This is a genomic window from Streptomyces sp. NPDC021225 (assembly GCF_044332865.1).
GTDB lineage: Bacteria > Actinomycetota > Actinomycetes > Streptomycetales > Streptomycetaceae > Streptomyces.
In genome coordinates, this window is record NZ_JBIRPV010000003.1 from 208,086 (window position 1) to 323,428 (window position 115,343).

Genomic DNA, 115,343 nt, shown 5'->3' on the forward strand with positions numbered 1-115,343 from the left:
GGGGCCGGGGGACAAGCCGGGTCCGGCGGGGGAGTCTTCCAGGTCTGGTGGTTCTGGTGGTTCGGATGCCATGGTGAATCCGGGTCAGCGGTTGGGGGATGGTCAGCGGGTCGGGCCGGTTCGGGGGCCGGGGGACAAGCCGGGTCCGGCGGGGGAGTCTTCCAGGTCTGGTGGTTCTGGTGGTTCGGATGCCATGGTGAATCCGGGTCAGCGGTTGGAGGACGGTCAGCAGGTCAAGCCACATCGGACACCGGATTCCAAGCCCGGCCCGACGGGGGAGTCTTCCAAGCCGGGGGGTTCTGGTGGTTCGGATCCTGTCGGCAACCCGCGCCGAGAGTCGGGTGGGGGTCAGGGTGATCAGGATGGTCGCACTGCGCAGCCGCCGGGCAGGGCGAAGGACGGGGCGGAAGGAACTCCGGGAACGAGTGGGAAGCCCTCGAGGAGTCCACGTCCTGGTAATGGCCGGATTGTCGGGCTGAAGGACTTTGCGGACCAGTCGCCTGCCGAGGCTCCGGAAACGGGTGGGAAGTCGTCGGGGAGTTCGCGTCCTGGTTATGACCGGCCCGCTGGGATCGCTGACCTTCCCGGTAGGTCGCCCGACGGTGACAGGGGCTCGGGTGCCGGTGGCGGCAACCTGCGCACCAATCGCGGCAGTAGCAGTACCACGCAAGTCGAGACACCGTCCCCGGGCAAGCGCCCTGGAGCTGGCAGGGGTGCTGGCCCCCGGATCGATACTCGGCCTGGTGCGGAGGACGGCCGTTCGTCCTCGTCCACCAAGGAGCAGTCCTCGGAGACGACAAGCCCGAAGTCGGACCAGAGCACGGCGGAGTCCACGTCGGCCCCCACCTCGTCACGGCCGGAGTCTGGTGCGGGGTCGCCGAGTCCGTTCGCTGCTGACGGTGACAAGGGTTCGGGTGCCGGTGGCGGCAACCTGCGCTCCAACAACGGCAGTGACAGTGTCACCTACACCACGACACACTCTTCGGGCGACCAGCCCGCCGGCCAGAGGAGCGCCCGGTCCGGCGGAGACGATGCCCGTCCGTCGTCGTCCCGCACCTCGCAGTCTTCCGGGAACGGTTCCAGGAACCTCAGCCCCGACGAAGCGGGGCAGGGTCCGGCCGGCCGTGACGAAGGGCGCGACGTGTCCCCGGCTGAGGCCAGGAAGCCGGATGCCCAACTCGCGGATGCGCGCCGTGATGACGGCTCCGCCACCGAACCGCGGCCCACCTCGGACCGGCCCGTCACGGAACCCCTCGTCTCATCGGGGCACCGCGGCTCCGGCCCGAAAGCCGGGGACAACGTCCGTCCGTCCTCGCCCGACAAGGCGCGGCCTTCCGGGAAGACCGCCGACCCGACCGCCGACCCCACTGCCGATCCCACGCGGCCGTCGTCGACAGGCGACACCGTCACCCACTCGGCCGGCACACCGGACGGTGACCGGCTCGGCGCACCCAGGGCGGGGAACGGCCCCGTCAGGGAGGCCGAGGACGGGACCCCCGTGCGTACCCCGGGGCAGACGGACCACATCGTGCCCCCCTCCGCCCCATCGCACGGAATGCCGGTGTTTCCCGTACCCGCCACGACGCCGGACAGGGGCACGGCCGGCCCGATTGCCGCGTCGAGGGTGGAGGACTCCACCTCGTCCGAGCCGGTCGGCACGCCGCCGCGCACGGCGGACCCCGGCACCGGCGCGGAGCGGGGCGGGCGTACGAGCGGACACCAGGAGGGCGGCGAGGTTCCGGTCCCCCGTCGGGACACAGACACGGCGCCCACCACGGGCACCACCCCTGTGCCGGACGCTCCTTCCCCCAGTCACCGTCACCCGGGCTCGGCGCGTTTCGATATCGATGCCGCCCGGGCGCGGCTCGCGGATCCGGGTGTGTCACCGGAACGCCGGGAGGAGTCTCTGCTCTGGGCCGAACGCGCGGTGTTGGACCGTATTCAGCAAGTCGCCCCGGATCAGAACCCCTTGGGAGTCGTGGCACGGCCCGAGGAGGTCGTGGAACTCGTCGCCGCAGAGCACCTGCGCGCCGGGCACCTGCCGGCGACGGCCCTGCTGGGCTCCCTCGTCAGGGGCCCCGAGGTCGCCGCACAGCCCGCAGCGCAGCCGCAGCCGCAGCCCGTGCCGCAGCCCCGGCCGGAGCCCGAGGCCGGCGCGCGGCCGCAACCGGACTCCGAGCAACTGTCGGCTCTGCCGGTGCCGGGCGGGAGGGGTGCCGACACCGCGGCGCCAGAGGCCGTTCCGCCCGCAGGGAGCATCGTCCCCACGGCGCCCACGTCCTCGGCAGAGTCGACCGCGATCGGCTCCGCCTCGGGTTCGGTGGCCGCGTCCGGTGCGGAGACCGTCCTGACCGGGTCCTCGGACGAGTCTCCGGAATCCTCCTCCTCCGCGGTGCCGGGCTCTGCTGGGGAAGGGGAAGACCGGCTAGGGTCGGAGTCCGAAGGGCCGGACGTCCTCTTCGCGCCGCCGGCTCGCGAGGTGGGGCTGGATCCGATTCATGACTGGCCGAGGATCTCGGCGAGTGGCGGGTCGCGCCGTTCTTCCGCGCTGCGTGCCATTGATCGGGCGGTGTCGCGGTTGCCACGCGATGCGGGGACTGAGGATTTGCGGCGTGTGCTGGTCAGTGTGACGGAATGGAAGAGTGACAAGGGGCCGGAGAGCGGGCGATGGGATGCTGTTTCGCGTCTGGAGGCGGCGGTCCGCGACAGGATGGATCAGCTTGCCACTCCGGCGCGTGTTTCCGTCCGCGACAGGGCGGAGCAGCGTGCTTCCAGGCATACTCCTGTGCGTGGGGGCTATTCCGCCCAGCCTGGGCCTTCTTCGCGGCGAGGTGAACCGCCCGTTGTGGCACCGCTGGTCTCTGCCGCTCCGGGAGCGGTGGAGGGGTTCGCTCCGGCCATTGGGGTGGAGGCCGAGCTGCACCGGTACCGGGTGGAGCTGCCCCGTGGCGCGGAGATCGAGGAGTTCGGCGACATCGCGGAGCTGCCCGGCCTTCTGACGATCACGTTGGACAAGGCTGGGGGAGTGCCGGTCCCTGAGATCGTCACGAAGCCGGCTCGTGTTCTGGTGCGAGGGCCGGCGGACGGCCGGGCCGAACGGTCCGAGGTGCAGGCGGCCGTCAACGACGTGATGTCCCGGCTCCGGCACGCGAGGCCGGGAGCGAGACTCGGGCAGATCTTCCCCGAATCGGCAGGATATGTAGTGGATCCCCTCGCGGAGGATCTGCCGGTCAGGAACAACGAGGCCGGATACGCGACGCTGGTGCATCACACGGCGACCGCTCCGACCTCACGACTCGTGGCGTTCATCGAACACGTCAGGGGCCGTATGCGGCGCGAGTCCCCACCCGTGCAGATCGCTCATGAGGATGCGGGCGCCGGCCTCGCATTCGGTGCCTGGGCCCGTCAGGACTTCGCACGCTGGCTCAGCCAGTACCCGCGCTGGGCCGATGCCGCGAACCCGTGGGACGGCGACGAACTGGAAGGTGTGATCGCGCTCGGATACACCCAGGTCGCCGCCACTGTGCGAGGAGCAACGCTCGACCGGACACAGCGGCCGAAGGACCTCACTGCGGTGGCCTCCCGCGATTCTCTCGCGGCCCTGCGGAGCAGCCTTGGTGAGGGGCCCCGCGCGTATCTTGAGCATCGGGCGCGGAGCATCGCCGCCCGCTTCGCCGAGACCGTCGTCAGGGGCGGGAGCGTCCTCGACCTGCCGCTGACCATGTCACCCGGCCCGTTGCGCGCGACGGTCGGCCAGTACCTCGACAACCTGCTCCTGCACAGGCCGGAACGGTTCGTGAGCCAGTACGAGGCACTGGGGATCCGTACCGACTTCCCCACACTGGATGCCAATCCCGACCGCCGAGGTCGGGCGCTTATTGTTCCTGCCGTCGTGAGGCTGGAGGCCCGGAGCTACGCGTCGATGGAGCAGACTCCGCAGACCATCGCGCGCGACAGCGACACCCTGGCGGTCCTCTCCCTCAGCCTTTACAACGAGGCGAGGCTGGATCGCGGACTGCCGCCGGTCGGCCGGCCCCTCGCCCCCGCCCAGCCCGACTTCCTGTTCGCGCCGCCCGCCAGGACTGCGCCGTCAGTACGACCGGCCGGCAGCACGGTGTCGGCGGGACCCGCCCCTGCCCCTGCCCCGTCACCCACTCCTCTCCCGCCGGCTCTCGTGGAGACCGCGGCCCGGCTCGTCGCAACGGACGCGGACGCGCGGGCACGGGAACTGGCGTCGCTGCCGCGGCGGGACCGGGAGCTCCTGGCTGCTGACCGGGCGTTCGTGGAGCAGTTGCGTGCCGGCTTGTCCGTGGAGGACTTCACGGCGGTGGCGGCGCGGCTGCTGGTCGTCGTTCCTGACGGTGTGGAACAGCCCGAGGCCGCCCGGGCGGAAGCGGAAGCCCTGGTCGCGGACATGCTCGCCGATCCGCAGATCGCGGTGGCGTTGCTGACCGGGGGCCGTCGCCTCGTCGTGGTGCCCCGGAACCGGCCGATGACGTCGCTTGAGGAGTTCGCCGAGAAGAAGGGCCACCAGTCGTTCGACGTCGCACGGGGACTCTTCCACCGCCGCCGCCTTCTGGTCGGCGTCGGCGAGGAGAACCTGCTGGGTGAGACCACCGACGTGCTCGGCGACGACTTCTACGACGACGGGTACTCCCTTGCCCGTCATGAGTGGGCGCACGCGATCGAGTCGGTGCTGAGCGCCGAGGACCGGCAGTTGATCCGCGACGTGTACGAGGCGAAGGCTGCCGCGAAACCGCCCGCTCAATGGCCGGACGGGCCTGCCCCCAACCACTCGTCCAGCAACGCAGACGAGTATTTCGCGCAGCTCAGCAACGCCTATCTCGGTGCGAACACCGGCATGGACCGCAACTCGCGGCGCCGCCCGCGCAACAACGGGTCAGACTGGGTGGAGCAGCACGACCCGGCACTGCTGCCGCTGCTGCGGAGGCTCTATGGCCCTGGCCGGACCTCGAACCTCGGCAGCAGGGACTACCCCTACATCCTCACGGGCTTCCGCCAACTGTGGGACCGAGCCGAACACGCACTACCAACACACGCCCTGGCCGAGCCTGAAGCGGAGCTGCCTACGTCACCGGCCGGCCAGTCGGAGACGCCGGAGGCGCCCGAGCCGGCCGACGCGATCACCCGCCCACTGCCGGTGGACGTGGAGATCCTGCTGGCTCCCCCCGCCACAGCACCCCGGCCGCTGCCGGCGTCCCCGATGATGACGGAAAGAGAGTTCAAGCAGAGTACGACGGCACCGGGGCTGCGCAGCAGCTCCAGGATCGCTGACATCGACGAGGAACTCAGGGCCTTCCATGCCCTGCCCGGCAGCAGACAGGGCGCCCGTCTGCTCGCCCTCAAAGCCATCGCCGAGAGCTCTCGCGCCTACGTGGCCCACAAGCAGGGTGAAGGGTCCCGCGTCGAGGGCACACAGCGGCTCGCCCAGCAGGCCGAGGCGGCGATGCGGCAGCTCAACCCCGAGAACGTCTTCCGGGACCTGCTGACCGAGATCGACGGGGCCCTGAGGGAAGGGAAGAACCCCGACCTCGACCGTCGGAGTCCGGCTGGTGAGGCTCAGAAGGCAGCCCAGGCCGTTCCTTCGGACCGATTCCACGCGATGATGAGCGACTATGTCCACAAGCTGGGCAGGCTCCGCGACGACCGCACGCTGCCCGCGGAGACTCGCGCCGTCATTGAGGAACTGATGGCCGTAGAACCGCTGGTGACCGTGATGCAGTTCCCCCGGGGCAGCATGCCGGGCATCAAGCTCAACAGCGCGGGAGACGGCGCGGAGTACACCTTCAACGTCGACCCTCAGGTCAGAGGCGGTACCTCCTTCCTGCTGGGTCACATCGCCCACGAATTCACTCATGTCGCGGCCCATCAGGCGTTCGGCAGCAGCCCGGTGATGGAGCTGGTGCGATCTGGGGCGACCGACGCGGAGGTCGGTTCGCTGGCGGCGGAACGCAGCCGAACTCTCAACGATCTCAAGACGGCCTTGGCCGGGGACCGGGAGTTCAGCGAATTTCAGCAGATAATGCTGCAGGAGAAGTTGGTTTACGGCGCGCAACCGCGCACGCTGGAGAGGTACGCGTACAACTTCGAGGGGTCGGGGAAGATCACCACCGCACAGAAGGAACGCTTGGTCGGCTGGGGGAAGGCGGCCGGAGACGCATCCGGCACCTTGGTCGAGTACGACACCGTGCTCAATCAGATGCTGATCTATTTGCACATGTGGCAGACCAGTCAGAACAACCCCTTCTATGTGCGGTTGCGGGCAGCCGCTCAAGCTGCCTACGAGCGCCGCAGCGACGCCCGTGGGCGTGGCGAGTCCTCGGAGTCGGCGGACGTTCTTATGGCACCGGCGCCTCGGCGGTCGCAGCAGGCCGAGGAGACGACGCGCCCCGCAGCACAGGTGACGGGGGAGCTGTCAGGTCGATCTGGTGTGTCGGATGATGCGTCGCTGCCGACTGGGACGGTGATGCCTGAGCCAGGAGGTCCGGGGCAACCCCATGCCACGCCGGCGGAGGGACGGCGGCGTGAGACCCTTCCCGTCCCCGACGAGGAGCACCTGGCTCAGCCCGCCCTTCCGGAGCCGACGGGGTCCCGGCCCGTTCCCCCGACCGCCACCTACACTGCCCCGGAGCAGTCCGCACCCGCCCGGGCCGCGGCGGAGCCCGCCCCTTCCATCGAGCCGCGGCCCGTGCCCGTCCGGGAACTGTCCTCGACCGAGGAGCAGCGCCCCGCTGCCGTCGAGGCGCAGGCTCCCATCACCGGGCAGCCGCCCCTTTCCCAGGAGGAGCAGCTCGCCGAGCGCGGGCTGACGCCGGTGTACGTCCTGCCGGGCGGGGACGTGCTGGCGCACGCGCTGACCGCCGTCGCCCCGGCCGAGAGCGGCCGACTGGCGGGGTACAGCAGGCCCGCCGGTCCGGAGGAGCTGCGGACCGCGCTCGCCGACGCGCTCGCCGCCGACCTGGGACTGCCGCCGGACGAACAACGGCTGTGGTCCGCGGTGGCAGGACAGACAAGGCCGTCGGGAGCCCCGCTCGTGACCGCTTTCGGCGGTTCCGCGGACGAGGCCGCCCGTGCCCTGCGGACCGGATCAGGCCCTGAGGCCACGGACTGGCTCACCCTGGCCGTGGCCGCGCCCGTACTGGGGCTGCGTCTGACCGTGCTGACGCCGGACGGCTCCCCCTGGACGACCGGCCCGGAGACCGGCCGGCCGGTCGCCCTTCTCCAGCAGGAAAACCCCGCCCCCTACACCGCGCGATGGGCGGCCACCGAACCCACCGCCCAGGCCCGGCAGGCTCGACGGCCCGACGTGTCGCAGCTCGCGGGTACCTCGGGTTACAGCTGGGGCACCACGTCCGCCGACAGCAGTACGCCTCCTGGCACCACCACGCGTCCCGCTGCCACGGCGTCGTCCTCGACGGCGCCGGCAGACCCCGGCGCACGCAACGGAGGGAGTCCGGCGAGGCCGACTGCCGTCGCTTCCGGGGACTCGGCGCGCCCCGCCGTGTTCTTCGGCTCCGAACCGCGACCGAGCACGCCGGATTCCCAGCGGGCCGGTACCTCCCCCGGTACCCCGGTCACCCGGACACCTCCGGCCCAGGTCGTGGAGACCAACGAAGTCTCCGCCCCGGTCGCGGAGAGCGCCCTGACGCCCCCTCCCGCGGAGGAGACCACCACACCCCCGCGAACGGCCTGGGACACGAGGGACGAGCAGGACACGGACGCGGTGACGATCCTCGACGTGCCCGCCGACGACGGGATGGACGTGATCCCCGCCGTGCCCGCGGAGGAGGAGCCGCCGCGCACCCTGTCTCCGTACGCGCTGACCTACGGCGCGAGGTTCGACGGCTCCGTGGGACTCGTCCTGTACGAGCCGCTGTCCGAGGACGTGCTCGGCGCGCTCCACCAGCAGGTCCTCGACGGCCTGGGAGTGGAGCCCGGCAGCGCGGCCGATGGTCCGGTGCGCGAGGAACTCGCCGCCGTACTCGGCCAGTCGGAGATCGCCCGGGAACTGCCGCAGGTGCGCAGCGCCCGTGGATACCGCGTCACCGTCACCGTGGACGGCCAGGAGCACACGGTAGATGTCCGGCTGCGGCTGACCGACCCTGTGCCGTCCTCCCGCGCCGGCACCTCCGGCGAGGTTCCGCGCCGGACGACCCTGGAGCGGCAAGGCGAGGGGGGACAGTCCTCCTCCCGGAGCGCCGGCTCCGGCACCATGCGGACCGTACCGATCCCGTGGATCGGAATCTACGACGGTCCGGCCGGGCCGCTGCGCTGGTTCGACGGCGCCCTGGTGCTCAGCCTGACGCACAACCAGTCCTCCGAGTCGTCCACGGTCAGCGACGGCCTGACGGCCAGGAGCATGCAGCGCGCCAACGATCCGGCACACGCCGTGCAGTACACCAGCCGCTGGCAGATACGGATCGACACGGACCGCAACGCTCCGGTGGACGCCTGGAGCACGGAGCGGGCGGGGGGACCGCTGACCGTCTGGTTCCCCGAGCACCGGGTCTTCGGCGACGGCGGCGCCGCCGGGCCGCTGCCCGAGCCGGCAGGTCTCGACGACCTGCCGCTGTGGGGCGTCGACGAGGTCCTCGATCCGGGCAGGCTGCTGGACGAACTGCGCGCGGACGAAGGTTTCACCGTGCTGAACAACCTGGGCGCGGACTCCCACGAGGAACTGGAGGAGTTCCTCTCCGAACGGACCCTCAGGGGCAGCCTGCCGATGATGCGTGACGGCGGCGTCCACTCGCCGGTGCTGTTCGACCGGCACGGCGACTCGCTGGGCGTGCTCCGGCTCGAAGCCACCGTGCTGCCCCAGAGGCCCGCCGCCGGGACACCGGACGGAAAGTTCTCCCTGGAGTCCTGGCTCACCCAGAGCTCCGGTGTGGAGCAGTCGTCACGGCTCACCAGTGGTGTCGCGCTCGACGGCAGCGGCGGGCCCATGTTCACCCCCGACCACGAGGTCGGCCATCCGGACGCGGCCAGGCTCATGGGCGGAAGCATCATGGCCAAGGCCGGCGTGTCCTGGCAGTCCGGTGACGCGCTGAACACCAGCAGCTCCGTGGCGCTGATGCACGCCCTCTACACGACCAGCGGCCATCTGGTCACACCGGCGGACATCACCTACCGCGTCACGCTCATCCGCTCGGGCGGCGGCGAGATCACCGGCTCCTTCGGCCCCTGGCCGGACGGTGTGTCCCTGCGGCTGCCGCAGCGGAGCACCACGACCGGTCACGTTCCCACGCCGGAGGAGCGGCGACGGCTCCCCGAGCACCTGGAGAACCTGGAGAGCATCGGATACTCCGCCGTGCCCGTCGCCCCCGAGGGCACCGGGCCGATGTTCGACCGGGCGGAGACATGGCTGCGGCGCGAGGGCTTCCTGCCGCCGGCCGAACGCGAGTCCGTCTTCAACGAGACCCGTGCCGAACAGCAGTTGGAGAATCTGCGCAGGTTCGCGCAACTGCGTTCCCGGCTCGGGCAGGCCGCCGCGATGCCCGACGCGGTCGACGGGGGCAGGCCCTTGTGGTTCGAGCTCCCCGACCACGTGAGCGGCGGCACGCGCCGCGTGCAGCTGCGGTTCTCCGCCACTCGCGACCGCACCCCGCCCGCAGCCCAGGCGGAGGCCGGGCTGCCGCCCGCCGTGCACGCGCGGCGGTTGCCGGACGTGGATACCGTGACCTTCCTTTCCCTTGAGGCGCGCGGCGGCCGGCAGCGCAGCAACCAGTTCGGCGGCACCGTCGGCGCCGGAGGCGGTCCGCGCTTCCCGGTCGACGGTAGCGCCGCGGCACTGGACGCAACCGGGGACTACACCTGGGGAAGGCGGCACGAAACCGCCACGAGTGCCGGATCCGCGTCCGGCATCGACCCGTTCAACATCACCTTGGACGCAGGCACCGAACTCTTCGAGATTCCGGCTCTGTTCACGCTGGATCTCTACGAGGGCACCGCCGAGGAGCCTACGGTCCGGTTCGCCGCCGAACCGACGCCCGAACCGGCGCTCGGGGCAGACACCGCGGCGATCCAGCCGGCCGTACCCGCTCCGCCGTTCGCCACCGGACGCGTCCGCCTCGTGGTGCCGCATCACCGCACCCTGCTGTGGGACTCGCGCCCCGTGGTGCCGGCCGCGCCGCACCGGGTCCGCGCGCCCATCACCGGGGGCGGGCAGGACGACGACCACGTGCGGCTGGGCCTGACGGACGAAGCGGGGCGCCCGCGGGAGGGGCTGCTGAGGCTGCCGGATGACGCGAACGTGGACGTCTTCCGCGGCAGCGCGGCCCTCCAGGAGGCGTTCCGGCAGATCGTCACCGGCACGTATCCCGGCCATCCGGCCGTCGGCACGTTCGGACAATGGGTCCAGGCAGCCGCGAGCCAGTTGCCGAGTGCGGTGACCGGGCCCGGTAACCGGCTCTGGGAGTACTTGACCGGTGCGGCGGTCGAGGACCAGCATGCGTTCGCGGGGGAGGTCTTGTTCCAGCAGCTGAGGGCCGCCAGCCTGCTCGCCCGCGCCGGGCAGATCTTCAACGGCGGTTACGTCATGGAAGGTCTGACCCTGCCCGGGTTGCTCGCCGACCAGGAGCTGTCCGTGGAGATCGCAGGATATCTGCACAATCCCACTTACCACGGTTCGTACAACACCTACGCGGAAAGCAACCTGGCCGCCAACGACACGTCCGCGCAGGGGCGTTCCGTCACCACCTCCCATCAGTACGGCGGCGGACTCAGCGCGCTCCAGTCGCCGCCCCCGCCGGCCTCCGACGGCACGCCGCAGAGGGCCTCGCTGGCCAACCCCAGCGTGCGGGGGGTCTACACTCACCGCACAGCCAGGACGAGCGAGCGGTCCGCCGGCTCCTCGGTCGTACGGACCCCGACGCAGGCCGCGGAACACCACCTCATCGGAGCCGACGCCACTCTGCTCGTGACCCTCCGTCAGGGCACCCGGAACGTCGCCATGAACGTCGCGGGCCTGGGCGGACGCGAGGACATCACCCTCGCGATCGACCTCCCGCGCGCCGTCCGGTTCCAGCTCTCCGACAGCCAACTGGTCCGCTTCGAACACTGGTTCACCGGCGTGGCGGAGCTACCCCGGCCGGTTGTGCAGCCGGACACGGTGCCGTTGCCGGAGCACTACGTGGTAAGCGGCGACATCGGTTTCGCCAGCGTCCTGTCCGTCACCCAGCTCGACGACCCGATACGGCGCAACGAGAGCCGCGACCGGCTGCGGCGCGAGCTGCTCACGCTGGTGGAAAGGGAAGCGCCGGGCGTGACCCGACCCGGGCATTTCGCCTATCGGAAGGGAGTGGCCGCCCGTATCGCCGACATGACCTCGCCCGCCGGACTGCGGGCGCTTCCGGGCCGACGCGGGGTGAGCCTCTGGTTCCGCCACGCCGGACGGCACGGCAGCCGTCTCGTGGAGGTCGCTCTCTCCGCCGAGCCCGTGGCCCAGCCCCCGGCTCGACGCGAGGTCCGCGGCCGGCCCGCCGGCGCCGGGGTGGGCATAGACCAGATCGCTTCCCATGCCCCGGGCAACCGCTCCGAGTCCGAGACGGTCACCCGCTCCCTGCAGGTGTCGGCGAACCCCATCTCCCGGTACCCGCGTCCTCAGGCACGGTCCGGCCGCACCGACCGGACCGGTCCCGTGCTGTCCGGCACAGGGACCCGCGGCCGGAGCTCGCGTACCGCCCGCGCAGCGCAGGACTCCTACTGGGCCAGGACCGAGAACGCCGCGGACTTCGACGACATCGGCTACACCATCACCGCGACGGTGCGCGCGGAACTCCTTCAGGACTGGCCGCCGGATCTGGTCGGCGGAGCCCTGGAATCCGGCCTGTTGACCCTGACCGATCAAGACGGCGGCCCACTGATCGCCCGAATCGGCAGACTGCTGCGCGGAAGGCCCGCCCACCAGGTCCGGGTCCCGGCGGCGGTGTCACTGCGGTTCGCCGGCTCGGAGGCCGTCGCACCCCTCCGGCACGAACCGGCGGTGCGGCCCCGTATCACTCAGGCCGACCCACGGCTGCCCGCGCCGCAGGCTCCACTTCCGCTCGGCGGGCCGACCTTCACGGCCGGGTCCCGGCTGATCCCCACCGGCGCGACCCCGGTCTACGGGTTCAACGCCTTCCACGAGCTGGCCGAGGCACTGCGCACGGTGGCGCCGCGGCTCTCCGGCTCGTGGGGCCTGACGGCCGACCTCACGCCGGAGGCGGCGGCGTTGCGCCTGGGGGAACTCGTGCAGGCCGGGGAGATCCCTGTCGAGGCGCCGCGCACGGCGGCGGGTCTGACCCCCACGATGCCCGGTGACTGGCCCATCGAGAGCGAACCGGTCGTCCCCCGCCTCCAGGTGACGCTGCACAACCCGCGGCCGATCACCGAGGCGGACGACATCGCGGTCGACCGGTTGCGGGTGACGTCGCACTCGGTCGGCAGTTCCGCGTCGGCGGCCTCGACTGCCGGTCTGGGCTACCAGTGGACCCAGAGCGGCAACGACGCGAACATGCACCTGGTCAGTTTCACCCTGCCAGTCCTGAACCGGCAGCCCCTCTCGCGTGCGGGTGGCGTCTCGGCCTCCGCCGGCGGCTGGGATCGCGTCAAGACTGGTTCCTCCGCCGCCTCCGGGACAGAGCCCGCCACACGCAGCTACGAGACCATGGTGGACGTGGTGATCACAGTCACCGGGGAGGAGACCCGCTACGTCATCGGCAGCGCGACCGCCCGTGTCTACGAGCGTGACCTGCTCGGCTACGGGGTCACCGCGCCGCGCACCGCCTCCCAGGTGTACGACCTGCCGTCGATGCTCGCCGAGCAGCCGAACGACACGCTGCGGAACTGGCGGACGCATCCGGTCACCGAGCTGCCCGCGGTGCTCGCCCGGGGACTGGACGAGCGGGAGAACGGCGCTCAGCTCTGGCTCCATCTGGGCGCCGACCCGGACGGCACCGCGCTGGCCCGCGCTCTGTACGTGGGGTCGCGCACCGCGGTGGCGGCCGGCCGGCCGGTGGAACTGGTGGTGCGCGGAGCGACAGGACTGCGGTTCTGGCCGTTCGGCGCCGACGGTTCGCTCGTCGACCTCACTCCGGCCACCCAGGACACCTGGAACCGGCTGCGCGCCGCGATCGTCACGGCCACCGACGCCACCGCCGCCGAGGCAGACCAGGTCGCCCGGGAGACGGAGCTGGTGCCGAGGGAGGCGGAGGCCGAGTCGCGACTGGCGGACTCGCGGCGGGAGTTGACCACCGCGACCGAGGCGCGGGACGCCGCCGCGGCGGCAGACGCCGCCGCCAGGTCCGCCCGCGACTCCCTCGCCGATCGTCTCCGCGACGCCGAGGCGGCACGCGCGGCCGCCGAGGAGGAGGCCGCGCCACACGCGGCGGCGGTCACGACGGCAGAGCAGCGGCTCGCGCAGACGGAGCAAGCCGTACTGGACGCCCGGCGGGAGGTCGACCAGGAAGCCGCCCAGCTGCGGCTGCTCACCGCCGACGGGCATGAGCCGACGCCGCAGGCGGGTCCCGGTCCCCGGGCCGCACTGGCCGAAGCACGTGCCGAACGCGACAGCGCCCGGGGCGCGCTGGGCCGCGCGCAGGGCATGGCCGACGTGGCCCGGAGGGCGGTGGATCGCGCCACCGAGAAGGTGGGAGACCTGCGCGACCGGCTCGCCGCCGCCGACGATCAGATGCGGGAGGCCGCTACCCGGGAGCGTGGCGCCGAGGACGCCGTCATCCGGGCCACTTCGGCTCGGGACCAGCACTACCGGGACCACCGGCAGCTTCAGGAGGAGCTGCGCGACGTCCGCCGGCACCAGGCCGACCAGCAGCGTCTGCGGGAGGACGCCTGGAGGGCCATGCCCGGCCAGTCGGGGATGCTGAGCGCCGACCGCTGCCGGGAGGGGGTCGGCGGAGCGCGGTACCCGCTGGGCTCGCTCTCCTAGCCGGGTCGGAACGACGAAGGCCCGGAACGGTTGAGTTCTGAAGCATGCTGAGTTTGTTGGAGGCTTCCGACCTTGGGAACGAGGATGGGGTTATGGCGAAGGAACAGGCGCCAGAAGGCAGCCGCGGTGCGGATGGTGAGGACGGTGACGCAGGGGACGGTGCAGCGCGTCTCGACGCAGCTCGGTCCGGTTTCTGACGGCGGGTCTGCTGCAGTGGGGCTTGGCCGAACGCCGCCACGAGCCGCGGTTGACGGCACCTCGCGACGGCGGGCCACGCTCGTCGGGGTGCTGCTCTTCTCCGTGGGCATGGGCGGCGTGGCGTTGGCCGAGGAGTATGTCGACTCGGGCACGACGGACCTGTTCAACGCCACGGTTCCGCTGTGGAGCGTGTTGCTGAACACCGCAAGGGGCCGGCCGCCTGTTACGCCCTGCCGACACCCACCGCGGCACTGCCGGTGCTGCAGTGTCGTTCATGGTGCGTGTCCGCGTCGCTGGTAGTGGTGTCGGCGGGCGGGTGCCGGTGTCTTCGTCGCCGGCGTGAGCGGCGCAGCTGAGCTGAGGGCGCCTTCTTCAGTTTCCGTTCGCGGTTGAGTGCGCCGGCTGCCGTGCCTGGTTCCGGAACTGTGCGGGCGATGAGCCGACCACGCGGCGGAACGCGGTGCTGAACGCGCTCTCGGACTGGTAACCCGTGGCCCGTGCGAGCTCGGAGATCGACAGGGTGTCGCGGGCGAGGGCGTCGCGCGCGAGGCTCATGCGCCATTGGATCAGGTACTCCAACGGCGGGACCCCGACGTGGCTCTTGAAGGCATGAGCGAACGCGGAACGCGACATGTGGCTGATCTCGGCGAGCTCCTTGAGGCTCCAGGAGTGGGCCACGTCCGCGTGCACGGCACGCAGGGCGGCACCGATGCCGTCCTCGTTCAGGGCGCCCAGCCAGCCGGTGGGCCGGTCTGTCTGACCGGCGTGAGCACGCAGCATGTGCACGAGCAGGATCTGTGCGAGGTGGTTCTGCACCAGCGGGCCGCCGGCGGCGGCGACCCCGACCTCGGTGGCCAGGAGATCGATCAGCTGCGCGAGCCGCCCGCCATGAGGATCGCCCACGCGGACGATTACCAGCGGCGGCAGAAGATCGGTCAGGAGGGCCGCGTTCTCGTCGTCGAACGCGATGTGCCCGACGCAGAGGTAGAGGTCCTCCTCGGACTTGGGGCCGATCCGCACGAACCCGTCCTCGGCACCCGCCCACACCTGCTCCGCAGGGCGCGGGCTCGCGTCGAGTGTGCTGGCCAGCACGTAGGGCGGCGGGTTGCCCAGCATGAAGGTGTCACCCTCATGCAGGAGCACCGGCTCGTGCCCATCGAGGATCAACCAGCACGTGCCGCGCACGAGGCCACCGATCCGCACGTGCAAGAACGTGTCGAAGCGCAACGCCCACTCACCCGCGGCCCGGAGACTGGGCCCGATCACGGTGCGGGGCCGGAGCAGGCCGATCGCGTCAGCCACTGGATCCCGGAATCCGAGCACCGACGACACCTCCTGGACGATATGTAAAGAACTGTGCACTCTGCATCATTGATCGTACTCCGCTGCTCCCGCAGTATCGATATCGCAGGTGAACCATGAGCACACGAGTACAGCCCGGACGCCGGGTGAGAAAGGCAGTCATGTCCGACTTCAACATTCGCGAGTTCTACGACCGCTACTGCGAGGCGCTCAACGCGCATGAGTTCGACCGCATGGACGAGTTCGTCAACGAGTCCATCCTCTCGCACGGCGAGGCGGCCACTCGCGCGGACGTAGTCGCGGCGCTCAAGAGCATCACGGACGCGGTTCCCGACATGTACTGGGAGATCAAGGAGGTGGCGATCCACGGTGAAACCCTGGCCTGCCACTCCGTCAACCACGGCACCCCCACCAAGGAATGGCTCGGGGTGGCCCCCACTGGCGCTCCGATCGAGATCGACGAGTTCGCCCTGTACCGGATCCGTGACGGAAAGTTCGTGCAGATGTCCAACGTCCACGACGTCGAGGCCCTGAAGAAGCAGCTCGCGGGCTGACCCACTCGGGCTCCTCCTGGACGATGCGTAAAGATTTGTGGACTCTGCATCATGGATAGTATCCGCGATCTCCTGCATTATCGATGTTCGAAGGGATCGGCAACGAGAAAGTGATGGAGACACCCACATGAGACAGCTGGAAGGCAAGACGGCGGTGGTCACCGGGGGCAGCACCGGTATCGGTCTGGCCACCGCCGTACGGCTGGCGGCCGAGGGTGCGTACGTGTTCGTCACCGGGCGACGAGAGGCCGAGCTGGAGGCCGCCGTCAAGACCATCGGAACGGACCGGGCCACCGCGGTCGTCGGCGACATCGGGAAGCCGGAGGACCTGGACCGGCTCTATGAGGCGGTCCGGGCGCGAGGCCAGAATCTGGACGTGCTCGTGGCGAACGCGGCGATCGGTTCGTTCATGACGCTGGAACAGACCACCGAGGAGCACTTCGACCAGACCTTCGCGGTCAACACCCGAGGCACGCTGTTCACCGTGCAGAAGGCGTTGCCGCTGCTCAACGACGGAGCCTCGATCGTCCTGGTCGGTTCGACGGCCGCTGACCGCGGAATGGAGGCGTTCGGCGCGTACGCGGCGTCGAAGGCGGCCGTCCGGTCCTTCGCGCGGACGTGGTCCACCGAGCTCAAGGGCCGTGGCATCCGGGTCAACGTGGTCTCGCCGGCATGGATCGAGACTCCCGGGGGCACCGCCGCCTTTGGCGACGAGGAGACCGCCCGGGCCATCAAGGAGCAGGTCGCCGCGACCGTGCCCAAGGGCCGCATGGGCCAGCCCGAGGAGGCCGCCGCGGTCGTGGCCTTCCTGGCCTCGGACCAGAGCAGCTACGTCGTCGGCGCGAACGTCTACGTCGACGGTGGCGAGAACCAGACCTGAGACACCACACGGTGGGTGGCATCTGAAGCGTCCCAGCTTCCATGCCGCTTCCGACGCGTCGGCCTCGCGACGTTCGGGCGTACCGCGACACCGGAGATGGCCTGGAGCAGCACGACGGAGTGCTGTACGGCGCGACCCGCAACCCGTGGACCCGCAGCGCAGAGCGCGCGGGTCCAGCGGAGGAGCGGGCGCTGCCGTTGTAGCCGGAGTGGTCCCGATCGCAGACGCCACCGCCGCCGGTTCGATCTGCGTCCCCGTCGCCTACAACGGCCTCTTCGGGCTGAAGCCCACCCGCGGCCGGGTCTCCGCGGGCCCCGACTTCGACGAGGTCTTCAACAGACTGGCCGTACAACTCGGCGTCAGCCGCACGGTACCTGACAGTGCGGCGCTGCCCGACCGGATGCGCGGCCGGGAACCGGGGCGACCCCTACTTCGCCCAGGAGCCATCCCGGCCGTACGCGCAGGGGCCGGCCGTCATGGGCGGCGCCGGCCCCCCACCGGACAGGGAAGTCCCAGCCGGCCCGTGCCTGGCATCGCGTGCTGACAGGCGATGCGGCTGGTGTCGCCACAGGCGGCCACCAGCCGCATCTCCCACTGGATGTCCGCCAGGCAGACGGTGTGACGCGGACGGCTCAGTCCTGGAGGTTCACGAAGCAGGAGATCTTGCCCTCGGCATTCGGCGTCCGCTGTTCGTCCTTGAGCTTTCCATCGACGTAGATGCGGCAGGCGGTGCCCGGTTCCGCGTCGGTGACCGTGACGTCGTTGAAGCCGAAGCCGACGTTCTGGGCCTTGCTCCAGGGCAGCTCCTGGTCGTTCTCGGACTCGCCCTCGTTGTCGCCGGAGAAGGAGTAGCTGACGTTGCCGCTGCCAGCGCCGACCACTTCGAGCTTGACGTCCCAGCTCTCTCCGGACACGCTCCAGGCGATCACTGCGGTCAGTGACAGGGCTCCCACTGCCAGCAGCACCTTGCCGAGGGGGCGGGTCTTGGCGGATGTCACGGCAACTCCTGGGGGTAGGTGGTTCGCTCGTCTTGTGTGACCTATTGTTCGTGGCGCGCGACCGCGTCGGTTCGGTCGTAAGGCGGAATCCGCCGCCTTCGGGGCGGCCGAAAGTACGAAACTCTCCTCGTCACTGAAGGGCTGCCTGAGGCTCTGCCCATGCTCCGTGTACCCCACCGTCCCGCCGTCGGGCCCAGCGTCATGACGGGCCTGTGCTTACTGTCTTTCCTGCTCGACGCGTCTGTCGTGAGCAGGAGTCATGTGGGACTGGCGGTCTTGGCAAGCGGAGCCCTGGCCCTGGGGGTCGCAGCGGCGCAGACATGGATGTACGGCACAGGCCGGCATGTCATCGCGTGCGGGCTCAGCCTTTGCGTGGCGGCCTGTTCGTTGCTCACCACGTCATTGGTGCAAGGTGCGGTGTTGCAGCGCACCCCCGGCTGGGCCGAGCTGTGCGGCCTTCTGGCCCTGCTGTGTCTGACCTGTCGCTATGCACGGCCGTCACTGGTCATGGTGTGCTCGGTTCCACTGTTCGTCGCGGCGATGCGGACGCAGGAGCGTGCTCCGGTGGTATCGGACCTGCCGGTGTTCAGGGACATCGACGGCTTGTTCGTCCTCCTCCCCATGGCCTTCGTGCTGCTGGGTGGCTATCTGCGCAGTGAGGATGGCAGGCGCCGGGCGGCCGCACGCGACGTCCGGCGGGCCGAGCGGCTGGACCTCGCTCGGGATCTGCACGATCACGTGGCTCATTACGTCACCGCCATCGTTGTTCAGGCCCAGGCCGGCGAGCACATCGTGGAGAAGGACCCCGCGACGGCACGGAGCCTGTTCAGCAACATCGAGCAGACCGGCCAGGACGGTTTGGTGGCGATGCAACGCATGGTCAGACTCCTGCGCACGTCTGAGACCGCGACGGCGCAGGCCCCGGTGACACCCGTGATGACGAGCATCAAGGAACTCATCAGGCGTGCCGACTCAGCAGGGCAGCGTGTCTCGCTGGAGATCGCCGAGGAGGTGAAGGCCGACGACTGGCCACCGCAGCTCGCCAAGACCGCGAAGCGCTTGGTTCAGGAAGGTCTGACCAACGTGCGCAAACACGCCCGCACCGCGTCCGCCGTACACGTAAGGATGGAGGTCGCGGCAGGCCGGCTGGTCATCCACGTTCGGGACAACGGGACCGGCCAGCACCACGGACGGTCCTGGTTCCTGCCCAGTGGGTTCGGCATGATCGGTCTGCGGGAGCGAGTCCACGAACTCGGCGGTGAACTCAGCAGCGGACCGATGCCGGAAGGCGGCTGGGAACTATCCGCATCGATACCCCTGAACTGGGCAGACAGGAAACCGCGGTGAGCATCTCAGTAGTGATCGCTGACGACCAGGAGATGGTGAGGACGGGCTTCCGCCTCATCCTGGAGGCACAGGACGATATATCCGTGATCGGTGAGGCGTCCGACGGTGTGGAGGCTGTCGAGGCGGTGCGTCGGCTGCGCCCCGACGTGTGTCTCATGGACATCCGGATGCCGAAGTTGGACGGGCTTGAGGCCACCCGGCAGCTCCGGCGGACGCCGGGGAACGCGACGGACGACACACAGATCGTCATCGTGACCACTTTCGACCTCGACGAGTACGTGTACAGCGCGCTGCGCGCCGGCGCGAACGGCTTCGTGGTCAAGAACTCCGGCCCCCGGCTGCTGATCGAGGCGGTGCATGCCGCGGCCGGAGGGGACTCTCTCATCTCCCCGTCTGTCACGGTGCGGCTTCTGGAGCACCTGAGCCCACCGCAGCACACCGAGAACTCGGCCGCCACACAGCGACTGAGCCCGCAGGAGCACAAGATCGTCCGCTTCGTGGCGCGAGGGCGCACGAACAACGAGATTGCGGAGGAGCTGACCCTCTCTCTGAGCACGGTGAAAAGCCACTTGAGCCGGATCCAGGACAAACTGCGGGCCCGCAACCGTGTGGAGATCGCCGCATGGGCGTGGGAGCACGGAGTCGTCAACTGACGCGAACGGAAGGCGCATGAGTAACAGTCGCCTCTTCTGAGACTGCGAGGCTCGATGGGCCGGGTCGGTGCGGCGTACGAGATCCTCCGATGCTTCGGTGCGCGCTCTCCAGTGGTTGACATGTCAGCTAATTGTTGATCGGATGCAGGAGAATCGAAAGGGGAGAGACGTATGACCGATTCCCGCACCTCGGCTGGTGTCGCCGTCGTCACCGGTGCGTCCTCCGGGATCGGCGCCGCGACCGCCCGAGAACTCGCGGCGGCCGGATTCACCGTGGCACTTCTGGCGCGCCGGCTCGATCGCATCGCCGCCATCGCAGAGGAGTCGTCGCCGCGGCCGATCGCGTACGAACCGAACTCGGCGGAGCCACCGTGCTGGTGAACAACGCAGGTGTGGCGCTCGTCGGGCCCTTCGGCAGCGAGCGGCGTGACGATTATCGGCGCATGATCGAAGTGAATCTCCTCGGCACCATCACAGCCACTGAGGTCTTCCTCGATCAGTTGAAAGCCGCCGCGCACGCCGACATCGTCAACATCAGTTCCGTGGCCGGCCGGAGCGCCGAACCCGGCGGCGGCGTGTACGCCGCGACGAAGTGGGGTGTCAACGGATGGAGCGAGTCGCTGCGCCTTGAGCTGAAACCAAAGATCCGCGTCACATTGATCGAGCCAGGCAGCGTCGCCACGGAACTGCCCCAGCACATCACGCATCCGGAGACGCGTGCGGCGGCCGTTGACGCTTGGAAGCAGGTGGAGGTCACCGCCGCCGAGGTCGCGGAGGTCGTTGTCTTCGCCGTGACGAGGCACCCGCGGTTCGCGGTGCACGAGGTCCTGGCGCGGTCGGCCGGGCAGGAGTTCTGAACGCGGTTCACCCGAGGGCGAACCGAGCTATGAGCAGTTACGGGCTGTCAGTCTCGACAAGGGTGTTGATTCGCGCTCGGCCCAGCGGACCGCGGACGTAGTCACGCATGCGCCACCGCAGATCCGCCCGACCGAACCGGCCTGTCACCCGCTCTCGAACACCGACTCCAACTCCCCAGTCCAGCAGCCGACCTCAGCCACGCCCTTCACGCCTGGTCAACGACGATCACCAGCCTAGGGCCGCACCGCTGCCGGAGTACTGAACAGGCATGCCGCCCTCGCACACAACCGCCGTATGACGTTTGTCATGCCGGCTGGTGACAGGGCGCACTGGTTCCCCGCGCTTCCACGGAGAGGGTTGAAACATGAGAACAGACGGACACGAATCTGTGATTGAGGTCACGGACCTGCGGCGTGTGTACGGGGGCGGGTTCGAGGCCGTGCGCGGTGTCGACTTCTCCGTGCGCCGCGGAGAGGTCTTCGCCCTGCTCGGCACCAACGGCGCCGGCAAGACGTCGACCGTGGAGCTGCTGGAGGGACTGGCCGCTCCGGCCGGCGGACGGGTGCGTGTCCTCGGGCACGACCCGTACACCGAGCGGGCCGCCGTACGCCCCCGCACCGGGGTCATGCTCCAGGAGGGCGGCTTTCCCTCCGAGCTGACCGTCGCGGAGACCGCCCGCATGTGGGCGGGGTGGGTGAGCGGCGCCCGCCCGCCGGCCGAAGTCCTGGAGCTGGTCGGCCTGAAGTCGAAGACCGACACCCGCGTGAAGCAGCTCTCCGGCGGCCAGCGGCGCCGCCTGGACCTGGCGCTCGCGCTGCTCGGCGACCCCGAGGTGCTCTTCCTCGACGAGCCCAGCGCTGGCTTGACGCCGAAGGCCGCCGGGACACCTGGGAGTTGGTGAGCGCACTGCGTGACGCCGGTACGACGGTGCTGCTGACCACGCACTACCTGGAAGAGGCCGAGCACCTCGCCGACCGGCTCGCGATCATGCACGAGGGACGGATCGCCGCCACCGGGACTCCGGCCGAGGTGACCGCCGCTCAGCCGTCCCACATCTCCTTCGAACTCCCCGCGGACTACTTCGTGGGCGACCTGCCACCGCTCGCCTTACTGGGCGTGAGCGACCACGAGGTCGACGGCCGGATGGTCAAGCTGCAAACCCGGGAACTCCAGCGCGCGGCCACCGGACTGCTGGTGTGGGCCGGACAGACCGGAGTCGAGCTGCGCCGCCTGGACGTGCGCTCGGCGTCCCTGGAGGAAGCCTTCCTGAGCATCGCCAAAGAGGTCTCCTCACGGACGAGCGACGGAACGGCACCGGAGACGGCGAAGGAGTACGCGGCATGAGCACCACCACCACGGCCACCCCGAGCGCCTCGGTGCGGCGTGGCGCGATCAGCACGCCGAGGTCGCGCATGGTCGCCCTCGCCCGCGCCGAGCTGACCCTCTTTGGACGGAACAAGGGCACCCTGATCGCCGCGCTGTTCGTGCCGCTGGTGCTGCCGTTCAGTGTGAAGTCGACGGCCAAGGAGATGGATCTCGCGGGAGCCGGGCTGACCACCGGCACGCTCATGCTGCCCGCCGCGGTCGGCTTCTCCCTGCTGTTCGCCGTCTACTCGGCCCTCGTCGGCGTCTTCGTCGTCCGGCGCGAGGAACTCGTCCTCAAGCGGCTGCGCACCGGCGAACTGCGGGACGTGGAGATCCTCACCGGATCCGCGACGCCGGCCCTGCTCAGCGGGCTCGCGCAGTCCCTGCTGCTCGCCGTGGGCTGCGCCGTACTGCTCGACCTGTCCGCGCCGTCCGCGATCCACCTGTCCGTTCTCGGGCTGCTGCTCGGCCTGGTGATGTGCGCCGCGCTCGCGGCGGTCACCGCAAGCTTCACCAGGACTGGTGAGAGCGCGCAGGTCACACCACTGCCCTTCATGTTCGTTTCCATGCTCGGTTCCGGCATGTTCGTCCCGCTGGAGATGCTCCCCGACCGGCTGGCCTCCGTTTGCGAACTGCTGCCGATGACGCCCGTGATCAACCTCGTCCGCGGCGGCTGGACCGGTGACCTGTCCGGAGCCGAGACGCTGGGCGCCGTGGCGACGGCGGTGGCCTGGACCGTGCTGGCGCTGTTCGCTGTACGGCGGCGGTTCCGGTGGGAACCGCGGCACTGACGTACGGACCGAGTGGGAACGGCGGATTCATGCCCAGGCCATGGGGATGGTGGCGGCGGAAGAGCACCCCGGGGAAGGTGGAGACGTACACCCGAGGGTCGTTCCTCTTTCTCGGGGTGTGCGAGATCGTCGGTATCGGTCTGTCCACGTACACGCAGGTGGGACCACGGCTGGCGACCGTGCTGTCGCTGATGGTCGTCACCCATGCCGTGGCGTCCATGGCGACCGTCGCACGGGTGCTGGACTGGACCCTCGGCCGTCGTGCACTGCCGGTGCGGGGGTTGTGGGGGCTCGGCGCCCTCACCGAGGTCCTCGCGGTCGTCGCCGTCGTCATCGGGGAGCACGGCCCCGCGGGCGAGAACGTCGAGAGTACGGCCCTCAGCGTGTTCGTGGGGCTGCAGGGCTTCGGCGCCGGCGTGATAGCGCTCGCGGTGCATCACGACCGGCGGCGGGTCATCGGGCTCGTGAGCGGTTTCGCGGCGGGCGCCGGGATCGTGGCGTTCGCGGCGGGCCTGCAGTGGCTTGCCACACTGATCACGGCGTGCGTCCTGCTGTTGGTCGGGGCTTTCCTCGCCGCCACCGCGGTCTTTTTCCGTCTGGCTGCTCAACGCGGTCTTCACACTCGACGACGCCAAGGAGACCCGGGCCAGGCTCGCCGTCGCCGAGGAGCGGCTGCGGTTCGGCCGGGACCTGCACGACGTGATGGGCCGCAACCTGTCGGTGATCGCGCTCAAGAGCGAGCTGGCCGTCCAGCTGTCCCGGCGCGGGAGGCCCGAGGCGGTGGAGCAGATGATCGAGGTGCAGCGCATCGCCCAGGAGTCGCAGCGCGAGGTCCGGGACGTCGTGCGCGGCTACCGGGAGGCCGCCCTGGAGGTCGAACTGGCCGGCGCCCGGGGGGTGCTCTCGGCGGCCGGGATCGTCGCGGAGGTCACCGGCGAGACGGCCGGCCTGCCCTCCGAGGTGCAGTCGGCGCTCGGCTGGGTGGTGCGGGAGGCGACCACGAACGTGCTGCGGCACGGGGACGCGAAGAAGGTCGCCGTGACGGTGCAGATGCCGGAGGGGCGGGTAGTGCTGACGGTGGAGAACGACGGGGTGACGGCGACGACGGACGGTCCCTCGGCGGGCTCGGGCGGCTCCGGGCTCGCGGGGCTGCGGGAGCGGCTCACCGCGGTGGACGGGACGCTGGAGGCGGGGCCCGTCGGCAAGGGTGTGTTCCGCCTGACGGCCCAGGTGCCGCTGCCGTCCGCCGCGACCGGGGCCGCGCTGGAGGTCGCCCTGTGACGACGACAGTGCGGGTCCTGCTCGCCGACGACGAGCACCTCATCCGCGGGGCGCTGGCGGCCCTGCTGTCCCTGGAGGACGACCTGGTCGTCGTCGCCGAGGCGGCCACCGGCCCGGAGGCGCTGGCGATGGCACGGGCGCACGCGCCGGACGTCGCCGTACTGGATCTCCAGATGCCCGGCGCTGACGGTGTGAAGGTCGCCACATCGCTGCGGGCCGAGCTGCCCGCCTGCAAGGTGCTGATCGTGACCGGTCACGGTCGCCCGGGGCATCTGAAGCGGGCGCTCGCGGCGGGTGTGCGCGGGTTCGTGCCCAAGACGGTCAGCGCCCAGCGGCTCGCCGAGCTGATCCGCACGGTGCACGCCGGAAACCGGTACGTCGACCCGGAGTTGGCCGCCGACGCGATCTCCGCCGGGGACTCGCCGCTGACCGCGCGGGAGGCCGAAGTACTGGGGCACGCTGCCGACGGGGCGCCTCTCGCGGGGATCGCCGAGCGTGCCGCGCTCGCCGAGGGGACCGTACGGAACTACCTGTCGTCGGCCGCGAGCAAGCTCGGTGCGGAGAACCGCCACGCGGCGGTGCATCTCGCACGGGAGCGGGGTTGGATATAAGACCGTGTCGTGTGGGGTGAGGCGGACGAGTCGCTTGTAGCAACAGAGGGCGGCGAGGCCGGGAACGGCCAGGCATTGCGCGTCACCGGCCCGATCGACTGCCGGCACGCAGGTGTGCGCTATCCAGGAAACGAAAGATTGGTTTAGTGCGAACCGGAAAAAGACTCACCCAACGGGCGTTGATCAAGTAAACGCCACTGTAGGCCCAGGTCGGCGTCGAAGGTTCACTCGATCTCCCAAATACTGGGTACCCCTCCTTCCCCTGACCGCGATCGCGGCCGTGCTTGCATGGCTCAACCGGAGCCCGTGGTGGAGTTGGGCAGTCGTGGGCGCGCTGCTCGCGCCCCTCGGTGTGACCGCACACTGGTGGCTTCGAGGGCGGGCCCTGCTCCAAGTGGGGGGCTGGCTGCTTGCCGGAGCACTCGTGAGTACCACTGCCGTTCTCGCCTACCCACCCCCGCAGAACCGCATCGCGGGCGGGACCGATCCCCAGCCTTCCGCGCTCGTCTCCACGCGGGAGGGGCCCGTGCCAGGCGTCCTCAACGACGAGCGCACGGTCGAGATATTCGCGGGCATCCCCTACGCCCGGCCCCCCGTGGGAGATTTGCGTTGGAGTCCGCCTCAGCCTCCCGAGCCGCGCTCCGAGGTGTTCACCGCCGACCGGTTCTCGGACGTTCCCGTTCAAGGCACGTCAACCTTCTTCACTCGAGCGCTTTCCCAGGTCGTCGACATACCTCTGGAGGACACGTTCCTCAACCCGTATCCGGTCAGCGAGGACAGTCTCACCCTCAACATCTGGCACAGCACGAAGCCCGCCTCGGCGAAGCTTCCCGTGCTCGTCTACGTTCCGGGCGGGGGGTTCACGACTGGTTCGGGAGCTTTGCCGCTCTACGACGGCGAGGCACTCGCTTCCAGGGGTGAGGCGATCGTCGTCACACTCAACTACCGGCTGGGAGTGCTCGGATTCCTTTCCCATCCGGAACTCGCGGCAGAATCCAAGGAGAACGCTTCGGGTAATTACGGGATCCTCGATCAGATTGCCGCGCTGAAATGGATCCGGCAGAACATCGCGGCGTTCGGCGGTGACCCGGCCCAAGTGACGGTCGCGGGAGAGTCCGCCGGCGGCGCGAGCGTGTGCATTCTGGGGGCGACGCCACTCGCTGAAGGACTGGTGGACGGCATCATTGCCGGGAGCGGGGCCTGCATGGGCACGGCCGGAAGCACCGAGAAGGACGATCAGGCCGATACCAGGGCGGCGGCAGAGGACGCCGGCAGACGTCTGAGCGAGAACCTGGGGGGCGCCTCCGTGGAGGAGATGCGCAAGATGCCCGTCAAGCGCATCCTCGACGCCGCCAAGTCACTCGACGCCCACTGGCGTCCCTCCTCGACGGCCACCTCCTGGACCGGCCGCCGGCGGAGATCTACGCATCCGGAGAACAGCTGGACGTGCCGACCCTTCTCGGCAGTAACGCGGACGAGGCCTCGCTCGCTCTGGCCAGCCCACCGGACACCGACGCGGACAAGTATCAGGAGTCGGTCCGCAAGACGTACGGCGCGGACGCCGAGCGCTTCCTGCGGTTGTACCCCGGTGAGAACCAGGAACAAGTGCTGAAGTCCCGTCTGCAGGCCGACACCGACAAGATCATGACTCGCGCCATGCACCGCTGGGCGCGGCTGCAGACTCAAACGGGCGAGTCAGCCGCGTACCTCTACTACTTCACTCGCGTCCCGCCGGAAAAAGGCCTCGAGAAGTTCGGCGCCTATCACGGTGCGGAGGTGATGTACGCCTATGACAACCTCGGGAAGGACAATGACGCCGCATACGAAGAGGTCGACTACAGGTTGCGCGACCAGATGAGCGCGTACTGTGTCAATTTCGTGCGTACGGGCGACCCGAACGCATCGGGCCTGCCGGTCTGGCCCACGGTGGAGCGAGCACCCGAGCAAGTCATGGAATTTGGTGAAGGCAGCGCGCCGGCAACCCGGCCGCGGTCGGACGCCATCGACTTCTGGATGGACTACGACGGACCGATCCCGTAGCAACGATGCGATCTGGCGAGCCCTGTAACCAGGCTGCCGACAGTACCGTCAGCCGGTCAAGCCTCCCGGCAGAAACCGCCCGTAGGCTTGACCGGCGGGAAAGTGCTGGAAGCAGTCGGCGATGCCTTCGCTGCGGGCGGCCGTGGCGTCACGCGTGCGGCCGGGTCGCAGGCCCGACGTAGAAGCGCTGCCGCTGCATCACCAACGGCATGGCCGACAGGAGGGTGTTGGTGCCGTAACCACTGATGATGAGATCGGCTTGTCTTCCTCGATCAGCCGCTCATGGATCTCGGGAACCAGGGAGGCGCCTGCGTGGTCGTCGTGGCAGACGAGCTCGACCGGGCGGCCGAGCAGGCCGCCCCGGCTGTTAATGTCCTGCTGCCGGATCTCATGGGTGAGACGGGCCGACCGGCTGTTGTCCGCAAGCGGACCGGTCAGCGACAGGCAGCAGCCGATACGGATCGGTGCCGGGGCGGCAGCCATGTCAGGCGTCGTTTACGGGGCGTCCCGTGGCGAGCAGCTGCGTCTCCCAGGTGAAGGCGACGCCGGTGGCGCCCCCGTGCTGAAGCATAACCTCGGTCAAGCCCGGGAGGGTCTCCTCACGCGCATAGTCGCGCTGCCACTCACTCATCACGGCCAGCCAGGTGATGGGTACCACTCCCGCCTGGACCATGCGCCGCACGGCCATGTCATGAGCTTCCTTCGAGGCGCCGCCCGAGGCATCGGTGACGACGAAGACCTCGAAGCCCTCACCCGCCGCCTGTATCGCGGGCATCGCGACACAGACCTCCGTCCACAGGCCGGCGATGATCAGTTTCTTGCGGCCGGTCGCCTTGACGGCGTCGACGACGCGCTCGTCCTGCCAGGTGTTGACGAACGTGCGGTTGATCGGCTTCTGCTCCGGGAACTCGTCCTGCAGTCCCTTGATGAGGTAGCCGCCGCGCTCTTCCAGCACGGTCGTCAGGATGGTCGGTACGTCGAACGCCTTGGCGGCCTTGGCGAGGCCGACAGCGTTGTTCACGATCATCGTGGGCTCGTGGCTGTTCAGGTTGGCGAACTGGAACGGCTGGTGGTCGATCAGGACGACGACGCTCTCCTCGGGCGTCAGCAGCGCCTGCAGTCCGGACTTGGCTTCTTTGCTCATGGGGTCCCTCTCCGGGGTATGTATCATGCGCGCCCAGACGGCGCCACGCCGATATGGCTTCACGTATCCGCACAGGCGCCCTGAAGGCGAACTGGCCGGCCACCAGCCCGATCGGCAAGATTGCTCCGCAAGCCGCCGCGGTCTTCGCAAGAGACGGCCCGCGGTACCAGGTGACTACCGACCTCAACTGGATGACGTGACACCTACGTTAGACACAGGCAACTTGACGTGTCAACCAGATGTCGATCCACCTCTAGATGCAAACTCGCCAGGTCAGCTCAAAAGTTGTCGCACCAGATGGTGGCCCATAACTCCTGGACAGGAGTGAGATGACCTTGTCGTGCCTGGTGTGACCATGGCGCGGGAAGCGTCGAGGGTGAACCGCTCCGGGATTGTCAATCCCCTCGAACTGTGGAGACCTTCCTATGCAGCCAGCTCCTCGGTGAAGCTGGCCCAGCAGTCGTGTTCGTAGTCGATCGGGCTTTTCCAATGGCACACGCTGTATAGCCGACGGGTGTTGTAGAAGTCGGTGATCCAGGTAGCGATCCTGATCCGGGCCGCGGTGCGGGTGGTGAAGGTGTGCCGGTGGACGTACTCGACCTTCAGTACGCTGTTGAACGCCTCGCTGACGGCGTTGTCGAGACAAGATCCGACCCGGCCCATGGACTGGAAAACACCCAGCCGGCGGCAGGCCCGGCGGAACCTCCGTGAGGCGTACTCGCTGCCGCGGTCCGTGTGGAAGATGAGGCCGTGCACGTCACCGCCACGGGTCGTCGCGGCCATGTGCAGGGCAGCGACGACCAGTTCGGCATCGTGGCGTGCCCCCATCGCGTAGCCCAGCAGGCGGCGGGAGAAGAGGTCGATGACCGTGACCAAGTACAGCTTGCCTTCGCCGGTTTCGATCTCCGTCATGTCCCCGCACCGGACCAGGTCGGGTGCCTCGGCGGTGAAGTCGCGGCGCACGAAGTCCGGGGCGGCCGGTCGCTTGCCAGGGAGCTGACGGAAAATAACTCCTCGGTTTCGGCGGGCTGTTGGCTCGTAGGATGTGGGTGTTACGGAGGGGACCGAGGCGAATCTGGCAGGGGTGTTCGAGCTGCTGTTGCCGCACCTGGATGAGCGGCAACGGCGGTTGGTGCTGGGGGCTGCCGCCCGGGTACGGGGGCACGGTGGAGTTCGTTTGGTGGCTGAGGCTGCGGGAGTGGCGACGTCCACGGTGTCGCGTGGGCTGCGTGAACTGAATCAGGGTGAGGAGCCCGGTGGCCGGGTCCGGGCGGTGGGTGGGGGCCGCAAGCGACTACGGGATGTCGATCCGGAGCTGGTGCCGGCCTTGCTGGCGCTGGTGGAGCCGGACCAGCGGGGCGATCCGGAATCGCCGTTGCGGTGGACGGTGAAGTCCACCCGGGCTCCGGCCGCGGAGCTGTCGAGGCAGGGCCACCGGATCGGGCACGACACAGTGGCAGCCCTGCTGAAGACCGAGGGCTTCTCGCTGCAGGGCACCTCGCGTACCACCGGGGGGCCCGGCATCCTGACCGGGACGCTCAGTTCCGTTATATCAACGAGCGGGTCGGGGAGTTCACCGCGGCCGGGCAGCCGGTCATCAGCGTGTCCGCCAAGAAGAAGGAGACCCTGGGCAACTACGCGGCCACGGGCGGGAGTGGCACCCGGCCGGACAGCCCGTCCAGGTCCGCGCCCACGACTTCCCCGAGAAGGGCCCGTTGAAGGCGGTGCCGTACGGGATCTATGACATCGGCGCGGATGCCGGCTGGGTCTCGGCCGGCTGCGACGGCGACACCGCCGCCTTCGCCGTGGCCACTCTGCGCCGCTGGTGGGACAGCGAGGGGCGGCACCGCTACCCGGACGCCCCCCGTCTGCTGATCACGGCCGCCCACGCCCTGACCTGGTGCGATGCCAAGTGTCCAGGCGACTGGACACCCGTGGAGCGTCACTTCCGCGACGGGCACACCGACACCTGGTGGGCCGCCGATGCCCGCCTGGGTGGCTACGGACCCGACTCACCCTGCCGCCTGATCGTGGCCACCACCGACCCAGTCGGACTCCCGGAGAAGGCCACCCGGTACCTGGCCACCAACCTGCCCCACCCCAACGCACCCCATACCACCACCAGCCCGCACCCGCCGGCCGACCTCGCCGAGATCATCCGCCTCTACGGCCTGCGTCCGTGGATCGAGCAGAGCTACAAGCAGATCAAGGACGAACTCGGCTGGGCCGACCTCCAAGTCCGCTCCGACCGCGCCATCCGCCGCCACCAGACCCTGGTCAACTGCGCCTTCTCCTTCTGCTGGGACCAATGGTTCGCCCCACCCGGACCCCTGGATGCCACCGCGCCGGACCCGTGCCCCGACGAGGGGCCAGAGAGGGGGACCGGCCCCGTCCCACCAGCCCCAACCGCCTTGTTGGCCCCGGGGCTTACGAGCCATCCGTTCCTGACTCACCCCCGCCGTCACCCTCAACCGATGGCGGCGAGCCTGGACGGACACGGACCCACCCTCCGAGCTCCAGGCCCTGATCGACGCGGTCACCACCGGACACGGCATCGACCTCCACCTCCGGATTTAACGAACTACCGGTAATCGCTGAGGTACTGGTCGTGCGACGGTGCCGGAGAGTCGCATCGGGAGAACGGCGCATCAACGTGGATGTGGCGCCTCAACAACAGTTCGGCGCCACATACGCCTCTCGTCGGCGGCGATGACGCAGTTCCGCGTCATGAGAAGCCGTCAGGGGAACAGCCGGTCGTCCACCGTCACTTCGAGAGGAAGTCGCGCAGCGCGGTGTTGACCTCGTCGGCGTGGGTCCAGAGCAGGCCGTGAGGCGCTCCTTCGACCTCGACGTAGTCGGCCTCGGGGAGTGCCTTGTGGAATCGGCGCCCAGTGGCGTCGATCGGGAGGATGTTGTCCTTCGTTCCGTGCAGGATCAGTGCGGGCTTGCCGCTCGCGCGGACCGCCTCGACGTCGGCGCGGAAGTCCTCGATCCATGCCGGTACCACAGCGTACGCAGCCACCGGGGCGCTGCGGATCGCGACGTTCCAGCTACCGGTCACGACCTCCTCGCTGATACGGGTGCCGAGGTTCTCGTCGAGGTTGTAGAAGTCCGCGTAGAACTGCTTGTACCAGGCGTACCGATCCGCCTTTGCGGTCGCGGCGATGCCGTCGAAGACCTCCTGCGGCACTCCGTCGGGGTTGTCGTCGCGGGCGACGAGAAACGGCTCGAGCGAGGCGAGGAAGGCGAGCTTCGCGACACGCTCATGACCGTAGCGACTCACGTAGCGGGCGAGTTCCCCGGTGCCCATCGAGAAACCGACAAGGACGACGTCCTGGAGGTTGAGGGTCTCAAGGACCGTGTTCAGGTCAGCGGCGAAGGTGTCGTAGTCGTAACCGGAGTTCACCTTCGACGACTGGCCGAAGCCACGACGGTCATAGGTGATGACCCGATAGCCCTGGGCCAACAGCTCGCGCGTCTGACGTTCCCAGCTGTGCCCGTTCAGCGGGTAGCCGTGGATCAGGACGACCGGCTGCCCGGAACCCTGATCCTCGTAGTAGAGCTCGACCGGCGTACTGTTCTCCGTGCCGACGGTGATGTAACCCATGATTTCTTTCCCTTCTGGCCGACGAAACGAACACCGGCCCATATCTGTGTGTGAGAACCCTGTGTTATCGGAGGCGGGTCAGAGGATTCGCCGATCCGTATCCGGCTGGCTCCTGTGCTGAGCTGCCCTGCGTCGGGATCACAGCCTGATCCACGTTGTCTACGACTGTGACTCGGCCACCATCGCCGGGATCGGGATCGGGCATGGTCGATTCTGGGTCGACGAGGTAGACCTCGTGACCAGTCAGCGTCAGCCGGCGTGCGACCTCCAGCAGCATGCGCCGTGCCACATCGTCGATCGAATAGACCCTTGTCAGGTCGAAAGCCACCCTGACGTCCGAAGGCAAAATGTCCATGGCTTCCTGAACAACTCTCTCGGCTCCGGCAAAGCCGACGCCACCTTGCAGTTGCAGGACCCGGAGCGCGTTCGGTCCGCTGCCAACGACATGGTGGGACCGCACGACGGCACGCGCGGCGGCGGGGACCTCCATCACATGCAGACCCATGTCCGAAGAGAATCGCTCGAACAGTGACACCCCGCGAACGCTGTTCCCGTGACCGTCCAGTCGTGGTGAGAACGTGGCAATGCCGATCTGTCCGGGGAGCGCGCCGATCAGGCCCCCGGCCACCCCGCTCTTTGCCGGAATACCGACCTGGGTCGCCCAGTCACCAGCGGCGTCGTACATTCCACAGCTGAACATGACACTCAGCACCTGACGCACCACCGGTTCCGGTACCACCTGCTCACCCGAGAGAGGGTTGATCCCACGGTTGGCCAACGTCGCGGCCATCATGGCCAGATCACGCGTGGTGACGAGCACGGAACACTGGCGCGTGTAGCCGTCCACGATGGTCCTTGGGTCCTTGGTGAGGACATCGTGACTGCGGAGCATGTGGGCAATGGCGAGGTTGCGGTGCGCGTGCTCCATCTCTGACGCACATACCGCCTCATCCATCTTCAGTCGACGACCGGCGAACGCCGAGAGGCCGTGGAGCACGCGTTCCACACGCTCCGTCGGATTCAGGTCCTCCGCGCCGGCCAGTGAGTGTACGGTGATCGCGCCAGCGTTGATCATGGGATTGAGAGGGCGCCCCGTATCGCTTTCGAGAGAGATCTCGTTGAACGCCTCTCCGGACGGTTCGACACCGACTTTGGCGAGCACGGGGTCGAATCCGCGATCAGACAGGGCCAACGCATACACGAACGGCTTGGAGATCGATTGGATTGTGAACTCGATGTCGATGTCACCGGCGCCATAGACCTCTCCGTCAATCATAGCAAAGGCCGCACCGAGGCGCTCGGGGTCCGCTGCTGCGAGCTCAGGGATGTATCCCGCCGGCTCTCCGGACGTGTCCGACTCCACATCTCTCAGTACCTCGGCCAGATAGTCGGGAATGATTGGCCGCATTCGTCCTCCATGCATAATTGCCATCTTCACGCCGTGAGAACCGCGTTGCGTCCGCCCTGGTACCAGGAGGCACCTGGCGGCACTTCACTGCGTCACATTGTCGATGCAACCAGGGAGATGACCTCACGCTTCGCCGAGCGCGGCGCGCGTGATTACTCCTATGTCGTCAGGTATCGGCTGACGGAACACACCACCGTTCGCGACAAATTCGTCGCCATGCACCCGCAGATAGCGAGCGAACATCGGGCACAACGGCACGAACAATTGTGTAGGAGCTGATCGGGCCAGCGAGATCGAGCTCGACCGCCACGGATGCGGCGGGGTTGTCAGCCAACCCTTGAGTCATCTGACTGTCTTTCTGCAGAGAGCGTCACGGCGTGGCCACGGTTCTCCGGTCCGGCTGAGGTGCTTCTGTTCTTCTGTTACGAGCGCTCAAAAAGTCTTGTCGGAGCGGGGGTGGCGGTAAGCACGCGAAGCCGGTCGGCGTCGACATTGGCTCCGAAGGCGGGGGTTCCGGGCTCGAGCCGGACGCCCGCTGCGAGGTCGCCGATGGTGAGTGGGTCGAATCCGAGAGTGTCGATCAGCGCAGACACGACGGCGAGATCCTTGGGCGAGTCGCCGGCGATCGCGATGGCCTTGCGTCCGAGGCCGCCGGCTGGACGAGCCCCGTCCTCGAGGTCGTGGTAACCCATGTGGTTGAGGGCTTTCACGACACGTGCGCCTATCAGGAACCGCTGAACGACTTCGCTCGAAGAGGTGTCGGGAGGGAGGATCGCGTCGCGGGGACCATCGACCTCCCACCAGTGGTTCATCGCGTCGATGACCAGCTTTCCCTCCAGCTTCGGGACTGGGAGGTCGCGGTGTTTGCCGAGCGGGAGAGCCAGGACCACCACGTCGGCGGCATCCGCGGCCTGGGCCGGCCATACGGCGGTCGCTCCGGGGGTGAGGATCTTGGCGGTAAGCGCGATCTTGGAGGGATCACCGGACCCGGAGATCAGGACTCGATAGCCGGCGGCGACCGCCAGGCGCGCCAGGACGGTGCCGACTTTCCCGGCTCCCAGGATCCCGACAGTGGTGACAGGGTTGGTCATCGCGCCGCTCCCGCCGTGGCCGCGGGCTGCTCGGCCAGAAGCTCGCGGATCCGAGGGATGACCTGGGTGCCGTACAGCTCGACCGAACGCAGACGTGCGGAGGCTGAAACGGTGCCGGCGGCGGAGTAGATCAAGTCGAACCGGCCCGCGTTCAGGACCCGGATGGCATGGGCGATCTTGGCCGCGACCGTCTCGACCGAGCCGACGTACAGCGACCCGCGGTCCACCTCGGCGTCGAATTCTTCCCGGCGGAGCGGCGGCCAGCCGCGCTGCCCCCCGATCCGGTCGCGGATCTCCTTGTACCCAGGGTAGAAGAGCTCCTTGGCCTCTTCGTCAGTGGAGGCGACGAAGCCGGGCGAATGCGTGCCGATCGGCTGTGCGGTCGTGCCGAACTCCTGGCTGGCAAGCCGGTACAGATCCACGTAGGGAGCGAACCGGTCGGGGGCGCCGCCGATGATTGCGAGCATGAGCCGGAAGCCGTACTGAGCGGTGCGGAGCACGGACTGCGGTGTCCCGCCAACCCCTACCCAGGTGTTGAGACGTCCCGAATCCGTCTTCGGGTACACGTCCGCATCGTGCAGGGCGGCACGCGTGGTGCCTTCCCAGCTGACCGGCTTCTCGTCCAGGAGCCGATGGAAAAGGTCGATCTTCTCCTCGAACAGCACCTCGTAGTCCTTGAGGTCGTACCCGAACAGGGGGAACGACTCGGTGAAGGAACCGCGTCCGAGGATCACCTCGGCGCGGCCGTTGGAGAGCGCATCGACCGTGGCGAACCGCTGGAACACTCGCACCGGGTCGTCCGAGGACAGCACTGTCACGCCCGAGGCCAGCCGGATGCGCTTCGTGGCTGTCGCGATGCCCGCCAGCACTGTCTCAGGGCTGGAGATCGCGTACTCGGGCCGGTGGTGCTCGCCCAACGCAACAACGTCGATACCGACCTGGTCGGCAAGGACCGCTTCGGTCACCGCGGCGCGGATCGCCTGCGCGTGCGAGACGATCACGCCCTGGTCGTTTCGGGGCCGGTCTCCGAAGCTGTCGATACCGAACTCGATTTGCGAAACATCCATCGTGTTCACTTCGCTCAACGCTTTCGTTGTGTCAGGGTGTGGCGGTGCGTGGTTCGTGACGACAGGGCGGGACGTCCGTCCCGGGCGACCTGCGCGAGTTCCCCGCCGGTCAGGTCCCGCGCCCACACCACCTCCGCCGGTCTAGTTGACACGTAAACCATGACACTTCTATGGTTGGCATGTCAACTAGATTGTGTCGCGGTGGGTGCAGCTGCACGTCGCCAGCCGGGAGCGCCCCTCTTGATAGGCGGGCTTGGTGCTTTCGCACTCGGCGACATCGGTGCGCGCATTATCGAGCTTCTCGACATCGAAAGTTTGCCGTACTGCGTGATCAATATCTCGCGGTGCCTCCGTCCCCAGCATTGGCCATATGCCCGATGCTAGGAGCGTGATCTATTGGATGGACTTCCTTCCCTCTGCCGTATTGATATCCATAATCCCTGGCGCGAACCAGCTGTTGGGCCTGAGTAACGCCATCCGATCCGGCGCTTCCTGGGCTCTTGCCGGCATCCTCGCGCGCCTCGCTGCCTTCACTCTGCTGATCGGCATCGTCGTACTGGGTCTCGGCGCGGTCCTCGCACAGTCTCCTGGTGTGCTGACCGTAATTAAATGGAGTGGAATAGCGTATTTGGTCTGGATTGGTGTGGCAGCGCTGAGAAGCAGGCCGGAGGCCGCTTCGGTGGTCGAGGACGAAGAGGGCCGCACCGGTCGGTGGCGGATCCCCCGCCAGGAATTTATGGTCGCAATAACCAACCCCAAAGCGCTTCTGCTTTTCGCGGCACTCCTCCCTCAATTCACGAGCGGCGGACAGGATGCGGAACTGCACATTGCCGTTCTGGGCCTGGCCTACATGGGCGTTGAAGCCGTCATTGGCGGCCTCTACGTCGGAGCCGGGAGGAATCTTCGATGGCGGCTTCGGTCGTACAAGGGATCGATCGCTCGTCGGGTCGACCAGATTTCGGGAATCTGCATCCTCGCACTTTCGGGTGCGTTGGCCTTGAGCAGTGTTTGACGCGGGTCCGCCTCTGATCAGGTGTTCTGTCGGGCGTACTCGGTGGGTGCGAGTCCATAGCGCTGCTTGAAGGCGCGGCTGAAGTGGCTGCTGTCGGCGAACTGCCAGTGCGCGGCGATTTCCGAGACGGCCAGCCGAGAAGCCGACAGCGCCTGCCTGGCCAACTCCAAGCGCCGTTCCCGGATGTAGGCGGTCACCGATTCCCCACCCGCCGCGAACGCGCGCTGCAAAGTACGCACGGAAACGTTCAGTTCCCGGGCCAGCATCGCCGACGAGAGATCGGCGTCGGCGAGCCGCTGCTCTGCGAGGTTCTTCGCCGCCTGGGCGAGGGCCGGGGCAAGGCGGGTGTTCACATCGTCGAAGCCGTGGTGCGTCACCGCGGTGGCCAACTCGACCAGCGTGTCTCGCGCGGCCTGGACACCGGCCGGGCTCAGATCGGGCAGCGCCTCCTCAACCATGTTGGCGTGCGCCACCAGGAGGCGTACCTCGGCGGCGTCGGCGTGACCGGCGACTTCGCGGCCACCGAGTAGAAGAGAGAAGGGAGCAGCGGGCAGTACGATGCACTGCGCTCTCGTGTGGGGCGGGAGAGCGAAGTGATGCATCCGCGCGGCATGCCGCAGCAGGAAACATCCCGCCACCACGGTGTGTTCCACGGTGTTGCGCTTGCTGCCCAGCGCCCAGGCTCCGCTGTGCACCAGCCATAGGCGGACCTGGTCGGCGTCATGACTCGGTCCGTCCGCCGTCTGCGCTGCCGATGCCCCGTCCACGCTGGTGATCGCCACGTCGCGCACCCTGGCGGCACGGAAGCGGACCCGGAAGTCGGTCGCTGTCGCCGCGCTGAACCGGGGGAGGGGGAACTCATCTCCGACGTGGGTACGCCAGCTCCGCTCGAAGTCGTCCCGACCGGTCGTGGCCGCGCGGCGTGAGTCGAGCGAGAAGGATGCCGTCTTGTTGTCGTCCATCGTCCTACGAGTCTGCTCTCAGGATGTGTTTGTCGCCGATGTTCCGGTCGGTTGTCGCCCTGATGCATGCCGAGACTTCTGTGATCTTCCTAGTGTTCGAAGCACGCACACATCAGGAGGACTTGGTGAACGACCAGAACGGCCGCGTGGCCGTGATCACCGGCGCCGGGGGCGGCCTGGGCGTCCATATCGCGTACCGCTTCGCCGCCGACGGATATACCACAGTACTGGTGGGGCGCACCGAATCGGCCTTGCGCCAGGCCGTCGAGAGCGGCCCGGACAGGGGCGACATGCACCCGTGGGCCGGCGACGTCTCCGACCTGGCTGCCGTCACCGCACTCATGGACGGGGTGGCCGAGCGGTTCGGGCGTCTGGACGTCCTCGTCAACAACGCGGGGCTGGCGGTGCCGGGCACCGTGGAGAGCACGAGTGAGGATGCCTATCGTGCCATGATGAGCGTGAACGTCGACGGCGTGTTTTTTGCCTCCCGCGCCGCCTTGCCCCATCTGCGCGAGGTCCGCGGGTGCATCGTCAATATCGGATCCGTTGGTGGCGTGCGCGGTGACTGGACGCAGGCTGCTTACAACGCGACCAAGGGAGCGGTGGCCAATCTGACCAATGCGATGGCCCTCGACCATGGCCGGGAGATTCGGGTCAACGTGGTCCATCCCGGTGTGACGACCAGCCGCGAGGAGATCCGGATGGCGCTCGCCGAAGGTACGCCGTTGCGCGACCGGTTCGACGACCGGGTGCCCATGGGCCGGCCCGGCGATCCCGCCGAGGTGGCCGCTGTCGTGGCGTTCCTTGCCGGCTCCGGCGCCTCGTACGTCAACGGCGCGCACATCGCCGTCGATGGTGGTCTGACCGCGTCGAACGGCCAGACCGATCTCTTCCGCTGACGCGACGCGACCACGGCTTCACCCTTGTAGGGGGCGGCGTCGCCGCGACCGGATCGGCGACCCGCGCCCTCGGCGTGCAGCTGTGACGCCTCGAATCGACACCAGCGGGTCACCCCACACACCAGGGTGGGAGCCGCGAAATGAAGGGGAAGCAGTGGTCTTCAAGCTGGATGTACCAGGCCGCATGGTTCGCGGTGACGTGGATGAAGGCTATGGCGCAGTGGCCGACGCCTTTCGCGAGAACTTCGCCGTACGCAACGAGATCGGCGCTGCCTGCGTCGTCTACCACGGCGGGCGGAAGATCGTGGACCTCTGGGGCGGCTACCGGGACGGCCGCAACCGTCTTCCCTGGGAGGCGGAAACGATGGTGCCGGTCTTCTCCACGTCCAAGGGCGTGGCAGCAGTGGCGCTCGCAGTGTTGCACGCACGTGGTCTGCTCGACCACGATGAGCGTGTGGCGTCCTATTGGCCCGACTTCGCCGCCGCCGGCAAGGGCGATGTCACCGTCCGTCAACTGCTCGCCCATCAGGCAGGGCTGGCGGTGATCGACCGGCCACTCGGGCTCGGCGACCTGACTGGCTCCCGCACCCTCGCCACGGCTCTTGCCGAGCAGCGTCCGGCATGGGAGCCGGGCACCCGGCACGGCTACCACGGCCAGTCATTGGGCTGGTACGAGAGCGAGCTCATCAGCCGGATCGACCCTGGAAAACGCCGTATCGGCCGGTTTTTCGCCGACGAGGTCGCGACGCCGCTCGGCCTCGACTTCCACTTCGGCCTGCCGCAGGACACTGATCGCGATCGGGTCGCCCGTATCCACGGATTTCGCTCCTGGGAGATGATGCTGCACCTGAGAGCGATGCCGGCAGCATTCGTCCGGGCATACGCGAATCCGCGGAGCTTGACCGCCAGGGCGTTCGGCAATCCGCGGGTGCTGGGCACCGTGGAGAACTTCAACCGGCCGGATGTGCAGGCCGCGGAGATTCCGGCGGCCAACGGCGTCGGCCAGGTGCGGTCGATCGCCAAGCTCTACGGCGAGGTGGCGACCGGCGGCGCCGCCCTGGGCCTCACCGATGCCACAATGGACGCGTTGCGCGTCGCTGCCCCACCTCCGGAGAACGGACTGTTCGACGAGGTGCTGCGCGTCGAGACGAGGTTCTCCCTGGGGTACGTCAAGCCGTTCCCGGCGTTCAGGTTCGGCTCCGAGTCGGACCGGGCCTTCGGGACGATGGGCCTGGGCGGGTCGTTCGCCTTCGCAGACCCGGACACCGGTACGGGCTTCGCGTACGCGATGAACCGCACTGGCTTCCGGCTCTGGGACGATCCTCGTGAAGTGGCCCTGCGGGAGGCGCTCTTCGCGCGGGTCCTTGGCGAGCGGCCTCAGCGGCCCGACCCGGCCTCCAGGGGTTCCGGCCTCTGATTCGCGAAGCACTTGAGTGTGTTCCACGTCTCAGAAGACTTGCGCAAACACCGGCCGTGAGTTGAAACTTCAACTCGTCATCGAGGATGTGATCCTCTGTCTGGAGGACGTGTCATGGCCGAGCAACTGACCGGCCGCAGCTACCGCTTTGACCTCGGCGATCTGAAGGTGCGCTTCACCTTCGACTCGCCGACCCAGGGCAGCTTCGTGGTGGTGCACGGTGCGGGGCTCGCCCCTGACGGTCACGCCGAAACGGTGGCTCTGAACCTGCGGGAGATCCGCGAAGGCGTCTATCTGAACTCCTGGACCGAGGCGAGCGGGGCCACGGTGACGCACCTGGAGGACTTTGGAAACGGGACGTTGTATTCCAACGTGACCGTCGACGGCAAGCTCCACCACTTCACCGGAACGATCAAGGAGGCCTGACCATGACCCAGTACGCCGCCGCGCAGGACGATCAGGCAGAAGGCAACGTCGACATCGTGCTCACCGCGATGCGGGAGTTGTTCGCCGACAAGGACCTCACCGCGATAGATCGATACTGGGCTGAGCCCTACATTCAGCACAGCCCGCAGATGCCCAATGGGCTCGACGCCCTGCGCAATGTCGTTCCAAATCTGGAGGGCTTCTCCTGGGAGCCGCAGCGGATCGCCGCCCAGGGCGATCTGGTCTTCACCCACAGCATCGTCCACGGCTGGGCCCCGCACCCCGTGGCCATCGTCGACATCTTCCGGCTGGACGACGGACGCATCGTGGAGCACTGGGACGTCGTCCAGGACATCGTCTCTCCCGAAGAATCCGCCAACGGCAACACTATGGTGTAGACCCGCGCCACCCGGCGCCGGCCTTGCCGCCGCCAAGGGCGGCCGACGTGCGGCTACTTCTGCCCCGATCCTCAGAGGTTGACAGGTCAACCATGCTGCCCTAGGGTTCCGGGTGAAAGCTCAGCCAACCCTGCGCCCTTCCAGTCCTGGCGTGGGAGGAGAGGGGGGAGGCCCCCATCGACCGGCGGCCCCGTGCATCAGGACGTCCCTTCGGGTCGGCGCAGGGCAGACCTCTCGTGATCCAGGCAGTCGCGTCCCCCGCCCGGTCAGTCCGGCTGCTTCTCCATGTGGTCCAGGACGCGCTTGGAGATCCGGCCGAGTGTGCTGAGCTGGTTCGGGGTCAGGGCGTCGATGAACAGGCGGCGGACGTGCTCGACGTGCGGGGGTGCGGCCTCTTCGATCGCCTTGTAGCCGGCCGGGGTGGCGACGATGAATGCTCCGCGTCCGTCGTCGGGGCATTCCTCCCTGGCCACGAGCCCGCGTTTCGCCATCCGCGTGACCTGGTGGGACATTCGGCTCTTCTCCCACTCCACGAGTTTGGCCAGATCCAGGAAGCGCATCCGCCCGTTGCCTCTTTCGGTGAGGCTGACGAGCACGATGTAGTCGGCTGCTGAGAATCCGGAGTCGGCCTGGATGCGCCGGGACAGCCGTCCGATGAGTGTCTCCTGCATTCGGATGAAGCTGTCCCAGGCGGCCTTCTGTTCTGGGTCGAGCCAGCGCGGTTGTGCGTCCATGGGGGCAGTCTAACGAAATCGTTGACAGCTCATCTACTGGCGGTGGCGGCGATGCAACCCTCAGCGAGGGTGCGTGCGTCGTGACCGGGATGCTTCGGTTCACGCCCGGCCGGCGAGTGCTCGAGCCGTGTCTCCTGCAGGCATGGAGGCCGGCACTCCGTGCTCGCTCGGCGCTGCGGATGCCTTCGTCATGGGTTAAGTTGATGCATCAACCTTGCGAGGCTAGGCTGATGTCCTGGCTGACGGGATTCTGCCGAGTTGAGCGGGATCAGACCCCACAAGGAGGACACATGACGGTCGAAGTGAGCGACGTGCCCGAGGCGAAGCGCTACGAGGCCCGTGTCGATGGAGAGTCCAAGGTGGCGGGCGTCGCGGAATACATCCGCACGACGGAACTCGTTGCGTTCGTGCACACCGAGGTCGAGACGGAGCGCGAGGGCGCGGGAGTCGGGTCCGCACTGGTCCGTACAGCCCTTGACGAGGCACGTGCCGCGAACCTGCGGGTGCTGGCCACCTGTCCCTTCTTCGCGGGCTGGATCAGCCGGCACCCCGAGTACCAGGACCTGCTGTACCAGTCCCGCAGCAGGGTCAGTGACTGAAAGCCGAGCACGGCAGTAATGGAGGCGGGCATGAGCGGCGAATCGGAGCAGAAGGCGTACCGGACGGAGTCGATCACGGTGACCTTCGAGGCCAGGCGCTGCCTGCACGCCGCCGAATGCGTCCATGGCCTGCCCGAGGTGTTCGACCCGACGAAGCGACCGTGGATCCAGCCGGACAAGACTACGGCCGAGCGCCTGGCGGAGGTCGTGCGGCGCTGTCCCTCGGGCGCGCTCCAGTACGAACTCGTGGAGGGCGGGACGGAGTCCCCCGACCGGCCCACCACGATCACCCGCAGTGCCGCCGGGCAGCTGACCGTGCGCGGTGAGCTGAGTGTGGACACGCCGCAAGGCGCGCGCGCCGAGACCAGGGTCATGCTGTGCGGCTGCGGGCAGAGCCGCCTCCAGCCGTACTGCGACCATGCGGGGCCCTGCGGTGAGTGACGCGGCCGTGCCCGCTTCCCGCGTGTACCACCCAAGATCTTGGAGTCGAGCAGATGTCCCTTGCAGTGCAGTTCTCCGAGTACGGCACCCCTGATGTGCTGCGTGTCGTCGATGTTCCGCCGCTCACCGCGGGCCCCGGGCAGGTACGGCTCGCGGTGCGCGCCGCAGGTGTCAATCCGATCGACTGGAAGATCCTGCACGGCTTCATGCGCCAGGTGATGCCCGTCGATCTCCCGGGCGGCCTCGGCTCCGACGTGGCCGGTGTAGTCGACCAGGTCGGCGAGGGCGTGACCGCCTTCAGCGTCGGTGACGAGGTGCTGGGGGCCTCCCTTACACCCTCCTACGCGCAGTCGGCGCTCGCTGACCCCGCTGCACTGGTCGCCAAACCGGCCTCCGTCCCGTGGGAGGTTGCCGCAACCCTGGCCGGTTCGGGTATCACCGCCCGGGAGGTCCTCAACAAGCTGAAGATCTCCACGGGCGAGACGCTGCTGGTCCATGGCGCAGCCGGTGGCGTGGGCACGTTCGCCGTACAGCTGGCCGTTGCTCGCGGTGCGCGTGTCATCGGCACCGCGAGCGAACGCAACCATGAACAGCTCCGCTCTTTCGGTGTGGAACCGGTCACCTATGGCGAGGGCCTGGTCGACCGCGTACGAGCGATTTCCCCCCACGGAGTCGACGCGGTCCTCGACGCCTCCGGCCGCGGTGAAATCCCGGACTCGATCGAACTCGTCGGCGGTCCGACACGCGTCCTGTCACTCGTGGCCTTCGATGCCGCGGACACCGGGATCCAGGTGCACATGACCGAGCCGGGAGCGGGGGATATCCAAGCGCTCGGTGACATCCTCGCCCTCATCGAGGCGGGACGGCTGCAGATGCCCATCGCGGGTACCTACCCCCTCGACGAGGTTGCGGCGGCACTGGCAGTGAGCCAGTCCGGGCACCTGAGCGGCAAGCTCGTAGTACTCCCGGTCTAGCCTGGGCCTGCGTAGTCAGACCTCTACCCGGTCGGCGAGGAGAGCATCTCCTGAAGGATGCGCTGCAGCTCGGTGCGGTCCTGCGGGGTGATTCTCGCCAGCCTGCGGTCGTACTCCGCCGCCAGGGCTGCCAGCGCACGATCTCGCGCCTCTGTGCCCACGGAGGTGAGTACGAGGCGGTGACGCCGCAGGTCCGCGTCGTCGATCTCGCGCCGGATGAACCCCTTGGCGACGAGGTTGCGGACATAGACCGTCACGCTTGCCTTAGGCAGCAGCAGTGCCGCCGCGATCTCCGCAGGGTACGGCGACGCGGCCACCTCCGCCAGGACGAAAAACTCCTTCGTCTCCAGCCCGAGATCAGCCAGCTCCTCCGTGCAGGCATCCATCACGACACTCAGCAGCCGCTGGTTCAGCGTCCACAGCTGCGCACCGTCGGCCGACATGTGAGTCCCCCAACCAAGTGGTACCGTTCTGTATTAGTTCCAAGCTGTACAAGTATCGTTTTTGTACTGGTGCAGCTATGGAAGAATGGTCTCACGAAGGGCGCTGTCCATGCTTCAGCACATCACGATCCCGCGCGGACCGATCGAGCTCGCGGCCGACCTCCACCTGCCCGACAACGCCGACAGCACCGCGCCGCTGCGCGCCGTGGTGCTCTCCACGCCCGGCAGCAGCGTGAAGGAGCAGATCGGCGCCAACTACGCGTCCCGCCTCGCCGCCCGCGGCATCGCAGCGCTCGTCTTCGACCCCGCCCACCAAGGGCAGAGCGGAGGCGAACCCCGCGACCTCGAAGACCCCTACCGCCGCGGTGAGGACATCTCCTACGCCATCGACACGCTCACCACGACCCCCGGCATCGACCCGCAGCGCATCGGCGTCCTCGGCATCTGCGCCGGCGGCGGCTACGCCGTACACACCGCCCGCACCGACCACCGCATCAAAGCGGTCGGAACCGTGGTCCCCGGCAACATGGGCACCTCGTTCCGCAGCTTCCAGCCCGACGGCCCGGCCGCCGCACTCGACGCCCTCGCCGACGCGCGCATCGAAGAGGCCCGCTCCGGTGAGCTCACCCGCGTGAACTGGCTGCCCGACACCCTGGAGGACGCCGCGGCAGCCGGTCTGACCGATATCGACACCACCCAGGCGATCACCTACTACCGCACCGAGCGCGGCGGCAACGAGTACTCCACCAACCGCCGCCTCTCGCGCAGCGACTCCCTCCTGCTGGGCTACGACGCGTTCCACCTGGTCGACCAGCTCATGACCCAGCCACTCCAGGTCATCCTCGCTGGACGCATCGGCAACACCGGCACCTACGATGCCGGCATGCAGCTGTGGAAGCTGGCCCCCAACCCCGTCGACCTCATGGTGATCGAGGGCGCCGGCCACTACGAGATGTACGACGAGCCCGAATACGTCGACGCCGCCGTCGAACGGCTCACCAACTTCTACGTCAACAACCTGTAGGCATCCAAACCGGCGAACCCATGTGGTCACAGCGCCGGCGGGCGTTGACCGCTTCTCCTGAGCCAGTAAGGGCTTGCCGGGAATCGACACGCTGGTTTGATCCTGGTGTTGTCCGGGTCAAGGAATCTGGCGATGTCGTCCGGCGTGCGGAAACGGGCTGTGGAGGCGGGGACAGTGACACCGTGGGCTTCCAGGAGCGGGCGGACATCTTTCACTGCACGGCTGATGGTCATCGCGGTGGTGTTGAAGAGCTGGCGGAGAAGCTCCTGAAGAGCGTGTTTCCGCAGGTAGAGGATGGCGACCAGGATCTGTTCGGCGGGAGTGAGGGTAGGTTTGCGGCCTGTGCCGCGTGCGACGCGGCGTGGTCCGCCGCGGGCTGCGTGGCGGACCTGCTCGCGGTGCTCTTCCAGGCCGGGGATCAAGATTTGAGTCAGGTCGCTGAGTTGCTTGCGGGACATGTCGGTCAGCTCGGGGTGCCGCAGGTCGTGGGGCGTGAGGGAGTCAAAGCCGCTGGCTGACCGGCCGCGTTGCGGGGAAGGTCCGGACACGGTTGGTGATCTGCGGGGTGGAAGGTGTAGTTCCAGTCTCCATGGAAGCGGTGGCGTGTGATCGGCAGGGCGGCGATGGCCTCGTCGCTGATGCGGATGCCGGTGGGGTACTCACCGCTGTCGAGTTCGGCGTGCACCGTCAGACCGGTGCGGCTGGTCGTCGCGGCAATAGTCCGCAGCATGACTTCATGGCTGGCCAAGGGCCTGCCACGCCAGTTCATGGTGATGTGGGAGAACAGCCGGTGTTCGATCTTGTTCCACTTCGATGTGCCGGGATGCAGATGGCACACGGTGATCTTCAGGCTCGTTTCGCCGGCGAGGTCGGCCAGGTGGGTCTTCCAGCCGCGGGTGCGGTAGCCGCTGGAGCCCCCGCCGTCGGCAGTGAGTCGACCTGCGGCGTCCCTGGGAGAGACCGGCGGAGCCGAACAAACTCACCCCGGCCCGAGTCCGCAGAGGGTTCAGGAACCTGCGTGCGAAGACCGGTTCACCAGCCGGTGCACCGAAACCCACCCGGCCCGGCCCCGGACGCCCTCCCGGCTCGAAAAACCGCCGCACGGCGACGCGTTACGACGTGGGACGCGTCCTCGCCACCGGGCAAGCCCACAGCCGTCCCACACACCACAAGGTGGGCACCAAGCCACGACGTACCGGCTGGAAACGCCAGCTCAGTCGCCCGTTTTCCCGTCCGTGCGCTCTCGCAGGAAGTCGGCGTGTCCGTTGTGGCGGGCGTACTCCTGGATCATCTGCATGTAGAGCCAGCGCAGGCTGAGGGTAGTGCCGCGCGGACGTGAAAGTCTCGTCGAGGTCATGGCCGGCTGCCGCTGCCTCGCACGCGGCGACCTCGGCCCGGAACCTCTGGAAGTCCCGTTCCGCGTAGACCTCGTGGACTCCCTCAATGCCCTCATCGCCGTCTCCCGGGTCAGCGAAGACATTCCCGATGCCGACGCTCAGGTACGGTGGCCAGGTCACCGATCTGCGTAGTGCGTTCAACCTGCGGCGCTATCCATGTCATGCGCCTACCCTGACCGAACAATTCACAAGAACACCAGGGACACACCCGTTGCCACTGGCCAGGTCGCATCCGCACGATAAACAACAAGCTAAGGGAAGTGGCCGCCTCCTGGGCGCGCCCCTGGTGCCGCCGACGTATCAACTGCCCCCTCTGGGCGCCGCCCCCTGCTTCAGGACGAACTTCCTGTTCCGTCATGATTGCGCGCCTCGGTGATGCAGTCGTGCAGCCGCCTGCGCACATCTTGCAGATCCGTCATCTGCCGGTCGAGGCGGTCGCGTTCGGCGCCGAGCAGCTCCAGCAGTTCCGGTCGACGGCACCGTCCGGATACCGGCGCTGGCCACCCGGATTCCGGGAGGAGTGGAGCAAGTCCTGCTGCTCGTAATAGCGCAGCGCCCTGACGCTGACGCCCGCCTTCGCGGCGACCTCTCCGATCCGCATCCCGACCTCCTGACTCGACTCCCCGTCCCGCTTGCACCTGACGTTGGCGTCAGGTTTTAGCGTAGCGGACACCGATGGGAACCATCCCGTCCGACCTCTGGAGCACGCCTATGACCAGCACGTCTCCGACTCACTTCTCAAGGCCTCAGGAAGAATCAGTAAATGTTCATCAGGAGCACGTCCTGATCGCCGACAGCGCAGTGTGGTCGGCATGACCCACATCGACAAAACCGTCGTCGTCCTGGGCGCCACGGGGCAGCAGGGAGGATCGGTCGCCGCGGCGCTGCGGGCCGACGGCTGGGGGGGCGCGCGGTCGTGAGGGACCCGTCCGGCCACCGGGCCCGGTCCCTCTCCGCCGCCGGTGTCGAAACCGTCCGCGGTGACCTCGGCGATCCGGAGTCGCTCCGCGCGGCCTTCTTCGGCGCCCACGGCGTCTTCAGTGTCCAGCCGAACTCCGGCCAGGCCGGCGCCGACGTGAGCAACGAGGACGAGGTCCGCTTCGGCGCGGCGGTGGCCGAGTTCGCCGAGCGCTGCGGCGTCGCCCACCTCGTCTACAGTTCGGCGGTCACCGCGGGTTCGACAACGGGCGTGGACCATCTCGACACCAAGAGCCGTATCGAGGCCCATGTCCGGAATCTGGACATCGCCGGCACCATCATTCGGCCGGCCACGTTCATGGAGCTCCTGGTGACCCCCGAAATGGGCCTCGACCGGGGGCACCTGTCCTTCCTGATGCGCTCGGACCAGGCCATGCAGTTCATCGCAGTACGCGACATCGGCCGCATCGTCGCCGTGGTCTTCGGCTCACCCGACCGCTACGCCAGTCGAACCATGGAGATTGCCGGTGACGCTCTCACCGGCAATGCCCTGGCCGAGAATCTGACCCGGGCCGCCGGCCGGATGATCAGCTACAGCCGTCTGCCGACGACGCTGCCGGGACAGGACGAGGTCCTCGGCAAGTTGGAAGCGCTTGTGGACGACGGCACGCTGGCGGGGAACGCGAACCTCGACGCGTTGCGCGCGGAGTTTCCCTTCCTGCTGCGCTTCGACCGCTGGTTGGCAGGCCCTGGTGCGGGCCTCCTCGATCAGGCGCTCCGTTCCTCGGACACGGGCATCGCCCCGCGCTGACGAGGCCCCGGGTGGGCCCGGCCCTGGTGGGCTGACGGTGGCCGGCCACTCCGCAGCCCGCTGTCACCCTCCGTGGTTAGGTGATCTGCGCGCTGCTCCGGTCACGGGACAGATGGGTTGGCAGGACTAGACTTCTCTCGGCAGGGTGGTTGCCCTAGTGAGTTGAACTCACAACTCACTACGGGGCTTACAGTACGAAGGCTCGGTCGTCCGGCAGGCCGGGAGAGGTGGATGACCGATTGTCTGATCTCACGTCGCCGCGGCCGGGCGGGCGGGGGCGGGCCCGCTCTCAGGCCGAATCGGTCAAGGTCGCCACGCCCCGGGTGTCGCAGGAGCAGCGGGAGAACTGGCAGTCACTGGTGATTCTCGCGCACCTGGTCGAAGCCGAGCTCGAGCGAAAGACGCAGGACGATGCCGGCATCCCGCACAGCCACTTCAAGATTCTCGCGTTGCTCGCCGGCGCGGATCGGTACACGATGGGCCTCACCCGACTGAGTCGGGCGCTGCGGTTCCACAAGAGCCGGCTGTCACATGCACTCCGAACACTCGAGGCTTCCGGATTGCTCCGCCGCGAGGACACTCCTGAAAAGGGCCGTGCCTACCAGGCCGTCCTCACACGTCGTGGCCTCGACCTCGTGGAGCGAGTGTTGCCGCTGCAGGACGTCTTCGCCCATGACACGGTGCTCTCCGGCCTCACAGCGACCGAGGTCACGCAACTGCGCACCATCGCCGAGAGGATCATCGCGAACCTGGATGATCGGGGGGAGTGACCCGACCGCCCTGTGACGGAACGGGCCCCGGCCTACCTCGGGCTTGAACGTGGCGTTCGCCACCTGCTCCACCTCGCGTCGGATGTGAGCAGCGATGACCGCACCAGCGACGAACTGGCCGAGCCTCCGGGTCTCGGACTGGACCGCCACCCGCGACACTCTGCACATGTGGACCCAGATCGTGGGCAAGATCCGGATGGCCCACGCACCCCTGATCAACCACTGTGGCAGGTGACCTTGTACGTCAGCCCCCGCTGGTTGACGACGTCGACCATCCCGTACCGCGCCGGGGCAGGTCGAATTCGACTTCGTCGGCCACCAGCTCGAAGTCCGCAGCAGCGACAACGGCGCGCGAAGCTTCCCCGCTCCGGCCCATGCCGATCGCCGAGTTCTACACCCGGACCCTGCGCACGCTCGATGAGCTCGGGATCGAGGCCCCGATCCATCCGCACCCCAACGAGCTCGAGTCGGCGATCCCCTTTGCCGAGGACCACGACCACGCCTCCTACGACGGCGAAGCGGCTGCCCTGTTCTGGCGACAGCTGCTGCACGCCAATCGGGTAATGGGCGAGTTCCGGTCGCACTTCGTCGGCAAGGTCAGCCCGGTGCACTTCTTCTGGGGTGCGATGGATCTCGCCTGCACCCGCTTGTCCGGGCGGTCGGCCCCTCCGCACCCCGGCGGCGGAGGAGGAAGGTGTCTTCTACGCCTACGCCTACGCCTACGCCGAACCCGACGGGTTCGCCGATTACCCAGTCGGCCCCAAGGACGCCTACTTCAGCTCTGAGTTCAAGCAGTTCCTTCTGCCCTACGAGGCCGTCCGCGTGGCGCTCGACCCTGAGCGCGCTGTCACCGAGTTTCTCCCCACCACCTACGAAGCCGCCGCAGTGCGCGGCCAATGGAACCGCCCCGCGCTGGAAGACGACCCCTTCCGGTGGGACGGAACTTCTTCGCCTCGGCGGGCTTCGAACTAACCAGGATCGCTAAGTTGTCCATCCCCACGTCGACGGCCCACGTCCGCAGCCGGTTGTGGGCGCCCTTCCACGACCCGAAGACCGTTCCTCGTGCTCGGCCTGGGCGGCGACGACGAGAAGGAGGTCGGTAATGCGCCCGCCGGCGGCACGACGTTCGGTCCGGGTGCGTCGGACGACCCGCCCGCCGTCTATAAGGTCGAGTCCCCCCCTCGCCGAGCCTCTCCAAGCCGTCCCGTGCGGCGGATACGAAGGCCGCGGGGGAGAGGGCCGCAGCCGGGAACGTTTGAAGGTGGTCGGGAAGTTGTGCCGGAGCATCGGTGTGAGCCAGGTGCTTGCCACGGGGTTACCTCTTGCGTCCGTGGATGGCGCCCTCGCGGGCGTGGCAACTCCGGACGCCGCCCGCGCGTGCATCACGGGAACCATCCCGGTCTGGCTGAGCCGGGCGTCTGGCCGGTCGTGTTGTGCCACTCAGGTGACTTTCGCAGCGATCGCGGCTGAAATTCGTGCCGCTGGTTGATTAATCAACCAGGATGCGCTTCAGTTGATGCATCAACAATGTCTCTGTGTGTAGGGGTAATGGCATGAGTGAGAAGAAGGTCATCGCGATTGCCGGAGCGACCGGTGCCCAGGGAGGCGGCACTGCGCGGGCGATCCTCGCCGATCCGGACTCGGGGTTCACGGTGCGTGCGCTGACCCGAAACCCCGACTCGCCCGCGGCCAAGGAACTCGCGCAGCTCGGTGCGGAGGTCGTGCGGGCGGACTTCCATGACGAGCCGTCCGTGCACGAGGCGTTCGAGGGTGCCTACGGCGCCTTCCTCGTCACCAACTTCTGGGCCCACGGTTCGGCGGCCAAGGAGACGGAGGAGATCGAGGTCCTGGTGCGGTCCGCGAAGAACGCCGGGCTGCGGCACGTGGTGTGGTCGACGCTGGAGGACACCCGCGAACTGCTGCCGCTGCAGGACGAGCGGATGCCCGTCCTGCAGGGGAAGTACAACGTCCCGCACTTCGACGCCAAGGGCGAGGGCAACGAGCTGTTCCGGCAGGCAGGGGTGCCGACCACCTTCCTCAACACCACCTTCTTCTTCCAGGGCTTCCTGTCGATGATGGGCCCCAAGCGGGCCGAGGACGGCGTACTGACGCTGACCCTGCCGCTTGAGGACGGCAAACTGCTGGCCGGCGTGAACGTGAACGACATCGGCCGCACGGCGCTCGCCATCCTCAAGGACAGTGAGCGGTTCATCGGCCAGACCATCGGCCTCGCCGGCGACCACCTGACCGGCGCCCAGTACGCGCAGAAGCTGGGTGCCGCGATCGGCGAGCCGGTGCGCTTCCAGTCGGTGCCCTACGACGTCTTCCGCTCCCTGGGCGTACCGGCGGGTGACGAGATCGCCAACATGTTCCAGTACTACGGCGACTTCGACCAGGAGTTCACCGGCGCGCGCGACCTGGGCCTCCTGCGGGAGATCACCCCGGCACTCGAGAGCTTCGACGACTGGCTCGCCCAGAACGCCGCGAACATCCAGGTGGACTGACCCGCTACCGCTGACAGGCCATGCCCCGGGGGCCGGACCACCGACGAGCGGCCGCAGCCTCTTCATGGAACAGGCGGTGGGTAGGTTGACGGCGGAGGAGCAGCGTGCGTGGCGGAGCTTCGTCCGTATGAATGAGAGACTCATGGGCCGGTTGTCTCGCTTGTTGCAGACGGAGTTCAACGTCTCGCCTGCGGACTTCGCCGTACTGGCCGAGCTGACGGACGTACCGGACCGGCGGCGGCTTCTGGACATCGCCAGGGCGTTGGAGTGGGAGAAGAGCCGGATGTCCCACCACATCACCCGGATGGTGCAGCGTGGTCTGGTGGTGCGGGACGAGTGTGCCGAAGACGGCCGTGGCACGTTCGTGGCGATCACGGACGAGGGGCGAGCGGTGGTCGAAGCCGCCGCCCCGCGTCATGTGAAGGCGGTGCGTGAGCTCTTCCTCGACCATGTCACTCCGTCCGAGCTGCGGTTGCTGGCTCGGATCTCCGAGCGCGTGATGGAGAAGCTCGGCGAGGAACCAGCCTCTCGCGAACGGGCGGCCCGGCCTGCGCCATGTGGCCGGCGTGAGCGTCGCCGCGGTGGCCGCTGAGAGAGCGGGAAGAGAACGAAGGGGGCCATGGGTTGCCCCGCCGCCGCTGCGACCTCGACAGCCCGGTGCGGCGGGCCGACCGCCCCTACTTGGCGGAAGGCGAGGGCACCGGGTGCTTGCTCATGACCGACACGCGATTGAACGCGTTGATGGTGACCGCCACCCAGATCGCAGCTGAGATCTGAGCCTCGGGGAGAACCTGCCGGGCGGCCTCGTAGGCGGATGTCTGAGCCGCGGTGTTCACCGGATCGGTTGTGGCCTCGGCCAGCGCCAGGGCCGCACGCTCCGAGGGCGTGAACAGGCCGGTGTCCCGCCATGCGCTCAGGACACCGAGTCTCTGCGGTGATTCACCGGCGCGCAGGGCCGCCCTGGTGTGCACGTCGAGGCAGTAGGCGCAGCCGTTGAGCTGCGACACACGGAGGTTGATCAGTTCCACCGTGGTGCGGTCGAGTCCGGCCTCGGAGGCTGTTGCCCGGACCGCCTCCGAAACCTGCACCAGGGCAAGGAATGCCTTGGGGCTCTGCTTGTCGACGAAGATCCTGCGGGGTGGGGAACTGTTGGGGTAGTTGCTCACGGCGGGGCCTCCTTCGGGCCACGCTCAAAGTGGCCGGTGTTCGTGCGGGTGCTGTGGCTATCGGCCTGCCCTCGTGGCATCATAGTTGATGCGACAACCAGATCGAGCGGGAGGTGCTCTCGGTGAGCAACACGGAAACCGATGCCGCGGCCCTACGCTGTGGTGCGCTCGTCGAAGGCGACCGGCCGACCGGAGCCCCCCGGGTCGACGTCCTGTCGGCGCGCGAGGTCCCCCTCGGTGGTCCGCGCGCGATGCGTGTGCGGCGGACGCTGCCCCAGCGGGAGCGCTCACTCATCGGCGCCTGGTGCTTCGCCGATCACTACGGTCCGCACGAGGTCGCCGCGTCGGGTGGCATGGACCTGCCCCCGCATCCGCACACCGGACTGCAGACGGTGAGCTGGCTGTTCAGTGGAGAGGTCGAGCATCGCGACACCCTCGGCACCCACGCCCTGGTCCGGCCCGGCGAGATGAACCTCATGACCGGCGGATACGGCATCGCCCACTCAGAGGTCTCCACCCCGAACACCACCGTCATCCACGGCGTCCAGCTGTGGGTCGCGCTGCCCGAGGAACACCGCAACACCGCCCGGGACTTCCAGCACTACGTGCCTAAACCCGCGCAGGTCGACGGGGCCGAGATCAGGGTATTCCTGGGCTCGCTCGCCGGCCGGACCTCCCCGGTCCGGGCCTTCACGCCGCTGCTCGGCGCCGAGATCGTCATCGAACCGCACAGGACGCTCACCCTCGCCGTGGACGCGACCTTCGAGCACGGCCTCCTCGTGGACAGCGGGGACGTCCGCCTGATCGACACTGTGCTGCGGCCTGCCGAACTCGGCTACGTCCCTCGCGGCGCGGATGTCCTGACGACGGTCAACGAGACCGACGCCCCGGCGCGGGTCGTCCTCCTCGGGGGACCTCCCTTCGGGGAGGAGATCGTCATGTGGTGGAACTTCATCGGTCGCAGCCACGAGGACATTGTGAAGGCCCGCGAGGACTGGGAAGCCTCCTCCGACCGCTTCGGCGTCATCAAGGAATTTCCCGGCGGCCGCCTTCCCGCACCGGCCCTGCCGAACGCCGTCATCACACCGCGCCGGAACCCACCGACCCGCTGACCTCCCTCACGAAAGGCACACCATGAGTGAGTCCTCCACCACTACGGTCGTCGAGCGGGCGGACGCCGATCGCCGGTACGAGATCCTGGTCGACGGCCGACGCGCGGGACTGACCGCCTACCGTGACCTGGGCGTGCAGCGTGTCTTCTTCCACACGGAGGTCGACGAGGCGTTCGCCGGCCAGGGGCTGGGCCCGCAGCTGGTCCAGCAGGCACTCGCCGACGTGCGCGCATCCGGAATGCGGATCGTCCCCGTCTGCCCCTACGTCGCCAAGTTCCTCAAGCGGCACGACGAGTTCGCGGACATCACCGACCCTGTCACACCCGACGTCCTGCGGTGGCTGAAGGCGCAGCTCGGCTAAGCAGTCCGTTCGACTCTTCGGCGGCCAACTCGGGTCCCACGTACGGGTTCCGGCGCGCACGGTGCGGATCAGCTCGGGTGCAGGAACCCCGTATGCATGCCTTCCCCTGAGGCCAAGGCCCCCCGGGCGCCCATGCTTCTATAGTGGACGCATCAACTATATTGGGCTGCCGACAGTCACATGAGACAGGTGTGCAGCCCGAGGGGAGAAGTCCGGCGATGCGGAAGCTGACCGTGGCCCAGCAAATGGTGGACATCCTGCGCCAGGCGGGCGTGGAGCGGATTTACGGCGTGGTGGGTGACAGCCTGAACTCGGTGGTCGACGCGGTGCGCCGGGCCGACGGCATCGAGTGGGTGCATGTACGGAACGAGGAGGCCGCCGCTTTCGCTGCGGCAGCGGAGGCACAGCTGACCGGCAGGCTCGCGGTGTGTGCCGGAAGCTGTGGCCCCGGAAACACGCATCTGATCCAGGGACTGTACGACGCGCACCGCTCCGGTGCGCCCGTGCTGGCGCTCGCCTCGCACATCCCGTCCCACCAGATCGGCACCGGTTTCTTCCAGGAGACCCACCCGGAGCGGCTGTTCACCGAGTGCAGCGACTACTGCGAGATGATCAGCACCCCCGGGCAGATGCCCCGGGTTCTTCGGATCGCCATGCAGCGGGCTCTTGGCAACAGCGCGGTGTCGGTCCTGGTGATACCGGGCGATGTCGCGCACGACGAGGCGACTCACCCGACGGGAAGCAGCGACCTGGTCACTGAGCGCGGCCGGGTCGTCGCGCCGGACACACAGGTTCGGGCGCTGGCCGAGAAGGTGAACGCGGCACGGAAGGTGATGCTGTTCTGCGGTGCGGGAGTGCGGGACGCGCACGCCGAGGTCATGGCGCTCGCCGAGAAGGCTGCCGCCCCCATCGGGCACACCCTGCGGGGCAAGGAGTGGATCCAGTTTGACAACCCGTACGACGTGGGCATGAGCGGTCTGCTGGGCTACGGCGCCTGCTTCGACGCGATGCACGAGGCCGACCTGGTCGTCCTGCTCGGCACCGATTTCCCGTACAACGACTTCCTGCCGCAGGCACGGACCGTACAGATCGACCACGATGCGGGCCGCCTCGGCCGTCGTACTGTGCTGGAACTCGGGGTCCACGGCGATGTCCGGGAGACGCTGCGGGCTGTGCTGCCCTTGGTGGAGGCGAAGCGGGGCCGTACCTATCTGGACCGGATGCTGCACAACCATGCCAAGTCGCTGGAGAAGGTGGTCTCCGCCTACACCCACGACGTCGAGCGGTACACCCCGATCCACCCTGAGTACGCGGCCTCGGTTCTGGACGATCTCGCGGCTGACGACGCCGTGTTCACGGTGGACACCGGCATGTCCAATGTTTGGGCGGCGCGTTATCTGACCCCCAATGGGCGGCGCCGGGTGATCGGTTCGTTCCTGCATGGCACGATGGCCAACGCGCTGCCGCACGCCATCGGCGCGCAGTTCGCTTACGCCGGCCGCCAGGTGATCTCGATGTCGGGTGACGGTGGACTGGGCATGCTGATGGGTGAGTTGCTCACAGTGAAGCTGCACGATCTGCCGGTGAAGACGATCGTCTTCAACAACTCCTCCCTGGGCATGGTGAAGTTGGAGATGCTGGTCGAGGGGCTTCCGGAGCACGAGACCGACCACGAGCCGGTGGACTATGCGGCGATCGCTCGCGGCGCGGGCATCGAGGCGATCCGCATCGAGCGCCCCGGGGATGTCGTCGAGGGGCTCAAGCGGGCGCTCGCCCACGACGGCCCGTTCCTGGTCGACCTGGTGACCGACCCCAACGCGCTGTCGATCCCGCCGCACATCTCGGCCGCCCAGGTCAAGGGATTCGCCTTCGCCGCGGGCCGGACCGTGCTCGACGGGGGCGTCGGCAAGATGCTCGACCTGGCCCGCGCCAACCTGCGGAACATTCCCCGACCCTGAGATGGTCGCCGTCCTCGTCGAGGTCCGCCCTCACGGCATCGGCCAGGGGCCCGGCCGTGACTTCACGCCAACTAGGGGCGCCTGGCCCGCCGCACCGCTGGTTCTCGACGTAGCCCGTGCAGCGGATTGCCGGTTGACGAGGTGTGGGCGGCGGATCGACATCTAGTTGACGTATCAAGCCTTGGTGCTAATGTAGGTGACACGTCATCCACTTGAGCGGGCCGGGGGCCCGTTACCAGCGCCGCGAACCGTCTCGATGCGGGAGCCGAGCCCAGTGGTGCCGCGGCGTCAGCCGGTCCGGCGTGGTGGTCGACTCGGTTTCAGGGGTGCCTGCGCGGACGCATGCGGCCGCCGTATTCCGCTGTCGAGATCGATGACGTCCGTCCGAGCACTCTCAACACGCTGATACACACACCCGGAGAGGGACCAGCATGAGCAAAGAAGCGAAGTCCGGACTGCAGGCGCTGCTGACGCCCGAGGAGAGCGTCGTCGTCCTGATCGACCACCAGCCGTTCCAGTTCGCCAACCTGAACAGCCACGAGCCCACGATGATCGTGAACAACGCTGTCGGCCTCGCCAAGGCTGCCAAGGCGTTCGACGTGCCGACTATCCTGACGACCGTGCTGGAGGAGCGCGGCGGCTACCTCATCAAGGGGCTGCAGGACGTGTTCCCGGAGCAGAAGCCGATCAACCGCACGTTCGTCAACACTTGGCAGGACGAGCGCGTCGTCGACGCCGTCAAGGCGACCGGCCGCAAGAAACTGATCATCGCCGGCCTGTGGACGGAGGTCTGTGTCGCGATGCCCGCGATACAGGCGGCGGGTGAGGGCTTCGAGGTCTTCGTCGTCACCGATGCCTCGGGCGGCGCCTCGAAGGAAGCTCATGACATGGCCGTGCGGCGCATGGTCCAGGCGGGAGTGGTACCCATCACCTGGATGGCCGTAGCGAGTGAGTGGCAGCGCGACTGGGCCCGCGAGAAGACCATCCCGGCCCTGACCGAGGTCCAGCTCGAGCACGGGGGCGCCACCGGCGTCGCCTTCGGCTGGGAGATGCAGCTGCTCGCCGCAGGACGCGCTGGAAACAACGCCTGACATGGCCGCGAAACAGGCTCCCGTTCGCATCGGGTACTGTCTGTCGCTGACCGGTCCCCTCGCGGACAACGGCCGGTCAGCCCGGCTCGCCCATGAGATCTGGCGCGAGGACATCAACGCTCGCGGTGGACTGCTCCGCCGTCCGGTGGAGTTCGTCCGCTACGACGACCACGGAGACGCCTCCCTGGTCCACGCGCTGTACGAACGGCTGATTGACGAGGACGAGGTTGACCTCGTCATCGGTGGATACGGCACCAACACCCTGCTGCCGGCCATGCCGTTGGTTGTGGAGCGGCAGCGCTTCTTCGTCGGGCTCATGGGCCTCGGCGTCAACAATGCGCTCGCCTGTCCGAACTACTTCGCCATGATCCCGACCGGGCCGGATCCGAACGCGGCGCTCACCGAGGGGTTCTTCGAACTCGCCGCGCAGCAGAATCCGCGGCCGACGACCGTGGCGCTCGTCTCTGCGGATGCCGAGTTCTCCCGCAACCCCGTTCTCGGCGCCAAGGCCAACGCCGAGAAGTACGGAATCAAGGTCGTCCACGAGGCCACCTATTCGCTGTCGACCGAGGACTTCAAGCCCGTCATCGACGCCGTCGCGGAAACCGGCAGCGATCTGCTATTCCTGTGTTCCTACCTGGACGACTCGATCGGCCTGGTACGGACTATCCGATCTCACCAATACCGGCCGAAGATGGTCGGCGGTGCCATGATCGGCCCGCAGAATACAGCGGTGAAGACGACACTCGGACCGCTGCTCAACGGCTTCGTGAACTACGAGTACTGGGCTCCGGTCCCGAAAATGATGTTCCCGGGTGTTCAGGAACTGCTGAACACCTACCAGGAACGTGCGGCCGACGCCGGTGTCGATCTGCTCGGGCATTACATGGTGCCGCTCGCGTACGCCCAGATGCAGGTGATCGCTCAAGCCGTCGAGGCGACCGGCGGTTTCAACGACGAGAGCCTCTCGGCGTACACGCGGGGGGAAAGCTTCCCGACCGTCATGGGGGATGTCCGGTTCGGCGTGAAGGGCGAATGGCTGCAACCGAGGGTTCTCCAGGTCCAGTTCCAGGGAATTTCCGGCCACGAGGTCGGTCAGTTCCAGAACGGATCACGGCAGATCGTGGTGTCGCCACCGGAATCGTCCTCCGGAGATCTCAGTTTTCCCTACGCGGAAGCTCTCACTGCTGAGTAAGGGGGACATCGCAGTCATCGAGACGGGCCGCCACATCTTCCGGCGGCCCGTCTCTGCGCAAGCCGGCTCCGGCAAGGCGATCGCCTACCCGTCTCACCGCTCGGTGCCGGCAACGCTGGTGGTCAGTACGACCAGCGGACGTTGGCTCGGACTGCCTCGTCGATCGGTGTCGAACCCGTGTTGAGTTCCAGGATCTGCCGGCCGATTCGGGGCTCGTGGAGCAGTTCGGCGAGGGTGCCGGCAACGTCGTCGCGAGTGATGTGGCCGTGGAACTCTGCCGGACCGAGGGATACGGTTCCGACTCCCGGACCGTCGAGAAGCAGTGATGGACGCAGGATCAGCCAGTTCAGCCCGCTGCGGCTGAGCTCGATGTCTGCTCCCTTCTTCACCGCGAAGTAGTACTCGACCTCGTCACCGAGGTCGCGTTCCCGCCATGACTCCGGGAGCACCGACACCAGTGCGAAGCGTTCGACACCGGCGAGGTGTGCTGCCTTGATCGCCTTCACGACCCCGTCGCCGTCGACAGCCTTCGTGATCTCCTTGCTGCCGCCATTCGATCCGGCACTGAAGACGATCGCAGCGACACCGCCGAAGGTTGCAGCCAACTCCTCCACGGTCATGCGGGACAGATCACCGACTCGTGCGTCCACGCCCCGCGTGGCGAGCTCGGCCCGCTGCGCATCCCGGCGAACGAGCCCGTGGACGGTGTCTCCTCGGGAGCGCAGCTTCTCCGCGAGCAGACCACCGATGCCGCCGGTGACGCCGATGATGAAGACGTCCATCATGGATGCTCCGTTCTCCGTGTCGCAGCTCTCAAGCTTCGTTCGGGCATGACCTGCTGCAGCAGACACCATGTCCTCATCGCCGCCAGGCTCCCGCCGCCGCGGCCCTCACGACGTAGTCCTCGAAACTCCGGGGCGCGCGACCCAGAACGGTGGCCACGCCGTCGGCCGTACCGGCGATCACCCCGCGTTCCATCATGACGAACATCTCGGTGAGGTGGTGGGCGTCGTCCTGGCTCCAGCCCTGGTCGAGCAGCGTCGCGGTGTACTCGGCCGGGCTGATCTGCTTGTAGGTGATGGGCTGCCCGGACGCTCGCGAGATCAGCTCCACGGCCTCGGCGAAGGTCAGCGCGCGCCCCGGTGAGCTCGTAGATCCGTCCGGCGTGGCAGCCGCGCTCGGTCAGCACCGCAGCCGCGACGTCGGCGACATCTTCCAGGTCGACGAACGGCTCGGGGACGGCACCGGACGGAAGTGCCAACTCGCCGACGACCAGCGGGGCGTGGAGAGCAGGACCAGACGCTGCACGCCGGCGGCCTCGGCCCGTGTCACGAAGTCGTGCACCGGGCCAGGCACGGTCGGCGGCACGATGCAGACGGTGGCGATGCCTCGCAGCGCCCGGTCCCATCCGGCGAGGTCGGTCCAGTCGAACGGAGTCCGGCTGGACCGGGAGGCGGCGTGCACCGGTGTGCCACGCAGCCGCAGCCGGGCGGCGACCCGGCGGCCGGTCTTGCCGGTGGCGTCGAGAACGAGAGTTGTGCTGTTGTCCATGGCGGCGTTTCAACGGCGCCGTCGCGGACGATTCCATGGGTAAAGAGCTCGATTGCCTGTGTATTCGTCTCTCCTCGCGGGAGTGGACGTCTTCGCTGACCTGTTTCGTGGTGTACGGGCTCAGGGGTCACTGTTCGGCAGCTCGACCCTGTCTGGTTCGATCTTGCATGCCTCAGAGTCGAGAAACGCGGTGATGTCGTCCGGTGTCCGGAATCGGGCTGTGGAGGCGGTGACGGTGAAACCGTGGGCTTCGAGGAGCGGGCGGACGTCTTTCACTGCGCGGCTGATGGTCATAGCGGTGGTGTTGAAGAGTCGACCGAGGAGCTCCTGGCGAGAGTGTTTCCGCAGGTAGAGGATGGTGACCAAGATCTGGTCGGCGGGTGTGAGGCTAGGTTTGCGGCCTGTGCCGCGGGCGATACAGCGTGGTCCGCCGCGGGCTGCATGGCGGGCCCGCTCACGATGCTCTTCCAGCCCGGGTATCAGGGTGTGGGTCAGGTCGCTGAGCTGTTCGCGGGTCATGCCGGTCAGTTCGGGGTGTCGCAAGTCGTGGGGGGTGAAGGAGTCGGAGTCGCCAGCTAAGGTGCTCATGGCCTCAAGCCTCTTGGTTCTGGATGGGGTGTCGGGTCGGTGTGTGAGGACCGGTCGCCGGATGAAACATGCCAGGTCAGGGAATGGACCGGCTCCGCAGCGCGGCGTCGAGTGCGTCTAGGGTCCAGGTCCAGGATTGCTGCGCGGCGATGTCAGTGTGGTCGAAGGCACCGGCCGCCTCCAAGGTGGCGTAGCCGAGGAAGACGCTGCCCAGCATGCGGACCGCGTGTGTCTGGTCCGGCTCGGCCAAGTCGTAGCCACGCAGGATGGCCCGCGTCATCTGCGCGTGCCTGGGGCCGGCGCTAACTGCGGCGGTCTGCGGGTCCAGCCGGTACCGGGCTGCTTCGTACCGGCCGGGGTGCGCGCGGGCGTAGTCTCGATAGGCGTTCGCGAAGGCCGTCAGAGCGTCTTTGCCCGCGCGGCCGGCCACGGCGTCCGCGACCCTGTCGGCCAGTTCCGTAAGTGAGAACAGCGCGATGCGGGTCTTGAGCTCGTGGGAGTTCTTCAGGTGCGAGTACAGGCTCGCCGGCTTCACATCGAAACGCCGGGCAAGCGCCGACAGGGTCACCTGGTCGAAACCAGCTTCATCGGCGAGCTCCGCACCTGCGAGCGTCAGCCGCTCCGGGCTCAGTCCTGCCCGAACCATAGCTATCACCCACCTTCAGGTTCCTATGCTAAGTATGCATACACCTACATGCTATCGGCAAATCGGAGTGTGATGTAGCGAGGGCGTGGCGAGCTCTGTGGGATGGTGAGCGTGGCGGCGGCCCAGGGCACGCGAAGCGCACGGGCCCCGCGCCGCGACTCGCACAAACGGTCGTTCGTTTATGCGAACCCCTTCCCTGCTCTCGGATCGCGTGTAACTGAGTGTTGGGTCGGCCCCGGAGGTTCGGAGGGCTTGAGCAACGTGGTGAGTTCTGTTCTCACCGCGCCGGGCCGGTCTCTGGTCTTGTGGTGCGGGCGGCGTGGGCGTAGCGGGCGGCGAGGTCCCCGAATGCGGTGGCCAGTTGGGGTGGGCCGATGACTTCGATATCGGTGTCGAAGCGGCCGATGGCGGCGGCGAGACCGGTCCATGACCAGGAGCCGAGAATGAGCCGGCAGTGACGGGAGCCGAGTTCCTCAACGATTCCGTCCTGGGCGAAGGGCGCGACATCGGCGGCCGGGAGGCGGAGGATGACTTCGCCTTGGCAGGGCCAGTCGGCGGTGGTGCCGTCGTTGCCGCGGAATCGGCTGGTGATGAAGGTGGAGACGGTGCCGCCGGGGAGGTCACGAGGGGTGAAGCGGGGGCCGGTGGGTGTGCGGGGCCGGATGCGGTCGACGCGGAAGGTACGCCAGTCCTCGCGGTGGAGGTCCCAGGCCACGAGGTACCAGCGATGACGCCAGGTGACCAGGTGGTGGGGTTCTACGCGGCGGGCGTCATCGGCCGAGGTGCTTGGACCCGGGGCGTAGTCGAAGCGCAGTTCCTCGCGGGCGTGGATGGCGCGGCTCAGGTCCATCAGGACCTGAGCGTCGACCTGGAAGGTGTGGCCGAACGCCGCGGGCGGTTGGACGGCGGTGATGTGCAACAGGTCGATGCGGTGGCGCAGGCGGGGTGGCATGACCTGACGGAGGGTGGCCAGCGCGCGGGTAGCGTCTTCGGCGACGGTGGTGCCGGCGGCCGCGGTCTGCAGCGCGACGGCCAGGGCGACGGCCTGGTTGTCGTCGAACAGCATGGGCGGCAGGTGAGTGCCGGCCTCCAGGCGGTAGCCGCCGGCCGGTCCTTTGAGGGTCTTGATCGGGTAGTCGAGTTCGCGCAGGCGGTCGATGTCACGGCGCACTGTGCGCGACGTGATGCCGAGACGCTCGGCGAGATCATCGCCGGACCAGTCACGGGGCGTTTGAAGGAGCGAGAGCAGCGCGAGCAGCCGGGCAGATGTTTTATGCATGGCACCCATATTCCCTGGAGTACCGGACACAACCTGTCCTCTACCTCTGCCATCGTGGCATACGAGCCGTTCGGGAGGCATCGCTCCTGGTCACGGCAGCGGCCGCTGGAGCTGGGACGGTCGGCGGTGTATTCATAACATCGAGCAAGGAGCAGGTCATGTCCGTCACGACCACCACTCACCTGAACTTCCGGGGCGCCGCACGTGAGGCGCTGGACTTCTACCAGTCCGTCTTCGGCGGACGTACTGTCGCGGTCACCTACAAGGACGCGGGCGCCGTGCAGGATGAGAGCGAGGCGGACTGGGTGATGTGGGGCGAGGTGGCCGGCGACAACGGCTTCCACGTGATGGCCTACGACGTGCCCTCGCAGCTGCCCTGGAACCAGGGCGAGAACCCGTTCTTCGTCTCCGTGCGTGGCGACGACGCCGAGGAGATCAGCGCCCTGTGGGGCAAGCTTGCCGAGAGCTCGACCATCGTGCGTCCGCTGGAGCCCGCGCAGTGGGCACCGCTGTACGGCATGCTCACCGACCGCTTCGGCATCACCTGGGTCCTGGACGTCACCGCTCCGTACAACGGCTAAACCAACCGACCGACCTGACATGCCTGCGCCGTCCGGGCCGCAGCCGCACGGGCGGCCCGGACGGCGCAGGCACCGAACACGTACGGCAGCGGAAGGAAACGGGACACCGTGAGGATGCGGAAGCTGGGACGGACCGGCATCGAAGTCAGTGCCTACTGCCTGGGCACCATGATGTTCGGCAAAATGGGCAATCCTGATCACGACGACTGCGTGCACATGATCCACCGGGCGCTGGATGCAGGCATCAATCTTGTCGACACCGCCGATGTGTACGGCTACAGCGAGACCGAGGAGATCGTCGGAAAGGCCCTCAAAGGGCGCCGCGACGAGGTCGTGCTGGCAACCAAGTTCAACGGACCAATGGGCGAGGACCCCAACCGCAGCGGCAGCTCCCGGCGCTGGGTCGTCCAGGCGGTCGAGGGCTCACTGAAGCGGCTGCAAACCGACTACATCGACCTCTACCAGATCCACCACCCCGACCCGCACACCGACATCGAGGAGACCCTCTCCGCGCTCACCGACCTCGTGCGTGCCGGGAAGGTTCGCGCGATCGGCTCCTCCAACCTGCCGGCCTCGGAAATCGTCGAGGCCCAGTGGGTGTCCCAGCAGCGTGGACTGCACCGCCTGCGAACCGAGCAGCCCACCTACTCCATCCTCAACCGCGGCATCGAGCGGGAGGTCCTGCCCACCTGCCGCCGCTACGGCATCGGCGTTCTGGTGTGGAGCCCGCTCGCCATGGGCCTGCTCACCGGCCGCTACCGCAAGAACGCCCCGCGGCCCGACAACGCCCGCATGCACTGGGTCCCCCGACACCTCACCGACGAACACAAGCTTGATGCCGTCGAGCAGCTACTCACCCTCGCCGAAGAATCCGGCCACTCCCTCACCCACCTCGCCATGGCTTTCGCCACCAGCCACCCCGACGTCACCACCGCCATCATCGGCCCACGCACCATGGACCAGCTCGACGACCTGCTCGCCGGCGCCACCCTCACCCTCGACGACGACATCCTCGACAAGATCGACACCATCGTCCCGCCAGGTACCGACATCAGCCCTCTGGACGTCTCCTACACACCCCTCTCCCTCACCCGCACGGACCTGCGCCGACGCCCGCCCCACGAGCGGGCCGCCGCCTGAGAACCTCATGACCGTTCTCGACAGCCGCGCCCTCAACCGCGCCACCCTCGCCCGCCAGCACCTGCTCACGCGCACCGACACATCCGTGCCCGAGACGGTGGCCCACCTCTGCGGCCTGCAGGCCCAAGAACCCCAGGAACCCTTCATCGGGCTGTGGTCCCGCCTGACCGACTTCAATCCCAGGCAACTGGACGACGCGCTGACCGGCCGCACCGTGGTACGCACCCACCTGATGCGCCGCACCGTCCACCTCGTCACCTCCGACGACGCGCTCGCCTGGCGAGCCCGCCACGACACCATGCTGCGCCAGCGAGTGCTGGGCACCTGGCGGCGCGAACTGGCCGGCATCGACGTGGACGAGGTCGCCGCAGCCGGCCGCGCGGCCGTTGCCGACCGGCAGCCCCGCACCATGAGCGAGCTCGTACAAGAAGCCGTCGAAGACCGCTGGCCCGGCCCACCACGCAGGGTCCTGGGCGAGCTGCTCGTCGCAGCCCTCATCCCCATGGCCCAACTCCCGCCCCGCGGCCTCTGGCACCAGAGGGCGGGCGTACGCAACCTGCCGTTGGCCACCTGGCTGGAACGGGACATCGACCCCCTGCCCGCCCAGGACGGCGATCCCGTTGGGCAGCAGCTGTTGCGCCGCTACCTTGCTGCCTACGGGCCCGCCGCCAGCACGGACCTACGCGCCTGGTGCGGCCTCGCCGGCCTTCCCGCCGCAGTCAAAGCCATCCGAGAAGAACTGGTTGCCTTCCGCGACGAACGCGGCCGCGAACTGCTCGACCTGCCCGACGCACCCCGCCCCCACCCCGACACCCCCGCCCCCGTCCGGTTCCTCCCGGCCTTCGACAACGCCATCCTCGGCTACCATGACCGCAGCCGCATCATCGACGACGCCCACCTCGGCCTGTCCGTCGCAGGCCACCGCACCGTCCTCGTCGACGGACGCGTCACCGCCACCTGGACCGCACGCGACCACCTACTTCGTGTCAGCCCCCTTCGTCCCCTCACCGCCCTGGAACAAGAAGCCGTCCAGGCCGAAGCCAAGGACCTGGCCACCTTCCTGGACGAAGACATCGAGCACATCCAACTCGGCACCGAGAGCTGAGCTGTAAACTCACCGTCAGACGTTGCTGCTTCCCACCGACACACCCCCCAGGTGAGTGGCCTAGTTCGAGGCCCATTTCGACCTCAGGCCATAAAGAAAAGCTCAGGCCGGCTGGCCGGTGGGCATGATCGTGACCTGTTGCAGATTGGCGCGCGGCGGCAGCGAGGCGACGAACACGATGGTCTCGGCGATGTCCTCGGAGTGCAGCATGATGTCGTGGATACCGGCCGTCCACTCCCGCACGCCCTTGTCGGTGACGTGGTCGTGCAGCTCGCTGTGCGTCATGCCGGGCTCGATCGCCGACACCCGTACGTGCTTCTCGCCGAGCTCGGCCCGCAGGTGGCGGGAGAGTTGCGTGACGTATGCCTTGGTGGCCGAGTACACGGCGAAATTCGGGAAGATGTTCTTCGCGGCGATCGAGGACAGGTTGACCAGGTCCGCGCCGCCGCGCTCGGCGCCCGCCGTGACCAGCTGCGGGACGAACGCGCCGATGACGTTCATCAGGCCGGTGATGTTCAGATCGATCTGACGCTGCCACTGGTCGGTGCGCAGCTCCTCGATGGGCGCCGGGAGCATGACTCCGGCGTTGTTCACGAGCAGGTCGACGGTGCCGAGCTCCCGCTCGGTCCGCTCGGCCGCCGCACGTACGGCATCGGCGTCGGTGACGTCGACGGCCAGCGCGAGGGCGGTGCCGCCGCTCTTCTCGATCTCGGCGGCCAGCACCTGGAGCCGGTCGGCGCGGCGGGCCAGCAGCGCGACCTTGGCGCCGCGGGCGGCCAGGCGCTTGGCGGTGGCTTCGCCGATACCGCTGGAGGCGCCCGTGACCACGGCGATCCGGCCGGCGAGCGTGCTGTCGTTGATCAGTTCAGACATGGGGCGAAAGTTCCTTCACGACTGTCGGGTGCGGCGGTCGGGTATTCGCCGCTGCAGAGATCATTCGGGCCGACCGCGGCATGCTGCCCGGCCCGGAGCGTCGCCAATTCGCAACGCGAGGCAGTTTTTCCGTTTACAGTGCGTCGATCGCCGGGACTGCCTGGGGGCCGGCGGCAGACGGTGAAAGGGTCAGTACGCCTGGACGGCGGCTTCGGCAACGCGGACGTCCTGGTCGACGGTGCCGCCGGAGACGCCGACGGCACCGACCATGCGGCCGTCCGCGTCCACGATCGGCACCCCGCCACCGAAAGAGATCAGACCGCCGTTGCTGTGCTCGATACCGTAGACAGGACCGCCGGGCTGCGAGATCTCACCCAGGGCCCCACTGGGCTTCGGGAAGAGTATTGAGGTCTTGGCCTTCTTCAGTGCCAGGTCGATCGAGCCGAGCCAGGCGCCGTCCATCCTCGTGAAGTGCAGCAGGTGGCCGCCGGCATCGACAATCGCGATGTTCATCGCGGTGCCCATCTCCTCAGCTGCGCTCTGGGCGGCGGCATCGAGGCTAGTCGCGACATTCAGGCTGATGGTGGACATGGTGTGGCCTTTCGTTGGGGTGAGCCGTTGCACGCGGTGGCCGACCCCAACGTTCCTGGGGCCGCCACCCACCCAGGAACGTTGGGGCCAGAGCTGCTTTTTCTCCTCAGTTGCTCCGGTCCTGGAGGGTGTGGGGAGGCCAGGGAACATGAAGGTGTGGGGGGCGCGACGCGGACGACTTCCGTGCCAGGTGGGACGGTTCGCTCATGTGGCCCACCCGGTGCGGATAGCGGATCCTGAGCACTGCGGCCGCCAGCGTCGCGGCGGCCAGGACGGTGCTGGCCAGCAGCAGGGGTGCCGAGTAGCCGGTTCCCAGCAGGGGCCGGGAGATCAGGGGGCCGATGATCTGCCCGGTTCCGTAGCCCGCCGTCAGCAGTGCGACGGCTCGCGGCACTTGGAGGTGCTCACCGAGGGCGAGGGCCAGGGAGGTGATGCCCACGAACGTGCCGCCGAAGGCGGCCGCGGCGACGAGCGCGCTGATGTTGCCGGGAACCAGCCCGGTGAGGGCGATACCGGCGGCCTGGAGCAGCAGGGCGACGGCCAGCAGGGTGGGGCGGCTCCACCGCCGGGCCAGGGCCGTCCACAATGCCGAACCGGGGATCGCGGCCAGTCCGACGACGACCCACGCGCCTGCGCCGACCCAGCCGGGGGCGTCCTGGGTGATCGAGGCGACGAGGAAGGTGCCCGCGATGATGTAGCCGATGCCTTCGAGGGTGTAGCTCAGCGCCGGTGCGGCGAACCAACGGTGCGTACGGGGGCGGGCCTTCGCCGCGCCGACCGCCGCCGACGCCGGTGAGGCCGGCGGGGCGAGGTTCCACGAGACTGCGGTCAACAGCAGCGTGAGGACGGCGGCGATCCACCACGCCGTACGCCATGTCGCCACCTCGCGAACGGCCAGGACCAGCAGTCCCGAGAACACGATCCCCGCGCCGATACCACCGAATCCCCAGCCGACCAGGTGCGGGGCCGACCGGCGCAAGCCGGACAACAGCGCCCCGACCGCGTGGACGAAGGCGAGCGCGCTGGTGAACCCGGCGATGAGGCGCAGCCCTGACCAGGCCGTGACGTTCTGCGTGAGGGGCATCAGGGCGGGCGAGGCAGCCATCGCGATCATCGAGGCACGCATCACCAGGCGTGAGCGGACCAGTTGGGGCGCGAAGCTGCCGGTCAGCGCGCCGGCCAGGTAGCCGACGTAGTTGGCTGTCGCCAGGTTTGCCCCGCTCGTGGCCGAGAGGCCTGCCTGATCGTGCATCAGCGGCAGGATCGGGGTGTAGACGAAGCGGGCGACCCCGTTGCTGGCGGCCAGCGCCGCGGCTCCCTGGAGCGCTGTGGCCTAGGGTGCGGGTCCGGGAAGCCGTCGTTCGGCCGCCGATGTTCGTTCGAGGGTGAGAGTCATGGAAGGGTCCTTTCGGGAAGTGCCTGGCACGGTGCTGCGGCCGAATCGGGCGGCGGCAGCATCGGCGCCAGTTCCGCGGCGGAAACGCCACGGAGACCCTTCGCGGCCCATGGGGGGCATCAACAGGGTGGAAAGCCTGGTGTGTCTGACATCTGGTCCAGGTGTCGCCCGTGCAGCGGGGCGCCTGCTCGTCGCCCGGCCGGCTCCCCGCCTGGGGTCTGCTCGAACCGGCCGAAGCCGCGGCGGGCGCCGACTGGGCCCAGTGGCCGCGGCGTCGTCAGTGCGGTGGCGGCTCCGGCAATGGGGGTGTCGCCGTCGGTGAGTTCGACTCTGGCTGCGAGTTCCCGTCGCCGCTGACCGGTGTGGCGCCTGCGGCTAGGACGGTGTCCGTCTGCGCCGGACTGCGGTGCAGACGGACACCTTGTCGTCTCAGCGGGCCTGGGTGTCGTCGACTCCTTCGACGATGAACGCGCGGTAGTCCGCACCGGCCCGGCGGTGGGGCAGTGCTGCCTGGTAGGCCGGGCTCTCGTACCATGCGCGCGCGTCCGCAACGCTTTCGAAGCGGTGGATCAGCACACCGTCGAACGGTGCGCCCTCCAGGGTTTCGATCGCCCCGTATCCGACGAGGGGTGTCACGTCGTGGCCTGTCCGGGCCGCCCAGGCCGAGCCGGCGTAGAGGGCCAGCTCGGCCGGGTCGGTCACGCGCTCGCGGAGCATGACCACGTAGGCGCTCACACGCCGCCCTTGGTGACCAGCTCGATCAGGGCGTCGGCCGCGGGAGCGGAGGAGGCGGGGTTCTGCCCGGTGATCAGCAGACCGTCCTGCAGGACGTAGGGGGTCCAGTCGTCGGCCTTGGAGTAGACGCCTCCGAGCTTGGTGAGTTCGTCCTCGACCAGGAAGGGGACGACGTCGGTGAGCTGGACGGCCGCTTCCTCGGAGTTGGCGAATCCGGTGACCTTCTTACCCGCCACCAGCGGGGTGCCGTCCTCGTTGACCGTGTGCCGCAGGACGCCGGGGGCGTGGCACACCAGTCCCACCGGCTTGCCCGAGCGGAGGGTCGTTTCGATCAGCCGCGCGGAGACGGTGTCCTCGGCCAGGTCCCACAGCGGCCCGTGCCCGCCGGGGTAGAAGACCGCGTCGAAGCCGCCGGCCGCGACCGAGTCGAGGCGCACGGTGTTCGCCAGTGCGTTGGTCGCCTCCGGGTCGGCCTCGAAGCGCCGGGTGTCGTCGGTCTGGAAGCCGGGTTCGTTGCTCTTGGGGTCCAGCGGCGGCTGCCCGCCCTTGGGCGAGGCGAGGGTGATCTCCCAGCCGGCATCCTTGAAGCGGTAGTACGGCGCCGCCAGCTCCTCCAGCCAGAACCCGGTCTTGAGACCGGTGTCCCCCAGCTCGTCGTGCGAGGTGAGAACGATCAGAACCTTCATGACACACTCCCGTGAGTAGACCAGTCTACTATTGATGTTGAAACTGGGTCCCCATGACCGGACCGGGCATGGGGCGCGGGCCTTCTACAGGTGCAGAAGCTTGCAGGTTGTCGCTGTGACGGTGTCGAGCGGGGCCAGACTGCGGTGGATCTTGGCCATGACGCTGGCGCCGAGCCACATGTCGTACAGGTGAAGGGTGTCTTTATTCCAATCAGGCTGCTGAGCTGGGCGTTTCCTGTGGATGATGCGGCGGCCGGGGTGGCATGGTGTGGTACTCGTTGAGCAGTCCGCCAAGTACCTGCTGGCGCTTGACCCCGGCAGAGGGCAGGGGGATGACGTTCGGGTCGTCGTCGGGTGCTCGTAGGCCGAGGCTGCGGTGGGCTCGTCCCCCGTTGTAGTGCTCCGCGTACGTGGTAAGGACCGTGCGCAGGTGCCGTTCGCCGGTGATGAGGATTCTGTCGGTGCATTCGGCGCGGGCTGTGCGTATCCATCGTTCGGCGAGCGCGTTGGACCGGGGGCTTTGCGGCGGGGTCGGGATGACGGCTGTGCCGTTGCCGGCGAGGACGGCGTCGAATGCGGCGGTGAACTTGCTGTCCCGGTCACGGATGAGGAACCGGAAGCACTCAGCTCTGTCTTCGAGGTCCATGAGCAGGTTGCGGGCGAGTTGGATGACCCATGCGCCGGTCGGGTGGGCGGTGACGCCCAGGACGTGAACGCGCCGGGTGGCGATCTCCATGACGAAGAAGACGTAGAGGCGTTTGAGGAAGACGGTGTCCACGTGCATGAAATCGCAGGCGAGCAGCGTGTGGGCCTGGGCTCGGAGGAAGGTACGCCAGGTCTGCTGGGATGCTCGCTGCGGCGCGGGTGGTAGGCCGGAGCGGCGCAGGACGCGCCGGATCGTGGCGGCGGCAACCCGATGGCCAAGCCGTCGGAGCTCACCTTGGATCCTGACGTACCCCCAGGTCGGGTTCTCTCGCGCCAGGCGCTGGATGAGTGCCGCAGTCTCTTCTGCCAGCGGTGGCCGGCCGGGTCTGACCGCCGTCTGGCGCCACTTGCAGCGCACCAGACGGCGGTGCCAGTTCAGCAGCGTGCCCGGGGTGACTAGCCGATGGCGGCGCAAGGCAGATGCCGTGCGAGAGCGGAGAGTACGGCACGATCAGCCCATGTGAGCTGCGGTCGGTCGATCTGCCGGCGCAGCACAGCGACCTCGTGGCGGAGAGCGAGGATCTCGGCGTTGTTTGCGGCGGTCGAGCGGCCCAGCAAAAGGAAGCAGCCCAGCAGTCGGCAGAAGATCAGGTAGAGCAGTCGCAGACCCACGATCAGTGATCATGCCCATACTTGGGTGACTGCAAAGCCCCAGGTCATCCGCCGCACAGCAATAAAGACACCCTTCAGGCACCTACCTGTCGCTGCACCACTACGGGTTCTGGAAGAACTACGCCACGTACGTCGAGTGGGTGGCCGACCTCAAGGAGCGCATTCGGCCGCTTCGGGCTGACCGTGGACGGCGAGGGCGAGCGGGTCTGGTTGGACTCGCCGGACAATCCGGTGCCGTCCCAAGGACCCATGTGGGCCGAACACATCGCGACATGTGAACCAGACGTAAATTGTGCGGCGGCGTACGTCGGCTATGTGCGAACAAGTGAGCACGCGCTGCGAAAACCGAACAGCGGTTTCCGCGCCCGGCGGTCCGGTACCGAATTCCCCGCGGTTACAGCTGCGTTTCCGGTTTCCCCCGTTCGTCGAAAACTCTTCCTTGTTTGATCATCAGGGTTTAGATTCCTCCCGCCCCATCCACCTTTGTGAGTCAGGAAACATCTTGGCAATGAACTGGTCCGGCAGGCAATGCCTGTTGGGTTTCGGAGCAGCCCTGCTGGTCATAGCGGCGACCCCGCCTCTGTCCGCAACTGCTCAGCCTCCATCCGCCGAAGTCCGCGGCAGCGCGGCAGGCCCCTCCGCCACCGGCCTTCCGAAGCCCGTTTCCGTCACCTTGCTGACCGGCGACAAGGTCACCATGACCCCGGCGGGGAAGAATCCCGCCACCATCACCGTGCAGGGGCCCGACGGACGAGACGCCGACGCCAGAATTAGCAACGTCGGCAAGGACACCTACGTTTACCCCGCCTCGGCTGCCGAATACCTGGCGGCCGGCAAGCTGGACTCGCGGCTGTTCAACATCACCGAGCTCATCGCCGACGGTTACGACGACGCGCACATCAAGCATGTGCCACTGATCGTCACCTATGCGAAGGGCCTGGGCAGCTCCGCGAGCGGCGCGAGGAAGCAGGCCGCGGCGCTCCCGGACGAGGCGACCGACGTCCGGGCGCTCACCAGCGTCAACGGCGCGGCGCTCGCCGAGGAGCACAAGGACGCTGCCGATTTCTGGGAGTCCCTCACCGGCGGCAAGGGCGGGGCGGGGCTGCGGTCCTTCGACGCCGCCACGTTCACCGGTGGCGTGGCCAAGGTCTGGCTGGACGGAAAGGCCAGCGGTCAACTCGCCGACACCACGGCCCAGATAGGCGCCCCCGAGGTATGGGCTGCGGGGAACACCGGAGAAGGCGTCGACGTAGCGGTTCTGGACACCGGGTACGACGTCAGCCACCCCGACCTCGCGGGGGTCGCCTCGTCCGCGAGCTTCGTCCCCGACGAGGACGTCGACGACCAGCACGGGCACGGCACCCACGTCGCCTCCACGATCGCGGGCAGTGGCGCGGCCTCGGGCGGCAAGGAGAAGGGCGTCGCGCCCGGTGCCTCCCTGCACGTCGGGAAGGTGCTGAACAACGGCGGATCGGGCCAGGACTCCTGGATTCTGGCCGGCATGGAGTGGGCCGCCCGGGATGCGAAGGCCCGGGTGGTGAGCATGAGCCTGGGGACGGACGAGCCCAGCGACGGCACCGACCTGCTCAGCCAGGCGGTGGACGAGCTCAGTGCCGAGACCGGGGCGCTGTTCACCATCGCCGCGGGCAACTCGGGTCCCAGCGACCACACCGTCAGGGCGCCCGGTACGGCGAGCGCCGCACTGACCGTCGGCGCGGTCGACTCGCAGGACCGCATCGCCGACTTCTCCAGCCGGGGCCCGCGGTTGGGTGACGACGGGCTCAAGCCTGAGATCACCGCGCCCGGCGTCGACGTGCTGGCGGCCCGCTCCCATTACTTCTATATGGGCGAGGGGTATTACACGAAGCTGAGCGGCACCTCCATGGCGACGCCGCATGTCGCCGGTGCCGCCGCGCTGCTGGCCGCCCAGCATCCCGACTGGACCGGCGCCCAGCTCAAGGACGCCCTGGTGAGCACCGCGCGCGTGACCGACTCGATCAGCGCGGACGACGGAGGCAACGGAAGGGTGGACGCCGCGGCCGCCACCAAGGCCACGCTGTTCGCCACCGGCACCGCCGACGCGGGGATGCACTCCCTGGGCGGCGCGCCCGGCGAGACCGTCGAGAAGCCGGTGCGGTGGACCAACACCGCCGACCAGCCCGTCACCCTGGACCTGGCGGTCGACGCGCCCGGCGCCCCGGACGGGCTGTTCGCCCTCTCCGCTTCGAAGCTCACGGTGCCCGCCCACGGCAGCGTCTCGGCCACCCTGACCACATCGCTGGACAAGATGCCGGCGGCGCGCCGGTACACCGGCCACATCACCGCCTCCCTCTCCGGCGCGGTGGTGACCCGTACGCTCATCGGCGTCAGCACCCAGGAGAAGCCGCATCACCTGCGCGTCAAGCTCCAGGACCGGGCCGGGAACCCGGTCGACGGCCTGGTGGAGTTCCTGCGCAAGGGCGCCGGGGCGGGCGCTTACTTCCTCGCCTACAGCCAAGGGGGCGTGGTCGACCGGATCGTCCCGCCGGGCACCTACGCCGCCTGGACCTACGCGCCCGTGGAAGGCGTACACGGAAAGTACTCCCTGGGCGTCGCGCTGCTCGCCCAGCCCGAGATCGACGTGAGCAAAGACACCGACGTCGTCCTGGGCGGGTCCGCGCTCCATCTGACCGACGCTCCGACCCCCAGACCCAGCACCAGCGACGCCCAGGGCCGGATCGACTACTACCGCTCCTTCGGCGGCGACGAGAGCTCCGGCACCTCGCTCCTCGTCAGCGCGGAATATGACAGCGTCTGGGCGCAGCAGACCGGCAAGGTCGCCGCGGGCTCCCAGATCTACACCGTACGCTGGCGCAAACAGCAGCCGCTGCTCAGCCTGACCTCCGGCGGCCAGTCCTTCGACGACCTGTGGCTACAGCCCGGCTCGGGCAAACTACCCGCCGGCAGCAGCACGCTTGAGACCGTGTTCGCCGGCGCCGGCAAGAAGGAGGACTACGCCTCCCTGGACGCCCGGGGCAAGGCCGTCGTCATCCGGGGCCGCGGCGAGGAGCAGATCACCGCGGCCGAGGACGCGGGCGCGAAGGTCCTGCTGTTCGTCAACGGCGGGTACGGGCGGCTGCGCCAGGCCGTCGGCCGTACCCCGCTGACGGTCGTCGGACTGTCCAGGACGGAGGGCGAAGAGCTGATCTCACGGATCCAGCGCAGCAAGACCGGGAGCGTGGCCATGCGCTCCGTGTCCCACCCGGTCACCACCTACCTCTACGACCTGGTCCACAGCTGGCGCGACCGGATCCCGGCCGACCTGACCTACGCGCCGACGGGGCGTCAGCTGGCCCGGGTGGAGGTCGGATTCCGCAACGACCCGTCGCATGAGGTGCAGGAGTACCGCTACGACATCCAGCCGTACTCGGACCTCAGATACGGCGTGACCGCCATCTCCAACACCGGCACCCGCCGCACCGACTACCTCACCGCCGACAAGTCGGTCCCGTGGATGGAGGAGGTGTACGAGGTCAGCAAGGTCCCCGAGACCTGGCAGTACTCGGATCGGCTCACCTACCCGGCCGGCCGGACCACCGAGGTCGACTGGTTCGGCCCGATCCAGCGGCCACGGGTCAACCGGAGCATCGAACTTCCCCACCGGACGGGTGACAAGCTCGTCGCGTACGTTCCCGGCTGGGGCGACTCCGGCGAGAACCACGTCGGCACCTTCGGGTACGGACCCAACACCCAGACCACCGAGCTCTACCGGGACGGCGACGTTCTCGCCTCGACCGGAGGCGCCTGGATCGAGGCGGAAACCCGGCCGGCCAAGGCCGCTTACCGTCTGGTGACGAGCACCGCCCGGACCGGAACCTATCCCTACTCCACCAAGACCCATACCGAATGGACCTTCACCTCGGCCGCGGTCGAGGACAGTGAGACGGTGAGCCAACTGCCGCTCATCCAGCTCGACTACCGGATCCCGACCGCACAGGACGGACGAGCACGGCGTGACGCGAAGCTCGTCGTCACCCCGTCGCATCTGCCCGGCGGTCCGGGCGCCGCGCTCCGTACGACCAGTGTCGAGCTCTCCTACGACGACGGGGCGACCTGGAAGCGGGCGGACGTGGCCGCAGGGGCTCCGATCCGGTTGCACGCCCCCAAGGGTGCCCGATTCCTCACGCTGCGCGTCAAGGCGGCGGACACCCAGGGCGACACGGTGAGCCAGACCATCACCCGCGCGGTGGGCATCGCCTGATCCCGTTCGCCTGATCCCATAGGTCATACACAGGGCGGTGCGGCGCTGATCTACAGCACCGCACCGCCCGCTTTTACCCGCAGGGCGTCAGCCCAGCAGGTGGTAGTTGCCCGCGACCGTCAGGAAGAGCACCGCGGCCAGCGCCACCGCGCTGTAGTGGATCCGGGCCGCCCTGCCCCACCAGCGGCGCCACCAGGCGATGACGGCGCACACCAGCACGGCCGCCGTGGTGGCCAGCGCCGCCTTCGCCAGGACCGGGACCAGCGTCAGCATGGGCGAGTCGCCGAGGAAGACCGTCTGGTTGAGGGCGTTGGGATCGGAGACCAGGAGGGCGAAGCAGACGGTGGCGACGGCGAGGAGGGCGCCGGTGGCCCAGGCGAGCAGGCGGGCCAGCCGGGCGCCCGCGGGGGCCGGGGCGGCGGCGTCGGTGGAGCGGCGGCGGCCGATCAGGGCGGCAATGGGCCAGGCGGTGACGGACAGCAGCAGGACGCCCAGGGAGCCGATGAGCAGCCGCTGGTGCAGGACCGGGGATTCGTACCAGGGCAGCCGCTCGTAGGCGACGGTGGGGTCGGAGGCGAGGAGGAGCTTGCCGTCCTTGAAGGCGAGCCGCTCCTGGCCGCCCTTCTCCTGGAACAGCCCCGTAGCGCTTCAGAATTGCTTCATCGGTTGTGAGCTGGGATTTTTCCTATGGTCAGCTGGCTCGGTGGTATTCATTGATGAGGCCTGCGACGGCCTTTCGACGTTTGATCCGGGCTGCGGGCAGGGGACTGACGTTCGGGTTGTCGTTGGGCGCGAGCTGGCCTCGCCCTTGGTGAGGTCGGTGGCTGTTGAAGTGGCGTGCGTAGTCGTAGAGGACCTTCTCTGCGTGGCCACGGTCGAAAAGCAGGACACGGTCGGTGCACTCTTCCCGTGCTGAGCGGACGAAGCGTTCTGCGTGTGCGTTGCAGTTGGGGCTGCGTGGAGGGGTCTTGGCCACGCCGATGCCCTCGCTGGCGAACACGGCATCGAAAGCGGCGGTGAATTTCGCGTTCCGGTCGCGGATGAGGTGAGTGAATTCTGATGCCCGATCTCCGAGTTGCCACAGGAACTGCCGGGCCTGCTGAGTGACCCATGCGGCGGTGGGATGGGGGGTGACGCCGAGGATGTGGACGGTGCGGGTGCGTACCTCCATGACGAACAGTGCGTAGAGGCGCTGCAGGCTGATGGTTTCGAGATGGAAGAGATCGGTGGCGAGCAGGCCGCTGGCTTGGGCCTTGAGAAAGCCGGCCCACTCGCCGCGCGCCGGCTGGCGGTGCGGCGTGGGGCCGAGACCGGCGGCACGCAGCACCCGCCGGACGGTGGCGGGGCTGACTTTGTGCCCGAGGCGGCGCAGTTCACCGTGTACGCGCCGGAATCCCCATCGGGGGTTCTCGACGCCGAGCCGGGTGATCAGGTCGCGGGTCTCCTCCGGCAGGGGCGGGCGCCCGGTAGAGGGCGGCTGCGTCCACTTCTGCTTCACCAGGCGCTGATGCCAGGCCAGCAGGGTGCGTGGTGAGACGATCCGGTGTTCGCGCAGGGCTCGGGGGAGCAGTCGGGCCAGGGCGGCGAGCAGCGCACGGTCCGGCCGGCCGGGCTTGGGCGAGGCGACCTGCCGACGTAGAACCGCGAGCTCGTGCCGCAGGATCAGTATCTCCGCATTCTTGGTCGCAGAGGATCGAGTCATCAGGAACAGCCACGCGAAGATCCGCGTGACGATCAGGTAGACAAGTCGTACCAGCACAAGGACTGATCATGCTGGGCACCTGGCGGTCACGTACGTTATTCCGGGTCAGAACCGGTGAAGCCATTCTGGAGCGCTACGGGCGCCGGGTGCCGTGTTCGAGGAAGGCGAGCGCGTACAGTCTGCGTCCGAACACGGTGTCGAGATGGAAGAAGTCTGCCGCGATGATGCCCTCGGCCTGGTTCGTGAGGAACTCGCGCCAGGTTGGGCCGGTGCGGCGTGGGGCTGGATCGATGCCCGCGGCTGTCAGGATGTTCCATACGGTGGATGCGGCGATCGGGTGCCCCAGGCGAGCCAGCTCGCCCTGGATCCGCCTGTGGCCCCACCTCGTATTTTCCCGGGCCAGTCGCAGTATGAGCTTCCTGAGCGCCGCCCTGGTCGGTGGTCGCCCGGCCGGGGCGCGTCGCGCGCTGTAGTCCCATTTCGCCGCGATGAACCTGCGATGCCACGCCAGCAGGGTGCCGGGCGTGACCGGGAAGACCCCACGCCACCGGCAGCGGGGTATCAGCCCGGACAGCGCAGCCAGCCAGAACCGATCAAAGGGCTCATACCGGACTAGGCCGTTGATCTGACGCCGCAACACCGCGTTCTCGTGCCGCAACACCAGCAACTCCGCGACCTTCGTCGCCTCGCTGCGCAGCAGTACCCGGGGGATGGACAGTAGCTTGCGCACGACCTTGTACACCAGTGAGACGGTCACACGGACATGCTCGCAGCCGAGGCCGAATACCTGACGTCACCTGCAGCGACGACTTTCCGAGCCCCACAGCCGGGACCCGCCCTGGTCCCCGTGGTCACCCTGCTCACCGCGCGCGCCGCACAGCGCCTGGGTCACGGGCCGCTGGTCACCACGGGCGGGCTGCTCTTCGCCGCCGCCATGCTCTGGCGCACCTGCTTCGCCTCCGTCGACGCCGACTACTGGCTCGATCTGCTGCCCAGCCAGGTCCTCGGCGGCGTGGGCGTCGGACTGACCCTCGGCACCCTGGTCGCCGCCGGCGTCAGCTCCCTGCCCGGTCACCGGGCGGCCACCGGATCGGCCCTGGTCAACTCCGTGCGCCAGATATCCACCACCGTGGGCGTCGCGCTCCTCGTCGCCATCGTCGGCACGCACGTCGGCCCCGCGCAGCGACAGGACTCCCGTGCCGCATGGCTGGTGGCGGCGGCGCTGAGCGTCGCGACGGCCGTCGTCGGCGTGCGGATCACCCGTACCGCCACCCGCACACGCGAGACCGCCGCCCCGGCGGGGGCCCCGGCCACCCCGCTCACCGAACCGCGCTGAACCACTCACCCACACACCCGCTGGAGCCTCCGCACCTCGGCAACGCAGTGAAGGACACGGAGACATGACACGCATCCTCATCGTCGGCGCAGGTGCCACCGGCGGCTACTTCGGCGCCCGACTCGCCCGCGCGGCGCGCGACGTGACGTTCCTGGTCCGCCCCCGTCGCGCCGCCGAACTACGCGCCGACGGGCTGCGCATCACCACACTGGAGGGATCCGAACGCCTGGAGCCGAAGCTGGTCACCGCCACGGAACTCGACGGTCCCTACGACCTGGTCCTGCTGACCGTGAAAGCCGGTTCCCTCGAAGCTGGCCTCCAGGACCTCAAGCCGGCGGTCGGCCCGCGCACTGCGATCGTCCCCTTCCTCAACGGCATCGACCACCTCGACGTGATCGACACCCAGTTCCCCTCAGCCGTCCTCGGAGCCGTCGCGAAGGTCGCGGCGCAGCTCACCCCGGACGGCGCGATCACCGTGTCGCCACCGGGCGCGAGCCTCGAGATCGGTGAACTCGACGGAGGGCACACGGCCCGTCTACGCGACACGGCCGCCGCGCTGGACGTCGCCGGCTTCGACGTCCAGGTCTCCGACCGCATCCTCACGTCGATGTGGCACAAGTGGGTCTTCATCGCCACGACCACCACCATCACCTGCATCGCGCAGGGCACCATCGGTGACGTGGCGGCGGTGAGCGGCGGCAAGGGGTTCGCCGACGCGGCCCTCGCCGAGGCCGCCGCCGTGTCCGGCGCGGCCGGTCACCCCCTGCCCGACGCCGCCTACGTCGCGCTGCAGGCCACCGTGACGCAGGAGGGTTCGCCCTTCGCCCCGTCGATGTACCGGGACGTCCTGGACGTGCGGCCCACGGAGGTCGAGCACGTCCTGGCCTCCCTTGCCCGTGCGGCGAAGCGACTCGACCTGTCCGCTCCGCTGCTGAACGCCGCCGTGGTCCGCCTCCGGGTGCACAACCAGCGCGTCGCGAACGCCTCCCGGCCGGGCTGAGACCGGGCGGACGGCAACCGAACGTCCGACGCACCGCGCTCGCCGCGGCCTCGAGCGGGCCGCGGCGACCGGTTCCCGGGCGGTTCCTCACGCCTGGGGAACACCTCCGGTCGCGGGGGTGCGGGTCGCGCGCAGGCGCTGGGCGAGCAGGGCGAGGGCGCAGAGGGCGGCGACCGTCGCCGCGTAGGTGACGAACGTGTCCTGCAGACCGGCGTGCGTGGCGGCGATGCCGGCGATCACGGCCGGGATGCTGAAGGCCAGGTAGGAGATGACGAAGGCGACGGAGAGCAGCTCGCTGCGTTCGGCGGGGCGGGCTATCCGGGCCAGGGTGCCGAAGCTGGCGAGGGCGGAGCCGCCGAAGCCGACGCCCGCGATCGCGGTTCCGAGCGCAGCCGCGGTCAGGGAGTGCTCCTCCACACCGGTCAGGGCGACGGCCGTGCCGACGAGGAGCAGGGTCGCGCTGACGGCGAGGGTCCGTCCGACGGGCCAGCCGCGCAGGGCGAGAGCGGTGACGAAGGCCGGGCCGGTGAGCAGGGTGACCACGAGTCCGCCGACGACGTGGCTGGAGAGGCCGAACAGGCCGACGGCGACGGACGGGCCCAGGGAGAGGTAGAGGCCGCCGAGCGCCCAGCTCGCGATGAGGATCGGGACCAGGCTCAGCAGGTCGGCCCGCAGGTGGGGGGCGATCCGCAGGCGGGGCTGGAGCGAGCGGGCGGCGCCGGGGCGGCGCAGCGAGGTCTCGGGCAGGGCCGACAGGAGGGCGCCGGCCACCACGAGGGCGAGGAGCAGCAGCACGTAGACGAGGCGGGTGGGGTGCGGCCCGTACTCGATGAGGAGCCCGCATCCGAGCGAGCCCAGTCCGAGTCCGAAGGTGGGTGCGGTGCCCGTGACGAGGCCCGCCCGGTGCGGGGCGTGCGCGGGGTTGAGGTCGGACAGGGCGGCGCCGAGCGTGGTCATGGCGGCCCCGGTGGCGATGCCCTGGATGAAGCGTGCCGTCAGCAGCAGGCCGACGTTGCCCGCGGTGAGGAACAGGACCATCGAGACCGCTTCGAGGGCGATCGCGGAGAGCAGGACCGGACGGCGGCCGAGGTGGTCGGAGAGGGCGCCGAGGACGAGCAGCGCCCCGATCATGCCGAGCACGTAGACGGCGAAGACCGTGGTAAGGGTGGTGGCGGAGAAGTGCCATTCCTGCTGGTAGACGACATAGAGCGGGGAGGGCGCGCTGGAGGCGGCCATGAACAGCACGAAGACGACCGCGAGGGAGGCGAAGGCGACGGGACGGCTCAGCCGTCGTCGCCTCTCCTCCGGTGGCGCCACCCGGGCGGTGGGCGGCGGGGAGGGCTGGAGCTGGGACGGGGCGGGACCGGACACGACGCGACTCCAAAAGCAGTGATCGATGCGTTTAGTACGCTACCACTAACGCAATGATCAGTGCGATAATTTCCCCATGGCTGACTCGTCGCCCCAGGTACGTCCCGGCGGCCGCTCCGCGAAGGTGCGGGCGGCCGTCCACCGTGCCGTCGCAGAACTCCTCGCCGAGGAGGGTGCGGAGACCCTGACCCTGCCCGCCGTGGCCGCGCGCGCCGGCGTGCACCCCACCACCTTGTACCGGCGCTGGGGGTCCGCCGCCCAGCTACTCAACGACGTCGCCACCAGCCGCTTCACCGGTGACCTGGTCGTCCCCGACTCCGGCTCCCTCGCCGGCGACCTCCAGCGCTGGCTCGCCGATGTGGTCACCGACGTCGCCGACCCGGACACGCTCGCCCTCATGCGGGCGACCATCGGCTCCGGCCCGGCGGGCGGCTGCGCCTGCGTCGAGGACCGCCACCGCCAGCTCGGCGCGATCATCCGGCGCGAACAGGACCGCGGGGGGACGGCACTCGACGTGGAGACCGCGGCGGACTTCCTCCTCGGCCCGCTCTACTACCGCGCCATTTTCACCCCCGAGCCTGCCTCCGCCGACTGGGCCCGCACACTGGTGTCCACCTATCTGGCGACGCTCCGGACGCCCTGAGCCGCACACGGATTGCGGGGGCGCGGCGTGGCGCACGCACAGGCATCTCGCCTGGGCGGCCCCTTCGGTATCAGGCGCAGTACCTGTGGGACTCTGTCGCCCGATTCGCGGTGAGGCCCGATTCGATCAGCGTGACCTGAGCATTCAGCGTCAGCGGCTTACCGGTTGGGCCAGGTCGACCGAATCGGGCGACAGAGTCCCACAGGTCGCTCGTAGGCAGCAGGCGGAGCATCGCGAACGCGTGAGTCACAGCCAGGTAGCCCAGTCGCAGCAGCACGACCGAACATCATTCCGCGCGATCGATACCCACGCGAGAGGGTAGGATCAAGCGATCGTCGTCGAAGTCCGAACAACCCGCTCACCGCTTCCCATCAGCGCGGATGGGGTTCTTGGCTTCCCCGCGAGCAGACCGATTCCCAATACCAGCCCACCCCGAGAACCCGCAGGTCAGCAGATTCTCAAGAATCGGGCGACAGAGTCCTGTCGGGCTCGAAAAGTCATCGCTGCTGGTCAAGCGGCATAGCGGTATTCGTTAATGACGCCGCCGAGGACATGTGTGCGCAGGAGTTTGGGTGTGTCGAGGTCGTGCACGGTGGTGGGCTGTTGGTGGGCGTCAGGAGGTAGCTGGCCTCGGCTTCGATGAGGGCGGTGTGTGTTGTAGTGCCGTTGGTAGGCGGCCAGGACGTGTCGGGCGTGTGCCTCGTTCGTGATCAGGATGTGGTCGAGGGTTTCGCGCCGGATGCTGCCGATCACCCGTTCACAGTGGGCGTTCATGCGCGGTGTTCGTGGCGCGCTCTTGATCACGTCTATGCCGTCGGCTTCGAAGACGGCGTCGAAGGACTGTCCGTACTTGCCGTCGCGGTCACGTAGCAGGAACCGCAGGGACTCCGTCCGCATGCCGAGGTCGGCGGCTGTGTTCCGGGCCTGCTGTGCGGCCCATTCCTGGGTGGGATGGGCCGTGACGCCTGAGATGTGAAGGCGTCGGGTGCTGTGTTCGAGGAAGGCCAGCGCGTACAGTCGGCGTCCGCGCACGGTGTCGAGATGGAAGAAGTCTGCCGCGATGATGCCCTCGGCCTGGTTCGTGAGGAACTCGCGCCAGGTTGGGCCGGTGCGGCGTGGGGCCGGATCGATACCCGCAGCGTTCAGGATCTCCCATACCGTGGATGCGGCGATCGGATGGCCGAGGCCAATCAACTCGCCCTGGATCCGCCTGTGGCCCCACCCCGCGTTCTCCCGGGCCAGTCGCAGGACCAGCTCCCTGAGCGCCGCCCTGGTCGGTGGTCGCCCGGACCGGGCGCGCCGCGCGCTGTAGTCCCATTTCGCCGCGATGAACCTGCGATGCCACGCCAGCAGGGTGCCGGGCGTGGCTAGGAATACCCCACGCCACCGGTAGCGGGGTATCAGGCCCGACAGCGCAGCCAGCCAGAACCGGTCAACGGACTCATACCGGACCCGGCCGTTGATCTGACGACGCAACACCGCGTTCTCGTGCCGCAACACGAGCAACTCCGCGTCCTTCGTCGCCTCGCGGCGCAGCAGTACCCAGGGGATGGACAGCAGCTTGCAAACGACCTTGTACACCAGTGAGACGGTCACGCGGACATGCTGCCAGTCGAGACCGAATCCATGACGTCACCTGCAGTGACGACTTTTCGAGCCCCACAGGATCTCCGTCGGGTCTACGCGCTGGTTTTCCTCGAACATGGCACGCGCCGACTGCATATCGCCGGCGTCACCGCTCACCCGACTGCGCGGTGGACGGTGCAGCAAGCCCGCAACCTCGCCCTCGAACTGGGCCTGCGCTTGGAGGCCCTGCATTTCCTGATTCGCGATCGGGACAGCAAGTACACCGGGTCCTTCGACACGGTCTTCGAGTCGGAGAGCATCGAGGTCGTGAGGACGGCACCGCAGTCCCCACGCATGAACGCGCACTGTGAAAGGGTCATCGGGACGCTCCGACGCGAGGTCCTCGATCACCTGCTGATCTTGAACGAAGCCCACGCTCGACGGGTGCTCGACACGTACGCCTGCCACTACAACGGCCATCGCCCGCACCAAGCCCGACAGCAGCGGCCTCCCCTCCACGACGACCGGGCAGTGCCGAGACCCAACGTGAGAACCATGCAGCCCATCCTCCGCACCCGCGTCCTGGGCGGGCTGATTAACGAGTACAGGTACACGGCCTGACCAGCCGCGATGAATTTCTGAACGGCACAGGATACGCACAGCCCGTGCCGAATGCACCGACCGACTCCTGATCATCGGTGAACGACACCTGCGTACGGTCCTCAACCAGTACGCCGAGCACTACAACGCAGGACGGGCCCACCGCAGCCTGAGCCTACGGGCGCCGAACGATGCTCTGAACGTCATCCCCCTGCCCGCCGCCACGGTCAGGCGCCAGCAGGTACTCGGTGGACTGCTCAACGAGTACCACACCATGTCAGCCCGAGTGCCTCATCCCTCGCGAGGGAAGCCCAGCTCAGCAGCCTGATCGGAATATTGACACCCTTCAGGCAACTCGCACCGCCCCCACCAGGCCCGTAACCAGCTACCACCCGACGTCCACGAACAACCCGCCGCGGCGCATGGCCTCGCACCGGCAAAGTCCTGCGCACCCGGATCCTCGGCGGCCTCATCAACGAGTACAGATATGCAGCATGACATGCAGCGACGACTTTTCGAGCGGCACCCGCTACCGACTCATTAGGGCCAAGAAGAAGTTCTCATTTCGTTCTCAGGCCGCGGCTTCCGGCTCGGTTCTGCGCGATGTTTCGTGTCTTCCTGGTTCTGCCCGACTCGGCGAGCAGGGTGAGTACCGCCGGCGACATCGAATGCTCGGCGAGGCGGCGCTGCATCCAGTCCGTGACCTTCGCCAACTCAGCTGGTGTCGGCGTATGGCCGTCCTTGATGGACAGGTGGAACAGCCAGTCGTGGATGCGGCGGCGGATGAACTCGCGGTACCCCTCTGCCTTGAGCTGGTCGATCTCTGGCAGTAGTGCGGCCGACCACTGCCGGAACTCGGCGGAACCGGTCACCTTCATCGCGATTTTGTCCACGAGGGCGACCACCGCCGTCTTGGACACGATGTCGATGGGGTCGCGCAGGATCGTGGCCACAATCGCGCGGTCTCGGTCGCGGCTCCGCGAGGAAGCGGTTACCGAGACGACGCGTTGGTAGGCGGACGATCGGATGTGCTCGTCCGCGACGGCATCGTCGACGTCCACGTCGACGATGCCGGCCCCCGCCAGCAACTCGGCCACATCGGAATGCAATGTCATCGCTTTATCCCTTGCCGCACGTTTGGTCCTTGGCGGCCTTACGCCGCTCTTCTTCTTCCTGCTCCGCAAGATTTCGCCTGCCGAGCTTCTTGACGGCTCTCCTGATCTCCGACTTGTAATGTTCCACCACCTGTCGCTGTCGACTGTTCAGCTCCGGTTGGTTGTGCAGGGGGTGGCCGTTCGGCCCGATCCGCACCTCGCGGCCCCCGCCACCGGTGACATGAGCGTGCGCTGGCTTGTCGACGTCGTACTCGTGCACGACGATGCGCACGCCGTTCTTGCTGACGTCGAGGAGGGACAGTCCGAGAGGGTCAAGCCACATGAACGGGTTGGGAACGTAACTGTGCGGCGCGTAGCCACCGGCGAGACCGATCGGATCTGAGGTGAGGTAGCGGGCAGTTTCGGGATCGTAGTAGCGGAAGTGGTTGTAGTTCAGGCCGGTTTCGGGGTCGGCGTATTGGCCGGGGAAGCGCAGGGGGCAGTCGACGCTCCTCCCATCATCCACGGGTGGGGTGGGGAGCGGGGTGCCCCAGAGGGTGGTGCGGTGCTGCCAGGCCAGACGACCGTCGGCGGCGAGGAGTTCAGTGGGGGTGCCGACAGCGTCGGTGATGATGGCGTAGTGGCGGGTGGCGCCCAGTTCGCAATGAGTTTGGGTCAGCGGGCAGTGGGTGCCAGGGCTGTAGTTCCAGGTGGTGGTGGCACCGTCGCAGGTGGCTTGCTCGGCGAGACGGGTGCCGTCCCAGGTGAAGGTCAGGGGTTTTCCGTCCGGGCTGGTTTTCGTGATGCGGCGCCCCAGAGGGTCGTAGGCGTACATCCACTCCTCGCCAAGCGGAGTGGTGGCTTTGGTGAGCTGGTCCTGGGCGTTCCAGGTGTAGGTCCAAGAGCGGGTTTGACCGCTCGGGAGTTTGCAGGCTTTGCGGATGAGGCGGCCGGCGGCGTCGTGTTCGTAGGTGGTACGGCCCGCACGGCGGATGAGGGTGCCGCTGTATGCCCGGTCGCCCCCTGAGCCATGTGCAGGGGCTGTGGCGTGGGTTTGGTTGCCGGCTGTGTCGTAGGCGTAGGTCTCGGACCATCCGTGAGCTTGTACGCCGGTGACGCGGCCTGTCGATCCGACGGCGAAGTGTCGGGTGCCGGTGGTCAGTTCGCGAATCTCGGTGACGTGGCCGTCGGGACGGTAGGTGTAGGTGCGGTGTTGGAGAAGGTAATCCGGGGAGGAGGAGATCGACTGGGCCGCCAGGCGCTCCGTTGAATCCCATGCCTGGGTGAGAGTGGCAGCTCCCATGGCCCGCTGAGTTTCGCGGCCCGCCGCGTCGTAGGTGAAGGTGAGGGTGTTGTCGGCGGTGGTGAGCGTTGCGGGGCGGCCTGTGGGGTCGTAGGTCCAAGTGGAGATCAGGCCGGAGGGCATGGAACGATGGGTCTGGTGGCCAGCCGCGTCGTAGCCGTAGGTCGTGGTGCGGCCGTTCACGGTCTCCGCGACCAGGCGGCCCAACCGGTCGCGTTCCATTACCAGTTCGGCGTCCGCGTTTGTGGCGCGGATGAGGGCGCCGTGGGCGTCGTAGGCGTAGGTCGTCTCTTCACCGGTGGTCTCGTCCCGCTGGGTGATGGGCTGTCCCGCTGGGTCGAGGGTATAGCGGAGAGTTTGGCCGAGTGGGTTGGTCTGGGCAGTGAGGCGGCCGGCGGCGTCGTGTTCGTAGGTGCGGGTGCAACCGTTGAAGTCGGTTTCGGAGGTGAGGCGTCCGGCCCCGTCGTAGGTGTAGGTCCAGGTCAGGCCCTGAGGGTTGGTGACGGTGGTCAGCCGCAGTTCGGTGTCGTAGCCAAAGGCGTACTGCGCGCCGTCAGGATCGGTACGGGTAGCGGGCCGGTCGAAGTGGGTGTGGGTGTGGGTGGTGGTGTGTCCGGCTTGGTCGGTGTGGCGGGCGAGGTTGCCTTCGGTGTCCCACTGCCACACCTCACGGGCTCCGTCCGGTCCCTCGCGCCAGGCGGGCTCACCCTCGATGGTCCAGCCGTGCCGGGTGGTGTTGCCCAGGGGGTCGGTGACGGCGGTGACCAGTCCGTGCGGGCCTCGGCGTACGCGGGTGGTGTTGCCCAGGGGGTCGGTGATGGCCATGGGGAGGCCGACCGCGTTGGTGGTGACCTGCGTGGTGTGGCCGAGAGCATCGGTGATCGTCGACAGGTGTCCAGATGTGTCGTACGTGTAGTGGGTGGTGGCACCGGTGGGATCGGTAACGGAAGTACGATCCCCAAGGTCGTTGTAGGTCTGGCGCCAGATCGCACCACCGGGCTCGTGGACCTCAAGTGGAAGGTCCTGGTCGTTGTAAGCCGCCTCCGTCACGCTTCCGTCAGGGCGTTCGACGACGATCAGGCGGTCGAGATCGTCGTAGTGGTAGCGGGTGGTGTGACCCAGCGGGTCAGTGATTGCGACGGGATGACGGTTGTTGTCGTCCCATTCGGTGTGGGTGGTGTTGCCCAGCGGGTCGGTCTCCGCGATGACCCGGTATGCCTCGTTGCAGAGGTAGGTGGTGGTATTGCCGAGGGAGTCGGTGTAGCGGTTGGTGCGTGTCTGGGCGTCGTAGTGCATGCGGCCGGAGAGGATGCCGTCCGGGCCGATGCCCCGCAGGACGCGGCCACGACGGTCGTAGACATACGCATAGGTCGTGCCGTTGCGGTCCGTCCAGGACGTGATGCGACGTGCGTCGTCGTACTGGAAACGCAGCGGCAGCCCGGTGGAGTTGATGACCTCGCTCAGGTCTCCGGCTTCGCTGTAGCCGTATGAGATCAGGGGGGTGCTGTGCTGATGCTCTGCGCCGTGGAGCAGCCGTAGGGCGGTGATGCGCAGCAGCTGCGGATCAGTGTCGATGGCGATGCGGTAGCCGCCGGAGTGGGTGATCTCCTTCGGCGCGCCCTGCTCGTCGTAGCTAAGGGTGATGCGGTCGCCTTCGCCGGTGCGGTCGGTGATCGCCGTCAGGGCCAGCTCTCGGCCGCATGCCGGGAGGGGGGCGAAGTGGAGGGTGCGGTTGTGTTCCGGGGTGGTGATGGTGAAGGTGCCGTCCGGTTTTCCGTCCCAGCGCAGTGGCCAGCGAGGGCCGGAGGTGGGAAGGGTGGGGACGTTGGGTTCCGGGATCGGGTATGCAAGGATCATGCCGTCGTCGGTGATGAAGACGACGCCCTCGTCGTCGATCTCCAGGCGTTGGTCGAGGGTGCCGGCCCAGGTGCGGCCGAACCAGCCGCCGCACGGGTGCCCGGAGACGTAGTGCCGCTCCAGGATCAGTGGAAGTACCCCGGGCAGGGTGACATCGGTGGCGGACATGACCATCTCGCCGGTGGCCACATCGATCGGCTCACCCTTCTTGGGCCGCTCGCCGTTGGGTGCGTTGTTGTTGTCCGGGTCGCTGTTCTTCCGCTTGCGGGCGCTGCCGTCGCGGCCAAGGGAACGTTCACGGTTGAGCAGGCGCTGCGCGGCGGTCTTCGCCACCTTGCTGCCGCCGCGGAAAGCTCCGGTGGCGCCGCCGGTGGCCAGTGCCAGCAGCAGCCCGGCCGTGAGCTGTCCGGAAGCGCGGGCGGGGTTGCGCTGCCATTCCTCCCAGTTGACGGCGGCCTTGGCGAACCCCTTGGGGTCGGCAGCGGCGTAGGTGGCTCCGTCGGCTAAGTTGGCCAGCCGCAGACCCACACCTCCGACCCCGTCGTGCATGAGGTCGTTGAGGTCTACGTAGCGGTCATAAAGAAAGTCGCCCGCCCCGTCGCCGAAATCCCCGAGCTTCTGCTTGAACCAATCCACGCCCTTGGGGGCCGCAGGCTTGTCCGGAGCCTTCTCCTTGGCGGTGTCGAGTTTGCGCTTGGCCGCGTCGACAACGAGCTGGAGTTCCGCCTCCAGTTTGTCCAGGCGCTTGTAGCAGCCCTCTAGCGCGGCCATCCCCGGATCGTCCTCCGGGGGCTTCTCCGGCAGGGGATCGTCCTTGCGGTCAGCCGCCTCGCTGTAGTCCTTCCAACTCTGTATGTGGCGCTTCGACGCCGCCCGCGCGTCGTCGGCGTCGTCGATGATGGGCCTGACGCGCTTTTGCACCGACCGCAGCTTCTCCGCATATGAATCGAGTGCGCTTGCGGCGGAGGTGAAGTAGGTCTTGGCTGAGCCCAGTTCCTTGGGCAGCTTCTCCGTCGCCCCCTGGAAGCTCTCCGACGCCGCGCCGGTCCAGTTCATCAGAGACAGGACGTCGAGCTGATCCACGCCATCCTGGAATGCCCCCGCGTAGGCGCGGAGTTTGACCGCCAGGTCCTCGATCTCGGTGGGGCTGCCGGGGATGACCTCGGAGGGTTTGGCGTTGAGGGGTATGCGCTCGGTCGTGCCGCCCTCGGTCGAGTCCTTCTGGGTCATGCGGTCACTCCCTTGGAACCGCCGTCGACTTCCCAGCCGCCGTCGTAGCGAAGCCGCGGGTTGGTGGGCACGCCTCCGGTGTAGTTGCCGTCGTCATCGTCGTCGAGCCAGGGTTCCCGGTAGATCTCCGGTGGCGGGTCGAACTTCGGCCGGTAGCCGTTTTCCCATGCCTTCATGCCCTGTTCGCCGAAGGGGAGCTTGGACATGTTGTGCTCGGTCGGGGCGAAGTCCTTGATGCGCAGGAGGTCGGCGAGCATGTAGGCGGCGATCACCTGCCGGAGGGTCTGCACCACCGTGTCGGCGTGGTCGGCCACGCGGCCCATGCCGAAGCCCCAGGCGGAGAGCAGTTTCTCCGAGGAGTCGTAGATGTCGAAGTCGGCGGAGTTCCCAATGCTCTCGGCCAGTGTCTTCCAGTCCCTCTTGATCTTCCGTGCGGCGACGACCGACTCCTCCAGCGGCGCCAGCACCTTCTGCACCGAAGTGATCTCGATCCGGTAGCCATCACCCGGCTTCGGACCATCCGCCGCCGAACCACCCTTGTCATGCCCCGACATCGGATTGCTCTCCCCGCTCCCCGGTCACCTGCAAGGACTCTGCATCCAGGACGAACGTCCGTGGCCCCACCGGATCCACCACCGCCCGTGTTCCCTCGGGCAGTAGCTCCACCAGGTCCTCGACCGTCGTCGACGCCCAAGAACACACACCCGCGAACAGCGCAAGCCGCTCCAAAGAAGTGAAGACCGGCACCACCGGGCCCCACTCTGTCTTGGAGACCAGAAAGCCCGGTTCATCAGGCCGTTGGAAATACAGACGCGCGGAACACAACGCGGCGAGCTTCTCGCCTTCCGACATCTGCCCTGCGACTTCCTGCCGCACAAAGTCGGCCAGCCTTGGCCTGCCATCGTGCCCAAGCGAATACAAGATGTCCCCTCCCCTGAACATGACAGCAGTTTCGCACGGGCGAGCCACACTCTGAGCAATCGACACGGAGCACTTTGTATCTCCTTGAGGCTCGGGTGAGTGGATGCTTCGAAGCGGACATCGCTCCGGCTGTTTTGGCGGCCACCGGAAGCTCCAGGTGACAGCAGGAGGTGGGAGCCCGGCAGTTTGCCGACGGTACGAGGTACTGGTTGGGTGCACTGGAAGTTGTCGCGATCCGAGCCGCTACCGCGTGCTGCGCAGATCGTCACCGAACTCGGACGTGACGTACGACTAGCCTGCGCGTTTCACTTGTCGCAGTGTCCGGATCTTGAGCGGAAAAACAAAAGTGCCTTGTGAGCTGGGAAGATGAGGCTCGTCTAGGGCTTCAATCACTACAGCAGGAAGGCACTTTCTGGGTGCCCATTACCCGGTCGCGTCCCAAGCTCGTCGTGTCGGCCGAGGGTTACGGGGTGGTGAGCCACGCCGGATTTCGCCTGCCGGCCGATCTCGCCGGTCTGACCGGCGCCTTCGCGAACGCGCTGCGTCAACTGCGGCCGCATCGTACCGGGCACGACCCCGGCCGGATCGCGGTCGATCTCGCGGTCCTGCTCGCCGACGGCGGCAAGGCGATAGCGGACCTGGCCGTGCTGCGTGACCAGACGGAGGTGTTCGGCCCCGTCGCCTTCACTCCGACCACCTGGCGCCTGCTGGCCGACATCGACTTGACGGCGCGCGCCCTCCTGCGCTCCGCCAGGACCGCCGCCCGGGAGGTCGCGTGGCTGCAGGCTGCCGAGACCGGGGCAGGTATACCGGCAGCCCGCGCTGGGGGATGCGACCTGCCGGGCCTGGTCCTGGACCTCGACGCCACGCTGATCACCTGCCATTCGGAGAAGGAGCAGACAGCCGCCACCTACAAGCGCGGATTCGGCTACCCCCCGTGGCTGTGTTTGCTGGGGGTCAAGGGGTCGCAGGTTCAAATCCTGTCGTCCCGACCAGCGTTTTCGCAGGTCGGAGGCCGTTTTTCCAGAGATGGGAAAGCGGCCTTCTTTGTGTTGTGCGACGTGGTGGTCGCATTGTGGTCGCACGCGTGCCTTGAGGTGTGGAGGCGTTGGGTGAACTGGCTGTCGGGGTGGCGAAGTAGGGCAGCGTGAGGCGTGCCCGGGGCCTGTTCGGGTGGTCGGGGCGTGGTCGCAGCCAGTCTGGCCAGTGCGGATGACTACCGACGGCCGGATCGGCTTGGGCGAGTGCGGTGTCGATGGCGTCTACGGCGTCGTGGGCGGCTTGCTGGGTGAGGTGGCTGTAGAGGTTGGCGGTGGTGGAGAGGGTGGAGTGCCGCAGGGTTTTGGAGACCACAGTGAGCGGGGTGCCCGCGTTGATGGAGAGGGTGGCGGCGAGGTGTCGCAGGTCGTGCAGGGTGATGCGGGGGACGCCTGCTTCTTTGGCGCGTCGGCGAAAGCGATCCAGGACGGTCTGAGGCCGTAGCGGGCGGCTGTCGGGTCGGCAGAAGACCAGTCCGGTGAACGGATCGTCGGAGCGGTTAGCCAATGCTGACTGCGGCGCGTCGGCTGCGCGGCGTGTGAGAGCGGCTGCCACGCGTGGGGAGATGGCGACCCAGTTCTTGCTGCTGCGGGTTTTGGGTGAGGTGATGACCAGGCGGGCGTTGTTGATGGCTGAGAGGGTGTAACGGACGTAGAGCACCCCTTCGTTGAGGTGGACATCGTGCCAGTGGAGGGCGAGCGCTTCCCCCTTGCGCATGCCAGTACCGATGAGAAGTTCACACAGATCCGCGATGAGTGGGTCGGCTTGGTGGCAGTAGCGCAGGAAGCGGGCTGCTTCCCCGGCCGTCCAGATCCGACGCTCGGCCGCTGCCGGGCGGGGCAGGACGGCTGGGCGTGCGGGGCTGTGAGTGAGGCGGTGCTGGCGGACGGCGTCGCCCAGGGCGCTGGAGAGGGTGGCCAGGCACCGGTAGACGGTCACTTGGCCGCGGCCTGCGGCGAGCTGGGTGTGAACGAATCCGGCGATGTGGCGGTGGCCGAGCTCGTCAAGCTTGAGCGTGCCCAGGGCGGGGATCAGGTCGCCGGTGACGTAGTCGCGATAGCGGGCCAGCGTGGTCGGCTTGAGTACGTACGCCTTGGTCTCCAGCCAGGTGGTGAGGTAGTCGGCGACGTTCTGGTTGGGGTCGCCGTTGAACCCGCCGGCCTCGCCCTCGAGGATCCGCTGCAGCGCGGCCTGGGCGGCGTTCTGGGTGGGGAAGCCGCCGCGGCGGATGGTGGTGCGGTGGTGGTGGGGGGAGGGGAGGTCGACGGCGAAGGTCCAGCTGCCGTGGTCACTGTCGGTGGTCAGTCGCGGGCAGTGGGTTCCGAGCTGGTGGCGGTGTGCGTCGCGGCATCCGCAGCGCCGGTAGATTCGGCCACGGTGGGTGGCGGAGCGCATGGTGATCGCCTCCTGAGGTGGTGCGATGTGCCGACGATCCCAGTCTCCGTCGACGGGCACACCACGCGATCACCTCAGGCTCCATAGGCCTCTGAGCTGGGTGTTCCCCTTGTCGTGGCCACAAGTGCGGAGAGCTGCTGTTCAGGCTACGGAGGCGCAAAAATAGTGTGCCAAGCATCCGGAAACTGCGTCACCCGAGGTGACCTGCGGTTTTAGGCCAGCTAGGCCGAAGCCCTGGCCGAAGCCGCCCTCGAGGCGGTCGACCGGCAGCACACCGCCCTGCCAGAGGAGAGGATGATCACGCAGGGCTGATCATCACCCTGGCGAGGAGGTGATGGGCCTCAACGAGCAGCTCGCCGAGATCGGCAGGCTCATTGCGGTCCGGCTTCGCGAGCAGCACCTCGCCGACGTGACGCGGCGACGACACGACTCTTATGGCCGAGGCGCAACATGCGCGCCGGAAACTCTTCGCTACCAATCAGGACGTATCCTCCGCTCCCCTCCAACCTCAACGTCTTTGAGGGCGTCTGCGGCACTGCCTGTCTCTTCGAGCCTCCGCGGATCGCGGACGGCGCGCACGCGAGTGCCCACGCGCCGTTGGACCCGGCGAGCATGTGGCCGACTGTGCCCCGTGGTGCAGCGGGGTGCAGGGCTGATGCGTGTGCTGGGGGAGGGGCGCACGGAGGTCCCGTGCGGGGGCTGTTCATGGGTGGGCGATCCTGCCACCATCTCTACGTCCTTTGGAGATAGCGGATGGCGCTTGCCGCCTCGCAACCGCTCGTCCACCCCGTGTCTGCGATGTTCCTCAGCCAGCTGCTCATGGCAAACAGTTCCGACCGCGTGAAGTCCTACCCTGCGGCTGGGGCCTCGGTTGCCCCGGTACCAGAGCTTTCCAGCCAGGCCACATCCCTATGCAGCCACGCCGGCTCGGCGGGAGCGTGGTCTTTTTCGGCCGGGCTCGGGCTGGTGTGTTCGCCGTTGAGAGCAATCACTGCCAGGGCGCATTGGATGGCTTGCCGCTCGACGATGGGGGAGCGGTGTCACCGTTCTCGGTGCAGCACTGCCTCGTTCCTCTGTCCGGACGGAGCTACCTCGGTAAGTATGCGCAGCTTGACTGCGGCGGGAAACTCGGGCGGGGCTTGGCACCGGGTTCCCGGCCCGACCAGTTGTTCACGCTGGTCATCTGAGGGTGGGGTTCTTCTCTCGCCGTGGAAGGGGGCCCGCACATCTCTGGTGTCTCGCCTACGGCCGACGGGGCGGGGGCTCGGTGATCATCTGAAGGCTTGCTGGAGGTCGTGTCCGACGGGTGGCTGTAAGTCACCCGTCCAGTGGAAACGTGATCTGCTTCACGTTGACGGAGGGAGCCAGAGGGCCGTTAACTCGCTGCGCATTTGAAAATCTTGTGACTCTGGGGTGGGGACTGTGGAGTTGGGGTGGAGACCGTGGCGTGCGCGAGCGCGAAGACGCTGGTTATTTCCTGTGGTCGGTGGGGCGCTCGCGACGGAGATGCTGCTGTCCGTGCTGTCGTCGGTCGCGTCCCTCTCGCCTGCCGCGCATGCGGCGGCGCCCGCGTCGGCGTTGTCGGAGGAGTCGGCGTCTGCGCGGGCAGTGGCATCAGGCGAGCCTGTGGAAGTGACCTCGGCGCGGAGTGAGTACTCGCAGACGGTGGCGAACCCGGACGGCACCTTCACCCTTACGCAGTCGACGGAGCCGCAGCGTGCGCGTGCTGCTGACGGTACATGGCGCGACATCGATGTCACGTTGCAGAGGTACCCGGACGGCAGAGTGGGGCCGAAGTCCGCGGTGGTGGAGTTGTCGTTCTCCGGTGGCGGGAGCGGCTCGGGCATGTTGGCCATGGGGCGTGGTGAGCGGGAGTTACGGCTGGGCTGGCCCGACTCGTTGCCGGCGCCGACGCTGGATGGGGCCACCGCCACGTACCCGGACGTTTTTGCGGGGGTGGATCTGCAGCTGACGGCGACGGCCGAGGGCTACCGCGACGTGCTGGTGGTCAAGACGGCTGAGGCGGCGGCCAACCCGGAGCTGGAGAAGATCAAGCTCACCGCCACTGGGGACGGCCTGAGCGTGGTACCGGGTGCCGGCGGTGGGGTGCGGGCGGTTGACGCGGATGGCAACGCCGTATTCCGGGGACCGGCAGGGCGGATGTGGGACTCGGCAGGGGAAGACGCCACGGGCTCGCACACCGAGTTCCGGACGGTACCGTCCGGGAAGCAGCGGAGATTGAGCGACACCAAAGATGAATTGGCTCAGCCGGGCGAGGGTGATGCGACCGCTGAATTGCCGGTGACCGTCGGGGACGGCAGTGTTTCGGTGGAGCCGGACTTGGAGTTGCTGCGGGGGGAGAAGACCGAGTACCCGGTGTTCATCGACCCGTCCGTGGGTCTGGGGGCTTCGGAGTGGACGAAGCTGTCCTCTGACGGGGACAGGTTCTGGAAGTTCGATGAGCCGAAGGGTGTCGGCTTGTGCGGCAGTGCGGATGGCTATTACTGCGGGTCGGGTTACCGGGACCGGATGTATTTCGAGTTCGGGGCGTCGAAGCTGGCGGGCAAGCATGTGCTGGACGCGACGTTCCGGGCGTATGAGACGTGGTCGTTCAACTGCAACCCGTACTGGGTGGACCTCGAGCGGACCGACAACATCTCCGAGGGGACGCGCTGGCCGGGGCCGAAGCAGTTGGACCAGATGGGCGACCGTTACGTGTCGGCGGGTCGGGGGGATCTGTGCAGCCCGGAGCAGCCGAACAAGTGGATCGAGTTCAACGACAACCCGGATGAGCCGGATGAGAACCTGACCTCCACAGTGCGGTCCCTGGCTGACGGCAAGATCTCCCGGCTGACGCTCATGTTGCGGGCCAAGGACGAAGGTGAGCCGCGGGCGTGGAAGCGCTTTGACTCCAACGCGGAGTTGAAGGTGTGGTACGCGCACAAGCCCGGCGTGCCGACCTCGGTCGGGGCCATCCCGGGCACGGGCAACAAGGCACAGTGCCGGTCCTCGTCGGATCCGCTGACCGTGACGGTGGACACCCCGACGGTCCAGGCACGTGTGCAGACGAAGGTCGAGGCTCACGAGGGCGACGAAGAGGGCTCACTGCAAGCCGAGTTCGTCATGCAGCGCAGCAGCACGGACACCAACTCGGGCTCTTGGTCGCAGGTGTGGAGCGACTACAAGCCGGACAGCGGCTGGGATCCGGATGGCACGCTGGAGAGGACGACGACGGACAAGCGGGCCGATGGGGGGCTGTACCGGTTCCGCGCCCGGACCCAGTCGCACTGGGCCTACAACGGCAGGTCGGGTGATCTGTTCTCGCCGTATTCCTCCTGGTGTTATCTGCGGATCGACTCCACGGCGCCCAAAGTGCCGGTCATCGTGCCCGGCGCCCCGTACACCGAGTGCACGGCCAACGACTGTGCAGCACACGGAGGCCCGGGTAAGCCGGGGACCTTCACCTTCAAACCGAACACGGCCGACAAGGACGTGAAGGCCTACCGGTGGCGGCTGCTGACCTCCGACGCTGATGCGACCAAGCGGGTGACCGCCCCGACCACGAATGCTTCGGTGCAGGTCAAGGACGTCAAGCCTGGCCTGCCTGGCGCACAGACACTGTCGGTGGAAGCCAGCGATCTGAAGCTGGACAAGGAAGGACGGGTGCGCTGGGGCCCGCCAGCGGAGCTGGCCTTCAAGGTGGCGGCTGCTCCCGGGCCGACCGGGCGGTGGCGCTTCGACGACGGCGGCCCCGGCTCGGGGCTGACGGTGGCGAAGGACACCGGCGAGGTGGGCTCCCGCCACGACCTGGTGCTGCGGGACGAGGCCGGCACCGGCTGGTCGACCCTCGCCAGGCGAGGGGCCGGTGACTATTCGCTGCGTCTGAACGACAACCTGAGTGATCCGTCGAAGCAGGTGGGCTATGCGTCGACGGACGGCGCGGCCGTGAACACGCAGGATTCGTTCACCGTCTCCGCCTGGGCGTATCTCACCGACGCGTCGGCGAATCACGTGGTGCTGTCGGCACCGGGGGAGTACGGATCGGCGTTCACCCTGTATTACTCGTCCGCGTACAAGAAGTGGGTGTTCAACCGGACCGACCGGGACAAGAACGATCCGGTGTACATCCGCTCGTTGGCCGAGGCGGAAAGTCCTCCCTTGCGGGTGTGGACGCACCTGACCGGCGTCTTCGACACACAAAACGACGCCGACAAGAGCAACGACACGATCCAGCTGTTCATCAACGGACGTCCCCAGGGCAACCCGGTCGTCCTGGCCGACGTGGCACCCACGTACGAGCCGTGGACGGCCGACCGCAACCTCATGATCGGCCGATCCAAGGTGGCAGGAACGTACGGCGAGTACTTCCTGGGCCGCGTCGATGAGATCGCCGTCTGGCAGGACGCCCGCACCCCTGAGCAGATCCGGGAAGAAGACCGGCTGGACAAGGACGGAGCGCCGACGAACGAACTGGTGGCGCACTGGGACGCCACCATCTCCCAGGGCAGCCAGGTGGTGGAGAGCCCGGAGGACCCGGACGACCTGGTCAGCACCACCTTCCCCTACCGGCGCGGCCCCATGACGCTGTCCGGGTCAGGCGCGGCACTCACCGGCGAGGACGCGACGGCGCTGGTGCTCAACGGCAGCTCCGGTTACGCCTCGGCAACGGGTCCGGTGGTTGACGAGACCGGTTCGTTCACGGTGTCGGCGCGGGTGCGACTGAACAAGGCGCTGCTGGCGGTCAAGCCGGTCGGTTACCGGGGACTGGTTGCCGCGCAGGCCACACCAGTCGGCAAGGAGTCGTCGTGGGCGTTGTGGGTGGAGAAGCCTGCGGAGGACACCTACCAGTGGAAGTTCGGCCGGACGGCAGTCGACAGCAGCGGGAAAGTGACGGACACCGCGCTTGCTGCCGCCCAGGAGACGGTGGGCGAGAAGGAGTGGGACACCTGGGTCGATGTGACCGGGGTCTTCGACGCGGGGCTCCCGTTCACCGATGGTGACGGCGATCAGCAGCTCGGGGTAGCGGAGTTGTTCATCGGCCAGTTCGCTCAGCAAAGCCCATCAGACATCGGCCTTGAGGTGCCTCAGCAGGGCGGTGGAGCTCTCTCCGCGGGCAGGGGCTCGGCCGTCGGCGCCACGGGCCACTACCTTCCGGGTGATCTGGCGAAGGTACGTGTGTGGACGGGCGCGATGACGCCCGAGCAAGTGGCTTCGCAGATCGCGCAACCTTCGACATAGCCGCCTCGGCCTTCGTACCCCACCCTTCGCAGACCTTTGACGGTGTGCGGGCGCGTCGGCGCCCGCACACGAGGAGACTTGCCATGAACCAGTTCGGGTCCGGCATGCCCCGGATAGGCGGCACGGCACGCAGGAGACGATCCTGGGAGAGACGGTTCGCCGTCTTAGCGGGGTTCGCCCTGGTGCCGGGGCTGCTGTCTCCGGTCGCTTTCGCTGACGCTCCGGACCCGCTCGGAAAGCCGAAGCTGAAGGCACCCCGGTCCTCAACAGTCTCCCCGCTGACCAAGAAGGCGAACGATAAGAACGCCCGCGTGGTTAAAGCCACCGAGGCCGCCGACCTGACCGCGGCCAGGCGGGCGAAGGCGGATCAGAAACGGTCGGTTTCCTGGCCCCGGCAGGGCCAGGAAACACTCACACTCGGCGCCAAGAAAACTGCCACCGCGGAACCAGGCGCCCTCCCGGTGACGTTGATCGCACCCGCAGTCGGCAACGACGGGAAGAAGGGACACGTCGCCCGCACCGTCACCGTCAAGGTCCTCGACCAGAAGGCGGCCGGCGAGCTCGGTGTCAAGGGCGTCGTGCTCACCGCCACGGGCCCCACGGACGGAGGCAGAGCCCGGATCAGCGTCGACTACTCGGCGTTCGCTTCCGCTTACGGCGGTGACTGGGCCGGGCGGCTCCAGATCGTGAAGCTTCCGGACTGCGCACTGAAAGACCCTGAACAAGCGCACTGCCGAAGCCGCGAGACCGTGCCTTTCACCAATGACCGGGCTGGCCGGCGTCTCGAGACCACGTTGTCCTTCGCCTCCGCGCCTGCCGGCCAGTCAGCGGTGCTGGCCCTGGCAGCCGGGACCAAGTCGGGGTCCGGCGACTACAAGGCCACGCCGCTCGCGGCCTCCTCTACCTGGGAGGCCGGCGGCTCGTCCGGCAGCTTCACCTGGTCGTACCCGTTGCGGACGCCGCCCGCCGCGGCGGGACCGTCCCCGGACCTGTCGATCTCCTACGACTCGGGCAGCGTGGACGGGCGTACCGCGTCCACCAATAACCAGGGGACCGCGATCGGTGAGGGTTTCGACCTCACTTCGTCCTTCATCGAGCGCAAGTACGGCTCCTGTGACGACGACGGACAGGACGACAAGTTCGACCTCTGCTGGAAGTACGACAACGCCTCCCTCGTCCTGAACGGCAAGGCCACCGAGCTGGTCAAGGACGACACCAGTGACCGGTGGCGGCTGAAGAACGACGACGCATCCACCGTCGAGCACCACACCGGCGCCGAGAACGGCGACGACAACGGCGAGTACTGGACCGTCACCACCGGCGACGGCACCGTCTACACCTTCGGCCTCAACAAACTCGACGGGGCCGGCGCGGATGACCGCACCGCATCGGTGTGGACCGCTCCGGTCTTCGGCGACGACGAGGGGGAACCCGGCTACGCGGACGGCAGCAGCTTCTCCGGCCGGGACAAGAAGCAGGCCTGGCGGTGGAGCCTCGACCTGGTCGAGGACACCCACGGCAACGCCATGACCTACTGGTACAAGGCCGAGGAGAACAACTACGACAAGCTCGGCGACGACAACACCGGCACCGGCTACACCCGCGGCGGCTACCTGAAGGAGATCCGCTACGGCCAGCGCAAGGATGCCCTGTTCTCCACAACCCCCGCCGCCTCCAACAAAGTCGTCTTCGACTACGCCGAGCGGTGCCTGGCCTCCGGCACCGGCTGCGACTCGCTCACCAAGGACACCCGCGACAACTGGCCGGATGTGCCCTTCGACGCGGTGTGCAAGGACGACGACAAGTGCACCGGTACGGTCAGCCCCTTCTTCTTCACCCGCAAGCGGATGACGGGCATCACCACCTACGCGTGGGACGCCGCCGCCTCCACCCCCGGCTACGCCGCGGTCGACAACTGGACTCTCAAGCAGCTCTACCTCGACCCGGGCGACACCGGTGACACCGCTGACCAGTCTCTGTGGCTGGACGAGATCAAGCACACCGGCAAACGCGGCAGCGACCTGGCCCTGGACCCGGTGAAGTTCACCCACGTCTTCCTGCCCAACCGTGTTGACGGGGCGAGTGACGACATCCTCTCCCTCGACAAGCCGCGTCTGAAGACGGTCACCTCCGAGGCCGGGGCCCAGACCATCGTCAGCTATGCCGAGGCTGACTGCGTGGCCGGGCAGACGATGCCCAAGGTCGACGAGAACACCCGGCGCTGCTACCCGGTGTACTGGTCGCCGAACGGGGAGAAGGACCCGGTCCTGGACTGGTTCCAGAAGTACCGGGTCACCTCCGTGTCCACCACCGACCCATACGGCGGCTCAGAGGCGGTCCAGCACACCTACAGCTATGAGGGCGGGGGTGCCTGGCACTACAACGACGACCCGATGACCCCGGCCAAGGAACGCACCTGGTCCATCTGGCGCGGCTTCGGGAAAGTCACCCACCTCACCGGGGACCGCGACAGTACACAGCTGAAGACGGTCACCGTCTATCTGCGCGGGATGAACGGCGACCGCGTACTGGGCACGGACGGCAAGACGCCCGACCCGGACAGGCGCAGGCAGGCCAAGGTCACCGGCATCAAGGGCGAGGCCATCACCGACTCGGACCAGTACGCCGGGTTCACCCGCGAGACCGTCACCTATAACGGGGACATCGAGGTGACGGGCACGGTCGATGACCCGTGGTCCAAGCGCACCGCCACCCAGCACAAGTCGTACGCCGACACCGAGGCCTACTACGTCCGCACCGCCGCCACCCACACCCGCACCCGCATCACCAGCGGCCTCACCCCCGTGGACCGTGTGCGGACCACGGCCACCACGTACGACGACTACGGCATGGCCCAGACGGTCGAGGACCGCGGCGACGACGCCAAGCCCAACGACGCCAAGCCCAACGACGAGACCTGCACCCGCACCTGGTACGCGCGCAATGACGACAAGGGCATCAACGCGCTGATCTCCCGCACCCGCACCACCGCACAGCCCTGCGACACCCCGGACACAGACCTCGACCTGCCCGCGGACTCCAGCCGCCAGGGCGACATCATCTCCGACACCGCCACCGCCTACGACACCACCACCTGGAACGCGTCACAGAAACCCACCAAGGGCGAGGCCCAGTGGACCGGGCGGGCCAAGAGCTACGGGACCGACAACGCCCCCGCCTGGCAGCAGACCGGCACCGCCGCATACGACACGCTGGGCCGGCCCACCGTGGTGAAGGACGCGCTGGACAACACCACCACCGCCACGACCTACACACCAACCAGCATCGGCCCCTTGACGTCGACCACAGTGGCTGACGCCAAGAGCTTCAAGACCACCACAGCCCTCGACTTCGCCACCGGAGCCGCGCTCAAGGTCACCGACCCGAATAACAAGATCACCGAGAGCGAGTACGACGCGCTCGGCCGGGTCACTAAAGTCTGGCTGCCGAACCACACCAAGGTCCTGTGGCCGACCACACCGAACTACACCTACGGCTACCACCTCAACAGCACCTCGCTGCCCTGGATATCCACCAGCGCACTCAAAGGCGACGGCTCCGGGTACAACACCACCTACGAGATCTACGACTCACTCCTGCGCACCCGCCAGGTCCAGTCACCCACACCGGTCGGCGGCCGGCTGATCGGCCTGACCCTGTATGACGACCGGGGGCTCGCGGTCAGCTCTCAGGCGGACATCTGGGACGAGACCGCGTCCCCGTCGGGCACACCCGTGCAGACGGAGGGCAGCCAGGCCCCCGTCCAGACCGATACCACCTATGACGGCGCCGGGCGGGCCACCAAGACGGTCACCAAGAATTACGGTGTCACCCGCTGGACCACCGAGACCGGCTACACCGGCGACACCGTCGCCACCAGCGCCCCCGTCGGCGGTCAGGGCGTCGCCGAGGTCACCGATGTCCGCGGGCAGACCACCGAGCGGCGCGAATACGCGAGCCCCAAGCCGACCGGCTCTGAATTCGCCACCACCGGCTTCACCTACACCCCCGGCGGTCTGCAGAAGACCATCACCGGTCCGGACAAGGCCACCTGGTCCTACTCCTACGACCTGGCTGGTCGGCAGGTCCAGACGGACGACCCGGACAAGGGCAAGACCACCACCAGCTACAACACCCTCGATCAGGTCACCAGCAGCACCAACGCCGAGAAGCAGACCCTCGTCTACGACTATGACGAGCTCGGCCGCAAGACGGGCATGTGGAGTGGCACCAAGACGGATGCCAACAAGCTCGCCGCCTGGACCTTCGACACTCTGGCCAAGGGGCAGCAGGACACCGCCGTCCGCTATGACGGGGGCCTGGCTGGCAAGGCGTACACGCGGAAAGTGACGGAGTACGACAGCCTCTACCAGGTCAAGGGCAGCGAGCTCACGCTCCCCGACGAGGATCCGCTCGTCAAGGCGGGAGTACCCAAGACCCTGGCCTTCACCACCGGCTACCGGCTCGACGGCACCATCAGCCAGAGTCGTGAACCGGCCGTAGGCGGACTCGCCGCCGAGACCGTCTCCTACACCTACAACGCCACCGGCCAGCACCTCACCTCCCTGGGCACCACCGGATACCTCCAGGGCGCCACCTTCTCTCCGCAAGGTGATCTGCGGCAGCTGACCGTGGGCATGTCTGGGACCAACTCGGCGAAGAAGGCCTACCTCAACTACGACTACGAGCCCGGCACCCGCCGCCTGACCCGCTCCTACGTCACCGACGACGTCCACGGCTACATGCCGCAGGAGCTGAAGTTCACCCAGGACGACGCGGGCAACGTCACCTCCATCTTCGACAACGCGACACTCGGCGGCACCGGCAAGGCCGACTACCAGTGCTTCACCTACGACGGCTACCGCCGCATGACCGAAGCCTGGACCCCGGCCACCGCCAACTGCGCCACCACCGGCCGCACCACCGCCAACCTCGCCGGCGCCGCCCCCTACTGGGCCAGCTACCACTACAACACCGCGGGCCAACGCAGCGAACAGACCGAACACACCACAGTCGGCGACACCATCACCAAATACACGTACGGTACGCAGACCGGTCAGCCCCACCCGCTCACCAAAACCGAAACCAACGGCGGCACACCCCGCACCTACATCTACGACAAGACCGGCAACACCACCGGCCGCCCCGGCACCCAGGCCACCCAGACCCTGACCTGGAACCCCGAGGGCAAACTCGCCGCTACCACGGAACCCGCGGCTGGCAGCAAGCCCGCCACCGCCACCGGCTATCTCTACGACGCCGACGGCGAACTCCTCATCCGCCGCGCCACCAGCACAGACGGCGACACCGTCCTCTACCTCGGCGCCACCGAAGTACGCCTCACCGTCAAGGGCGGCACGAAGACCCTGTCCGGAACCCGTTACTACACGGCCAACGGCCAGACCATCGCAGTCCGCACCGCCAGCACGGCGACCACCGGCACCAAACTGTCCTTCCTGGCCGCCGACCACCACGGCACCTCCAGTATCGCCCTGGACGCCACCACCTCCGCCATCACCAAGCGCTACACCACCCCCTTCGGAGGCCCGCGCGGCCAAAAGCCACAAGCCTGGCCCGACGACAAATCCTTCCTCGGTAAACCCGCCGACACCACCACCGGCCTCACCCACATCGGCGCCCGCGAATACGACCTCACCCTCGGCCAATTCCTCAGCATCGACCCACTCCTCACCCCCGAGCAAGCCCAATCCCTCAACGGCTACAGCTATGCCAACCAAAACCCTGTCAGCGCTTCCGATCCCACCGGCCTGTGCATGGACCCCGGCAACGGACACTGCATGCCGACCAATGGCGGCGATGCAGGCAAAGACGCCCCACCGGAGGACCGCTACCCTCGAGGCAGCAGTAACGGCACCGGCCGCAGTTCAGGCTCGGGTACTGCTCAGTCGAGCAGTACAGGTGAACTTATAAATAGCTCTGAAGCCAACAAGCGGCACAATGAAGCTCAGCGTGTCGCTATTGAGTATTTACGTCTGACTAACCCCGGGGCCACGGTGCAGGCTGAATACGAGATTTTAGGGGCAGGGAAGAATGGTGCAACCGATGGCTCGGCCGACATTGTGATGCTGAAAGACGGAGTTCTGTACATATGGGAAGTAAAGTCCGGGCGACGCGGTAAGGATGAGAAGGTGGCTGCGGCCGAGGTAGCGCACTATGTTAAAATGGAGAGAATTCTCCAAACCGGCCCAGGAGGGCAACATTTACAAGTTCAGGCAGGTTTCGACATCCCTCAACTTGTGACCCCTGATGTTGTGCAAAAGGACCGCGTCCTGGTGACTGTTTCAACGAACAAGAAGCGGGCCGACCTCGTGGGTAAAGGTAAGCACGACGGGGCAATAAGCTGGTGGACGCGCAGGAGTTCTGGCCCCAAGGACCCGTCGTTGAAACCCTATCCCAGAACCGTCCCGGCCAGAGTCTGGGACTGGAATCCCAGCCCGAGTGCGGTGAAAAACATCAAAAAAGGCATTGCTTATGGGACTGCAACCGCTGCAGGCATCGCTCTCACCATTTTGACTGGCGGTGCTGCGACTCCGTAAGATCCCTGTAGCCCCTGGCTCCCCTGGGGTGGAATGCCAAGTTTTTCAGGGGCAGAGATGGTGTGGAGGACTAACACTGTTCAGCAGGTGGTGGCAGTGGCTTCAGATCTTATGGAAGGCGTCAACGGCAGTTGAATTGGCTCGACTGCTGTTGATGGCTCCCTCTCCCTCTGTCATTGAAATGGGAAATAGTATGAGTGAGTTTACGAACTTCATCGGATCTGTGTCGATTGAGCCGCCACTGAATGAGAGCGAAGTCCTCTACCTTCAAAGGTTCTCGAATACTCGCAGGATGGCGCGTATCTCTGGTCCCTACTCCACCGTTGCAACTGGACGTCTTGTTGTGCCGGATGGTGATATCCTGGACATTAATGAGCCCCCTGCCGGCCAGCCTGGCCTGTATTGCCAATGGATCCCCGGCGAATCGGGTGCTTCCCTGGAATGGAGTCGGCGCAGTAAATTTCCGTTTGCGGCGGAGTGGATGTCTTATATAATTGACCAATTTCTTAAGCCTGGGGCTGCTCTGGCTGACGAGATGGCGACACCGATAAAAAACAGATACTATGCACCTGAATTTCTGGAATTTACATTCAATCACACCCTGGATGGCGAAGTGGTGGGAGTCGGGGAGTTAGGGGAGCGTTGCCGGATTATCGTAAGTAGAAATCAGGTGAGGGCTGAGGAGGGTTGAAATCCTGTCCGACCGGGGTGCTGCCCTTGCCGGAAACGTCATCCATGCAGGTCACGCCGCATGCCGGTACTCGTGGAGGATGCCGCCGAGGCGATCGTGTCGACGTATCTTGAGGTGGGCTAACTCGTCCGGATCGTCGATCGGCGGGGGCAATGGGTGCAGCGGCCTGGCGTTCGCGATGCCCTGGTGTGGTCGGTGTCCGTTGTAGAACTGCTCGAACTCGCTCAGGTTGGCGAGCAGATGTCGTTGGTTCCAGATCAACGTCCGGTCCAGGAGCGCGCGGCGACAGGTCTGTATCCACCTTTCCGTGATCGAGTTCATCCTCGGCATCTGGATGCGGCTGAGCACGACCTCGATCCCCGCGTCCTTGAGGACGGCATCGAACAGTTCGGGGAACTTCCCGTCCCTGGCCCTGATCATGAACCGTGCCCGGCAGCCGAGGTCTTCGAGGTCCATGACGAGGTTTTTCGCCGCTTGGGCTACCCAGGAGGCGGTCGGATGCGTGGTGGCGCCCAGGACGCGGATCCGGCGACTGCCGTGTTCGATCACTACGAGCGCATACATCCGCATGCCCGACAGGGTGACTGTTTCCATGAAGTCGCAGGCCAGCAGGGCGTCAGCCTGGGTGCGAAGGAAGGTGGCCCAGGTGCTGGAGTTCCGCTCGGGTGCTGGGTCGATGCTGGCCTCCTTCAGGATTTCCCAGACGGTGGACGCGCCCACCTTCACCCTCAGTACGAGGAACTCGCCGTGCAGGCGTCGGTACCCCCAGCTCGGGTTCTCCTTCGCCAGGCGCAGGACCAGGACGCGGATCGAGCGCACTGTAGGGGGTCGTCCCGGGCGTTTGGGCCGGCAGGAGGCGGCATGGCGGCGTGCGACGAGGTTGCGGTGCCAACGCAGTACCGTGTCGGGGCGTACGAGCAGCCGTGACCTTCGCAGGACGTGCCGCGGCAGCCGGTGTAGGAGCGCTGCCAGGAATGCCCGGTCGCTCGGGGTGAACCGGATCTTTTCCTTGCCGAGTTGGCGTTCCAGCACGGTGATCTGGTGGCGTAGGGCGAGGATCTCCGCGTCCTTGCTTCGGTCGGTCATCGGCAGCAGGCGAAGCATCGCGAACGTGTTCGACACGCCCAAGTAAGCCAGTCGCAGCAGCACGATCGATCATCATGACGTGCTGACGGCAGCTGCGCGAGAGCGTCGGCTCAGACGACCGCGGCCAGATTTCGGGAAACCCGATGCACCGGCCCCTACCAGGGCGGATGAGGTTTCTGGCAAGGGCAGTGTCTTCTCTCGCTGGACGACAATCTGCCAGGCGTCGAGGTCGGCGGCTGTGTCGACACATTGATGATGGGCACATCACACGCTGCTGCGGTTTTCACACACCTTTCTGTACATGAGGATCATTGAGTTGATCTCTGACAGGACCTTTGTGAAGGCCGCGAACGTCACGACTGCGAGGCCCCATTCAGTACTGAGAAAGACGTACCAGGCAGCCCATCGGGCCGCTCCGTGGCCGTCGATTGCTGCCCAGAGGAATGTGATCGTCAGCGCACTGACCAGGAGTACGGCAGTGAGCATCCAGACAACTACGGCGGTCAGCCGTAGGGCGACTTTCTCTTCGACTGTGCGCGTGGCAGCGGTAATTGCCACAGGCAATCCAGGCCCATTCTTCGTCCGCACCTCTTCCGCTTCGATGCGTTCCTTGGCTGATTGCAAGTAGAAGTGCAGCTCAACGAAGCCCAGCAGGAGGAGCGCCGCGATGCAGGCCGAGGTCATGGCCGCGTAATCGTCGGTCATCCTCAGGCGGTCCTCGTCGAAGATGCCGAAGACGAAGGGAATCACCACCACGATGACGATGCTCGTGATCACAGCTAACCAGCGGCCGAACCGCCAGACCTGATCCAAGTTGCTCTCGAATGCCAACTCGTCGCTGTCCACCCGATACCTTCCTACCTCACTGACAGAGCAACATTCTTGCCCGCCGCGGCGTCGACGCGGTCGCCCCGCACATCGCCGGACGTGACACCCCTCGTTTGCGGCTGGTGACAGCGTTCTTACCGGCACCCCGAACTTTACGGAACAGACGACCCGCCCCTCCCCACCAGCCAAGGGGTGGCCGAGCCCCGTACGGACGGTGCGGAGCACCCCCGCCCCCGCCCACCGCGCGGGAGGTGGCTGGGGCGGTTCGTCTGTTCCGTAAAGTTCAGTCGATCCCACGCGGTCGTCACCCGCGTCGGCGGCGCGGGGGCCGACTCCTCGCCGTCCCGCATGATGCCCGGTGACACCCTGCCCTGCGCCTGATCCCGGGGCCGTCAGCGCGAACAGCAGCTCGCCCGGGCCGGTGGCGTTGCAGGTTCGGGCGTTAGAAGCCTCCATCGAAGAAGGCGTCACGCGCAGCTTCGACACCAGCACGGAAGATCCCGGAGACGGTACTCCTGACCGGGCTTCGCGCGCTCCCTCGCACGCCGTAGTGCGCTCTGCCCTGACGGTCGATACAGGGATATGTTCGCGCTCAACCAATCCAGTCGGCGGGCTGCCCCGCCCCGTTCGGAGGACTCTCAGTTGCCTCAGCGCGTGAGACTTTCCCTGCTCGCGTCCGCCGTACTGGCCGCGGCCCTGCTCCCGGTCGGCTCCGCCAGTGCCGCTCTGGCCACACCCGCCACCGCTCAAGCGCCGACCGCGGTGGCGGTGAGCTGCCGATCCACCGTCGACACGGGGCTCTACTGCGGCTACGACCGCAGCAACGCCTACACGGACCGCGGCGACTCCGGTGCGAAGGTGAAGGAGCTCCAGGCGCTGCTGATCTACCGGGGCTACTCGGTGGGCTCCACCGGCGTAGACGGCTACTTCGGAGCAACCACAGAGTCCGCCGTGAAACGCTTCCAGACTGCGGAAGGGATTCGCGCCGACGGCATCGTCGGCGCGACTACCTGGGGGTACCTCCGGGCCTAGTGCCGTATCAAGCAACGTTCGCCCTGTTGTGACGCGCCGCCCGGATCGATTCCGGCGGCGCGTCGTGCGACATGCTGTGCGGGTGGCTGAGCGTGTGCGGCCGGCACTCCCATGAGCAATCTCAGCGCCAACCACGGTTCCATTGATCCCCGAGGCCGAACAGCGCGCCGCGGAGCAAGAAGCCCGCCGCAGTCTTGGGCACCACGGGCAGGGCCACGCCGCGTGAGCCAGCCCGACCCTCGCCAGCCACCCCGCATTGACGTCCCGTTCCTGCTGCATGCCGTCGAGCGGCTCCCCGGCGACCCACAGGTCGACGACCTCGGACCGCTCTACGCCGCCGTCGAACGCATGTATGCCCGGGCCATGGACCGTGACATCTACAGCTCTCCACACCTCAAGGCCGCCGCGCTGCTTCAGACCCTGGTGAAACTCCCGTGCCTGGAGCACTCGAACGAGGCCTTCGCTTGGCACAGCGCTGAAGCCTTCCTCGCCCTGAGCGGACACCGCCTCAGCTACCCCCCGAAGGACGCGGTCGCACTCGTCCACGATGCGTCGGCAGGCTCCCTGGGCATCGCCCGGATCGCCCGCCAGTTTCGAGACTGGACCGCCCCCTGAAACCGGGCAGGCACCCGGCCCGGGAAACTGATCGTGATCTGCCAATCGACTCACTCGCCGACGCCATCGGCGCGACGGGGGACCGGTCGGTCACCCAGCGTCTGGACACGATAGAACGGGTTCTGGTCGCTCTCGCCCGTGCACAGGGCATCGACCCCGACACCGCTCCCTGACCCGGCCGAACGTGCGGCGCTCAGTCTCGCGACCTCAGGCCGGGGACGCCGCCCGGCCCGCCGGGCAGCCGGACTCAGTGGGACATCCACTCCGAGCTGGGCAGGCAGTCCCACGAGTTCTCCAACCACTCGCCCAGCAGGACGAGCGGTCGGGTAAGCAGGATGTCGCCCGCCCGCTGCACGCGGAGGAGGAGGCCGAGTTCTGCTGAACCCGGGGTGCCCTCGTGGGTGTACCGCAGGTCCAGCCCGTGCTCCTCGACGTAGCCGAGGAGCCATGCCTCCGTCTCCGAGGGGACCCGTCCGGTCAGCGCAACGCCCGCCAGGACGATCTGCGGGCCGACCCGCGCGTCGACGGCGACGCACGCCAGCTTCCCGGAGGCGTAGTACACGCTCACGCCCACGTCGGAGAAGTTCTCCTGCCCTGGAGGGAACCCGTCGATCTGGGAACGGGGGTCATTGAGCGCGGCGGCAACCTCGGCCGGGCTCATTCCAAGCCGGAGCGGACCGATGCTCTCTGGCGGCGTGAACGTCCACCGCGTACGCGCTTCGTCCCTCTTCACGTCCCAGATCCCCACGCCTACACCCTCCCGCCTCCACACCCGCCCTGAGACTGGCATCCCGCCCAGTCCATGCCAGGCCTGGCGCCGTGACTCTACGGGCAACTGCCGACACCGCCCGCCCCGTGGCCGAGGAGGCCGAGATCGGGCTGGCCAGGACACACGCGCCGCGACGCGGCCGGAGGCGAGCACAGCGGAGAAGCTGGACAGGAAGGCTGGCTCGGCGAGATCGAAGGACTCAAAGTCAGCCTCGCCAGCGCCGAGGACGAACTCGCCCAGATCGACCGAAGCGCGTCCGGCAGCACGGCGATCAACCTCGGCATGCCACGCAGAGCCCCAGCACCATGACCAGCACCAACTGGGAGAACCACCAACATCACTGGGAGGATCCGCGCATGCTGACTCCAGCCTGGCTGAACACCAAGGACCGATTCGTCCCGGGAACCGAGCTCTTCCGCTCCGACCGGGCCTTCACCGTCTGGGCCTACACCATCAGCCACAGCCAACTGTTGCTGCGCACTCGAACGACCATGGTCGACGGATCCTGCAGCTCCCGCATCGACGTTGTCTTCAAGCCCGTCCAGGCCATGAAGGTCAGGATCGAGTACGACGGACTCGTCATCCGCTGCGCCACCGAAGCCGAGGTCGAGCGCATCAAGGCCGAGAACACCGGCACCGACGGCGATGCCCGCTGCCTCATCCTGGAGACCGAAGACGACCAGGACTACGTCATCACCCACGCCGTCGGCTGGCACGAGGACATGGAGACCGATCGGAACCCGAGCAGGCTCGCCGGCTTCGCTCCCGGCAGCGACCCCAACCGCATCTTGAGATAGAGCACGGCCAACCCGGCTCTGGCTGTGCCACTTTCAATGGGAGTCATTTCGAGGTGACTTGCGGAGTTGTTTCGCGGCGGCAGACAAGATCAATGCAGGTGACTTTTGATGTCGTTCCCGACCGCCGCGCCGGGGGCTGGGGCCGTGGGATATCTACCTGAAGCCTCGCCCCTGCACCGCGACGGACGAGCTGGTTCGGGGCTGGAGATCGGCAGGCAGTACGCTCATTCCGCAACACGACGCGAAGGGGAGATCGGTGGCGCGGGTTGCGGTGATCGGCGGGGGTATCAGCGGGCTGGGGACGGCGCTCATGCTTGGCCGGCGGGGCCACACGGTCACGTTGTTCGAGCAGGACGCGCGGCAGGCCGGAGACGACCTGGACCGGGACTTCTTCCACTGGGACAGGCCCCGAGTCCCGCAGGCCAACCAGCCCCACTCGCTGCTCGCACCCGTCCGCACCGTGTTGCGCGCGGAAGCCCCTGATGTCTATACGGACCTGCTGACGCGGGGGGCCCGGGAGTACCACGAGTTCGACTGGTTCAGTGAGCATCCGCCGCATCGACCTGGCGATGAGGACTTGGTGACCCTGCGCGCCCGCCGCATCGTGCTGGAGGCCGCCCTGACTGCGGCGGTGCAGCGGGAACCCACCGTTGAGGTGCGGCGAGGCTGCCGGGTGCGCGCGCTCACCCTCCGGGAGGGCCGTCCTCCCCGGGTCACCGGCGTGCAGGTGGGCGCGGAAGTCCACCAGGCGGACCTCGTCGTCGATGTGTCCGGTCGTCGCTCGCCGGTGCCGGCCTGGCTGATCGCGGCCGGATGCCGCCCGCCCGTGGTCGACAGTCACCGCGCTGGGATCGCTTATCTGTGCCGCTGGTACCGCCTGCGTGCCGACGGGCCGCGTGATCCTGGCCAGGTGAAGACCGGCTCGGCCGCACCGTTCGCGCTCGGCGGCGTCTTCCCTTCCGACAACGACACCTTCGCGGTGAGCCTGGTGCTCTCCACGAGTGATCCCACCCGCGGCGCGCTCACCGATCCTGCCGTGTTCGAGGCCGTCGCTCGCCACTTCCCCGCGACCGCCGCCTGGCTCGACCTGGCCCCGGAACCACGATCCGCCGTCCTGGCGATGGCCGGCCTGGACAACCGTTGGACCTGCCCTTGCCGGAAATCTCATCCGCGCAGGTCACGCTGCATGCCGGTATTCGTGGAGGATACCGCCGAGGCGATCGTGCCGGCGTATGTCGAGGCGGGCTAACGTGTCCGGGTCGTGGATCGGTGGGGGTAAGGGGTGCAGCGGTCTGGCGTTCGCGATGCCTTGGTGTGGTCGGTGTTCGTTGTAGAACTGCTCGAACTCGCGTAGGGCGTGGAGGAGGTGTTGCTGGTTCCAGATCAGCGTCCGGTCCAGGAGTTCGCGGCGACAGGTCTGTATCCACCTTTCCGTGATCGAGTTCATCCTCGGCATCTGGATGCCGCTGAGGACGACGTCGATCCCTGCGTCCTTGAGTACGGCATCGAACAGTTCGGGGAACTTCCCGTCCCGGTCTCGGATCATGAACTGTGCCCGGCAGCCGAGGTCTTCGAGGTCCATGACCAGGTTCTTCGCCGCTTGGGCTACCCAGGATGCGATCGGATGCGTGGTGGCGCCCAGGATCCGGATCCGGCGACTGTCGTGTTCGATCACCACGAGCACGTACATCCGCATCCCCGACAGGGTGACTGTTTCCATGAAGTCGCAGGCCAGCAGGGCATCAGCCTGGGAGCGAAGGAAGGTGGCCCAGGTACTGGAGTTCCGCTTGGGCGCCGGATCGATGCCGGCCTCCTTCAAGATCTCCCAGACAGCGGACGCGCCCACCTTCACCCCCAGCACAAGCAGCTCGCCGTGCACGCGTCGGTACCCCCAGCTCGGGTTCTCCTTCGCCAAGCGCAGCACCAGGATGCGGATCGAGCGCACCGTGCGGGGCCGTCCCGGGCGTTTGGGTCGGCAGGAGGCGGCATGGCGGCGTTTGACGAGGTTGCGGTGCCAACGCAGTACCGTGTCGGGGCGGACGAGTAGCCGTAACTGTCGCAGGACGTGCAGTGGCAGCCGGTGCAGCAGCGCTGCCAGGAATGCCCGATCGCTGGGCGAGAACCGGATCTTTTCCTTGCCGAGTTGGCGTTCCAGCACGGTGATCTGGTGGCGCAGGGCGAGGATCTCCGCGTCCTTGTCCCGGTCGGTCATCGGCAGCAGGCGAAGCATCGCGAACGCGTTCGACACACCCAGGTAAGCCAGTCGCAGCAGCACGATCGATCATCATGACGCCCTGATAGCAGCTGCGCGAGAGCGCCAGTTCGAGCTACCGCGGCCAAGATTCCGGGAAACCCGAAGAACCTCCCCCCACCAGGGCGGATGAGGTTTCCGGCAAGGGCAGCGTTGAACCATGGCAGGATCGACACCGACGCCGCGCGTAACCTGCTGGTTTCCCTGCCGATGCCGCGCTTTGACGGGCGGATCGTGCTCGCCGTGGACGTCTCCCCGTGGCTGCGCTCGGACGCGGCCTGCTCGCCTGAGCGACTGCTCTGTCACGTCCACGGCCGTTCTCGGGAGGCCGAGCAGATCATCCCGGGTTGGCCGTACTCCTTCATCGCCGCGCTGACACCGGACCGTACTTCGTGGACGCAGATCCTGGACGTGGTCCGGCTCGGGCCCGCCGACGATGCCGCGGCCGTCACCGCCGACCAGCTTCGGGCTGTGGTCGAGAGGCTGATCGCGGCCGGTCAATGGCAGCCGCGAGGCCATGTCGATCGGGGTGCCGCCCGCGACGAACCTGAATGTGGGACATCCGGTCATGGCGTCGAAGATCCGGCCGATGCCGTCGGACAGCTTGCTCGCGCTGTCGCTGTACAGCTCCTCGGCGCCGTCCGTGAGGTACAGTCTCGCCGCCCCCGGGCCGTCCCGTTGAACCTCACTGTCCACCCCTCTCCGTAGCTCGCATCCGATGCGAGAAAATCGCATCGAATGCGAGGCGACAGCGAAACCGCAGTCGTCCATCCGGACGAGTGACAGCGGCTGACTATCGGGTCTCGCCAGCCGCTACCGTCGCGCGACGCAACGTTCCGGACATCCCTGTTCAGCGAGGTGTTGTCCGCCCTCGCCGGTGCCGACACAGCAACTGTCGCCAGTTCGCATCCGATGCAATTGGCGGCGCCCGTGCCGTTTGCGCTGGGCCGACCACCGGTGTCTCATCAGGTGGCCAGTGCTGCCTGGGTGAAGCGCGCTATTCCTCGGCTGGGGTTGGGGCTTGGGGGAGACGTAGTTGGAAGCATGCTCCGAGGGTCCGGGGGGTGAGGGTGAGGGTGCCTTTGTGGCGGTGGGCCAGGTCGCGAGCAATGGCGAGGCCCAGGCCGGTGCCGCCTTGGTCGCGGGAGCGGGCGTCGTCGAGCCGGACGAAGCGTTCGAAGATGCGCTCGGCGTCTTCAGTGGGCACGCCTGGTCCGTCGTCGTGCACCGTGAGGTCGACCCAGCCGTCCTGGTTCCGGACGGTGATGTGGATGCGGTGTGCGGCGTGGCGGGCGGCGTTGTCGATGAGGTTGCGCAGTAGTCGTTCGCATTCGTCGGGGTTTCCGTGCGCGGGGGCGGGGGCGGTGCTGTCGCAGGTGAGTGTCAACCCTCCTTCGGCGAGGGGGTATTGCTCGGTCAGCCGGGAGGCGAGGGCTGCCAGGTCGACGGTGTCGCGGCCGGCCATGGGGGTGCGGGTGTCGAGGCGGGCGAGGAGCAGCAGGTCCTCGGCGAGGGCGTGGAGGCGGCGGGTCTGTCGTGCGGCGGTGGTGACCGCGGCGGGCCAGTCGGTACGTTCCGGGTAGGCGAGCGCGACTTCCAGGCTGGCCAGCAGTGTGGTGAGGGGGCTGCGTAGTTCGTGGGCGGCGTCCGCGACGAAGCGGCGTTGCTCGGCGGCGGCGTTGTCGAGGCGTTGGAGGGTGGTGTTGATGGTGGTGGCCAGGGCGGTGATCTCGTGTCCCGTGGCGGGGACGGTGACGCGTTCGCGGGGGTCGCTCGCGGTGACCGAGGCGGTGAGGACGCGGATGGCTTCGACCGGCCGCAGCGCGATGCGGACGGCGAAGTAGGCGACGGCGGCGATCAGTACGAGGCTGACGAGCCCGGCTCGCAGCAGCAGGCGGTCGGTGGCCTCGGTGATTGTTTCGGCGATGTCCTCGGCTGCGTGCGGCAGCACCACCACATAGACCCGCAGTTGGGCGTCGGCGGCGACACCCAGAGCGGCGACTCTGTCGCTGCTCAGTTCATCGGCCCTGACATCGTGGTACATGACCAGGTAGGTCCCACCGTCCTTGCCGAACCGGTCCCCGGGCTCGGAGTCGGGGCGCGCTGGCATGCGCGTGGGAATGGTCGTATAGCCCCAGCCTGACGACTCGTCATCTGGTGGGGCGGGCAACTCGGCCTTGGGCGGGGCGGGCAACACATGGCGGGTGCCGGGATCGAACTCCTCCATGCCTCCGCCGTAGGCGACAGCACCGCGGCGGTCGGTCGCGACGACCTCGTACGGCACAGTGCTTCGGCGAACAGGAACCACACCCTCCTCCACCTGATCGACGAGAGCCCGGAATTGTGCCTGCGCCTGCCCTTCGGCGATCTGCGTGCTCTCGCGGTAGACGTCGTGGTGTACCCACCAGCCGATGCCGACCAGGATGACGGCGGCGGCCGAGGCGGCGGCCAGGGCCGTGCGGGCTCGTACCGAACGCGGCCACCAGCGGCGTCGCGGCCCGGTCGCGTTCACGGTCGGCCACCAGCGGCCTCGCGGCTCAGTCGCGTTCACGGTCATCCACCAGTCGGTAGCCGGTACCCCGCACGGTCTGCAGGGACTGCCGGTGGAACGCGGCGTCCACCTTCTTGCGTAGCGCGCTGACGCGTGCCTCCACCAGGTTGGGATCCCAGGCTTCGTCGGGCCACGCGTGATAGAGCAGATCCGTTTTCGAGACCGCCTGGCCCGCCCGGCGGGCCAGCAGCTCCAGCACCGCGAACTCCCTGGGCGTGAGCTCCACCCGGGCCCCGGCCCGGCGGCAGACCCGGCCGGCGACATCCAACGAGAGGTCGCCCACGGCAAGGACGGGCGGGGCGACCGTGGCGGCTCGTCTGACCAGGGCCCGCAGCCGTGCGACGAGCACCACGTAGGAGAAGGGCTTGGCCAGGTAGTCATCGGCCCCCGTGTCCAGGGCCTCCGCCTGATCCCACTCCCCGTCCTTGGCGGTGAGGACCAGGATGGGGGTCGCGTTGTTCTCCCGGCGCAACTGGGCGCAGACCTTGTAGCCGTTGAGTCCGGGCAGCATCAAGTCCAGTACGACAAGGGCGTATTCGCCGGTCCGGGCCATCCACAGTCCCTGCCGGCCGTCATGGGCGAGGTCGACGCTGTAGCCCTCGGCGGTCAAACCGGTGTGCAGGGTGTGGGCAAGGTCCACCTCGTCTTCGACCACCAGGATGCGCATGCGGTGCAGCCTCGCACAGCGCCGGCCCGCCTTCCTGATCGGCCGGTCAGGTTGGATCAGCATCCGGTCAACGAGGTCCCGGCATGCTGGCCGAGTCTCTTCGCCACTACTGAAAGGCCCTGCCACCGATGTCCGTTGCTGAACGTGCCCCCGCCGCGGCCAGGACGGTTTCCCCTCCCGCACGCGCCCGTCGTCAGTCACCGCTCCGGCCTGTGACCGATGGCGGTCCCCAGCCTCGGGCGCGTCTGCGGTGACGCGGGGGTGCTGAGCCGAGTTGGTCAAGCTCAAGGGCACGACGGGCCATCATCACGCCACAAGCGATGGGGAGGTCCGAGCGGGCGAGCGAAAGCGAACCCTTGCCCTTACGAGCCGACATGAGGAACACCGCGTCGATGGCGAAGCGGTCGGCGGAAGATTTACGCCTGACCAGCAGAAACCCAGTGATTACACCCGGAAGACAACAAGTTCTCAGATAGCCTCCAGGGGGAGACTTGCGCAGACAAGTGAGAAGAGCGTGCGCGGCCACGATCGCCACGGCGGCAGCCGTGGCCCTGGCGGCGGGCATGACCAGCCCGGCGTCGGCGGAGCCCGAGCGTACGGCCGGTGACCAGGCCGTACAGACCACGCCCAAGCACCGCGTCACCCTGATCACCGGCGACCGTGTCGTCGTCGACGCCGAGGGCCGCGTCATCGGCCTGGAGCGGGCCAAGGGCCGCGAGGGGATACCC

General features: G+C 67.8%; 81 protein-coding genes and 16 pseudogenes (1 of these 97 only partly in view). 51 read left to right on the forward strand and 46 right to left on the reverse strand.

Annotated elements, in window-relative coordinates:
• Nucleotides 1-1,882 precede the first annotated feature (1,882 nt).
• A complete protein-coding gene (locus tag ACH4S9_RS14585) occupies nucleotides 1,883-2,167 on the reverse strand; it encodes a hypothetical protein (protein WP_398372034.1) in 285 nt (94 codons plus the stop codon).
• 678 nt (nucleotides 2,168-2,845) lie between these two features.
• On the opposite strand from ACH4S9_RS14585, the gene ACH4S9_RS14590 reads away from it, so the two are divergent.
• On the forward strand, nucleotides 2,846-13,942 hold the full coding sequence (locus tag ACH4S9_RS14590; protein ID WP_398372036.1) for a hypothetical protein: 11,097 nt from the start codon (nucleotides 2,846-2,848) through the stop codon (nucleotides 13,940-13,942).
• Nucleotides 13,943-14,512: 570 nt separating this feature from the next.
• Here the strand turns inward: ACH4S9_RS14590 and ACH4S9_RS14595 are convergent.
• Nucleotides 14,513-15,472, reverse strand: a complete 960-nt coding sequence (locus ACH4S9_RS14595; RefSeq protein WP_398372038.1) for an AraC family transcriptional regulator — start codon at nucleotides 15,470-15,472, stop codon at nucleotides 14,513-14,515.
• 131 nt (nucleotides 15,473-15,603) lie between these two features.
• Between ACH4S9_RS14595 and ACH4S9_RS14600 the strand changes: the two genes are divergently transcribed.
• The 3 genes and pseudogenes from ACH4S9_RS14600 to ACH4S9_RS14610 form a co-directional block, all read left to right on the forward strand.
• Nucleotides 15,604-15,996 (forward strand): ester cyclase, encoded by a 393-nt coding sequence (locus ACH4S9_RS14600; protein WP_398372040.1) that lies wholly within the window; start codon nucleotides 15,604-15,606, stop codon nucleotides 15,994-15,996.
• Between the two features lie 127 nt (nucleotides 15,997-16,123).
• Nucleotides 16,124-16,876 (forward strand): SDR family oxidoreductase, encoded by a 753-nt coding sequence (locus ACH4S9_RS14605; protein WP_311729923.1) that lies wholly within the window; start codon nucleotides 16,124-16,126, stop codon nucleotides 16,874-16,876.
• Between the two features lie 36 nt (nucleotides 16,877-16,912).
• A pseudogene (locus ACH4S9_RS14610) lies at nucleotides 16,913-17,340 on the forward strand (amidase family protein); the annotation flags it as partial.
• Between the two features lie 168 nt (nucleotides 17,341-17,508).
• Here ACH4S9_RS14610 and ACH4S9_RS14615 read toward each other — a convergent pair.
• Nucleotides 17,509-17,874, reverse strand: coding sequence for an MmpS family transport accessory protein (locus tag ACH4S9_RS14615; RefSeq protein WP_311729924.1), 366 nt, complete (start codon nucleotides 17,872-17,874; stop codon nucleotides 17,509-17,511).
• A 261-nt stretch (nucleotides 17,875-18,135) separates the two neighbouring features.
• Between ACH4S9_RS14615 and ACH4S9_RS14620 the strand changes: the two genes are divergently transcribed.
• The 8 genes and pseudogenes from ACH4S9_RS14620 (at nucleotide 18,136) to ACH4S9_RS14655 (ending at nucleotide 26,820) form a co-directional block, all read left to right on the forward strand.
• The gene (locus tag ACH4S9_RS14620; RefSeq protein WP_311729925.1) at nucleotides 18,136-19,221 is read left to right on the forward strand and encodes a histidine kinase; all 1,086 of its coding nucleotides are present in this window, start codon (nucleotides 18,136-18,138) and stop codon (nucleotides 19,219-19,221) included.
• A gap of 32 nt (nucleotides 19,222-19,253) precedes the next feature.
• A complete protein-coding gene (locus ACH4S9_RS14625) occupies nucleotides 19,254-19,874 on the forward strand; it encodes a response regulator (RefSeq protein WP_385343951.1) in 621 nt (206 codons plus the stop codon).
• Between the two features lie 171 nt (nucleotides 19,875-20,045).
• Nucleotides 20,046-20,731 (forward strand): annotated as a pseudogene (locus ACH4S9_RS14630) (SDR family oxidoreductase).
• 365 nt (nucleotides 20,732-21,096) lie between these two features.
• Nucleotides 21,097-22,076, forward strand: a pseudogene (locus ACH4S9_RS14635) (ABC transporter ATP-binding protein).
• Nucleotides 22,073-22,888 carry an ABC transporter permease gene (locus ACH4S9_RS14640; RefSeq protein WP_311729927.1) on the forward strand — a complete coding sequence of 272 codons (816 nt, stop codon included), beginning with the start codon at nucleotides 22,073-22,075 and terminating at the stop codon, nucleotides 22,886-22,888. The pseudogene ACH4S9_RS14635 and the gene ACH4S9_RS14640 overlap by 4 nt, the downstream one beginning before the upstream one ends.
• Before the next feature lie 29 nt (nucleotides 22,889-22,917).
• A pseudogene (locus ACH4S9_RS14645) lies at nucleotides 22,918-24,169 on the forward strand (sensor histidine kinase).
• Nucleotides 24,166-24,780, forward strand: a complete 615-nt coding sequence (locus ACH4S9_RS14650) for a response regulator (RefSeq protein ID WP_398372044.1) — start codon at nucleotides 24,166-24,168, stop codon at nucleotides 24,778-24,780. Before ACH4S9_RS14645 ends, ACH4S9_RS14650 begins: the two are co-directional and overlap by 4 nt.
• 526 nt (nucleotides 24,781-25,306) lie before the next feature.
• Nucleotides 25,307-26,820: pseudogene (locus ACH4S9_RS14655) on the forward strand (carboxylesterase/lipase family protein).
• A 198-nt stretch (nucleotides 26,821-27,018) separates the two neighbouring features.
• Here the strand turns inward: ACH4S9_RS14655 and ACH4S9_RS14660 are convergent.
• The 3 genes from ACH4S9_RS14660 to ACH4S9_RS14670 form a co-directional block, all read right to left on the reverse strand.
• On the reverse strand, nucleotides 27,019-27,303 hold the full coding sequence (locus ACH4S9_RS14660) for an ABC transporter substrate-binding protein (RefSeq protein ID WP_398372046.1): 285 nt from the start codon (nucleotides 27,301-27,303) through the stop codon (nucleotides 27,019-27,021).
• 1 nt (nucleotide 27,304) lies between these two features.
• Nucleotides 27,305-27,964, reverse strand: coding sequence for a hydrolase (locus ACH4S9_RS14665; protein ID WP_311729930.1), 660 nt, complete (start codon nucleotides 27,962-27,964; stop codon nucleotides 27,305-27,307).
• 423 nt (nucleotides 27,965-28,387) lie between these two features.
• The gene (locus ACH4S9_RS14670; RefSeq protein WP_398372976.1) at nucleotides 28,388-28,972 is read right to left on the reverse strand and encodes an IS3 family transposase; all 585 of its coding nucleotides are present in this window, start codon (nucleotides 28,970-28,972) and stop codon (nucleotides 28,388-28,390) included.
• Nucleotides 28,973-29,039: 67 nt separating this feature from the next.
• Between ACH4S9_RS14670 and ACH4S9_RS14675 the strand changes: the two are divergent.
• Nucleotides 29,040-29,847 (forward strand): annotated as a pseudogene (locus ACH4S9_RS14675) (ISAzo13 family transposase); the annotation flags it as partial.
• Nucleotides 29,848-30,728: 881 nt separating this feature from the next.
• Here the strand turns inward: ACH4S9_RS14675 and ACH4S9_RS14680 are convergent.
• The 4 genes from ACH4S9_RS14680 to ACH4S9_RS14695 form a co-directional block, all read right to left on the reverse strand.
• Nucleotides 30,729-31,571: an alpha/beta fold hydrolase gene (locus ACH4S9_RS14680; RefSeq protein WP_069867377.1), complete on the reverse strand. Its 843-nt coding sequence runs from the start codon at nucleotides 31,569-31,571 to the stop codon at nucleotides 30,729-30,731.
• Nucleotides 31,572-31,635: 64 nt separating this feature from the next.
• Nucleotides 31,636-32,979 (reverse strand): glutaminase, encoded by a 1,344-nt coding sequence (locus tag ACH4S9_RS14685; RefSeq protein WP_398372049.1) that lies wholly within the window; start codon nucleotides 32,977-32,979, stop codon nucleotides 31,636-31,638.
• 422 nt (nucleotides 32,980-33,401) lie between these two features.
• Nucleotides 33,402-34,070 carry an NAD(P)-binding domain-containing protein gene (locus tag ACH4S9_RS14690; protein WP_311729932.1) on the reverse strand — a complete coding sequence of 223 codons (669 nt, stop codon included), beginning with the start codon at nucleotides 34,068-34,070 and terminating at the stop codon, nucleotides 33,402-33,404.
• The gene (locus tag ACH4S9_RS14695) at nucleotides 34,067-35,137 is read right to left on the reverse strand and encodes an LLM class flavin-dependent oxidoreductase (protein ID WP_311729978.1); all 1,071 of its coding nucleotides are present in this window, start codon (nucleotides 35,135-35,137) and stop codon (nucleotides 34,067-34,069) included. The genes ACH4S9_RS14690 and ACH4S9_RS14695 overlap by 4 nt, the downstream gene beginning before the upstream one ends.
• Before the next feature lie 388 nt (nucleotides 35,138-35,525).
• Between ACH4S9_RS14695 and ACH4S9_RS14700 the strand changes: the two genes are divergently transcribed.
• Nucleotides 35,526-36,149: a LysE family translocator gene (locus ACH4S9_RS14700; RefSeq protein ID WP_398372051.1), complete on the forward strand. Its 624-nt coding sequence runs from the start codon at nucleotides 35,526-35,528 to the stop codon at nucleotides 36,147-36,149.
• A 17-nt stretch (nucleotides 36,150-36,166) separates the two neighbouring features.
• Here the strand turns inward: ACH4S9_RS14700 and ACH4S9_RS14705 are convergent, their stop codons facing one another.
• On the reverse strand, nucleotides 36,167-36,931 hold the full coding sequence (locus ACH4S9_RS14705; RefSeq protein WP_311729933.1) for a helix-turn-helix transcriptional regulator: 765 nt from the start codon (nucleotides 36,929-36,931) through the stop codon (nucleotides 36,167-36,169).
• A 305-nt stretch (nucleotides 36,932-37,236) separates the two neighbouring features.
• On the opposite strand from ACH4S9_RS14705, the gene ACH4S9_RS14710 reads away from it, so the two are divergent.
• The 4 genes from ACH4S9_RS14710 to ACH4S9_RS14725 all read left to right on the forward strand — a co-directional run bounded on the left by ACH4S9_RS14710 (nucleotide 37,237) and on the right by ACH4S9_RS14725 (nucleotide 40,251).
• Entirely contained in the window at nucleotides 37,237-38,010 is a 774-nt protein-coding gene (locus ACH4S9_RS14710; RefSeq protein WP_398372054.1) for an SDR family NAD(P)-dependent oxidoreductase, read from the forward strand.
• A 154-nt stretch (nucleotides 38,011-38,164) separates the two neighbouring features.
• Nucleotides 38,165-39,427 (forward strand): serine hydrolase domain-containing protein, encoded by a 1,263-nt coding sequence (locus tag ACH4S9_RS14715; RefSeq protein ID WP_311729935.1) that lies wholly within the window; start codon nucleotides 38,165-38,167, stop codon nucleotides 39,425-39,427.
• Nucleotides 39,428-39,541: 114 nt separating this feature from the next.
• Nucleotides 39,542-39,853, forward strand: a complete 312-nt coding sequence (locus tag ACH4S9_RS14720; protein ID WP_311729936.1) for a MoaF-related domain-containing protein — start codon at nucleotides 39,542-39,544, stop codon at nucleotides 39,851-39,853.
• A gap of 2 nt (nucleotides 39,854-39,855) precedes the next feature.
• A complete protein-coding gene (locus ACH4S9_RS14725; protein ID WP_311729937.1) occupies nucleotides 39,856-40,251 on the forward strand; it encodes a nuclear transport factor 2 family protein in 396 nt (131 codons plus the stop codon).
• Nucleotides 40,252-40,517: 266 nt separating this feature from the next.
• Here the strand turns inward: ACH4S9_RS14725 and ACH4S9_RS14730 are convergent, their stop codons facing one another.
• A complete protein-coding gene (locus tag ACH4S9_RS14730) occupies nucleotides 40,518-40,985 on the reverse strand; it encodes a MarR family transcriptional regulator (RefSeq protein WP_311729938.1) in 468 nt (155 codons plus the stop codon).
• Nucleotides 40,986-41,275: 290 nt separating this feature from the next.
• On the opposite strand from ACH4S9_RS14730, the gene ACH4S9_RS14735 reads away from it, so the two are divergent.
• Genes ACH4S9_RS14735 through ACH4S9_RS14745 form a run of 3 tightly spaced genes read left to right on the forward strand, consistent with a single transcriptional unit; the run spans nucleotide 41,276 to nucleotide 42,999 of the window.
• Nucleotides 41,276-41,584 carry a GNAT family N-acetyltransferase gene (locus ACH4S9_RS14735; RefSeq protein WP_398372057.1) on the forward strand — a complete coding sequence of 103 codons (309 nt, stop codon included), beginning with the start codon at nucleotides 41,276-41,278 and terminating at the stop codon, nucleotides 41,582-41,584.
• Nucleotides 41,585-41,614: 30 nt separating this feature from the next.
• Complete coding sequence (locus tag ACH4S9_RS14740; protein ID WP_311729940.1) at nucleotides 41,615-42,025, forward strand: (4Fe-4S)-binding protein; 411 nt, start codon at nucleotides 41,615-41,617, stop codon at nucleotides 42,023-42,025.
• A gap of 53 nt (nucleotides 42,026-42,078) precedes the next feature.
• The gene (locus ACH4S9_RS14745; RefSeq protein ID WP_385343866.1) at nucleotides 42,079-42,999 is read left to right on the forward strand and encodes an NADP-dependent oxidoreductase; all 921 of its coding nucleotides are present in this window, start codon (nucleotides 42,079-42,081) and stop codon (nucleotides 42,997-42,999) included.
• 23 nt (nucleotides 43,000-43,022) lie between these two features.
• On the opposite strand, the gene ACH4S9_RS14750 is transcribed toward ACH4S9_RS14745, so the two are convergent.
• Nucleotides 43,023-43,442, reverse strand: coding sequence for a MarR family transcriptional regulator (locus ACH4S9_RS14750; protein ID WP_311729942.1), 420 nt, complete (start codon nucleotides 43,440-43,442; stop codon nucleotides 43,023-43,025).
• Between the two features lie 109 nt (nucleotides 43,443-43,551).
• Here ACH4S9_RS14750 and ACH4S9_RS14755 point away from each other — a divergent pair, with 109 nt between their 5' ends.
• Nucleotides 43,552-44,466 (forward strand): alpha/beta hydrolase, encoded by a 915-nt coding sequence (locus ACH4S9_RS14755; RefSeq protein ID WP_398372978.1) that lies wholly within the window; start codon nucleotides 43,552-43,554, stop codon nucleotides 44,464-44,466.
• A gap of 26 nt (nucleotides 44,467-44,492) precedes the next feature.
• Here the strand turns inward: ACH4S9_RS14755 and ACH4S9_RS14760 are convergent, their stop codons facing one another.
• On the reverse strand, nucleotides 44,493-44,924 hold the full coding sequence (locus tag ACH4S9_RS14760) for a hypothetical protein (RefSeq protein ID WP_385343860.1): 432 nt from the start codon (nucleotides 44,922-44,924) through the stop codon (nucleotides 44,493-44,495).
• A gap of 5 nt (nucleotides 44,925-44,929) precedes the next feature.
• A pseudogene (locus ACH4S9_RS14765) lies at nucleotides 44,930-45,400 on the reverse strand (ISAzo13 family transposase); the annotation flags it as partial.
• Nucleotides 45,401-45,402: 2 nt separating this feature from the next.
• On the opposite strand from ACH4S9_RS14765, the pseudogene ACH4S9_RS14770 reads away from it, so the two are divergent.
• Nucleotides 45,403-45,600 (forward strand): annotated as a pseudogene (locus ACH4S9_RS14770) (transposase); the annotation flags it as partial.
• A 79-nt stretch (nucleotides 45,601-45,679) separates the two neighbouring features.
• Here ACH4S9_RS14770 and ACH4S9_RS14775 read toward each other — a convergent pair.
• Together ACH4S9_RS14775 and ACH4S9_RS14780 are read right to left on the reverse strand one after the other, a co-directional pair.
• On the reverse strand, nucleotides 45,680-45,823 hold the full coding sequence (locus ACH4S9_RS14775; RefSeq protein ID WP_311729945.1) for a DUF664 domain-containing protein: 144 nt from the start codon (nucleotides 45,821-45,823) through the stop codon (nucleotides 45,680-45,682).
• A 455-nt stretch (nucleotides 45,824-46,278) separates the two neighbouring features.
• Nucleotides 46,279-46,464, reverse strand: a complete 186-nt coding sequence (locus ACH4S9_RS14780; RefSeq protein ID WP_394816878.1) for a MerR family DNA-binding transcriptional regulator — start codon at nucleotides 46,462-46,464, stop codon at nucleotides 46,279-46,281.
• A gap of 297 nt (nucleotides 46,465-46,761) precedes the next feature.
• Here ACH4S9_RS14780 and ACH4S9_RS14785 point away from each other — a divergent pair, with 297 nt between their 5' ends.
• The 5 genes and pseudogenes from ACH4S9_RS14785 to ACH4S9_RS14805 all read left to right on the forward strand — a co-directional run bounded on the left by ACH4S9_RS14785 (nucleotide 46,762) and on the right by ACH4S9_RS14805 (nucleotide 51,458).
• Nucleotides 46,762-47,592 (forward strand): NmrA family NAD(P)-binding protein, encoded by an 831-nt coding sequence (locus ACH4S9_RS14785; protein ID WP_398372980.1) that lies wholly within the window; start codon nucleotides 46,762-46,764, stop codon nucleotides 47,590-47,592.
• 239 nt (nucleotides 47,593-47,831) lie between these two features.
• Nucleotides 47,832-48,362: a MarR family transcriptional regulator gene (locus ACH4S9_RS14790; RefSeq protein ID WP_311729947.1), complete on the forward strand. Its 531-nt coding sequence runs from the start codon at nucleotides 47,832-47,834 to the stop codon at nucleotides 48,360-48,362.
• Between the two features lie 94 nt (nucleotides 48,363-48,456).
• Nucleotides 48,457-49,334, forward strand: a pseudogene (locus ACH4S9_RS14795) (DUF5996 family protein).
• A 581-nt stretch (nucleotides 49,335-49,915) separates the two neighbouring features.
• Complete coding sequence (locus tag ACH4S9_RS14800) at nucleotides 49,916-50,866, forward strand: NmrA/HSCARG family protein (protein ID WP_398372062.1); 951 nt, start codon at nucleotides 49,916-49,918, stop codon at nucleotides 50,864-50,866.
• Nucleotides 50,867-50,930: 64 nt separating this feature from the next.
• The gene (locus tag ACH4S9_RS14805) at nucleotides 50,931-51,458 is read left to right on the forward strand and encodes a MarR family transcriptional regulator (RefSeq protein ID WP_311729951.1); all 528 of its coding nucleotides are present in this window, start codon (nucleotides 50,931-50,933) and stop codon (nucleotides 51,456-51,458) included.
• Between the two features lie 85 nt (nucleotides 51,459-51,543).
• Here ACH4S9_RS14805 and ACH4S9_RS14810 read toward each other — a convergent pair whose 3' ends face one another.
• Nucleotides 51,544-52,032, reverse strand: coding sequence for a carboxymuconolactone decarboxylase family protein (locus ACH4S9_RS14810; RefSeq protein WP_311729952.1), 489 nt, complete (start codon nucleotides 52,030-52,032; stop codon nucleotides 51,544-51,546).
• Between the two features lie 122 nt (nucleotides 52,033-52,154).
• On the opposite strand from ACH4S9_RS14810, the gene ACH4S9_RS14815 reads away from it, so the two are divergent.
• From ACH4S9_RS14815 to ACH4S9_RS14835, 5 genes are all read left to right on the forward strand, one after another.
• Nucleotides 52,155-53,144 carry a pirin family protein gene (locus ACH4S9_RS14815; RefSeq protein ID WP_358644758.1) on the forward strand — a complete coding sequence of 330 codons (990 nt, stop codon included), beginning with the start codon at nucleotides 52,155-52,157 and terminating at the stop codon, nucleotides 53,142-53,144.
• Nucleotides 53,145-53,166: 22 nt separating this feature from the next.
• Nucleotides 53,167-53,505 carry a GNAT family N-acetyltransferase gene (locus ACH4S9_RS14820; RefSeq protein WP_311729954.1) on the forward strand — a complete coding sequence of 113 codons (339 nt, stop codon included), beginning with the start codon at nucleotides 53,167-53,169 and terminating at the stop codon, nucleotides 53,503-53,505.
• Between the two features lie 218 nt (nucleotides 53,506-53,723).
• A complete protein-coding gene (locus ACH4S9_RS14825) occupies nucleotides 53,724-55,463 on the forward strand; it encodes a pyruvate dehydrogenase (protein WP_398372066.1) in 1,740 nt (579 codons plus the stop codon).
• A gap of 431 nt (nucleotides 55,464-55,894) precedes the next feature.
• The gene (locus ACH4S9_RS14830; protein WP_311729956.1) at nucleotides 55,895-56,554 is read left to right on the forward strand and encodes a hydrolase; all 660 of its coding nucleotides are present in this window, start codon (nucleotides 55,895-55,897) and stop codon (nucleotides 56,552-56,554) included.
• Nucleotide 56,555: 1 nt separating this feature from the next.
• Nucleotides 56,556-57,749 carry an amino acid ABC transporter substrate-binding protein gene (locus tag ACH4S9_RS14835; protein ID WP_398372068.1) on the forward strand — a complete coding sequence of 398 codons (1,194 nt, stop codon included), beginning with the start codon at nucleotides 56,556-56,558 and terminating at the stop codon, nucleotides 57,747-57,749.
• 122 nt (nucleotides 57,750-57,871) lie between these two features.
• Here ACH4S9_RS14835 and ACH4S9_RS14840 read toward each other — a convergent pair whose 3' ends face one another.
• From ACH4S9_RS14840 to ACH4S9_RS14860, 5 genes and pseudogenes are all read right to left on the reverse strand, one after another.
• Entirely contained in the window at nucleotides 57,872-58,534 is a 663-nt protein-coding gene (locus tag ACH4S9_RS14840; RefSeq protein WP_311729959.1) for an NAD(P)H-binding protein, read from the reverse strand.
• A gap of 73 nt (nucleotides 58,535-58,607) precedes the next feature.
• Nucleotides 58,608-59,300 (reverse strand): annotated as a pseudogene (locus ACH4S9_RS14845) (SDR family NAD(P)-dependent oxidoreductase).
• 120 nt (nucleotides 59,301-59,420) lie between these two features.
• Nucleotides 59,421-59,888, reverse strand: a complete 468-nt coding sequence (locus ACH4S9_RS14850) for a transposase family protein (protein WP_311729962.1) — start codon at nucleotides 59,886-59,888, stop codon at nucleotides 59,421-59,423.
• 76 nt (nucleotides 59,889-59,964) lie between these two features.
• A complete protein-coding gene (locus ACH4S9_RS14855; protein WP_311729963.1) occupies nucleotides 59,965-60,534 on the reverse strand; it encodes a TetR-like C-terminal domain-containing protein in 570 nt (189 codons plus the stop codon).
• A 277-nt stretch (nucleotides 60,535-60,811) separates the two neighbouring features.
• Entirely contained in the window at nucleotides 60,812-61,813 is a 1,002-nt protein-coding gene (locus ACH4S9_RS14860) for a helix-turn-helix transcriptional regulator (RefSeq protein ID WP_398372071.1), read from the reverse strand.
• Nucleotides 61,814-61,971: 158 nt separating this feature from the next.
• On the opposite strand from ACH4S9_RS14860, the gene ACH4S9_RS14865 reads away from it, so the two are divergent.
• The 3 genes from ACH4S9_RS14865 to ACH4S9_RS14875 all read left to right on the forward strand — a co-directional run bounded on the left by ACH4S9_RS14865 (nucleotide 61,972) and on the right by ACH4S9_RS14875 (nucleotide 64,639).
• Nucleotides 61,972-62,394 (forward strand): VOC family protein, encoded by a 423-nt coding sequence (locus ACH4S9_RS14865; RefSeq protein ID WP_358644738.1) that lies wholly within the window; start codon nucleotides 61,972-61,974, stop codon nucleotides 62,392-62,394.
• 108 nt (nucleotides 62,395-62,502) lie between these two features.
• The gene (locus ACH4S9_RS14870) at nucleotides 62,503-63,534 is read left to right on the forward strand and encodes an aldo/keto reductase (protein ID WP_311729965.1); all 1,032 of its coding nucleotides are present in this window, start codon (nucleotides 62,503-62,505) and stop codon (nucleotides 63,532-63,534) included.
• A 7-nt stretch (nucleotides 63,535-63,541) separates the two neighbouring features.
• Nucleotides 63,542-64,639, forward strand: a complete 1,098-nt coding sequence (locus ACH4S9_RS14875; protein WP_385343834.1) for a winged helix DNA-binding domain-containing protein — start codon at nucleotides 63,542-63,544, stop codon at nucleotides 64,637-64,639.
• Between the two features lie 102 nt (nucleotides 64,640-64,741).
• Here the strand turns inward: ACH4S9_RS14875 and ACH4S9_RS14880 are convergent, their stop codons facing one another.
• The 6 genes and pseudogenes from ACH4S9_RS14880 to ACH4S9_RS14905 form a co-directional block, all read right to left on the reverse strand.
• The gene (locus tag ACH4S9_RS14880; RefSeq protein WP_385343831.1) at nucleotides 64,742-65,512 is read right to left on the reverse strand and encodes an SDR family oxidoreductase; all 771 of its coding nucleotides are present in this window, start codon (nucleotides 65,510-65,512) and stop codon (nucleotides 64,742-64,744) included.
• A gap of 189 nt (nucleotides 65,513-65,701) precedes the next feature.
• The gene (locus tag ACH4S9_RS14885) at nucleotides 65,702-66,103 is read right to left on the reverse strand and encodes a heme-binding protein (RefSeq protein WP_385343828.1); all 402 of its coding nucleotides are present in this window, start codon (nucleotides 66,101-66,103) and stop codon (nucleotides 65,702-65,704) included.
• Nucleotides 66,104-66,209: 106 nt separating this feature from the next.
• Nucleotides 66,210-67,409, reverse strand: coding sequence for a YbfB/YjiJ family MFS transporter (locus tag ACH4S9_RS14890; protein WP_398372982.1), 1,200 nt, complete (start codon nucleotides 67,407-67,409; stop codon nucleotides 66,210-66,212).
• A 519-nt stretch (nucleotides 67,410-67,928) separates the two neighbouring features.
• Complete coding sequence (locus ACH4S9_RS14895; RefSeq protein ID WP_385343825.1) at nucleotides 67,929-68,234, reverse strand: DUF1330 domain-containing protein; 306 nt, start codon at nucleotides 68,232-68,234, stop codon at nucleotides 67,929-67,931.
• Nucleotides 68,231-68,920: a type 1 glutamine amidotransferase domain-containing protein gene (locus tag ACH4S9_RS14900; RefSeq protein ID WP_385343822.1), complete on the reverse strand. Its 690-nt coding sequence runs from the start codon at nucleotides 68,918-68,920 to the stop codon at nucleotides 68,231-68,233. Before ACH4S9_RS14900 ends, ACH4S9_RS14895 begins: the two co-directional genes overlap by 4 nt.
• Nucleotides 68,921-69,131: 211 nt before the next feature.
• Nucleotides 69,132-70,237, reverse strand: a pseudogene (locus ACH4S9_RS14905) (integrase core domain-containing protein).
• Between the two features lie 697 nt (nucleotides 70,238-70,934).
• Here ACH4S9_RS14905 and ACH4S9_RS14910 point away from each other — a divergent pair.
• Nucleotides 70,935-74,477 (forward strand): S8 family serine peptidase, encoded by a 3,543-nt coding sequence (locus ACH4S9_RS14910; RefSeq protein ID WP_398372076.1) that lies wholly within the window; start codon nucleotides 70,935-70,937, stop codon nucleotides 74,475-74,477.
• Between the two features lie 87 nt (nucleotides 74,478-74,564).
• On the opposite strand, the gene ACH4S9_RS14915 is transcribed toward ACH4S9_RS14910, so the two are convergent.
• From ACH4S9_RS14915 to ACH4S9_RS14925, 3 genes and pseudogenes are all read right to left on the reverse strand, one after another.
• Nucleotides 74,565-74,750 (reverse strand): hypothetical protein, encoded by a 186-nt coding sequence (locus ACH4S9_RS14915; RefSeq protein WP_385343817.1) that lies wholly within the window; start codon nucleotides 74,748-74,750, stop codon nucleotides 74,565-74,567.
• 418 nt (nucleotides 74,751-75,168) lie between these two features.
• Nucleotides 75,169-76,236, reverse strand: a complete 1,068-nt coding sequence (locus ACH4S9_RS14920; protein WP_398372078.1) for an integrase core domain-containing protein — start codon at nucleotides 76,234-76,236, stop codon at nucleotides 75,169-75,171.
• A gap of 82 nt (nucleotides 76,237-76,318) precedes the next feature.
• Nucleotides 76,319-76,936 (reverse strand): annotated as a pseudogene (locus ACH4S9_RS14925) (integrase); the annotation flags it as partial.
• Nucleotides 76,937-77,026: 90 nt separating this feature from the next.
• Between ACH4S9_RS14925 and ACH4S9_RS14930 the strand changes: the two are divergent.
• Both ACH4S9_RS14930 and ACH4S9_RS14935 read left to right on the forward strand, forming a co-directional pair.
• Nucleotides 77,027-77,515, forward strand: a complete 489-nt coding sequence (locus tag ACH4S9_RS14930) for an MFS transporter (RefSeq protein ID WP_361189479.1) — start codon at nucleotides 77,027-77,029, stop codon at nucleotides 77,513-77,515.
• 64 nt (nucleotides 77,516-77,579) lie between these two features.
• On the forward strand, nucleotides 77,580-78,515 hold the full coding sequence (locus ACH4S9_RS14935; RefSeq protein WP_385343810.1) for a 2-dehydropantoate 2-reductase: 936 nt from the start codon (nucleotides 77,580-77,582) through the stop codon (nucleotides 78,513-78,515).
• An 87-nt stretch (nucleotides 78,516-78,602) separates the two neighbouring features.
• Here ACH4S9_RS14935 and ACH4S9_RS14940 read toward each other — a convergent pair whose 3' ends face one another.
• Entirely contained in the window at nucleotides 78,603-79,886 is a 1,284-nt protein-coding gene (locus tag ACH4S9_RS14940; RefSeq protein ID WP_014181291.1) for an MFS transporter, read from the reverse strand.
• 76 nt (nucleotides 79,887-79,962) lie between these two features.
• Between ACH4S9_RS14940 and ACH4S9_RS14945 the strand changes: the two genes are divergently transcribed.
• The gene (locus tag ACH4S9_RS14945) at nucleotides 79,963-80,529 is read left to right on the forward strand and encodes a TetR/AcrR family transcriptional regulator (protein ID WP_398372082.1); all 567 of its coding nucleotides are present in this window, start codon (nucleotides 79,963-79,965) and stop codon (nucleotides 80,527-80,529) included.
• A gap of 510 nt (nucleotides 80,530-81,039) precedes the next feature.
• Here ACH4S9_RS14945 and ACH4S9_RS14950 read toward each other — a convergent pair.
• Nucleotides 81,040-82,125: an integrase core domain-containing protein gene (locus tag ACH4S9_RS14950; RefSeq protein WP_398372084.1), complete on the reverse strand. Its 1,086-nt coding sequence runs from the start codon at nucleotides 82,123-82,125 to the stop codon at nucleotides 81,040-81,042.
• A 69-nt stretch (nucleotides 82,126-82,194) separates the two neighbouring features.
• On the opposite strand from ACH4S9_RS14950, the pseudogene ACH4S9_RS14955 reads away from it, so the two are divergent.
• Nucleotides 82,195-82,716, forward strand: a pseudogene (locus tag ACH4S9_RS14955) (integrase core domain-containing protein); the annotation flags it as partial.
• Between the two features lie 539 nt (nucleotides 82,717-83,255).
• Here ACH4S9_RS14955 and ACH4S9_RS14960 read toward each other — a convergent pair.
• Genes ACH4S9_RS14960 through ACH4S9_RS14975 form a run of 4 tightly spaced genes read right to left on the reverse strand, consistent with a single transcriptional unit; the run spans nucleotide 83,256 to nucleotide 89,166 of the window.
• Nucleotides 83,256-83,810, reverse strand: coding sequence for a hypothetical protein (locus tag ACH4S9_RS14960; RefSeq protein WP_398372086.1), 555 nt, complete (start codon nucleotides 83,808-83,810; stop codon nucleotides 83,256-83,258).
• Nucleotides 83,811-83,814: 4 nt separating this feature from the next.
• On the reverse strand, nucleotides 83,815-88,179 hold the full coding sequence (locus tag ACH4S9_RS14965; protein WP_398372088.1) for a DUF6531 domain-containing protein: 4,365 nt from the start codon (nucleotides 88,177-88,179) through the stop codon (nucleotides 83,815-83,817).
• Nucleotides 88,176-88,733, reverse strand: a complete 558-nt coding sequence (locus ACH4S9_RS14970; protein ID WP_398372090.1) for a hypothetical protein — start codon at nucleotides 88,731-88,733, stop codon at nucleotides 88,176-88,178. Before ACH4S9_RS14970 ends, ACH4S9_RS14965 begins: the two co-directional genes overlap by 4 nt.
• Entirely contained in the window at nucleotides 88,720-89,166 is a 447-nt protein-coding gene (locus tag ACH4S9_RS14975; RefSeq protein ID WP_398372092.1) for an SseB family protein, read from the reverse strand. The genes ACH4S9_RS14970 and ACH4S9_RS14975 overlap by 14 nt, the downstream gene beginning before the upstream one ends.
• A 407-nt stretch (nucleotides 89,167-89,573) precedes the next feature.
• On the opposite strand from ACH4S9_RS14975, the pseudogene ACH4S9_RS14980 reads away from it, so the two are divergent.
• Nucleotides 89,574-90,008: pseudogene (locus tag ACH4S9_RS14980) on the forward strand (IS1380 family transposase); the annotation flags it as partial.
• Between the two features lie 49 nt (nucleotides 90,009-90,057).
• Here ACH4S9_RS14980 and ACH4S9_RS14985 read toward each other — a convergent pair.
• Both ACH4S9_RS14985 and ACH4S9_RS14990 read right to left on the reverse strand, forming a co-directional pair.
• The gene (locus ACH4S9_RS14985) at nucleotides 90,058-91,533 is read right to left on the reverse strand and encodes a tyrosine-type recombinase/integrase (protein WP_398372094.1); all 1,476 of its coding nucleotides are present in this window, start codon (nucleotides 91,531-91,533) and stop codon (nucleotides 90,058-90,060) included.
• 298 nt (nucleotides 91,534-91,831) lie between these two features.
• A complete protein-coding gene (locus ACH4S9_RS14990; protein WP_358849255.1) occupies nucleotides 91,832-91,960 on the reverse strand; it encodes a hypothetical protein in 129 nt (42 codons plus the stop codon).
• A 1,079-nt stretch (nucleotides 91,961-93,039) separates the two neighbouring features.
• Here ACH4S9_RS14990 and ACH4S9_RS14995 point away from each other — a divergent pair.
• The 3 genes from ACH4S9_RS14995 (at nucleotide 93,040) to ACH4S9_RS15005 (ending at nucleotide 104,019) form a co-directional block, all read left to right on the forward strand.
• Nucleotides 93,040-96,771: a LamG-like jellyroll fold domain-containing protein gene (locus ACH4S9_RS14995; protein ID WP_398372096.1), complete on the forward strand. Its 3,732-nt coding sequence runs from the start codon at nucleotides 93,040-93,042 to the stop codon at nucleotides 96,769-96,771.
• Between the two features lie 83 nt (nucleotides 96,772-96,854).
• A complete protein-coding gene (locus tag ACH4S9_RS15000; RefSeq protein ID WP_398372098.1) occupies nucleotides 96,855-103,328 on the forward strand; it encodes an RHS repeat-associated core domain-containing protein in 6,474 nt (2,157 codons plus the stop codon).
• A 193-nt stretch (nucleotides 103,329-103,521) separates the two neighbouring features.
• Nucleotides 103,522-104,019 (forward strand): hypothetical protein, encoded by a 498-nt coding sequence (locus ACH4S9_RS15005; RefSeq protein WP_311729329.1) that lies wholly within the window; start codon nucleotides 103,522-103,524, stop codon nucleotides 104,017-104,019.
• 51 nt (nucleotides 104,020-104,070) lie between these two features.
• On the opposite strand, the gene ACH4S9_RS15010 is transcribed toward ACH4S9_RS15005, so the two are convergent.
• Nucleotides 104,071-105,168 (reverse strand): integrase core domain-containing protein, encoded by a 1,098-nt coding sequence (locus tag ACH4S9_RS15010; protein ID WP_398372101.1) that lies wholly within the window; start codon nucleotides 105,166-105,168, stop codon nucleotides 104,071-104,073.
• Between the two features lie 201 nt (nucleotides 105,169-105,369).
• The gene (locus ACH4S9_RS15015) at nucleotides 105,370-105,951 is read right to left on the reverse strand and encodes a hypothetical protein (RefSeq protein ID WP_385343785.1); all 582 of its coding nucleotides are present in this window, start codon (nucleotides 105,949-105,951) and stop codon (nucleotides 105,370-105,372) included.
• Nucleotides 105,952-106,587: 636 nt separating this feature from the next.
• On the opposite strand from ACH4S9_RS15015, the gene ACH4S9_RS15020 reads away from it, so the two are divergent.
• Together ACH4S9_RS15020 and ACH4S9_RS15025 are read left to right on the forward strand one after the other, a co-directional pair.
• Nucleotides 106,588-106,965: a peptidoglycan-binding protein gene (locus ACH4S9_RS15020; protein WP_385343782.1), complete on the forward strand. Its 378-nt coding sequence runs from the start codon at nucleotides 106,588-106,590 to the stop codon at nucleotides 106,963-106,965.
• 222 nt (nucleotides 106,966-107,187) lie between these two features.
• Nucleotides 107,188-107,580, forward strand: a complete 393-nt coding sequence (locus ACH4S9_RS15025; RefSeq protein ID WP_385343779.1) for a fic family toxin-antitoxin system, toxin component — start codon at nucleotides 107,188-107,190, stop codon at nucleotides 107,578-107,580.
• Nucleotides 107,581-107,827: 247 nt separating this feature from the next.
• Here the strand turns inward: ACH4S9_RS15025 and ACH4S9_RS15030 are convergent, their stop codons facing one another.
• Nucleotides 107,828-108,241, reverse strand: a complete 414-nt coding sequence (locus ACH4S9_RS15030) for a hypothetical protein (protein WP_398372104.1) — start codon at nucleotides 108,239-108,241, stop codon at nucleotides 107,828-107,830.
• A 413-nt stretch (nucleotides 108,242-108,654) separates the two neighbouring features.
• Between ACH4S9_RS15030 and ACH4S9_RS15035 the strand changes: the two genes are divergently transcribed.
• Nucleotides 108,655-109,146 (forward strand): hypothetical protein, encoded by a 492-nt coding sequence (locus tag ACH4S9_RS15035; protein WP_385343773.1) that lies wholly within the window; start codon nucleotides 108,655-108,657, stop codon nucleotides 109,144-109,146.
• Nucleotides 109,147-109,402: 256 nt separating this feature from the next.
• Nucleotides 109,403-110,293: pseudogene (locus ACH4S9_RS15040) on the forward strand (FAD-dependent oxidoreductase); the annotation flags it as partial.
• Nucleotides 110,294-110,323: 30 nt separating this feature from the next.
• Here ACH4S9_RS15040 and ACH4S9_RS15045 read toward each other — a convergent pair.
• Nucleotides 110,324-111,421, reverse strand: a complete 1,098-nt coding sequence (locus tag ACH4S9_RS15045) for an integrase core domain-containing protein (RefSeq protein WP_398372106.1) — start codon at nucleotides 111,419-111,421, stop codon at nucleotides 110,324-110,326.
• A 126-nt stretch (nucleotides 111,422-111,547) separates the two neighbouring features.
• Between ACH4S9_RS15045 and ACH4S9_RS15050 the strand changes: the two are divergent.
• Nucleotides 111,548-111,904: pseudogene (locus ACH4S9_RS15050) on the forward strand (transposase); the annotation flags it as partial.
• Between the two features lie 490 nt (nucleotides 111,905-112,394).
• Here ACH4S9_RS15050 and ACH4S9_RS15055 read toward each other — a convergent pair.
• The gene (locus ACH4S9_RS15055; RefSeq protein ID WP_385343936.1) at nucleotides 112,395-113,909 is read right to left on the reverse strand and encodes a sensor histidine kinase; all 1,515 of its coding nucleotides are present in this window, start codon (nucleotides 113,907-113,909) and stop codon (nucleotides 112,395-112,397) included.
• A 25-nt stretch (nucleotides 113,910-113,934) separates the two neighbouring features.
• Complete coding sequence (locus ACH4S9_RS15060) at nucleotides 113,935-114,615, reverse strand: response regulator transcription factor (RefSeq protein ID WP_264349527.1); 681 nt, start codon at nucleotides 114,613-114,615, stop codon at nucleotides 113,935-113,937.
• A gap of 503 nt (nucleotides 114,616-115,118) precedes the next feature.
• Between ACH4S9_RS15060 and ACH4S9_RS15065 the strand changes: the two genes are divergently transcribed.
• A protein-coding gene (locus tag ACH4S9_RS15065; RefSeq protein ID WP_398372109.1) for a S8 family peptidase crosses the window boundary here: on the forward strand, nucleotides 115,119-115,343 show its 5' portion. Its footprint extends 3,099 nt past the window's final position; only the first 225 of its 3,324 coding nucleotides appear in the window; the start codon lies at nucleotides 115,119-115,121; its stop codon lies off the right edge, out of view.

Coding starts and splice junctions, on each gene's coding strand:
- ACH4S9_RS14625 (WP_385343951.1), top strand. CDS start 19,254: ATGGTGAGGACGGGCTTCCGCCTCATCCTGGAGGCACAGGACGATATA.
- ACH4S9_RS14960 (WP_398372086.1), bottom strand. CDS start 83,810: ATGACATTGCATTCCGATGTGGCCGAGTTGCTGGCGGGGGCCGGCATC.
- ACH4S9_RS14725 (WP_311729937.1), top strand. CDS start 39,856: ATGACCCAGTACGCCGCCGCGCAGGACGATCAGGCAGAAGGCAACGTC.
- ACH4S9_RS14665 (WP_311729930.1), bottom strand. CDS start 27,964: ATGAGCAAAGAAGCCAAGTCCGGACTGCAGGCGCTGCTGACGCCCGAG.
- ACH4S9_RS14835 (WP_398372068.1), top strand. CDS start 56,556: ATGGCCGCGAAACAGGCTCCCGTTCGCATCGGGTACTGTCTGTCGCTG.
- ACH4S9_RS14690 (WP_311729932.1), bottom strand. CDS start 34,070: ATGACCAACCCTGTCACCACTGTCGGGATCCTGGGAGCCGGGAAAGTC.
- ACH4S9_RS14965 (WP_398372088.1), bottom strand. CDS start 88,179: ATGACCCAGAAGGACTCGACCGAGGGCGGCACGACCGAGCGCATACCC.
- ACH4S9_RS14885 (WP_385343828.1), bottom strand. CDS start 66,103: ATGTCCACCATCAGCCTGAATGTCGCGACTAGCCTCGATGCCGCCGCC.
- ACH4S9_RS14750 (WP_311729942.1), bottom strand. CDS start 43,442: ATGTCGGCCGACGGTGCGCAGCTGTGGACGCTGAACCAGCGGCTGCTG.
- ACH4S9_RS14745 (WP_385343866.1), top strand. CDS start 42,079: ATGTCCCTTGCAGTGCAGTTCTCCGAGTACGGCACCCCTGATGTGCTG.
- ACH4S9_RS14865 (WP_358644738.1), top strand. CDS start 61,972: ATGTCCGTCACGACCACCACTCACCTGAACTTCCGGGGCGCCGCACGT.
- ACH4S9_RS15000 (WP_398372098.1), top strand. CDS start 96,855: ATGAACCAGTTCGGGTCCGGCATGCCCCGGATAGGCGGCACGGCACGC.
- ACH4S9_RS14900 (WP_385343822.1), bottom strand. CDS start 68,920: ATGAAGGTTCTGATCGTTCTCACCTCGCACGACGAGCTGGGGGACACC.
- ACH4S9_RS14730 (WP_311729938.1), bottom strand. CDS start 40,985: ATGGACGCACAACCGCGCTGGCTCGACCCAGAACAGAAGGCCGCCTGG.
- ACH4S9_RS14840 (WP_311729959.1), bottom strand. CDS start 58,534: ATGATGGACGTCTTCATCATCGGCGTCACCGGCGGCATCGGTGGTCTG.
- ACH4S9_RS14915 (WP_385343817.1), bottom strand. CDS start 74,750: ATGCTGACGCTGGTCCCGGTCCTGGCGAAGGCGGCGCTGGCCACCACG.
- ACH4S9_RS14880 (WP_385343831.1), bottom strand. CDS start 65,512: ATGTCTGAACTGATCAACGACAGCACGCTCGCCGGCCGGATCGCCGTG.
- ACH4S9_RS14995 (WP_398372096.1), top strand. CDS start 93,040: ATGCTGCTGTCCGTGCTGTCGTCGGTCGCGTCCCTCTCGCCTGCCGCG.
- ACH4S9_RS14660 (WP_398372046.1), bottom strand. CDS start 27,303: ATGGCTGCCGCCCCGGCACCGATCCGTATCGGCTGCTGCCTGTCGCTG.
- ACH4S9_RS14875 (WP_385343834.1), top strand. CDS start 63,542: ATGACCGTTCTCGACAGCCGCGCCCTCAACCGCGCCACCCTCGCCCGC.
- ACH4S9_RS14680 (WP_069867377.1), bottom strand. CDS start 31,571: ATGGGTTACATCACCGTCGGCACGGAGAACAGTACGCCGGTCGAGCTC.
- ACH4S9_RS14855 (WP_311729963.1), bottom strand. CDS start 60,534: ATGGTTCGGGCAGGACTGAGCCCGGAGCGGCTGACGCTCGCAGGTGCG.
- ACH4S9_RS14825 (WP_398372066.1), top strand. CDS start 53,724: ATGCGGAAGCTGACCGTGGCCCAGCAAATGGTGGACATCCTGCGCCAG.
- ACH4S9_RS14755 (WP_398372978.1), top strand. CDS start 43,552: ATGCTTCAGCACATCACGATCCCGCGCGGACCGATCGAGCTCGCGGCC.
- ACH4S9_RS15030 (WP_398372104.1), bottom strand. CDS start 108,241: ATGAGCCCGGCCGAGGTTGCCGCCGCGCTCAATGACCCCCGTTCCCAG.
- ACH4S9_RS15060 (WP_264349527.1), bottom strand. CDS start 114,615: ATGCGCATCCTGGTGGTCGAAGACGAGGTGGACCTTGCCCACACCCTG.
- ACH4S9_RS14735 (WP_398372057.1), top strand. CDS start 41,276: ATGACGGTCGAAGTGAGCGACGTGCCCGAGGCGAAGCGCTACGAGGCC.
- ACH4S9_RS14910 (WP_398372076.1), top strand. CDS start 70,935: ATGACCCCGGCGGGGAAGAATCCCGCCACCATCACCGTGCAGGGGCCC.
- ACH4S9_RS14695 (WP_311729978.1), bottom strand. CDS start 35,137: ATGGATGTTTCGCAAATCGAGTTCGGTATCGACAGCTTCGGAGACCGG.
- ACH4S9_RS14860 (WP_398372071.1), bottom strand. CDS start 61,813: ATGCATAAAACATCTGCCCGGCTGCTCGCGCTGCTCTCGCTCCTTCAA.
- ACH4S9_RS14640 (WP_311729927.1), top strand. CDS start 22,073: ATGAGCACCACCACCACGGCCACCCCGAGCGCCTCGGTGCGGCGTGGC.
- ACH4S9_RS14685 (WP_398372049.1), bottom strand. CDS start 32,979: ATGCGGCCAATCATTCCCGACTATCTGGCCGAGGTACTGAGAGATGTG.
- ACH4S9_RS14800 (WP_398372062.1), top strand. CDS start 49,916: ATGAGTGAGAAGAAGGTCATCGCGATTGCCGGAGCGACCGGTGCCCAG.
- ACH4S9_RS14805 (WP_311729951.1), top strand. CDS start 50,931: ATGGAACAGGCGGTGGGTAGGTTGACGGCGGAGGAGCAGCGTGCGTGG.
- ACH4S9_RS15035 (WP_385343773.1), top strand. CDS start 108,655: ATGACCAGCACCAACTGGGAGAACCACCAACATCACTGGGAGGATCCG.
- ACH4S9_RS14740 (WP_311729940.1), top strand. CDS start 41,615: ATGAGCGGCGAATCGGAGCAGAAGGCGTACCGGACGGAGTCGATCACG.
- ACH4S9_RS14820 (WP_311729954.1), top strand. CDS start 53,167: ATGAGTGAGTCCTCCACCACTACGGTCGTCGAGCGGGCGGACGCCGAT.
- ACH4S9_RS14850 (WP_311729962.1), bottom strand. CDS start 59,888: ATGAGCACCTTAGCTGGCGACTCCGACTCCTTCACCCCCCACGACTTG.
- ACH4S9_RS14775 (WP_311729945.1), bottom strand. CDS start 45,823: ATGACCTCGACGAGACTTTCACGTCCGCGCGGCACTACCCTCAGCCTG.
- ACH4S9_RS14720 (WP_311729936.1), top strand. CDS start 39,542: ATGGCCGAGCAACTGACCGGCCGCAGCTACCGCTTTGACCTCGGCGAT.
- ACH4S9_RS14945 (WP_398372082.1), top strand. CDS start 79,963: ATGGCTGACTCGTCGCCCCAGGTACGTCCCGGCGGCCGCTCCGCGAAG.
- ACH4S9_RS14985 (WP_398372094.1), bottom strand. CDS start 91,533: ATGCGCTCCGCCACCCACCGTGGCCGAATCTACCGGCGCTGCGGATGC.
- ACH4S9_RS14600 (WP_398372040.1), top strand. CDS start 15,604: ATGTCCGACTTCAACATTCGCGAGTTCTACGACCGCTACTGCGAGGCG.
- ACH4S9_RS14935 (WP_385343810.1), top strand. CDS start 77,580: ATGACACGCATCCTCATCGTCGGCGCAGGTGCCACCGGCGGCTACTTC.
- ACH4S9_RS14760 (WP_385343860.1), bottom strand. CDS start 44,924: ATGTCCCGCAAGCAACTCAGCGACCTGACTCAAATCTTGATCCCCGGC.
- ACH4S9_RS14780 (WP_394816878.1), bottom strand. CDS start 46,464: ATGCGGATCGGAGAGGTCGCCGCGAAGGCGGGCGTCAGCGTCAGGGCG.
- ACH4S9_RS15005 (WP_311729329.1), top strand. CDS start 103,522: ATGAGTGAGTTTACGAACTTCATCGGATCTGTGTCGATTGAGCCGCCA.
- ACH4S9_RS14970 (WP_398372090.1), bottom strand. CDS start 88,733: ATGTCGGGGCATGACAAGGGTGGTTCGGCGGCGGATGGTCCGAAGCCG.
- ACH4S9_RS14830 (WP_311729956.1), top strand. CDS start 55,895: ATGAGCAAAGAAGCGAAGTCCGGACTGCAGGCGCTGCTGACGCCCGAG.
- ACH4S9_RS14605 (WP_311729923.1), top strand. CDS start 16,124: ATGAGACAGCTGGAAGGCAAGACGGCGGTGGTCACCGGGGGCAGCACC.